The sequence below is a fragment of the Streptomyces sp. CB02366 genome (genome assembly GCF_001905905.1).
In the GTDB taxonomy this organism is placed as follows: Bacteria; Actinomycetota; Actinomycetes; order Streptomycetales; family Streptomycetaceae; genus Streptomyces.
This window is the reverse complement of the sequence record NZ_LIVT01000003.1, coordinates 402,415-516,243: the sequence shown is the minus strand read 5'-3', so window position 1 is coordinate 516,243 and position 113,829 is coordinate 402,415. Positions and strand designations below refer to the sequence as shown.

General features: G+C 72.5%; 95 protein-coding genes, 2 pseudogenes and 1 riboswitch (1 of these 98 only partly in view). Of the genes and pseudogenes, 66 read left to right on the top strand and 31 right to left on the bottom strand.

Going from position 1 to position 113,829, the window contains the following annotated elements; translation table 11 throughout:
• The 5 genes from AMK24_RS10835 to AMK24_RS10815 form a co-directional block, all read left to right on the top strand.
• Positions 1 to 487 carry the 3' portion of a histidine phosphatase family protein gene (locus AMK24_RS10835; protein ID WP_073767487.1) on the top strand. The gene continues 173 nt to the left of window position 1, outside the view, so 487 of the gene's 660 nt are visible here — the last part of the coding sequence; its start codon lies off the left edge, out of view; it ends in the stop codon at positions 485 to 487.
• Between the two features lie 12 nt (positions 488 to 499).
• The gene (locus AMK24_RS10830) at positions 500 to 1,408 is read left to right on the top strand and encodes an ADP-ribosylglycohydrolase family protein (RefSeq protein WP_073767485.1); all 909 of its coding nucleotides are present in this window, start codon (positions 500 to 502) and stop codon (positions 1,406 to 1,408) included.
• 265 nt (positions 1,409 to 1,673) lie between these two features.
• Positions 1,674 to 3,539 (top strand): DUF4153 domain-containing protein, encoded by a 1,866-nt coding sequence (locus AMK24_RS10825; RefSeq protein WP_073767483.1) that lies wholly within the window; start codon positions 1,674 to 1,676, stop codon positions 3,537 to 3,539.
• Positions 3,540 to 3,736: 197 nt separating this feature from the next.
• A complete protein-coding gene (locus tag AMK24_RS10820) occupies positions 3,737 to 4,447 on the top strand; it encodes a ribonuclease HII (RefSeq protein WP_073767481.1) in 711 nt (236 codons plus the stop codon).
• Positions 4,448 to 4,511: 64 nt separating this feature from the next.
• The gene (locus AMK24_RS10815) at positions 4,512 to 5,138 is read left to right on the top strand and encodes a hypothetical protein (protein ID WP_073767479.1); all 627 of its coding nucleotides are present in this window, start codon (positions 4,512 to 4,514) and stop codon (positions 5,136 to 5,138) included.
• A gap of 197 nt (positions 5,139 to 5,335) precedes the next feature.
• Here the strand turns inward: AMK24_RS10815 and AMK24_RS10810 are convergent, their stop codons facing one another.
• Entirely contained in the window at positions 5,336 to 5,977 is a 642-nt protein-coding gene (locus AMK24_RS10810) for a hypothetical protein (RefSeq protein WP_073767477.1), read from the bottom strand.
• A 535-nt stretch (positions 5,978 to 6,512) separates the two neighbouring features.
• Between AMK24_RS10810 and AMK24_RS10800 the strand changes: the two genes are divergently transcribed.
• From AMK24_RS10800 to AMK24_RS10785, 4 genes are all read left to right on the top strand, one after another.
• Positions 6,513 to 8,672, top strand: a complete 2,160-nt coding sequence (locus AMK24_RS10800; RefSeq protein WP_073768763.1) for a RecQ family ATP-dependent DNA helicase — start codon at positions 6,513 to 6,515, stop codon at positions 8,670 to 8,672.
• Between the two features lie 606 nt (positions 8,673 to 9,278).
• Complete coding sequence (locus AMK24_RS10795; RefSeq protein WP_073767473.1) at positions 9,279 to 10,844, top strand: alpha/beta hydrolase; 1,566 nt, start codon at positions 9,279 to 9,281, stop codon at positions 10,842 to 10,844.
• Positions 10,845 to 11,219: 375 nt separating this feature from the next.
• A complete protein-coding gene (locus tag AMK24_RS10790) occupies positions 11,220 to 11,828 on the top strand; it encodes a DsbA family protein (protein ID WP_073767471.1) in 609 nt (202 codons plus the stop codon).
• A gap of 205 nt (positions 11,829 to 12,033) precedes the next feature.
• Complete coding sequence (locus AMK24_RS10785; RefSeq protein ID WP_073767469.1) at positions 12,034 to 12,765, top strand: polysaccharide deacetylase family protein; 732 nt, start codon at positions 12,034 to 12,036, stop codon at positions 12,763 to 12,765.
• 328 nt (positions 12,766 to 13,093) lie between these two features.
• Here the strand turns inward: AMK24_RS10785 and AMK24_RS32615 are convergent.
• Positions 13,094 to 14,004 (bottom strand): annotated as a pseudogene (locus tag AMK24_RS32615) (IS5 family transposase).
• Positions 14,005 to 14,040: 36 nt separating this feature from the next.
• On the opposite strand from AMK24_RS32615, the gene AMK24_RS10770 reads away from it, so the two are divergent.
• Positions 14,041 to 14,670, top strand: a complete 630-nt coding sequence (locus AMK24_RS10770; protein ID WP_073767467.1) for a class I SAM-dependent methyltransferase — start codon at positions 14,041 to 14,043, stop codon at positions 14,668 to 14,670.
• Positions 14,671 to 14,764: 94 nt separating this feature from the next.
• Here the strand turns inward: AMK24_RS10770 and AMK24_RS10765 are convergent, their stop codons facing one another.
• Positions 14,765 to 15,301 (bottom strand): RBBP9/YdeN family alpha/beta hydrolase, encoded by a 537-nt coding sequence (locus AMK24_RS10765; protein WP_242435126.1) that lies wholly within the window; start codon positions 15,299 to 15,301, stop codon positions 14,765 to 14,767.
• Positions 15,302 to 15,410: 109 nt separating this feature from the next.
• Between AMK24_RS10765 and AMK24_RS10760 the strand changes: the two genes are divergently transcribed.
• Both AMK24_RS10760 and AMK24_RS10755 read left to right on the top strand, forming a co-directional pair.
• Positions 15,411 to 15,758, top strand: a complete 348-nt coding sequence (locus tag AMK24_RS10760) for a MerR family transcriptional regulator (protein WP_073767463.1) — start codon at positions 15,411 to 15,413, stop codon at positions 15,756 to 15,758.
• Between the two features lie 112 nt (positions 15,759 to 15,870).
• On the top strand, positions 15,871 to 16,239 hold the full coding sequence (locus tag AMK24_RS10755; RefSeq protein ID WP_073767461.1) for a hypothetical protein: 369 nt from the start codon (positions 15,871 to 15,873) through the stop codon (positions 16,237 to 16,239).
• A 25-nt stretch (positions 16,240 to 16,264) separates the two neighbouring features.
• On the opposite strand, the gene AMK24_RS33910 is transcribed toward AMK24_RS10755, so the two are convergent.
• The gene (locus tag AMK24_RS33910; RefSeq protein WP_158072150.1) at positions 16,265 to 16,423 is read right to left on the bottom strand and encodes a hypothetical protein; all 159 of its coding nucleotides are present in this window, start codon (positions 16,421 to 16,423) and stop codon (positions 16,265 to 16,267) included.
• 111 nt (positions 16,424 to 16,534) lie between these two features.
• Between AMK24_RS33910 and AMK24_RS10750 the strand changes: the two genes are divergently transcribed.
• The 6 genes from AMK24_RS10750 (at position 16,535) to AMK24_RS10725 (ending at position 24,821) form a co-directional block, all read left to right on the top strand.
• On the top strand, positions 16,535 to 17,944 hold the full coding sequence (locus AMK24_RS10750) for a DUF4192 domain-containing protein (RefSeq protein ID WP_073767459.1): 1,410 nt from the start codon (positions 16,535 to 16,537) through the stop codon (positions 17,942 to 17,944).
• A gap of 321 nt (positions 17,945 to 18,265) precedes the next feature.
• A complete protein-coding gene (locus tag AMK24_RS10745) occupies positions 18,266 to 19,024 on the top strand; it encodes an NUDIX hydrolase (RefSeq protein ID WP_073767457.1) in 759 nt (252 codons plus the stop codon).
• Positions 19,025 to 19,168: 144 nt separating this feature from the next.
• Positions 19,169 to 20,905, top strand: coding sequence for an ATP-binding cassette domain-containing protein (locus tag AMK24_RS10740; protein WP_073767455.1), 1,737 nt, complete (start codon positions 19,169 to 19,171; stop codon positions 20,903 to 20,905).
• A gap of 181 nt (positions 20,906 to 21,086) precedes the next feature.
• On the top strand, positions 21,087 to 21,953 hold the full coding sequence (locus AMK24_RS10735; protein WP_079190481.1) for a FadR/GntR family transcriptional regulator: 867 nt from the start codon (positions 21,087 to 21,089) through the stop codon (positions 21,951 to 21,953).
• A 325-nt stretch (positions 21,954 to 22,278) separates the two neighbouring features.
• Positions 22,279 to 23,826: an RNA polymerase sigma factor gene (locus AMK24_RS10730; protein WP_073767453.1), complete on the top strand. Its 1,548-nt coding sequence runs from the start codon at positions 22,279 to 22,281 to the stop codon at positions 23,824 to 23,826.
• Positions 23,827 to 23,990: 164 nt separating this feature from the next.
• Complete coding sequence (locus tag AMK24_RS10725) at positions 23,991 to 24,821, top strand: S1 family peptidase (protein ID WP_073767452.1); 831 nt, start codon at positions 23,991 to 23,993, stop codon at positions 24,819 to 24,821.
• Positions 24,822 to 25,044: 223 nt separating this feature from the next.
• Here AMK24_RS10725 and AMK24_RS10720 read toward each other — a convergent pair whose 3' ends face one another.
• On the bottom strand, positions 25,045 to 25,275 hold the full coding sequence (locus AMK24_RS10720) for a DUF7455 domain-containing protein (protein ID WP_073767451.1): 231 nt from the start codon (positions 25,273 to 25,275) through the stop codon (positions 25,045 to 25,047).
• A gap of 446 nt (positions 25,276 to 25,721) precedes the next feature.
• Between AMK24_RS10720 and AMK24_RS10715 the strand changes: the two genes are divergently transcribed.
• The 3 genes from AMK24_RS10715 to AMK24_RS10705 all read left to right on the top strand — a co-directional run bounded on the left by AMK24_RS10715 (position 25,722) and on the right by AMK24_RS10705 (position 30,175).
• The gene (locus AMK24_RS10715) at positions 25,722 to 27,848 is read left to right on the top strand and encodes a DNA gyrase/topoisomerase IV subunit B (protein ID WP_073767450.1); all 2,127 of its coding nucleotides are present in this window, start codon (positions 25,722 to 25,724) and stop codon (positions 27,846 to 27,848) included.
• Positions 27,849 to 28,115: 267 nt separating this feature from the next.
• Positions 28,116 to 28,586 carry a DUF485 domain-containing protein gene (locus tag AMK24_RS10710; RefSeq protein WP_073767449.1) on the top strand — a complete coding sequence of 157 codons (471 nt, stop codon included), beginning with the start codon at positions 28,116 to 28,118 and terminating at the stop codon, positions 28,584 to 28,586.
• Positions 28,583 to 30,175, top strand: a complete 1,593-nt coding sequence (locus tag AMK24_RS10705) for a solute symporter family protein (protein WP_073767448.1) — start codon at positions 28,583 to 28,585, stop codon at positions 30,173 to 30,175. The genes AMK24_RS10710 and AMK24_RS10705 overlap by 4 nt, the downstream gene beginning before the upstream one ends.
• 77 nt (positions 30,176 to 30,252) lie before the next feature.
• On the opposite strand, the gene AMK24_RS10700 is transcribed toward AMK24_RS10705, so the two are convergent.
• From AMK24_RS10700 to AMK24_RS10690, 3 genes are all read right to left on the bottom strand, one after another.
• Entirely contained in the window at positions 30,253 to 30,927 is a 675-nt protein-coding gene (locus AMK24_RS10700) for a DUF7342 family protein (RefSeq protein WP_073768759.1), read from the bottom strand.
• The gene (locus AMK24_RS10695) at positions 30,924 to 32,645 is read right to left on the bottom strand and encodes an ATP-binding protein (RefSeq protein WP_073767447.1); all 1,722 of its coding nucleotides are present in this window, start codon (positions 32,643 to 32,645) and stop codon (positions 30,924 to 30,926) included. The genes AMK24_RS10700 and AMK24_RS10695 overlap by 4 nt, the downstream gene beginning before the upstream one ends.
• A gap of 165 nt (positions 32,646 to 32,810) precedes the next feature.
• Positions 32,811 to 34,064 (bottom strand): citrate synthase, encoded by a 1,254-nt coding sequence (locus AMK24_RS10690; RefSeq protein WP_073767446.1) that lies wholly within the window; start codon positions 34,062 to 34,064, stop codon positions 32,811 to 32,813.
• 110 nt (positions 34,065 to 34,174) lie between these two features.
• Here AMK24_RS10690 and AMK24_RS10685 point away from each other — a divergent pair, with 110 nt between their 5' ends.
• Together AMK24_RS10685 and AMK24_RS10680 are read left to right on the top strand one after the other, a co-directional pair.
• On the top strand, positions 34,175 to 35,329 hold the full coding sequence (locus tag AMK24_RS10685) for a citrate synthase/methylcitrate synthase (RefSeq protein WP_073767445.1): 1,155 nt from the start codon (positions 34,175 to 34,177) through the stop codon (positions 35,327 to 35,329).
• 23 nt (positions 35,330 to 35,352) lie between these two features.
• Positions 35,353 to 36,516, top strand: coding sequence for a CobW family GTP-binding protein (locus AMK24_RS10680; protein ID WP_073767444.1), 1,164 nt, complete (start codon positions 35,353 to 35,355; stop codon positions 36,514 to 36,516).
• A gap of 79 nt (positions 36,517 to 36,595) precedes the next feature.
• On the opposite strand, the gene AMK24_RS10675 is transcribed toward AMK24_RS10680, so the two are convergent.
• Positions 36,596 to 39,049, bottom strand: coding sequence for a DNA gyrase/topoisomerase IV subunit A (locus AMK24_RS10675; RefSeq protein ID WP_073767443.1), 2,454 nt, complete (start codon positions 39,047 to 39,049; stop codon positions 36,596 to 36,598).
• 277 nt (positions 39,050 to 39,326) lie between these two features.
• On the opposite strand from AMK24_RS10675, the gene AMK24_RS10670 reads away from it, so the two are divergent.
• The 4 genes from AMK24_RS10670 (at position 39,327) to AMK24_RS10655 (ending at position 44,180) form a co-directional block, all read left to right on the top strand.
• Positions 39,327 to 40,700: a M16 family metallopeptidase gene (locus AMK24_RS10670; RefSeq protein WP_073767442.1), complete on the top strand. Its 1,374-nt coding sequence runs from the start codon at positions 39,327 to 39,329 to the stop codon at positions 40,698 to 40,700.
• Positions 40,701 to 40,726: 26 nt separating this feature from the next.
• Complete coding sequence (locus AMK24_RS10665) at positions 40,727 to 42,097, top strand: M16 family metallopeptidase (RefSeq protein ID WP_073767441.1); 1,371 nt, start codon at positions 40,727 to 40,729, stop codon at positions 42,095 to 42,097.
• Positions 42,098 to 42,321: 224 nt separating this feature from the next.
• Positions 42,322 to 42,489, top strand: a riboswitch (cyclic di-AMP (ydaO/yuaA leader).
• Positions 42,490 to 42,502: 13 nt separating this feature from the next.
• The gene (locus AMK24_RS10660) at positions 42,503 to 43,318 is read left to right on the top strand and encodes a M23 family metallopeptidase (protein ID WP_073767440.1); all 816 of its coding nucleotides are present in this window, start codon (positions 42,503 to 42,505) and stop codon (positions 43,316 to 43,318) included.
• Between the two features lie 187 nt (positions 43,319 to 43,505).
• Positions 43,506 to 44,180: a GntR family transcriptional regulator gene (locus AMK24_RS10655; protein ID WP_073767439.1), complete on the top strand. Its 675-nt coding sequence runs from the start codon at positions 43,506 to 43,508 to the stop codon at positions 44,178 to 44,180.
• Positions 44,181 to 44,412: 232 nt separating this feature from the next.
• Here AMK24_RS10655 and AMK24_RS10650 read toward each other — a convergent pair whose 3' ends face one another.
• Complete coding sequence (locus AMK24_RS10650) at positions 44,413 to 44,694, bottom strand: HPr family phosphocarrier protein (RefSeq protein ID WP_073767438.1); 282 nt, start codon at positions 44,692 to 44,694, stop codon at positions 44,413 to 44,415.
• 174 nt (positions 44,695 to 44,868) lie between these two features.
• Between AMK24_RS10650 and AMK24_RS10645 the strand changes: the two genes are divergently transcribed.
• From AMK24_RS10645 to AMK24_RS10625, 5 genes are all read left to right on the top strand, one after another.
• Positions 44,869 to 47,898, top strand: a complete 3,030-nt coding sequence (locus tag AMK24_RS10645; RefSeq protein WP_073767437.1) for a bifunctional acetate--CoA ligase family protein/GNAT family N-acetyltransferase — start codon at positions 44,869 to 44,871, stop codon at positions 47,896 to 47,898.
• Between the two features lie 223 nt (positions 47,899 to 48,121).
• A complete protein-coding gene (locus AMK24_RS10640) occupies positions 48,122 to 48,718 on the top strand; it encodes a DUF5998 family protein (RefSeq protein ID WP_073767436.1) in 597 nt (198 codons plus the stop codon).
• Complete coding sequence (locus tag AMK24_RS10635) at positions 48,718 to 49,905, top strand: alkaline phosphatase family protein (RefSeq protein WP_073767435.1); 1,188 nt, start codon at positions 48,718 to 48,720, stop codon at positions 49,903 to 49,905. Before AMK24_RS10640 ends, AMK24_RS10635 begins: the two co-directional genes overlap by 1 nt.
• Positions 49,906 to 49,948: 43 nt before the next feature.
• Complete coding sequence (locus AMK24_RS10630; RefSeq protein WP_073767434.1) at positions 49,949 to 50,599, top strand: thymidine kinase; 651 nt, start codon at positions 49,949 to 49,951, stop codon at positions 50,597 to 50,599.
• 138 nt (positions 50,600 to 50,737) lie between these two features.
• On the top strand, positions 50,738 to 51,790 hold the full coding sequence (locus AMK24_RS10625) for a DUF4073 domain-containing protein (RefSeq protein WP_073767433.1): 1,053 nt from the start codon (positions 50,738 to 50,740) through the stop codon (positions 51,788 to 51,790).
• Positions 51,791 to 51,934: 144 nt separating this feature from the next.
• Here the strand turns inward: AMK24_RS10625 and AMK24_RS10620 are convergent, their stop codons facing one another.
• Positions 51,935 to 52,726, bottom strand: a complete 792-nt coding sequence (locus tag AMK24_RS10620; RefSeq protein WP_073767432.1) for a VOC family protein — start codon at positions 52,724 to 52,726, stop codon at positions 51,935 to 51,937.
• Between the two features lie 236 nt (positions 52,727 to 52,962).
• Here AMK24_RS10620 and AMK24_RS10615 point away from each other — a divergent pair, with 236 nt between their 5' ends.
• Positions 52,963 to 53,793 (top strand): sulfurtransferase, encoded by an 831-nt coding sequence (locus AMK24_RS10615; RefSeq protein ID WP_073767431.1) that lies wholly within the window; start codon positions 52,963 to 52,965, stop codon positions 53,791 to 53,793.
• Positions 53,794 to 53,877: 84 nt separating this feature from the next.
• Here AMK24_RS10615 and sepH read toward each other — a convergent pair whose 3' ends face one another.
• Positions 53,878 to 54,972 (bottom strand): septation protein SepH, encoded by a 1,095-nt coding sequence (gene sepH / locus AMK24_RS10610; protein WP_073768757.1) that lies wholly within the window; start codon positions 54,970 to 54,972, stop codon positions 53,878 to 53,880.
• 495 nt (positions 54,973 to 55,467) lie between these two features.
• Here sepH and AMK24_RS10605 point away from each other — a divergent pair, with 495 nt between their 5' ends.
• Positions 55,468 to 56,640 carry a hypothetical protein gene (locus tag AMK24_RS10605; RefSeq protein ID WP_079190480.1) on the top strand — a complete coding sequence of 391 codons (1,173 nt, stop codon included), beginning with the start codon at positions 55,468 to 55,470 and terminating at the stop codon, positions 56,638 to 56,640.
• Positions 56,641 to 56,730: 90 nt separating this feature from the next.
• On the opposite strand, the gene AMK24_RS10600 is transcribed toward AMK24_RS10605, so the two are convergent.
• A complete protein-coding gene (locus AMK24_RS10600) occupies positions 56,731 to 58,053 on the bottom strand; it encodes a D-arabinono-1,4-lactone oxidase (protein ID WP_073767429.1) in 1,323 nt (440 codons plus the stop codon).
• Positions 58,010 to 59,257, bottom strand: coding sequence for an MFS transporter (locus tag AMK24_RS10595; protein WP_073767428.1), 1,248 nt, complete (start codon positions 59,255 to 59,257; stop codon positions 58,010 to 58,012). Before AMK24_RS10595 ends, AMK24_RS10600 begins: the two co-directional genes overlap by 44 nt.
• A gap of 182 nt (positions 59,258 to 59,439) precedes the next feature.
• Here AMK24_RS10595 and AMK24_RS10590 point away from each other — a divergent pair, with 182 nt between their 5' ends.
• Positions 59,440 to 60,567 (top strand): ferrochelatase, encoded by a 1,128-nt coding sequence (locus tag AMK24_RS10590; protein WP_073767425.1) that lies wholly within the window; start codon positions 59,440 to 59,442, stop codon positions 60,565 to 60,567.
• Positions 60,568 to 60,649: 82 nt separating this feature from the next.
• On the top strand, positions 60,650 to 61,450 hold the full coding sequence (locus AMK24_RS10585) for an inositol monophosphatase family protein (protein ID WP_073767423.1): 801 nt from the start codon (positions 60,650 to 60,652) through the stop codon (positions 61,448 to 61,450).
• 112 nt (positions 61,451 to 61,562) lie between these two features.
• On the opposite strand, the gene AMK24_RS34195 is transcribed toward AMK24_RS10585, so the two are convergent.
• Positions 61,563 to 61,736, bottom strand: a complete 174-nt coding sequence (locus AMK24_RS34195) for a hypothetical protein (protein ID WP_199876412.1) — start codon at positions 61,734 to 61,736, stop codon at positions 61,563 to 61,565.
• A 394-nt stretch (positions 61,737 to 62,130) separates the two neighbouring features.
• Here AMK24_RS34195 and AMK24_RS10580 point away from each other — a divergent pair, with 394 nt between their 5' ends.
• The 4 genes from AMK24_RS10580 (at position 62,131) to AMK24_RS10565 (ending at position 65,700) form a co-directional block, all read left to right on the top strand.
• A complete protein-coding gene (locus tag AMK24_RS10580; RefSeq protein ID WP_073767421.1) occupies positions 62,131 to 62,784 on the top strand; it encodes a response regulator transcription factor in 654 nt (217 codons plus the stop codon).
• 5 nt (positions 62,785 to 62,789) lie between these two features.
• A complete protein-coding gene (locus AMK24_RS10575; RefSeq protein WP_073767419.1) occupies positions 62,790 to 64,031 on the top strand; it encodes a sensor histidine kinase in 1,242 nt (413 codons plus the stop codon).
• Positions 64,032 to 64,436: 405 nt separating this feature from the next.
• On the top strand, positions 64,437 to 64,733 hold the full coding sequence (locus tag AMK24_RS10570; RefSeq protein WP_003965732.1) for a DUF4193 domain-containing protein: 297 nt from the start codon (positions 64,437 to 64,439) through the stop codon (positions 64,731 to 64,733).
• Between the two features lie 13 nt (positions 64,734 to 64,746).
• Positions 64,747 to 65,700: a hypothetical protein gene (locus AMK24_RS10565; protein ID WP_073767417.1), complete on the top strand. Its 954-nt coding sequence runs from the start codon at positions 64,747 to 64,749 to the stop codon at positions 65,698 to 65,700.
• A 67-nt stretch (positions 65,701 to 65,767) separates the two neighbouring features.
• Here AMK24_RS10565 and AMK24_RS10560 read toward each other — a convergent pair whose 3' ends face one another.
• A complete protein-coding gene (locus tag AMK24_RS10560; protein ID WP_073767415.1) occupies positions 65,768 to 66,226 on the bottom strand; it encodes a DUF3093 domain-containing protein in 459 nt (152 codons plus the stop codon).
• Between the two features lie 58 nt (positions 66,227 to 66,284).
• On the opposite strand from AMK24_RS10560, the gene AMK24_RS10555 reads away from it, so the two are divergent.
• The 8 genes from AMK24_RS10555 to AMK24_RS10520 all read left to right on the top strand — a co-directional run bounded on the left by AMK24_RS10555 (position 66,285) and on the right by AMK24_RS10520 (position 74,267).
• Complete coding sequence (locus AMK24_RS10555) at positions 66,285 to 66,869, top strand: PaaI family thioesterase (protein WP_032793197.1); 585 nt, start codon at positions 66,285 to 66,287, stop codon at positions 66,867 to 66,869.
• A complete protein-coding gene (gene dut, locus AMK24_RS10550) occupies positions 66,866 to 67,396 on the top strand; it encodes a dUTP diphosphatase (RefSeq protein WP_073767413.1) in 531 nt (176 codons plus the stop codon). The genes AMK24_RS10555 and dut overlap by 4 nt, the downstream gene beginning before the upstream one ends.
• 1 nt (position 67,397) lies before the next feature.
• On the top strand, positions 67,398 to 68,171 hold the full coding sequence (locus AMK24_RS10545; RefSeq protein WP_073767411.1) for a DUF3710 domain-containing protein: 774 nt from the start codon (positions 67,398 to 67,400) through the stop codon (positions 68,169 to 68,171).
• A 304-nt stretch (positions 68,172 to 68,475) separates the two neighbouring features.
• Complete coding sequence (locus AMK24_RS10540; RefSeq protein ID WP_073767409.1) at positions 68,476 to 69,210, top strand: ABC transporter ATP-binding protein; 735 nt, start codon at positions 68,476 to 68,478, stop codon at positions 69,208 to 69,210.
• Positions 69,211 to 69,433: 223 nt separating this feature from the next.
• The gene (locus tag AMK24_RS10535) at positions 69,434 to 71,977 is read left to right on the top strand and encodes a sensor histidine kinase (protein WP_073767407.1); all 2,544 of its coding nucleotides are present in this window, start codon (positions 69,434 to 69,436) and stop codon (positions 71,975 to 71,977) included.
• A 254-nt stretch (positions 71,978 to 72,231) separates the two neighbouring features.
• Positions 72,232 to 72,927: a response regulator gene (locus AMK24_RS10530; RefSeq protein WP_073767405.1), complete on the top strand. Its 696-nt coding sequence runs from the start codon at positions 72,232 to 72,234 to the stop codon at positions 72,925 to 72,927.
• 122 nt (positions 72,928 to 73,049) lie between these two features.
• Positions 73,050 to 73,475 (top strand): OB-fold nucleic acid binding domain-containing protein, encoded by a 426-nt coding sequence (locus AMK24_RS10525; protein WP_199876411.1) that lies wholly within the window; start codon positions 73,050 to 73,052, stop codon positions 73,473 to 73,475.
• 3 nt (positions 73,476 to 73,478) lie between these two features.
• Positions 73,479 to 74,267 (top strand): DUF3159 domain-containing protein, encoded by a 789-nt coding sequence (locus AMK24_RS10520; RefSeq protein ID WP_073767401.1) that lies wholly within the window; start codon positions 73,479 to 73,481, stop codon positions 74,265 to 74,267.
• 223 nt (positions 74,268 to 74,490) lie between these two features.
• On the opposite strand, the gene AMK24_RS10515 is transcribed toward AMK24_RS10520, so the two are convergent.
• Both AMK24_RS10515 and AMK24_RS10510 read right to left on the bottom strand, forming a co-directional pair.
• Positions 74,491 to 75,174, bottom strand: a complete 684-nt coding sequence (locus tag AMK24_RS10515) for a potassium channel family protein (protein ID WP_073767399.1) — start codon at positions 75,172 to 75,174, stop codon at positions 74,491 to 74,493.
• Positions 75,174 to 75,842, bottom strand: coding sequence for a potassium channel family protein (locus AMK24_RS10510; RefSeq protein WP_073767397.1), 669 nt, complete (start codon positions 75,840 to 75,842; stop codon positions 75,174 to 75,176). The genes AMK24_RS10515 and AMK24_RS10510 overlap by 1 nt, the downstream gene beginning before the upstream one ends.
• Positions 75,843 to 76,164: 322 nt before the next feature.
• Here AMK24_RS10510 and AMK24_RS10505 point away from each other — a divergent pair, with 322 nt between their 5' ends.
• Together AMK24_RS10505 and AMK24_RS10500 are read left to right on the top strand one after the other, a co-directional pair.
• Positions 76,165 to 78,243 (top strand): APC family permease, encoded by a 2,079-nt coding sequence (locus AMK24_RS10505; protein WP_073767395.1) that lies wholly within the window; start codon positions 76,165 to 76,167, stop codon positions 78,241 to 78,243.
• 215 nt (positions 78,244 to 78,458) lie between these two features.
• Positions 78,459 to 79,787, top strand: a complete 1,329-nt coding sequence (locus tag AMK24_RS10500) for a class I SAM-dependent RNA methyltransferase (protein ID WP_073767393.1) — start codon at positions 78,459 to 78,461, stop codon at positions 79,785 to 79,787.
• A 972-nt stretch (positions 79,788 to 80,759) separates the two neighbouring features.
• On the opposite strand, the gene AMK24_RS10495 is transcribed toward AMK24_RS10500, so the two are convergent.
• The gene (locus AMK24_RS10495) at positions 80,760 to 80,984 is read right to left on the bottom strand and encodes a hypothetical protein (protein ID WP_242435124.1); all 225 of its coding nucleotides are present in this window, start codon (positions 80,982 to 80,984) and stop codon (positions 80,760 to 80,762) included.
• Positions 80,985 to 80,998: 14 nt separating this feature from the next.
• Here AMK24_RS10495 and AMK24_RS33905 point away from each other — a divergent pair, with 14 nt between their 5' ends.
• A complete protein-coding gene (locus tag AMK24_RS33905) occupies positions 80,999 to 81,148 on the top strand; it encodes a hypothetical protein (RefSeq protein WP_158072148.1) in 150 nt (49 codons plus the stop codon).
• Between the two features lie 62 nt (positions 81,149 to 81,210).
• Here AMK24_RS33905 and AMK24_RS10490 read toward each other — a convergent pair whose 3' ends face one another.
• From AMK24_RS10490 to AMK24_RS34190, 5 genes and pseudogenes are all read right to left on the bottom strand, one after another.
• Complete coding sequence (locus tag AMK24_RS10490) at positions 81,211 to 81,630, bottom strand: DUF7919 family protein (RefSeq protein ID WP_073767391.1); 420 nt, start codon at positions 81,628 to 81,630, stop codon at positions 81,211 to 81,213.
• A gap of 9 nt (positions 81,631 to 81,639) precedes the next feature.
• Positions 81,640 to 86,787 (bottom strand): putative adhesin, encoded by a 5,148-nt coding sequence (locus tag AMK24_RS10485; protein WP_242435123.1) that lies wholly within the window; start codon positions 86,785 to 86,787, stop codon positions 81,640 to 81,642.
• A gap of 1,391 nt (positions 86,788 to 88,178) precedes the next feature.
• Positions 88,179 to 88,358 (bottom strand): annotated as a pseudogene (locus AMK24_RS10480) (transposase); the annotation flags it as partial.
• 410 nt (positions 88,359 to 88,768) lie between these two features.
• The gene (locus AMK24_RS10475; protein WP_073767389.1) at positions 88,769 to 89,314 is read right to left on the bottom strand and encodes a DUF1360 domain-containing protein; all 546 of its coding nucleotides are present in this window, start codon (positions 89,312 to 89,314) and stop codon (positions 88,769 to 88,771) included.
• Positions 89,315 to 89,657: 343 nt separating this feature from the next.
• Entirely contained in the window at positions 89,658 to 89,810 is a 153-nt protein-coding gene (locus AMK24_RS34190) for a hypothetical protein (protein WP_199876410.1), read from the bottom strand.
• 312 nt (positions 89,811 to 90,122) lie between these two features.
• Here AMK24_RS34190 and AMK24_RS10470 point away from each other — a divergent pair, with 312 nt between their 5' ends.
• Complete coding sequence (locus tag AMK24_RS10470; RefSeq protein ID WP_199876409.1) at positions 90,123 to 90,575, top strand: VOC family protein; 453 nt, start codon at positions 90,123 to 90,125, stop codon at positions 90,573 to 90,575.
• 201 nt (positions 90,576 to 90,776) lie between these two features.
• On the opposite strand, the gene AMK24_RS10465 is transcribed toward AMK24_RS10470, so the two are convergent.
• Positions 90,777 to 91,223, bottom strand: coding sequence for an SsgA family sporulation/cell division regulator (locus AMK24_RS10465; RefSeq protein ID WP_206780344.1), 447 nt, complete (start codon positions 91,221 to 91,223; stop codon positions 90,777 to 90,779).
• Between the two features lie 628 nt (positions 91,224 to 91,851).
• Here AMK24_RS10465 and AMK24_RS10460 point away from each other — a divergent pair.
• From AMK24_RS10460 to AMK24_RS10445, 4 genes are all read left to right on the top strand, one after another.
• Positions 91,852 to 92,841: an acyl-CoA dehydrogenase family protein gene (locus AMK24_RS10460; RefSeq protein WP_073767387.1), complete on the top strand. Its 990-nt coding sequence runs from the start codon at positions 91,852 to 91,854 to the stop codon at positions 92,839 to 92,841.
• The gene (locus tag AMK24_RS10455) at positions 92,838 to 93,602 is read left to right on the top strand and encodes a PIG-L deacetylase family protein (protein WP_073767385.1); all 765 of its coding nucleotides are present in this window, start codon (positions 92,838 to 92,840) and stop codon (positions 93,600 to 93,602) included. Before AMK24_RS10460 ends, AMK24_RS10455 begins: the two co-directional genes overlap by 4 nt.
• Positions 93,603 to 93,667: 65 nt before the next feature.
• The gene (locus AMK24_RS10450) at positions 93,668 to 94,255 is read left to right on the top strand and encodes an SAM-dependent methyltransferase (RefSeq protein ID WP_073768753.1); all 588 of its coding nucleotides are present in this window, start codon (positions 93,668 to 93,670) and stop codon (positions 94,253 to 94,255) included.
• A complete protein-coding gene (locus AMK24_RS10445) occupies positions 94,252 to 95,010 on the top strand; it encodes a glycosyltransferase (protein WP_073767383.1) in 759 nt (252 codons plus the stop codon). The genes AMK24_RS10450 and AMK24_RS10445 overlap by 4 nt, the downstream gene beginning before the upstream one ends.
• A gap of 55 nt (positions 95,011 to 95,065) precedes the next feature.
• On the opposite strand, the gene AMK24_RS10440 is transcribed toward AMK24_RS10445, so the two are convergent.
• Positions 95,066 to 95,392: a hypothetical protein gene (locus AMK24_RS10440; RefSeq protein WP_073767381.1), complete on the bottom strand. Its 327-nt coding sequence runs from the start codon at positions 95,390 to 95,392 to the stop codon at positions 95,066 to 95,068.
• Between the two features lie 109 nt (positions 95,393 to 95,501).
• Here AMK24_RS10440 and AMK24_RS10435 point away from each other — a divergent pair, with 109 nt between their 5' ends.
• Positions 95,502 to 96,077, top strand: a complete 576-nt coding sequence (locus AMK24_RS10435; RefSeq protein ID WP_073767379.1) for a DoxX family membrane protein — start codon at positions 95,502 to 95,504, stop codon at positions 96,075 to 96,077.
• A 244-nt stretch (positions 96,078 to 96,321) separates the two neighbouring features.
• On the opposite strand, the gene AMK24_RS10430 is transcribed toward AMK24_RS10435, so the two are convergent.
• Positions 96,322 to 96,603, bottom strand: a complete 282-nt coding sequence (locus tag AMK24_RS10430) for a hypothetical protein (protein WP_073767377.1) — start codon at positions 96,601 to 96,603, stop codon at positions 96,322 to 96,324.
• A gap of 292 nt (positions 96,604 to 96,895) precedes the next feature.
• On the bottom strand, positions 96,896 to 97,720 hold the full coding sequence (locus tag AMK24_RS10425) for a hypothetical protein (RefSeq protein WP_073767375.1): 825 nt from the start codon (positions 97,718 to 97,720) through the stop codon (positions 96,896 to 96,898).
• Between the two features lie 288 nt (positions 97,721 to 98,008).
• Between AMK24_RS10425 and AMK24_RS10420 the strand changes: the two genes are divergently transcribed.
• Genes AMK24_RS10420 through AMK24_RS10410 form a run of 3 tightly spaced genes read left to right on the top strand, consistent with a single transcriptional unit; the run spans position 98,009 to position 102,063 of the window.
• Positions 98,009 to 99,487, top strand: coding sequence for a sugar porter family MFS transporter (locus tag AMK24_RS10420; protein WP_073767373.1), 1,479 nt, complete (start codon positions 98,009 to 98,011; stop codon positions 99,485 to 99,487).
• On the top strand, positions 99,487 to 100,953 hold the full coding sequence (zwf, locus tag AMK24_RS10415; protein WP_073767371.1) for a glucose-6-phosphate dehydrogenase: 1,467 nt from the start codon (positions 99,487 to 99,489) through the stop codon (positions 100,951 to 100,953). Before AMK24_RS10420 ends, zwf begins: the two co-directional genes overlap by 1 nt.
• Positions 100,954 to 100,998: 45 nt before the next feature.
• A complete protein-coding gene (locus AMK24_RS10410; RefSeq protein WP_073767369.1) occupies positions 100,999 to 102,063 on the top strand; it encodes an FUSC family protein in 1,065 nt (354 codons plus the stop codon).
• Positions 102,064 to 102,099: 36 nt separating this feature from the next.
• Here the strand turns inward: AMK24_RS10410 and AMK24_RS10405 are convergent, their stop codons facing one another.
• Together AMK24_RS10405 and AMK24_RS10400 are read right to left on the bottom strand one after the other, a co-directional pair.
• Complete coding sequence (locus AMK24_RS10405) at positions 102,100 to 103,041, bottom strand: alpha/beta fold hydrolase (protein WP_242435122.1); 942 nt, start codon at positions 103,039 to 103,041, stop codon at positions 102,100 to 102,102.
• Positions 103,042 to 103,196: 155 nt separating this feature from the next.
• Positions 103,197 to 104,918: an aldehyde dehydrogenase (NADP(+)) gene (locus AMK24_RS10400; RefSeq protein ID WP_079190478.1), complete on the bottom strand. Its 1,722-nt coding sequence runs from the start codon at positions 104,916 to 104,918 to the stop codon at positions 103,197 to 103,199.
• 145 nt (positions 104,919 to 105,063) lie between these two features.
• Between AMK24_RS10400 and AMK24_RS10395 the strand changes: the two genes are divergently transcribed.
• Genes AMK24_RS10395 through AMK24_RS10375 form a run of 5 tightly spaced genes read left to right on the top strand, consistent with a single transcriptional unit; the run spans position 105,064 to position 109,907 of the window.
• Entirely contained in the window at positions 105,064 to 106,224 is a 1,161-nt protein-coding gene (locus tag AMK24_RS10395; RefSeq protein WP_199876408.1) for an NAD(P)/FAD-dependent oxidoreductase, read from the top strand.
• Positions 106,221 to 106,484, top strand: coding sequence for a (2Fe-2S)-binding protein (locus AMK24_RS10390; RefSeq protein ID WP_073767365.1), 264 nt, complete (start codon positions 106,221 to 106,223; stop codon positions 106,482 to 106,484). The genes AMK24_RS10395 and AMK24_RS10390 overlap by 4 nt, the downstream gene beginning before the upstream one ends.
• Positions 106,477 to 107,967, top strand: coding sequence for an FAD/NAD(P)-dependent oxidoreductase (locus tag AMK24_RS10385; protein WP_073767363.1), 1,491 nt, complete (start codon positions 106,477 to 106,479; stop codon positions 107,965 to 107,967). Before AMK24_RS10390 ends, AMK24_RS10385 begins: the two co-directional genes overlap by 8 nt.
• Before the next feature lie 13 nt (positions 107,968 to 107,980).
• Positions 107,981 to 108,904 carry a dihydrodipicolinate synthase family protein gene (locus tag AMK24_RS10380; RefSeq protein WP_073767361.1) on the top strand — a complete coding sequence of 308 codons (924 nt, stop codon included), beginning with the start codon at positions 107,981 to 107,983 and terminating at the stop codon, positions 108,902 to 108,904.
• 1 nt (position 108,905) lies between these two features.
• Positions 108,906 to 109,907 (top strand): proline racemase family protein, encoded by a 1,002-nt coding sequence (locus AMK24_RS10375; protein WP_073767359.1) that lies wholly within the window; start codon positions 108,906 to 108,908, stop codon positions 109,905 to 109,907.
• Between the two features lie 90 nt (positions 109,908 to 109,997).
• Here AMK24_RS10375 and AMK24_RS10370 read toward each other — a convergent pair whose 3' ends face one another.
• Positions 109,998 to 110,708, bottom strand: a complete 711-nt coding sequence (locus AMK24_RS10370; protein ID WP_073767357.1) for a GntR family transcriptional regulator — start codon at positions 110,706 to 110,708, stop codon at positions 109,998 to 110,000.
• Positions 110,709 to 111,479: 771 nt separating this feature from the next.
• Here AMK24_RS10370 and AMK24_RS10365 point away from each other — a divergent pair.
• A complete protein-coding gene (locus AMK24_RS10365; RefSeq protein ID WP_242435157.1) occupies positions 111,480 to 113,735 on the top strand; it encodes a M9 family metallopeptidase in 2,256 nt (751 codons plus the stop codon).
• Positions 113,736 to 113,829: the final 94 nt, after the last annotated feature.

Genomic DNA, 113,829 nt, shown 5'->3' with positions numbered 1-113,829 from the left:
GAGCGTCTACATCTCGCCGTACCGCCGCACCCACGAGACGTTCCGCGCCTTCGACCTCGACCCGGCGCGCGTCCGGGTGCGCGAGGAGCCCCGGCTGCGCGAGCAGGACTGGGGCAACTGGCAGGACCGGGACGACGTACGGCTCCAGAAGGCGTACCGGGACGCCTACGGGCACTTCTTCTACCGCTTCGCCCAGGGGGAGTCCGGCGCCGACGTCTACGACCGGGTCGGGGCGTTCCTGGAGAGCCTGCACCGGAGCTTCGAGGAGCCGGACCACCCGGAGAACGTGCTGCTGGTCACCCACGGGCTGACCATGCGGCTGTTCTGCATGCGCTGGTTCCACTGGTCGGTCGCGGAGTTCGAGTCGCTGTCCAACCCGGGCAACGGCGAGACGCGGACCCTGCTGCTGGGCGAGAACGGCCGCTACACCCTCGACCGGCCCTTCCAGCGCTGGCGGACCCCTGAGCCGTACGGCCGTACCGGATAGAGTGGCTGGTCGATGACCGCTGATTCCGCTTCCGAGCGGCGCTTCGAACGCGCCCTGGCCAGCCTGCGTGGGCTGTCCGTGGGAGACGCCCTGGGCTCCCAGTTCTTCGTACCGGCCAACTACCCCCTGCTGAAACAGCGCGCCCTGCCGCCCGGGCCCTGGCAGTGGACCGACGACACCGAGATGGCCTGCTCGGTCCTCGCCGTGCTCGCCGCGCACGGACGTGTCGACCAGGACGCGCTGGCCCGCTCCTTCGCCGAGCACCACGACTTCGACCGGGGCTACGGCCCCGCCGTCAACCGGCTTCTCAGGCTCGTGCGGGAGGGCGGCGACTGGCGGGAGCTGTCCTCGGCGCTCTTCAACGGCCAGGGCTCCTGGGGCAACGGTTCCGCGATGCGCATCGCTCCGCTCGGCGCCTGGTACGCGGACGATCCGGAGCAGGCCACGCACCAGGCCGAGATCTCCTCGTACCCGACGCACCAGCACCGCGAGGCGGTCGTCGGCGCGATGGCCGTGGCCGCCGCAGCGTCGCTCGCCGCCTCCCCCGACGGGCCGCCGAGCCCCGAGGACCTGCTGGACGGCGTCGTCGCGCTCGTCCCGCGCAGCGCGGTCGGAGCGGGGCTGCGCCGGGCCCGCGACATGCTGGACTACCAGGACGCCGGGACGGTCGCCGCGGTCCTCGGCAACGGCCGCCGCACCAGCGCGCACGACACCGTGCCGTTCGCGCTCTGGTCGGCCGCGCGAAGCCTCGGGGACTACGAGGAGGCGTTCTGGGTCACGGCCCAGGCGGGCGGCGACGTCGACACGACGTGCGCCATCGTCGGCGGTGTCGTCGCGTCGGGCGGGGCCGGAGCTCCGCCCGAGACGTGGCTGGCGCAGACGGAGGAACCGCCCGCGTGGCTGGGCCTCCCGCCCCGCTGAACCCGCCGTTCCCCGCCCGACCGTCCGATCCCCGCCCGACCGTCCGATCCCCCTCCGGCGGCCGTCCGCCCCCCCCGCCGGGGCGGCGGCCCTCTGTCACGGTCCTGCCACAGGATCACTCCGCGTGTCTGCGAACGGGCGTTCGGGATTACTCTTTCGGCCACACCGCCCCCGGTTGATCTTGGGGGCGTGCGCCGAATGAGACACCGGGCCGGGCGTGCGTACCGCTGTGGGTCGCGCGGGGCGCCGGTGGGGGAGGGGCCCCATGTCCGATCAGCCGTCCGAGGAGTCCGCACCGCCGGAGCCGTCGCCGGGAACCGGTGCGCCCCTGCCACCGGAGCCGGCGGAGGCCGGCAGGACCGCCCGCGACGCGGGGGCCGCCGGTACGGGAGGGGGCGCCGCCACCGCCGAGGGCGTGGTGGCGGCCTCCGCGACCGGCGCACCGGCGGACGGCGCCAGGGCCGCCGGGGCCGTGGGCGCCCCCGCCCAGGGCGCCGCGCCCGGCGATGCGGCCAGGGACGCCGGGGCCCGGAGCGTCCCGGCGGGCAGCGTCGGCAACCCCTGGCAGTACGCCGCGGGAGCCCCCCGCGCCCGCGCCGCGAACAGCGTGCAGGACGGCCCGACGGCCCGGCTCCGGCCACCGGCTCCGCCCCTGATACCACCCGCCGTCCTCTGGTCCGTCCTGGCCACGGCCGTCCTGTGCGCGTACTTCCTGGGCGACGGACTCGGGGTGAACCTCCTGATCGTGGCGGCGCCCGCCGCGTCGGCCGCGTTCTTCGCCGCGCGCTCGGCGGGCCGCCGACTGCGTCCCTGGACCGCGACCTGGGCGGCGGGAGGGCTCGCGCTGCTGGCCGTGCCCGCGCTCCGGGACGCGGGCTGGCCCACCTTCCTCGCGGTGGTCTCGGCGTTCGCCCTGGGCTCGCTGACGCTGCACGGCAGCCGCAGCTGGCCGGGCGTCCTCATCGGGTCCGTGGGCCTGTTCGACTCACTCGTCCCCGGCGTCATCTGGGGCGTACAGGGGGTACGCGCGCGGGCCGACGGTTCTCGGGCGCGCTGGGGCACAGCCCTGCGCACCGCGGCCGTGGCCCTGGTGCTGCTGGTGGTGTTCGGCACCCTCTTCGCCAGTGCGGACGCCGCGTTCGCCGATCTGCTGGGCAGCCTCCTGCCCGACGTCCCGGGCGGCGAGGCGCCGTGGCGGGTCTTCCTGTTCGCGCTCGGTCTGGCCGGAGCGCTCGCCGCCGCGTACGCCGCGGCCGCCCCCGTGCGCTGGGACGGGATCACCGTGCGGCCCGGCAAGCCGCGGGGGCGGGTCGAATGGGCGCTTCCGCTCATCGTCCTCGACCTGCTCTTCGCCGCGTTCATCGCGCTCCAGCTCGTCGTCCTCCTCGGGGGGTACGAGAAGGTGCGGGCGGAGACGGGGCTCGACCACGCCGAGTACGCCCGCCAGGGTTTCTGGCAGCTCCTGTGGGCCACCCTGCTCACCCTCCTCGTGATAGCCCTGGCCCTGCGGTGGGCCCCGCGCGGCGGCAGCCGGGACCGGACGCTGGTCCGCGCCGTCCTCGGCGCCCTCTGCGTGCTCACCCTCGTCGTGGTCGCCTCCGCACTGCGCCGCATGGACCTGTACGTCGACGAGTACGGGCTGACCCGGCTGCGGATCTCCGTGGCCGCGATGGAACTCTGGCTCGGCGTGGTGCTGATCCTGATCCTGGCCGCCGGAGTCTTCGGCGCCCGGTTCCTGCCGCGGGCCGTCGCGGTGAGCGCGGCGGCCGGGGTGCTGGCTTTCGGCCTGATCTCGCCGGACGGCCTGGTGGCCGAGCAGAACGTCCAGCGCTTCGAGGCCCGCGAGGGCGCCGGCGTCGACATCGACTACCTGAAGGACCTCTCCGCCGACGCCGTCCCGGCCCTGGACCGGCTGCCCGAACCGCAACGCTCCTGTGCGCTGCGGATCATCCAGCGCGAGGTCCTCCGCGCCGACACCCCCTGGTACGCGACCAGCTGGGGAGAGGCGCGGGCGAAGGAGATCCTGGAGAAGCGCCCGGTGCGGGGGGACGGGCGCGACTGCTACCGCCTGGGCCGGGACGGAACCCGTGAGGGCCGCGAGCCGGAGAGCGACGGCTACGACCCGTACTGACCCGGCCCCCGCCCTGCGGATCGGCGGGCGCTCCGGGCGGCCGGGGTCCTCCCCGTCCAGCACCCCTCGGGGCCCTCCACCTCCACGGGTCCCGAGGGCCCGAAGGGTGCTGCGGCCGCCTTCTGCGACCGATTCGCGGCCCGCACGGCGCCCCGGGGTGTTGCTGTCGTGGCTCTCGGCGTACGCTGGCTGGCGCCATGCCGTACGAACCACCCACGCACACCGTCGAGCGCTCGCTTCGCGCTACCACCGGTGCCAGGACCGTCGCCGGTGTCGACGAGGTCGGACGCGGTGCGTGGGCCGGACCCGTCACCGTGTGCGCGGCGGTCACCGGCCTGCGCCGTCCGCCCGAAGGCCTCACCGATTCCAAGTTGTTGACCCCGCTGCGGCGTGCCCGGCTCGAACCCGTGCTGCGGAGCTGGGTCTCCGCCTACGCGCTGGGTGAGGCGTCTCCGCGGGAGATCGACGACCTCGGTATGACCGCGGCTCTCCGGCTCGCCGCCGTGCGGGCCCTGGAAGGGCTGCCGGTACGGCCCGACGCGGTGATCCTCGACGGCAAGCACGACTACCTGGGCGCTCCCTGGCAGGTCCGCACCGTGATCAAGGGCGATCAGTCCTGCATCGCGGTCGCGGCGGCCTCGGTGATCGCCAAGGTGTACCGGGACCGGATGATGGCCGAGCTGGGCGCCGCGTCCGAGGACTGCGCAGGCTTCGCCTTCGACGCCAACGCGGGCTATCCCTCGCCCGTGCACCGGGCCGCGCTGGAGGAGCGGGGGCCGAGCGCCCATCACCGCCTCTCCTGGGCGTATCTCGATGCCCTGCCCCGGTGGCGACACCTGAAGAAGGTCCGTATTTCCGCCGAGGCGGCCGCACTCGAAAGTGGGGGCCAGCTCGGCTTCGAATTCTGATCGCGCGCACGCGCCCCTTCCACCGGCGCCGGGACGACACCGGCGTCCGCACCAGACCACCGTCATGCCTCTGATCTCCGAGGAGCCTCAGATTCCCGAGAGCGCCCAGGGTCCCCGCGTCACTCCGGCCACCGGCCGCACCACGCCGACCCCCCGTCCCGTACCCGGCCCGCGTTCAGCGGCCACCCCGCGCCCCGGCCGTCCCGGGCCCGCCCCCGCGCGTCCCGCCTCCCCGGCGCAGCGCGCCCCCTCCGCCCCCGCGGCGCCCGCTCGTCCGCAGCCGGCGGAGAATCGTTCCGCACCGCAGGTCCAGCTGATCCCGGCCTCTGCGGCCGGTGCGCTCGACGCGGCCGAGGAAGCCGTCGACCTGCTGCTGGAGTCCGGCCGCACGCCGGGCGACATCCTGGTGCTCACCACCGGCGAGCAGCACCCGTGGGCCGGCCACGAGCTGTCCTTCGGCGAAGCCGCGTACTGGGCCCAGCACGACGCGGGCGACGACGTCTTCTTCGCCGACGTCTCCGCCCTGGACCGGACCCGCCCCCGTCCCGTGGTGGTCGTCGCGGTCAACAGCGACGACGCCGAGCGGACCGTGGCCCGTGCCCTGCCCGTCGCCCGGGACCGTGCCGCCGCGCTGCTGATCGTCTGCGGCGACCCGCAGACGGTCAACTCCGCACTCGGCACCGGGGTCTGAACCCGTCGCACTGGTGTCTCCGGTCGTCCGTGCGGGCGGCCGGAGACGCCCGGGGAGCCTCCGGCCGAGACCGGTGCCGGCAGCGCCCCGGCGGGTGACCTGCGGACCGGGCGGTGGGCGGTCCGCGGCCGATCGGCGCCGTCCGGCCCCGCCGTCCCGCGCCGGCCGGTTCCGCCCCGCAGGCGGCCGTCGACCGGTCAGCGGGCCGCGGTGTGCCGCAGAGCCTCCGCGGCCCCGCCGCCCGACCGGGTCGGCGCGGTCGGACGGTCGGGGACGGTGTCGGCCAGGAGCGTGGGCTCCGACAGCGAACTGGGCTGCCGCCCTCCCCTCCCCTCGCCGAGCACCTGCCAGCCTCCGCCGGTCAGCGTGATGTACGCGCCGCAGCGCAGCCCGTGCAGGGTGCAGGCGTCCCGGAGGCCCCACATCCACGCGCCGTCCTCCTCGGTCCACCGTTCGTCGCCCTCGCGGCAGTACAGAAGTACGGCCGTACGGACCGGAGTACGGCGGCGCAGGTCGTGCGGGATGACGCGCCGCAGCTGTGCCAGCAGGGCGTTGCGGAACTCCCAGCCGTCCGCGGGCATCGACGTCCGGCGGGTGAACGACGCGCTCGCGACGAGCCGTTCCTCATGGTCGAGAACCGCGACCACGGCGGTGGCCGGCGTCGGCCGGTGCCGGGAGTGCAGCCCGCTGACGACCTCACGGGGACTGCGGAGCAGGGGTATGCCCGCCGACGCCCACTCCGCCGGTTCGAGCATCCGGGCGAGGCGGTTGACGGAGTCGACGGAAACCGAGGACGCCGATGTCGACGTGGCTGCGGACGGGGCGAATCCGAAGGTCACGGTCCTCCCTTCGCTACGCGCCCACGGTGCGGGCAGGGTCGAGTGAGGGCACGCCGCGGCACAGCCCTTCCGGGCCCGATGAGGAACTGTGCGGGGGCGACCCCGATTCTCCCCGGCCTACCGGCGGGCGGCAACGAGCAATTGCCGAGGCTGACGGGTATCAGCCGGAATGACACTGATATCCCTGCCCAGACCCGCCCAGGATGACTCCTTCCGCCACCCCTGAACCGCGAGGACCAGCGGAAACACCCCCTGTGCTCCGGCCCGTCGCAGCGGCCGCGCCGCCACGGCCAGGGCCCGGCCGGTGTCCGGCAGATCGTCCACCAGCGGAACGGGCCGCCTCGGAGGCCCGACCGCCCGTCCCCTGTGCCCGGAGTCGGCGAGGAAGCTGCCTGAACGTGCTGTCCGAGGACGGCCGTGGCGGGAGGCCGGTCTCGTCCCTCCTCGATCGGCGTGTGCCTGTGGGCCGCTTGCGACGGGGTGGTGACACACGGTGGAGTCGTCGATTGTCGGTGCCATCGGGTTGCATGGGGGTATGGAGACCCTGGAACTGCGCACAGAAGCCGACACCGTCCTCGCTGAGCTGGTCGGCGCCCCCGCAGGGGCGGCACGGCTGCGGGAGGACCAGTGGCAGGCGGTGGCGGCCCTGGTCGAGGAGCGTCGTCGGGCGCTGGTGGTGCAGCGCACCGGGTGGGGAAAGTCGGCCGTCTATTTCGTGGCCACCGCTCTGCTGCGGCGGCGTGGGGCCGGCCCGACGGTGATCATTTCGCCGTTGTTGGCGTTGATGCGCAACCAGGTCGAGGCGGCGGCGCGTGCGGGAATTCAGGCGCGCACGATCAACTCGGCCAATCCGGAGGAGTGGGAGACGATCTACGGTGAGGTGGAGCGCGGTGAGACCGACGTTCTTCTCGTGAGCCCGGAGCGCCTCAATTCCGTGGACTTCCGTGATCAGGTGCTGCCGAAGCTCGCGGCGACGACCGGGCTTTTGGTGGTCGATGAGGCGCACTGCATCTCCGACTGGGGCCACGACTTCCGGCCTGACTACCGGCGGCTGCGCACCATGCTGGCGGAGCTTCCGGCCGGGGTGCCGGTGCTGGCCACCACCGCCACGGCGAATGCCCGGGTGACCGCGGATGTGGCGGAGCAATTGGGCACCGGCGGCAAGGACGCCTTGGTGTTGCGGGGGCCGCTGGACCGGGAAAGCCTTCGCCTGGGGGTGCTGGAGCTGCCGAACGCGGCACACCGGCTCGCGTGGCTGGGGGAGCGGCTCGGGGATCTGCAGGGTTCGGGGATCATTTACACGCTGACCGTGGCGGCGGCGGAAGAGGTCGCCGCGTTCCTGCGGCAGCGTGGATATCCGGTGGCTTCCTACACGGGAAAGACGGAGAACGCCGAGCGGTTGCAGGCGGAGGAGGACCTGCTGGCGAACCGGGTCAAGGCCCTGGTCGCCACGTCCGCGCTGGGCATGGGTTTCGACAAGCCGGACTTGGGCTTCGTGGTGCACCTGGGCTCGCCCTCGTCCCCGATCGCCTACTACCAGCAGGTCGGGCGTGCCGGGCGCGGTGTGGATCACGCCGATGTCCTGCTGCTGCCGGGGCGCGAGGACGAGGCGATTTGGGCCTACTTCGCTTCGGTGGGATTCCCGCCCGAGGAGCAGGTGCGGCGCACCCTGGACGTCCTGGAGCAAGCGGGTCGCTCGGTGTCGCTGCCCGCGCTGGAGCCGCTGGTGGATCTTCGGCGTTCGCGTCTGGAGACGATGCTCAAGGTCCTGGACGTGGACGGGGCGGTCAAGCGGGTGAAGGGCGGCTGGACTGCCACAGGGCAGCCGTGGAGGTATGACGCGGAGCGGTACGCCTGGGTCGCGAAGCAGCGGGCCGCGGAGCAGCAGGCCATGCGGGACTACGTGGCGACCGCCGGCTGCCGCATGGAGTTCCTGCAACGGCAGCTCGATGACGAGAAGGCGGTTCCGTGCGGTCGCTGCGACAACTGCGCCGGCTCATGGCTCGATCCCGCCGTTTCGTCCTCGGCCCTCACGGCGGCGACGGGCGAGCTGGACCGGCCGGGCGTCGAGGTCGAACCCCGCAAGATGTGGCCGACCGGCCTCACAGCGGTCGGCATGGACCTCAAGGGCCGCATCCCGGCAGGTCAGCAAGCTATGACGGGACGTGCGCTGGGAAGGCTGTCGGACATCGGCTGGGGTAACCGGCTGCGGCCGCTCCTGTCGGCGCAGGCGACAGACGGGCCGGTTCCGGAGGACGTGCTGAACGCTGTGGTGACGGTGCTGGCGGACTGGGCCCGCTCACCGGGTGGCTGGGCCGGCGGAACTCCTGACGCGGTGGCCCGACCCGTCGGCGTCGTCGCCATGCCCTCCCGCACGCGCCCTCAGCTGGTCGGCTCCCTGGCCGAGGGTGTGGCCGGGGTCGGCAGGCTCCCTCTCCTGGGCAGCCTCGCCTACACCCCGCACGCCGACGAACACACCGCACACCGCAGCAACTCGGCCCAGCGGCTACGGGCCCTGGCGGACTCGTTCACCCTGCCCGACCAACTCGCCGCAGCCTTGGCCGCCACTCCAGGCCCGGTCCTGCTCGTCGACGACTACACCGATTCCGGCTGGACCCTCGCGGTGGGCGCACGCCTCCTGCGTCAGGCCGGAGCAGACCAAGTGCTCCCGCTCGTCCTGGCGCTCGCCGGATAGCTTTTGCGGGGGGCAGGAGGGTCCGGTGAAGGGGCAGGGGCGACAGGTCGCGATTGCGGGGAATGGGGCGGCGGAAGGCCCTTCCGTGGAGCACCGTCCTCAGCCGGGTCGACTCCGCCCCAGCTCGAAGCCCGGCTTGGGGCGCCGGAACCAGCGGGGAGTACACGGTTACACGTACCTGTTCTGCGCCCCGGACATTCCGCCTCGACGGGGAGAACGGAAGCGGCGGGGCAGCGTGGGCACGTCGGGGCCGGAGCACCCCCGCGTCGGCGGGGAGGGGGGAGGGCCCCTCGCAGGAACACGCCCTACCGGCGTTCGCGAGGGCTGCGACTCCGACCCCGACCCCGACCGTCGCGAACCGCGAGAGCACCGGTTCCTGCCGGTCAGGGACGACGGCGATCCCGCCAGGAGCACCTGGGCGCCATCGGCGACGCCGGCTTTCCGCACCTCCTCGCCCGGGCGCCGCCGTCCCCGAAGCGGACCTGGAGGCTTCGCGTATCCGAACTCGGCTGTTTTGTAGGCCCGTTAGCCTGTCCGACGGCCCTGTGGTCCGCCCCTTCGGACCGCTGGGCGCCCTTCACCATCCCAGCGAACGAAGGCACTCCCTTGCTCCTGAGACGAAGAGCGACCTCCAAGATCGCCCTGAGCGTCGCCGCGTTACTCGCCCCCACGCTCCTCAGCACCACCACCCCAGCCCTGGCTGCGCCTGCGGTCGGTCCCGGTCGGCCGGTGGCCGCCCCGGCCGCCTCCTCCATGACCTGGCAGGGGTGTGGCGGCGACATTTCCGCCACCGTGGAGTGCGCGACCCTCATGGTGCCTCTCGACCACCGCGAGCCGGGCGGCAGGAAGATCGCTGTGGCGCTGTCGCGGATCAAGGCCGCCGACCCGGCCGAACGCCGCGGGGTCCTGATCTTCAACCCGGGCGGCCCCAGCAATTCCGGGCTCTTCTACCCCCTGGCTCTCAGCGGTCTTCTGCCGCAGTCCGTGAAGGACCGGTACGACCTGATCGGTTTCGATCCGCGCGGAGTCGGCGCCAGCAGCCCGCTCGCCTGTGGCACGACCACCGCCGACGAACGGCTGACGTACCGGCCTTACAAGGACGCGACGTTCGCCAAGGACGTCGCCTGGGCGCGCGACATCGCGGACCGGTGCCGGAACCGCGACGAGGAAACGCTCCGGCACGTCACCACCCGCAACACCGCACGCGACATGGACCTCATCCGCACGGCTCTCGGGGAACGGAGGATCTCCTACTTCGGGCTCTCGTACGGGACCTATCTCGGTTCTGTGTACACCCAGTTGTACCCCCAACGGGTCGACCGGTTCGTCCTGGACAGCGCGGTCGACCCGGAGCGGGTCTGGAGGAGCATGGGGCGGGCCTGGGCGGAACAGGCCGAGACCGCGTTCGACCGGTGGACGGACTGGACCGCTCGTCATGCGGCACGGTACGGACTCGGCGACACGCCCGCCGAGGTCGAGAGGCTGTTCTGGGACATCGTGGCGCGCGCCGACCGCGAGCCGCTCGACCTCGGCGGTACCAGGTTCGACGGGGCCGAGGTCCGCGAGTACATCCGCTGGGAGATCACCCACCCGTCCGTCGCCGCCAGGACCCTGGGGCTGCTTCGGGACGCCGCCGCGGGCAAGCCCGTCCCGACCTTCCCGACCTTCGTACCCACCGACAACGAGCTGGCGAGTTACCTCGCGATCGTGTGCGGTGACACCCGCTGGCCCACCGCCCCGGCCGTCTACCGGGCCGACGCCCGGCGCGACAGCGTCCGCTACCCCCTGTACGGCGACTCCGTCTCGAACATCTTCCCGTGCGCCTACTGGGACCGTCCGATCGAAGCGGCCACCAGGATCGACAACAAGGTGCCCGCACTCATCGTCCAGAACGAATGGGATTCACAGACCCCCCTGGCCACCGCGCTCGGCATGCGACGGGCGTTGAAGGGCTCCCGGCTCGTCACGGTGGACGAGGGGCAGGGCCACGGCGTGTACTCGCTCGGCGTCAGCGCGTGCGCCGACGATGTCGCCACGCACTATCTGACCACCGGCAGGCTTCCGGTCCGGGACGTCACCTGCGCGGCTGACCCGCTTCCTGCGGGAGACTCCCGTTCCGCCTCCCCGGGCCCCGCCGCGGCTCCGGTCCGCCTCCCGTTCTCCGGCCGCTGAACCCCGGCAGACGTATCCCCTGGCAGAAGGCAGCGGAAGACCTTGTCGCGGGGCTGCCCGGCCTCGGGCCGGACAGCCCCGTCCTCGTCAGCGGACCAGCCCGCGTCCCAGGGGCCGGTGTCCCCACCGGGCGGGCGGTCCTCGTTGCTGCCGGGATTTCCGCAGAGGGCCGCACGCTGTCACCCGGGGGAGTGGCTCGCGGGCGTACGGCCTCGTCAGGGCTCCTGTGCCGGGCGCCTTCCTGACACGATCGGTGCCGATTCCCGTCCGGGCGCATCACGCGAACCTGTCGATCGCGGGCAGTTCACCGAAGAGGGGGCCGCACCACCGCCCAGGTCAGGGAAGCACGTCCGCACAGCCATCCGAAAGGCGACCATGACGTCATCGAGCACCTCTGCACCGGCCAATACCACCGGCCCCGACGGCACCACCCTGGTCTACGGAAAGGGCGCCGGGGCACAGCCCGGCCACACGCTGCGGGTCTATGCCGATCTGCGCTGCCCCTTCTGCAAACGCATGGAGCGAGGTCTCGGCCCGGTCATGGAGAAGCTGGCCGAGGAGGGCCGCGTCACCCTCGAGCACCAGTTCGCCACGTTCATCGACGCCGGAGCCGGCGGCACCGGGTCGCTGTGCGCACTGAGCGCCGTGGGCGCGGCGTCCGACGCGGGCGCGGCGACTGCCCTGCGCTATATCCGCTCCCTGTTCGCCTCTCAGCCCGCCGAGGACGACGACGCCTTCGCCGACACCGGCGTCCTGCTGCGCCTGGCCGAGGAGGTCGACGGGCTGCGCGGCCCCGACTTCGACCGCAAGGTGACCGAGGGCTTCTACATCCCCTGGGCCCGTCGTGTCTCGGCAGCCTTCGAGACCAGTGGTGTCACGGGCACGCCCACCGTGCTCTTCGACGGCCGCCCCGTCACCGTCATCAACCCCATGGGCTACGCGGTGACCCCCGAGGCGTTCCTCGCCGAGCTGAACCTGGACTGACGCATCCGCCGGGTTCCGTCGGGATCCTCCGTACTCGGCCTGTCCGCGTTTGCCGAATCCTTCCGTGGGACAGGACTGTCCTGCGCGATGTGCGCGACGTCCGGCTGGCCGCCGCACCCAGGGCGGATATGGGGGAGAGAGCCGCTGTTCCGGGGCGCTCCGGTGCCTTGCCGGCTTACCGGCCCACCCCGGAGAGGATCCCCCTATGAGCAGGCGATACAGAACGCGCATATGGTTCAGCGCGGCTCTGGCGACACTGATGACGTCGTTCACGTCACCATCGGCGGCCGCGCAGGCAGCGGCCTCCGGCAGCCGTTGTTCCGAGGGCTACGTGGCCATGACCTTCGACGACGGTCCGACGGAGCGCACGGCCGGGTATCTGAAGGCGCTGCGGGACGCTGGACGTGTCAGGGCGACGTTCTTCGTGACCGGCACACTGGCCGACGGGCAGCGTGCCGGGACCCGGCGGATCGTCGCCGAGGGCCATCAGGTCGGAAACCACTCCTACACCCACGCCGATCTCGTAGGGCTCGACGCGGCCGACGCGTTCGCCGAGCTGCGCGACACCAGCCGCGTCATCCGAACTCGGACAGGGCGTGCGCCCACGCTGTTCCGACCGCCCTTCGGGAGCACCGACGCACGCACCCGGCGGGACGCGGCCCGATTGGGGATGACCGAGGTGATCTGGACGGCCGACACCGTCGACTGGAGCGGTCTTCCCACCGAGACGATCGTGGCGAACGCGCTCACCGTGAAGCCGGGCGGCATCATCTTGTTGATGCACGACGGCCTGCAGACGACCCTCGCGGCCATCCCGAAGATCGTCCAAGGGCTCGCCGAGCGGAGCCTGTGCCCGGGTCGGATCGCGTACTCACGCACGCCGGTCCAGGCGTGGCCGGGTCTGACCTTCCACGCCAAGGCGGCGCCCTGGCGTTGACGACCCGGCGCCGGCAACGTGCGAGCCGCCCTGGACCCAGGCCTGGGCGGCGTACGCGCGGAAGTGCGTCCAGGTGGCCGGGGCGAGGGCGGGCCGCGGGCTCTCCTCGATCTTGGAGTCGCGGACCTGGATGGCGGAGGGGCGGGGGTGGCCTCGACGCAGTGGTCCCCCGAGCCGCTGTTGTACCTTGACGCGGGTCGTTGGCTGCGTGCCGGTCGGCGGCCCCGGTCATGAGTGCGCAGAGGCAGGATGGGCACGGCCGTCCGGAAACGCATGGAAGCCCTCTCGAAGCCACTGATGAGGAATGCGGGTTGAGTCGCGAAATCCGCTAGGGCCTGTCTGACAAATGATCACCTGGCCGCTTCACGGAGCCAGAGGATCAGGGAGGCCAGGACGACTCCCGCGCGGTACCGGTTCGCGAGCTTGTCGAACCTGGTTGCGATCGCGCGGAACTGTTTGAGGCGAGCGAAGCATCGTTCGACCACGTTGCGGTCGCGATAGCTCTCCGTGTCGAAGACGGGTGGCCGACCACCGCAGCGCCCCCGGCGCCGACGGTTGGCCACCTGGTCGCGGCGCTCGGGGATCGTGGCAGCGATACCCCGACGCCTCAGCAGATGACGGATGGCCCTGCTGGAATACGCCTTATCACCCAGCACACGGTCCGGTGTCGTGCGCGGACGGCCCGTGCCGGCCCGAGGAGTGCATACCCCATTGAGGACATCGGCGAACGCTGTGGCGTCGTTGACGTTTCCGGGTGTGAGCACAATCGACAGCGGCAGCCCCCGGCCGTCGACGGCGAGACGGACCTTGGCGGTCAACCCGCCCCGAGACCGACCGAGTGCCCGGCACGCCTGCGAGCAGCCCGGATCTTCCAGTTCGTCCCCGTCCACGTCCCCCTTTTACGGGCGCCTGCGGCATGCTGATGGGCCCGGTTGACCGTGGAGTCGACGGCGACGGTCCACTCCACCCGGCCCGCCGCATCGTCACGGACCTGGACGTGCTCCAGCAGCTTCGCCCATGTGCCATCGGCCTCCCACCGGGCGAACCGCTCGTAGACGGTCTGCCACGGCCCATACCGCTCGGGTAGGTCGCGCCACGGGGCCCGGCCCGCAGCCGCCACAGCACCCCGTTGACCACCTGCCGGTGATCACGCCACGGACGGCCGCGGCCGTCCACCTGCGGCAACAGGGGCTCTATTCGCCCCCATGCCGCGTCCGTCAGCTCACCTCGACCTGCCACAAGATCAATTATCAGACCGGCTATAGAGTCCTGCCCGTGGTGAATCATCAGGACGAGACCAGGACGGCCTACGACGGTGTCGTCGAGCTGTACGCATCGCTGTTCGCAAACCGGCTGGAGACACAGCCTTTCTCCCGGGCCATGATCGGCACCTTCGCCGAACTGGTGCGCGCGACGGGCAACCCGCGGGCAGCGGACGTCGGGTGCGGGCCCGGACATCTGACAGCCATGCTGCACGAACTGGGCCTGGACGCCTTCGGACTCGACCTTGCCCCCGGCATGGTCGACCACGCCCGGCAGGCCCATCCGGCGCTGTGCTTCCAAGAGGCGCGGATGGAATCCCTGCCGATCGAGGACGGCGCGCTCGGCGGCGTGCTGGCCCACTACTCGATGATCCACACCCCTCCGGGGGAGCTGCCGGAGCTACTCTCCGAACAGGTACGCGTCCTGGCGCCGGATGGCCTGCTCCTGGTCTCCTTCTTCGGGACCGACGGACAAGAACCGGTTCGCTTCAACCACAAAGTGGCGCCCGCCTACAGCTGGCCGGCAGATAGCCTCGCCGAACTGCTGGCCGATGCCGGTCTCGATCCCTTCGCCCGGCTGCTCCACGATCCAGCCTCTGAACGGGGTTTCCTCGACGCGCACCTGCTGGCCCGCCGCTCGTAGGTCCTGCCCGGCAATACCCGCCAGATGTCGGCGCATATCCGGGCTGCCAGCTCGACGGACGCTCGCTGGTCCGACGGGAATTGTCAGACAGGCCCTAGGACGAGATCGCGTCGCGGACGGCAGGCAGTTCCGTGACGCCCTCGTCGGCGAGGAAATGCCCCCCGCTGGGAACAACCTGTGCGGAGATTCCGAACTGTTCGGCGAGGCGGTCGGTGTGGGCGGGCGGAACGATCGAGTCGTTGTCGGAGCGGACGATCACGATCCGGCCGATGTGGTCACGAAGTCCGGTCACGTCGCAGCCCTCACCGATGAAGCCGTCCAACTCGGGTAGGACAGGCAGCCGGTCGATGAAACCCGACACCAGCACCAGAGTTCTCAGCCGCCAAGAGCCCGGGAGGGAGCGCAGGTAGCGCAGTACCGGCAGGCAGCCGAGGCTGTGGGCGATCACGATCGTGTGCTCGTCCGGGTCTCCCAGGGCGGCTCGGACATCGTCCTCCCACTGGCCGGGGTCCGGATCGAGAGGGTGGGGGAGGGCGGGGAGCGTGGTGCTGATGCCGTCTGTTTCGAGTTGCTCGGCGAGCCAGGCGAACCAGTGATCGGCGGGGGTCGCACCGTACCCGTGGAAGATCACGGCACGCGGATGCGTTGTAGGGCGAGTCTGAGTCGCTGTGGCGGTCATACCTCAGGACCGTAAGGGCTCACGCCAGCGTGAAGGTCAAATCGAGCAGGAGGAACGAAGGGTGCGGATCGGCGAACTCGCGAGGCTGACGGGCGTGAGCGCCAGAGCGCTCCGCCACTACGAGGACCGGGGGCTGCTGGTCCCCGAGCGAACCAGTGGCGGCTACCGCGACTATCCCGTGGAAGACGTCATCAGGGTCACGCAGATCAAGACGATGATCGCCGCCGGCCTCAGCACCGCCACCATTCAGCGCTACCTCGACTGCGCTCGTGTCGGCGACCACGGAGTATCGCTGGAGATGTGCCCGAGCCTCCGCGCCGAGCTCGACTCGATCGCCGAGTGCCTCGCCGCGAAGCAGGCCGAGCTCCGTGAGAAACAGCACCGGCTGAACGAACTCGTGCACGGTTAGCGCTGAGACGTCGCAGGGGAGGTGGAGCCGTGGTGTTCACGTCTGCCGAGCCTTGGTCCGGTCTGCGGTCTGTGGCTGGGACAGTGAGTCTTTTCCACCTTCGCGCTGATGCGTGGTGAAGGACAAGGCCGGCCTTGTCCAGGTCGGTGAGGTGGTTGGTGGTGCGACGGGCTTCCGCGGGGGCCGCCAGTCCTTCGGTGTGGCCAGGGCCTGTATCGCCTGGCGGACGGAGCGGTGGGCCGGTGCGATGCCGACGCAGCCACCCGACGGAGAGCTGAGCGCGGGCGTCACCGCGGCGCAGACGAGCAAGGGCCGGCAGGGCCGGACGGCCGGGCCTGACGCGGCGTCACCGAGTGCCGGTCTCGCGACGGTGCATGTCCAGGCGTTGGGCAGGGTGACGCAGGTGCGCGCTGGGCAGATCGATCACCGGTGGGGAGACAAGCACGCGAAGTTCCTGGCAGACGGCGGACCTTGGTCGTGAACCCGTCTGTCCGGACCTTCGTCGTTCACGTCGAACGGGCGCCCCAACCAGCCTGACGCGCCAGGAGGATGGAAAAGGCCCACTGCTCCTCGCGCCGTACGGCCTTGCCGGTGGTGTCGCCCACCGGGCGGGCGAGGACGGAGTCGGCCGAAGCCCTGAGCGCTGCACGGTCTGCGTTGGTCATCCCCCCGTGCAACCCGATGGCTACGACAAACCGCGAATGGCCGCGCGACCCCTGTGGATAACGTTATCCACAGGGGTCGCGGGTTTCGGCGGGCTGCGGGACCGTCGAGCCATGAACAAGCACCACGAATCCACCGGACGGTCCGAGGCGCAGCAGATCACCCTGCGCGGCCCCGCCGACCTCGCCGACGCCCTCCCGTACCTGATGGGCTTCTACCCCAACGACAGCGTGGTGATGGTCGCGCTGCACGGCGGCCGGGGCCGTTTCGGCGGACGGCTGCGTCTCGGCATCCCGCAGGCGCCCGGCGAATGGGGGCCGGCCGCGGACCAGCTCGCGGAGTGCCTGGTGTCGGAGAGCGAGCGCCGTGAGGGCAAGCCCGACGCCATCGTGCTCTTCCTCTGCCAGGACTCCCCGGACGGCTCGGGCGGCCGGTCGGCCATGGAGCGGCTCAGGCCGTTCGCACAGCGCCTGCGGACGGCGTGCGGAGCACTCGACGTGCCCGTCCTCGAAGCGCTCTGCATCTCCGACGGGCGGTACTGGTCCTACTGCTGCCCCGACACCCGGTGCTGCCCCGACGAAGGAAACCCCCTGACCCTGCCGGGCACCACGGTGATGGCCGCCGCGGCCACCTATGCGGGCATCCACGTCCGGGGCACCCTGCGGGACATGGAGGACCGGCTGCGGCCGTGGCAGGTCCCGGCAGCCGTAGCGGCTCAGGAGCAGGCCCTGGACAGGGCGGGGCCGGTGCTGCTGCCACGCCTCCTCGACGGGCAGGCCAGACGGCAGGTCGCGGCGGAGACCCTCGGGCTGGCCCGCACCCTCATGGACCGCATCGGGAAGGCGCGGCCCGCTCCGCCGCCGCTCGCGGATGCCGGGGACGACCAGCTGATCGGGTCCGACGAGGCTGCCGCGGTCATCCTGGGCCTCCAGGACCGCGACACCCGGGACAAGGCCGCCGTCTGGATGGAGGGACCGGAGGCGCAGTCGGCCCTGCGGCTGTGGCGGGCCCTGGCCCGGCGCTGCGTCGGGCCGTACGGTGAGCACGCCGCCGCACCGCTCACCTTGGCGGGCTGGGTCTCCTGGTCCACGGGCGACGAGCCCGGGGCGCGGGTCGCCCTGTCGCTGGCGCTGCGCGCCGACCCCGACTACACCTTCGCCCAACTGCTGCATCGGGCCTGCAACGAAGGGCTCGATCCGGAGGCCCTGCGCCGCTGCCTGCGAGAGGCGGCCGCCGAGGAGCCGGGCTCCGGCGCCGAAGCGGTGGAGGCTTCGGTGGACTCCGCCGACCGGGCCTCCTGCCGAGCCGCCGACCGGGCCGAGGGCCGGACCGGCGTTCCCCTGCATGTGCGCAAGGTCCGCTCCCTGCCCCGGAAGGAGCGGCGGGAAGGACGGACTCCCCGGCACCCGGCCGCCGAGCGGGGCAAGGCGTCGCGCGACCCGGTCCGCCCTCGGACCGCCGGGCCCCGCCGGCCTGGCGAGGCCCGCCGGTACGGCAGCCGCGCCGACCGGACGCGACGGTGACGCGAACGTGAAGAGGGCGGGCCGAGACCGGGGCACGAGGCCGGGCTGCGCCCCGGGCCGGGAGATCGGTGAATCCGCGGCCGGGGCTCGTCGAGCGGACGCGACCGCTCGCCATGACCGGCCGACCCGGCGGAGGCCGGCGGGCAGGCAGGGGCCGGCGGAGGGCGGGAGCCCCTGCCCTCCGACCCGGTCCACCGACCGGCCGCTTCACACCCACCGCGGAGCCCTGAGCGGCAGCGCATCCCCCGTCGCGGGACATGGACTGATCACGAGCATGCCGAAGGGAGTGTTTATCGTCAGGAAGACGACTATGATCGCGGCATGCCGCCCTACGACCCGTCGACCTTCCCGCCCTTCGCTGTCACCGTCGACCTGGTCGTGCTCACGGTGCGCCGTCACGCGCTCTGCGCGCTGGTCGTCCGCCGCGGAGAGGCGCCGTTCCAGGGCCGCTGGGCGCTGCCCGGCGGCTTCGTCAGGATGGACGAGGACCTGGGGTCCGCGGCGGCGCGCGAACTCGTCGAGGAGACCGGTCTGTGCGCGCACGATCCGGCGCGGCCGGCCACCGGCAACGGCGCGCATCTGGAGCAGCTGGCCACCTACGGGGACCCGGCGCGTGATCCCCGGATGCGCGTGGTCAGCGTCGCCCACCTCGCCCTCGCCCCGGACCTGCCCGCACCCCGGGCGGGCGGTGACGCCAACAGCGCTCGCTGGGCGCCGGTCGAGGACCTGCTGCATCCCGGCGCCGGGAGGGAGGGCGAGCAGGCGGCTCCGCTGGCCTTCGACCACGCGCGGATCCTGGCCGACGGAGTGGAGCGGGCCCGCTCCAAGATCGAATACTCCTCGCTGGCCACGGCGTTCTGCCCCCCCGAGTTCACGGTCGGCGAGCTGCGCCGGGTGTACGAGGCGGTGTGGGGCGTGGTCCTCGACCCCCGCAACTTCCACCGCAAGGTCACCGGCACGCCGGGGTTCCTGGTGCCCTCCGGCGGGACGACCACCCGTCAGGGCGGACGGCCCGCGCAGTTGTTCCGCGCCGGGGCGGCGACGGTCCTCAACCCGCCGATGCTGCGACCCGAGGTCTGAATCAGGGGCGTTCCCCCGCCTCGGCCCCGCGGTGCGCCTGTCGTCCCGCCCCTGCACCAAAAGTCTGAAATGTCGCGTTATGTTGCTGCGGTACCCCCATGCCGCCGAGCGGTCTCACCTTCCGCGAGAGACGCGAGAGAAGCGATGCTCCAGGCCATCGGACTCACCAGTTCCCCCCGCCGCGACGCCCCGCCCGCCGTCAACGACCTGACCTTCGAGGCTCCCCCCGGCCGGGTCACGGCCCTGCTCGGGGCCCCGCGCTCGGGCAAGACCACCGCCCTGCGCCTGATGCTCGAACTAGACGCCGGGAGGGGGGTCGCCTACTTCCGGGGGAGGCCGTTGCACCGCATCGCCCACCCGGCGAGGGAGGTGGGCGTCCTGCTCGGCGACGTGCCGGGCCACCCCTCCCGGACCGCCCGGGGGCAGCTGCGGATGCTCTGCGCGGCCGCGGGCGTGCCCGCCTCCCGGGCCGACGAGGTGCTCGAAGTCGTCGGTCTCGCCGGGCTCGGCGACCAGCGCCTGGGAGCCCTCTCGGTGGGGATGGACCGCAGGCTCGGCCTGGCCGCGGCCCTGCTCGGAGACCCGCACACGCTGATCCTGGACCAGCCGGCGGAAGGGCTCTCCCCGCGGGAGAACAGCTGGCTGTACGGACTGTTGCGCGCCCACGCGGCCCAGGGCGGTACGGTCCTCTGCACCACCGACGACCCCAAGGAGGCGGCCCGCACGGCCGACCGGGTCGTCACCATCGGCGCCGGCCGCCTCGTCGCCGACCAGGACGTCACCGACTTCGCCCGCACCCGGCTGCGGGCCCGGGTCGCCGTCCGCACCCCGCACGCGGCCCGGTTGGCGGCCGTGGTCAGCCGGGAGGCCCGAGCCGCGCAGCGCTCCGTCGAGGTGGTCCAGGAGGCGGGCGGCCGGCTGACGGTCTACGGCAGCGACTGCGCGGAGATCGGCGACACCGCCTACCGGCACGGCGTCCCCGTGCACCGGCTCGCCGACGAGATCGGCGACACCGGGCCCGCCGCCCCCGCGGAGACGGTGGGCGCATCGCGGGTGGAATCGGCCGTCGCCCTGTCCGAACTGCCGCCCCCGATCCGGGTGCGCCCCGCTCGCGGGCCCCTGCGGCCCCTTCGGTACGAACTGCGGCGCTCGCTCGGCGTCAGGACGACGACCATGATCATGGCGGCCGTTCTGGTGGTGTCGACCGTGATGTCCGTCCTGCTCGCCCGTACCGACGGCACCGCGCTGCCCCGTGTCCTCGCCGCCTGGCCCGCCCTGCTGCCGCTCCCTCCCGCCGCGCTCGGCGCGGGCCTGCTCGGGGCGCTGTCCTTCGGGGACGAGTTCCGCTATCCCGCGCTCGCCGCGGCGCGCGGCACCGTGCCCCGGCGGCTCGGGCTGCTGCTGGCCAAGCTCACCGTGACCGCGGGCTTCGCGCTCCTGCTCGCGGGCCTCGCCGTGGCGGGCGGAGCGCAGGCCCTACACCTGGTGTACGGGCCGGAGTTGATCGAGATGCCGTCCAACGCCGTTGCCTTGGGTGCGAGTTGGGCCGGGTTGACGGTCGGCTGCGCCTGGGCGGGCCTGTTGGCGGCCGGCGTCTTCCGGGTGGCCGGGGCGGGCATCGCCGCGGTGCTGGCCGTGCCGGTGCTCGTCGTCCCGCTGGTGCGGAAGATCTTCGCGGCGCCCTCCGCGCATTCGGTCGCCGGACTTCCGGAGCGGCTGCGCGAACTGGCCGGCCGGCAGCTGCCGCAGGAGGCGGACCACTGGATCCTGGCCGTCGCGCGGGTGGTGGCGCAGCCCGTCGGCACCGCCCTCGCCCTGTCGTTGTCGGCCTTGATCTGCGCGTATCTGTTCACCGGCCTTCGCGGAAGGGCACGTTGGTGATCACCGCGGTCCTGGTTCGAGGCCAGGAGGCCACAACTCTCTGAGAAATAGCCGATTTGTCTGGATATGGCGTCAATTGCGGAGCGGACGCCGATCACCCTTTCGTGTGCTTTTCACCAAAGACCTCAAGGGGTGAGTGAGCCGCGCCGACAAAGGATGCGTGAGTACCCTTGCGCACACCATGATGAACGCCGCCCGCACCGCCGATTCCGGCCTGGCCGGCTCGGGCGAACTCGACCGCTACCCCTATGCGGAGACGCCGGCCGGCGAGCGTGCCGCGACCCGGACCTGGGGCGGGTCCGACTCCGAACTGGGGCGGGCGAGCCGACGCGGGTCGGCCAGTCGGGGGCGCGGCCTCCACGGCCAACTCGTCCAGCAGCTGGGCCAGATGATCGTCTCCGGCGACCTCGGCGCGGACCGCCCCCTCGTTCCCGAGGAGATCGGCCAGCGGTTCGAGGTCTCCCGCACCGTCGTCCGCGAATCCCTGCGCGTCCTCGAAGCCAAGGGGCTGGTCAGCGCACGCCCCAACGTGGGGACCAGGGTCCGCCCGGTCAGCGACTGGAACCTGCTGGATCCCGACATCATCGAATGGCGGGCTTTCGGTCCACAGCGCGACGACCAGCGCCGCGAGCTGGCCGAGCTCCGCTGGACCATCGAACCGCTCGCCGCCCGCCTCGCGGCCGGGCACAGCCGCGACGACATTCAGCAGCGGCTCGGCGACATGGTGGAGATCATGGGGCACGCGATGGGCCAGGGGGACGCGATCACCTTCTCCCGCGCCGACGCGGAGTTCCACGCCCTGCTCATCCAGGCCGCGGGGAACCGGATGCTGGAGCACCTCTCCGGCATCGTCTCGGCCGCCCTCCATGTCTCCGGCGGTCCCGTCACGGGCTGTGACCGCCCCGGCGAGAGCTCACTGGCCCACCACGCGCGGATCGTCGACGCCGTGGCGTCGGGCGACGCGGGGGCGGCCGAGTCGGCCATGCGCCAGTTGCTCGTCGTCCACCCCGATGTCGAGCGTGTGGTTCCCGCGCCGCGCGAGCACTGACCGAGCGGCGTGGCCGGGCCCGGGGCCCGGTGCCGCCGGACCGGTGCGGTCCGGCGGCATAATTGTGGAGGGATGCCACTCTTGGTCCGCTTCGTCGCGTATGGGGTGTGACTCGGGCCACGCGGATTGGCCGTAACGCTCCTCGAAGCAGCGCGATGACTTAAGAGGTGAGCGTCGCGGAAGGAATACAGCAGCCCTCGGGTCGCGCTGTGCAGTTCTGAGACCAAGCCCGCGTCGTCGGCGACATCCCCAGCCGACGGTCGTCGGTTCCCGCCCTCCCCAGGGCAGGGCCGGAAGCCGTTTCCATCGTTCCGAGAGGTTGTTCGTGTCGGCCAGCACATCCCGTACGCTCCCGCCGGAGATCGCCGAGTCCGCATCTGTGATGGCGCTCATCGAGCGGGGAAAGGCTGATGGGCAGATCGCCGGCGATGACGTGCGTCGGGCCTTCGAGGCTGACCAGATTCCGCCAACCCAGTGGAAGAACGTTCTGCGCAGCCTCAACCAGATCCTCGAGGAAGAGGGTGTGACGCTGATGGTCAGTGCAGCGGAGTCGCCGAAGCGCGCCCGCAAGAGCGTCGCAGCGAAGAGCCCGGTCAAGCGCACCGCCACCAAGAGCGTCACGGCGAAGACCACCGTGACCCGCACCGTCGCCGCCCCCGCCGCCCCGGCGGCCGAGAGCGCGGACGCGGCGGCCGGCGACGCCGTCGCGGCCCCGCCCGCCAAGAAGGCGGCGGCCAAGAAGACCGCCGCCAAGAAGACCGCCGTGAAGAAGACGGCGGCCAAGAAGACCGCCGCCAAGAAGGCCGGCAAGCAGGACGACGAGCTGCTCGACGGCGATGAGCCGGTCGAGGAGGTCAAGGCCGGCAAGGGCGAGGAAGAGGAGGGCGAGGGCGAGAACAAGGGCTTCGTCCTCTCCGACGACGACGAGGACGACGCGCCCGCGCAGCAGGTCGCCGTCGCCGGGGCCACCGCCGACCCGGTCAAGGACTACCTGAAGCAGATCGGCAAGGTCCCCCTCCTCAACGCCGAGCAGGAGGTCGAGCTCGCCAAGCGCATCGAGGCCGGCCTCTTCGCCGAGGACAAGCTGGCCAACGCCGACAAGCTCGCGCCGAAGCTCAAGCGCGAGCTGGAGATCATCGCCGAGGACGGCCGGCGGGCCAAGAACCACCTCCTGGAGGCCAACCTCCGTCTGGTGGTCTCCCTGGCCAAGCGCTACACCGGCCGCGGCATGCTCTTCCTGGACCTGATCCAGGAGGGCAACCTCGGTCTGATCCGCGCGGTCGAGAAGTTCGACTACACCAAGGGCTACAAGTTCTCCACGTACGCCACCTGGTGGATCCGTCAGGCGATCACCCGCGCCATGGCCGACCAGGCCCGCACCATCCGTATCCCGGTGCACATGGTCGAGGTCATCAACAAGCTCGCGCGCGTCCAGCGCCAGATGCTCCAGGACCTGGGCCGCGAGCCCACCCCGGAGGAGCTGGCCAAGGAGCTCGACATGACCCCCGAGAAGGTCATCGAGGTCCAGAAGTACGGCCGTGAGCCGATCTCGCTGCACACCCCGCTCGGCGAGGACGGCGACAGCGAGTTCGGTGACCTGATCGAGGACTCCGAGGCCGTCGTCCCGGCGGACGCGGTCAGCTTCACGCTCCTCCAGGAGCAGCTGCACTCGGTGCTCGACACGCTCTCCGAGCGTGAGGCCGGGGTGGTCTCGATGCGCTTCGGTCTCACCGACGGCCAGCCGAAGACGCTCGACGAGATCGGCAAGGTCTACGGCGTGACGCGTGAGCGCATCCGCCAGATCGAGTCGAAGACCATGTCGAAGCTCCGCCACCCGTCGCGGTCCCAGGTGCTGCGCGACTACCTCGACTAGATCGAGAAGGTCCGGGGCGCCGCCTACCGGATCGCGGAAGAACCACCGGCCGAGGGCCCGGAACCCCCAGGGGATCCGGGCCCTCCGGCGTGTCCTCGGGGGTGGACGCGTACCTGCTGGATCACGCTGGGTGAAACGTTACCGCCTCAGCGTCAGGAGCCTCCATGCCCCGTTCCCTCGTCCGTGCCCTGACCGGGGTGCTCGCCCTGACCGCCGCCGCGTCCGTGCCGCCGTTCGTCCCGCCCTCCGAGGCGGTCGCGGAGAGCATCGTCGTCGGCGGACGGCCTGCCTCCGTGGCGGACAGCCCTTGGGCCGTGGCGCTGTCGAGCCGGGACCGGTTCGGCGGGGCCCGCTCGGGGCAGTTCTGCGGCGGGGTCGCCGTGGCGCCCACGAAGGTCCTGACGGCCGCCCACTGTCTGAGTGACGAAGCCCTCGGCACCCCGGCGAACAGGGTGAAGGACCTGCGCGTCATCGCCGGCCGGGAGCGGCTGGGCGATTCCGACGGCCGGGAGATCCCGGTCCGGGCCATCTGGGTGAACCCGGCGTACGACTCCGTCTCCAACGCCGGCGACCTCGCCGTGCTGACCCTGGCCCGCGCCCTGCCGAAGGGCGGCACCATCCCGATGGCCCGGCGCGGGGACGCCGCCTACCGGGCCGGTACCGCCGCGGACGTGTACGGCTGGGGCGACACGTCGGGAAGCGGTACGTACGCCTCCGGGCTGCGTTCCGCGCGGGTCCGGGTCCTCCCGGACGCCGACTGCGCCCGGGCCTACCCGGGGGGCAGGGAGGGCACGTACAAGGCCTCCGCGATGCTCTGTGCGGGCGATCCGGCGGGCGGCCGGGACGCGTGCCAGGGCGACAGCGGCGGCCCGCTGGTGGCCCGTGGGCGGCTCATCGGCCTGGTGTCCTGGGGCAGCGGCTGCGGGCGTCCGGGCAGCCCCGGGGTGTACACACGGGTCTCCGCGGCCCTGGAATGGGCCGGGGGCCGCATCTGAGACGTGGCGGGCCGGTGCGCGGGGCGGCCCCGCGGGCGGTCCTGGGGCCGGGCGGCCCGCACGCCGGCCGGGCCGCCCCGGCCCCGCCCGGGGCCCCGGGCCCCGTCCCGAACGCGGAACCGCCCGAGCCCGCGCACGAGAACGGGCGGCGCCCCCGGGGTGGGGGAGCCGCCCGTCGGCCGGTCCTGGACCGGCCCTTGGCTCGTCGTGGATGTGCGAGGTGTCAGTGTTCCTCGTCGGCGGCCGCCGTCTGCACGGCGGTGAGCCGGTCCGTCTCATCCTGTATTTCCGCGGCGATCTTCTTGAGTTCCGGCTCGAACTTGCGCCCGTGGTGGGCGCAGAAGAGCAGTTCACCACCGCTGATCAGAACGACGCGCAGATATGCCTGGGCGCCGCAACGGTCGCAGCGGTCAGCCGCGGTCAGCGGGCTCGCGGGGGTCAGAACAGTAGTCACGTCGCCTCTTCTCTAGCTCGACGAGCTGTCGTACCAGGGTCAACATCCAACCAGGCCGAAAACGTTCCCGCTCGTGGCTTTTCTTCGAAACTTCTTCTCGGTGTGGCTGTCTGTTGCCGGTTGGCGGCGAATGTGCCGTATGCGGAAGCGCTACGGTTTCGCATTGCTTGTCAGGGGTGGGTCCGGCCGGCCGGCTTGCCGGTTTGTTCATGAGGACGTGCCCGGAGCCTAAATGGTTCATGCGTCGAAGGGAACGTGATGTGCACGTCACTCCAACGAATGATCGAACATCCATGCGAGCCCGGATGAGGCTCGACTAGCATGAGGATTCCCCGAGGGTGGCGTTACAACCGCTCTACCAGGCCTCTGTAGGCTCTCAGCGGCAACCGAAGCCGAGCCCCGCAGCCACGGGGGCCCCAGATGAAATTCAGCGAGGAGCGAACCGCGTGACCGCCGAAACGTCCGTGCCGTCCACCGCGATGCTGACCGGAGCAGGCGGCGACCGGGACAGCTCCAACTACACCGCGCGGCACCTCCTCGTCCTCGAGGGCCTGGAGGCGGTCCGCAAACGCCCCGGGATGTACATCGGGTCCACCGACAGCCGCGGCCTGATGCACTGCCTCTGGGAGATCATCGACAACTCCGTCGACGAGGCCCTGGGCGGCTACTGCGACCGGATCGAGGTCATCCTCCACGACGACGCCTCCGTCGAGGTCCGGGACAACGGCCGCGGCATCCCCGTCGACGTCGAGCCCAAGACGGGCCTGTCGGGCGTCGAGGTCGTGATGACCAAGCTGCACGCCGGCGGCAAGTTCGGCGGCGGCTCCTACGCGGCCTCGGGCGGCCTCCACGGCGTCGGCGCCTCCGTGGTCAACGCCCTCTCCGCCCGGCTGGACGTCGAGGTCGACCGGAACAGCGCGACCCACTCCATCAGCTTCCGCCGCGGCGTGCCCGGCATGTTCACCGAGCAGGGGCCGGACAGCCCGTTCGATCCGGCCAACGGGCTGCGCAAGGGCAAGCGCGTCCCCAAGACCCGTACCGGTACCCGGGTGCGGTACTGGTCGGACCGGCAGATCTTCCTCAAGGACGCCAAGCTCAACCTGGAGACGCTCCACCAGCGGGCCCGCCAGACCGCCTTCCTCGTCCCCGGCCTCACGATCATCGTCCGCGACGAGCGGGGCATCGACGGCGCGGGCAAGACGGAGGAGACCTTCCGTTTCGACGGCGGCATCAGCGAGTTCTGCGAGTACCTGGCCCAGGACAAGGCCGTCTGCGACGTCCAGCGGCTCAGCGGCACGGGCACCTTCAAGGAGACCGTCCCGGTGCTCGACGACCGCGGCCACATGACCCCCACGGAGGTCACCCGCGAGCTCGGCGTCGACATCGCCCTGCGCTGGGGCACCGGCTACGAGACGACCCTCAGGTCGTTCGTGAACATCATCGCCACCCCCAAGGGCGGCACCCACGTCACCGGGTTCGAGCGCTCCCTGACCAAGACGGTCAACGAGGTGCTGCGCTCCGCCAAGATGCTCCGCGTCGCCGAGGACGACATCGTCAAGGACGACGCCCTGGAAGGGCTCACCGCCGTCGTCACCGTGCGGCTCGCCGAGCCGCAGTTCGAGGGGCAGACCAAGGAGGTGCTCGGCACCTCGGCGGCCAACCGGATCGTCGCTGGCGTGGTCGCCAAGGAGCTCAAGGCGTTCCTGACCTCCACGAAGCGCGACGCCAAGGCCCAGGCCAGGGCGGTGCTGGAGAAGGCCGTCGCCGCCGCCCGCACCCGGATCGCGGCCCGCCAGCACAAGGACGCCCAGCGTCGCAAGACCGCGCTGGAGTCCTCCTCGCTGCCCGCCAAGCTCGCCGACTGCCGCAGCGACGACGTCGACCGCAGCGAGCTGTTCATCGTCGAGGGGGACTCGGCGCTCGGCACCGCCAAGCTGGCCCGGAACAGCGAGTTCCAGGCGCTGCTGCCGATCCGCGGAAAGATCCTCAACGTCCAGAAGTCGTCCGTCTCCGACATGCTGAAGAACGCCGAGTGCGGCGCGATCATCCAGGTCATAGGAGCCGGGTCCGGGCGGACCTTCGACATCGACGCCGCCCGCTACGGCAAGGTGATCATGATGACCGACGCCGACGTCGACGGCTCCCACATCCGCACCCTGCTGCTGACCCTCTTCCAGCGTTACATGCGCCCGATGGTCGAGGCGGGCCGGGTCTTCGCCGCGGTGCCGCCGCTGCACCGGATCGAGCTGGTCCAGCCCAAGAAGGGCCAGGACAAGTACGTCTACACCTACTCCGACCAGGAGCTGCGCCAGACCCTCCTGGAGTTCCAGCGCAAGAACGTGCGGATCAAGGAGTCGATCCAGCGCTACAAGGGCCTCGGCGAGATGGACGCCGACCAGCTGGCCGAGACGACGATGGACCCGCGCCACCGCACGCTGCGGCGCATCAACATCGGGGACCTGGAGTCCTCAGAGCAGGTCTTCGACCTGCTGATGGGCAACGAGGTCGCCCCCCGCAAGGAGTTCATCACCAGCTCCGCGGCCACCCTGGACCGCTCGCGCATCGACGCCTGACGCGCACGCCCGGCCCCGTACGGAACCGGCCCCGCACGCCGGTCCGTACGCCCCGCCCGGCTCCCGCGCCCGCCCGGCCCCCGCTCCCGTCCACCGGACCGGGGGCCCGTGCGCTTCCCGGGGCAGCGCGGAGGAAACGCGCGGCCGTCCGGCACTTCTGTCACCTGAAGGGGTGAAGTCGGGCGTATGCCGCGCCCGGCGGCTTCCCCAACCGCCCATGGTGGGCCGTGCGGCCGAAACAGGTCGGCGGATCAGGGGAGTTGTTCGGTGGAGAAGGAAGCAGGGCCGGTGACCGCCGGAGCGCGGTTCGACGACCCGTGGGACGACGTGCCGGCCCCCGGCCGGGGCGAGCGGGACGGAGCGGGCGGCCTCGTGGCGGCCGGGGAGCCGGGAGGGGAGCGGACCGCGCCCGGCGCGGCCGAGATCTACCGGGAAGTGCACGGCAGCGCCGCCTTCCGCGAAGTGCGCCGCCGCTACCGCCGCTTCGTCTTCCCCGCCGCCCTCGCCTTCCTCCTCTGGTATCTCGCCTATGTCGTCGCCGCGACCACCGCGCCCGAGCTGATGGCCCGCCCGGTCGCCGGGGCGCTCAACGTCGCGATGGCGGCGGGGCTCGGCCAGTTCCTCACCACCTTCCTGCTCACCTGGGCGTACGCACGGCACGCGCGGCTGCGCCGGGACCGGGCCGCGCTCGACCTGCGCTGGGAGACCCAGGAGATGACGCGAGGGGCCGTGCGGTGAGCGGCGACCACCAGACACTGGCCCTCCTGCTGTTCAGCGTGTTCGTCGCGGTGACGCTGTTCATCACGACCCGGGTCGGCCGCGCCCGGCAGGGCTCCGCTGAGGAGTTCTACGCCGGCGGCCGGCTGTTCTCGCCCATGGAGAACGGATTCGCCATCGCCGGCGACTACATGTCCGCGGCCTCCTTCCTCGGGATCTCCGGACTGATCGCCCTCTTCGGCTACGACGGCATGCTCTACTCGGTCGGCTTCCTCGTCGCCTGGCTGGTCGTCCTGCTGTTCGTCGCCGAACTCGTGCGCAACTGCGGCCGGTACACCCTGGCCGACGTGGTCGCCGCACGGATGGCGGAGCGCCCGGTGCGCACCGCGCTCGGCACCTCCTCCGTCACCGTCTCCGTGCTGTACCTGGTCGCCCAGATGGTCGGCGCGGGCAGCCTGGTGGCCCTGCTGCTCGGCGGTACGAGCGACGCCGCCCGGTCCTGGACCGTCGTAGGGGTGGGCGCGCTCATGGTGATCTACGTGTCGTTCGGCGGGATGCGCGCCACCACCTGGATCCAGATCGTCAAGGCCGTCCTGCTGATGGCCGGGGCCGTGGCCCTCACCGTGCTCGTCCTGGTCCATTTCCGCGGGAACGTCGACCAGTTGCTCCACACCGCCGCCGAACGCAGCGGCCACGGCAAGGACTTCCTCGCCCCCGGCCTCCGCTACGGCGGGGACTGGACCTCACGCCTCGACTTCATCAGCCTGGGCGTGGCCCTGGTCCTCGGCACGGCGGGGCTGCCCCACATCCTGTCGCGCTTCTACACCGTGCCCACCGCCCGCGCGGCGCGCCGCTCGGTCGTCTGGTCCATCGGCCTGATCGGCGGTTTCTACCTGATGACGATCGTGCTCGGGTTCGGCGCCGCCGCCCTCGTCGGCCCCGCGGAGGTCCGCGCCTCGAACGCGGCGGGCAACACCGCGATCCCGCTGCTGGCCCTCGATCTCGGCGGCGGCGAGGGCACCACCGGTGGAACGATTCTCTTTGCCGTGGTCGCGGCCATCGCCTTCGCCACCATCCTGGCCGTCGTCGCGGGCATCACGCTCGCCTCGTCCGCGTCCGTCGCCCACGACCTCTACGCCTCGCTCCGCCGCCCCGGCCGCAGGAGGCACGGGGAGGTCGCCGTGGCACGGGTCGCCGCCGCCGGGATCGGCGCGGTCGCGATCGGCCTCGGGCTGCTCGCGCAGGATCTCAACGTCGCGTTCCTGGTGGGCCTCGCCTTCGCCGTCGCCGCCTCGGCCAACCTCCCGGCCCTGCTCTACGCGCTGTTCTGGCGCGGCTTCACCACCCGGGGCGCGGTCTGGGCGGTGTACGGGGGGCTGGTCCCGGCGGTCGTCCTGGTGCTGGTCTCACCCGTCGTCTCGGGCAGCCCGACGTCGCTGTTCCCGGGCGTCGACTTCCAGCTCTTCCCCCTGGAGAACCCGGGCCTGGTCTCCATCCCCCTCGGCTTCCTGGCCGGCTGGATCGGTACGGTGACCTCCTCCGAGCCGCCCGACGAGGCCAAGCACGCCGAGACCGAGGTCCGCGCCCTGACGGGGGCCGGAGCGGCGTAGCGCCCGCCCCCCGGCCCGAGTCCCGGGCGTCCCGCTGCGGCCGGGCCCGGGGCTCGGGCCGGGAAACGCCGTGGGAGTCAGCCCGAGGCCCAGGCGTACCGGTGCTCCGGGCGGCCCGTCTCGCCGTACCGCAGCGTCAGCCGGACCTTGCCCGTGCGTTCCAGCAGCTTCAGATAGCGCTGCGCCGTCTGGCGGCTCATCCCCGCGCTGTCCGCGATCTCCTGCGCGGAGAGCGGGCCCTCCGCGCCGCGCAGCGCCTGGCGGACCAGTTCGGCGGTGGTGGGGGAGTGGCCCTTGGGGAGGACCGGCTCGCTCGCCGCCCACAGCGCGCCGAAGAGCCGGTCCACCTCCGCCTGCTCCGCCTCGCCGCCCCCGTCGAGCGTCCGGCGCAGGGCCGCGTACGCCTCCAGCTTCGAACGCAGACCGGCGTACGTGAACGGCTTGACCAGGTACTGGAGCGCGCCGTGCCGCATCGCGTCCTGCACGGTCGCGACGTCCCGGGCGGCCGTCACCATGATCACGTCGGCCCGGTGGCCGAGGCGGCGCAGCTCCCGGACCACGGCGAGGCCGTTGCGGTCGGGCAGGTAGTGGTCCAGCAGGATCAGGTCCACCGGGACCTCCTCGACCGTCTCCAGCGCGGCGGCCGCCGAGTGGGCCCGGGCGGCCACCCGGAACCCGGGGACCTTGGCGACGTACGCCGCGTTGATCTGCGCCACGCGCACGTCGTCGTCCACGATCAGGACCTGGATCACCACTGTTCTCCCGTCGTGGCCGGATGGGCGGAGGGCTGCCAGCCGCCGAGGGAGCCGTCCGCCCGGCGCCCGGGGGCGGGGGTTACCGTGTCCCGCGGCTCGGCGTCGGCCAGCGCGTCCGGCAGTACCACCGTGAACAGCGCGCCGCCCCCGTCCGCGTCGGAGACCGTGACGCCGCCGCCCTGGCGCTCCGCCAGCCTCCGTACGAGGGCGAGCCCGAGGCCGCGCTTGCCGTGCGCCGGGACGTCCTTGGTGGACCAGCCCTCCGTGAAGATCGACGCGTGCCGCTCCGGGGGCACGCCGGGGCCGCTGTCCCGCACGCCCAGCACCACCGTACGGCCCTCCGTCCGCAGCTCGACCTCGATCCGCGCCCCGTCCGATCCGGCCGCCGCGTCCGTGGCGTTGTCGACGAGGTTGCCGACCACGGTGACCAGGCCCCGGGGGTCGACGACCCGGTCCGGCAGCAGGGTGCCGGGGGTCAGCCGCAGCGCGACGCCCCGCTCGGCGGCGACCGTCGCCTTGCCGACGAGGAGGGCGGCCAGCAGCGGGTCCTGGACCTTCTCCGTGACCTGCTCGGCCGTCGCCCGGTGGACGCCCACCACCTCCGTGACGAACTCCATCGCGTCCTCGTGCATCTCCAGTTCCAGCAGCCCCAGCAGGGTGTGCAGCCGGTTCGCGTGCTCGTGGTCCTGGGCGCGCAGGGCGTCGATCAGCCCCGTGGTGGAGTCGAGTTCGCGGCCCAGGTGCTCCAGTTCGGTCCGGTCGCGCAGGGTCACCACGGCGCCGCCGTCGTCCGTGGGCATCCGGTTGGCCAGCAGCACCCTGCTGCCCCGCACCGCCAGCAGGTCGTCGCCGACCACGCGCCCGGTCAGCACGTCCGTGGTCCGGCCCTCGCCCAGCACCTCCTCCAGCGGCCGGCCCGCCGCCTCCGGGCCCAGCCCCAGCAGCCGCTGTGCCTCGTCGTTCAGCAGACGGACCCGGCCGGCGGCGTCCAGGGCGACGACCCCTTCGCGGATGCCGTGCAGCATGGCCTCGCGTTCGGTCAGCAGCGCGGAGATGTCGGAGAACGCCAGGTCGTGGGTCTGCCGCTGCAAGCGGCGGGAGATCAGGTACGCGGCGAGCGCCCCGACGGCCAGGGCCCCGCCCGCGTACGCCAGCAGCCCCGGGATCGCCCCGAGGAGGCGGGCGCGGACGCTGTCGTACTCGATGCCGACCGAGACCGCGCCGATCACCTCGCCGGAGTCGTCCACCAGCGGCACCTTGCCGCGCGCGGAGCGCCCGAGGGTTCCGCTGTCGATCTCCATGACCTCGCGTCCGCGCAACGCCTCACCGGGGTCGGTGGAGACGACCGCGCCGATCCGGTCCGCGGAGGGGTGCGACCAGCGCACTCCGCGCCCGTCCATGACCACGACGTACTCCGCACCGGTCGCCCGCCTGATCCGCTCGGCGGTCGACTGGACGGGGCCCCGGGCGGACGGGTCCGTGCTGCCCAGGTCCCGTGCGATCTCCGGCTGGGCGGCGGTGGACTGGGCGATGGCGAGGGCGCGGCGCATCGCCTGGTCGTCGAGCTGGTCGCTGAGAGGCGCCAGGAACAGGCCGGTGACCAGGATCGTCACGCCGGTGATGATGGCCAACTGCATCAGCAGGACCTGGGAGAAGACCCGCCGGGGCCAGCCGAACCGGCGGGGCCCCCTGCCGGGGGTCGGTGGGGCGTTCACCGTACGAACGGTAAGGGCCGGGCGGCCGGGGTGGAAATCCGGCCGCCCGGCCCCGGCGCGGGTGGCCCCGGGCGCGACCGCGCGCCCGGGGCCGCGTACGGCTCCCGGCCCCCTCCGCGGGGGCGCCAGGCGTCCGCGGACCCGGTCGAGGTCCGCCGGCCGCCTCTACGCGGTGGGCAGCGGCTGCGGTGGGCGGGGCCCCGTGTACTGCCCGCTCGGCCTGATGCGGAGCGGGCGCTCCCCGTACTCCTCCAGCGCGTGGGCGATCCAACCCGCCGTCCGGGCCACCGCGAACACGGTCTCGCCCGCGTCCGCCGCCATCCCCCGGGAGACCGACAGGACGGCCAGCGCCAGGTCGACGTTGGCGTGCAGCGGGGCGTGCCGCGCCGTCGTGGCCATCACCTCGCGGGCCGCCGCCAGCGCTGCCGCGGCCCGGGGCGTCCGGGCCAGCAGGTCGAACAGGAGCGTCGCCCGCGGGTCCTCGCCCCGGTAGAGCCGGTGGCCCAGCCCCGGCACCCGCCGCCCGGTCCGCAGGTGGTCGGCGACCACGGGAACCGCGCTGCCCCGGTCCACCGCCTCCTGGAGCATCCGGTGCGCCAGCCCGCTCGCCGCGCCGTGCAGCGGCCCCTCCAGCACGCCGAGCCCCGCCGAGACGACGGCGTACGGATGGGCCCGTGCGGAGGCGGCGACCCGGGCGGCCAGCGTGGAGGCCGCCAGGTCGTGGTCGATCAGGAGGGCCAGGGCCGCGTCCAGCACCGCGAGGGAAGGGGTGTCGGCCGGCTCGGCGGTCAGCCGTGACCACAGCTCCCGCGCCAGGGAACTCCCCTCGGGCGCGGGGTCGCCGAGCGTCGGCAGGGCGGCCACCAGGGTCGGGATCAGGCCCCGGGCGCTGTTCAGGACCGCCTCGGGCGACAGGTCGAACCGCAGTGCGTCGGTGGCCGCGGCGGCGGTGACCGCGACCCTCAGCCGGTCCGTGGAGCCGCTGTGCGCGGGCAGTGCGCCGATCGCCCGGCGGGCCGCCGCGAGGGGTCCGGCGGGGGCGGTGAACCGTGCGCCCGGCCGCGGTTCGCCTGTCCACAGCCACTCGGCGACCTCCTCGTAGCCGTACCGCCGGGCCAGTTCCGTCGCGTCGACCCCGCGGAAGTAGCAGCGGTCGCCCTCGATGAGCGTGAGGCCGGTGCGGAAGACGAGATCGCCCCCGGCCGGGGAGGGATCCCGCCGTCCCGATCGCCGGGCCAGCGCCCGTACCTCGTCGGCGTCGAACGTGCTGCCCCGCCCTCCGGCGGCCCGGGCGCTGTTCAACTGACCCCGGCTGACGTAGGCGTACACCGTCTCCGGCTTCACGCCCAGGAGTTCGGCCGCCTCCCGGGTGGTGAGCCGGGGAGCGCCGGGCCGGGCGGACTCTGGTTGATCCGTCATGGGACCACCGTATCCACCGGCCGTATACATTGATTCAATCAACATTGACAGATCTTCCATCAAGCATGGACAGTCGAATCAATGTTGCATGCACGGAAGAGGGAGCAGCCATGACCACCACCCCCGACGCCCCCGCCGTCCCCCGCGGTCTGGCCGGTGTCGTCGTCACCGACACCGAACTCGGCGACGTACGCGGTCGCGAGGGCTTCTACCACTACCGCCGGTACTCGGCGATCGAGCTGGCGGAGACCCGGAGCTTCGAGGACGTCTGGTATCTGATGTTCCACGGCGAACTCCCCGACGGGGCGGCCGCCGCCGACTTCGCCGCCCGCACGGCCGCGCTGCGCACCCTCCCCCCGCAGGTGCGCGAGGCCCTGCCCGCCATCGCCCGCGCGAGCGCCGTCTCCGGTCCGCTCGCCGGACTGCGTACCGCCCTCTCCCTGCTCGGCGCCTCGGCGGGCTTCCGCCCGGTGTACGACATCGACGCCGGACGGCGGCGCGAGGACGCGCTCGCCGCCTGCGCGGCCGTGCCCACGATCCTGACGGCCCTCCACCGCCTCGGCCAGGGGCTGGAGCCGGTCGAACCGCGCGAGGACCTGCCCCACGCCGCGAACTACCTGTACATGCTGACCGGTGTCGAAGCCGGCTGCGACCAGGTCCGGGCGATCGAGCGGTACCTGGTCTCCACCATCGACCACGGCTTCAACGCCTCCACCTTCACCGCCCGGGTCGTCGCCTCCACCGGGGCCGATCTGGCCGCCTGCCTGGTCGCGGCGGTCGGCGCGCTCTCCGGACCGTTGCACGGCGGAGCGCCCAGCCGGGCCCTGGACACCCTGGACGCCATCGGCGCCCCGGACCGCATCGACGGCTGGATCCGCGAACAGGTCCTCTCCGGCCGCCGCATCATGGGCTTCGGCCACCCCGTCTACCGCACCGAGGACCCGCGCTCCCGCATGCTCAAGTCCCTCGCGCAGGGCTTCGGCGGCCCGCTCGTCGACTTCGCCGTCGAGGTGGAGGCCCAGGTCGAGGCCATCCTCGCCGAACTCAAGCCGGGCCGGGAACTGCACACCAACGTGGAGTTCTACGCCGGAGTGGTCATGGAGCTGTGCGGGCTGCCGCGCGCGATGTTCACCCCCACCTTCTGCGCGGCGCGGGTGGTCGGCTGGAGCGCCAATATCCTGGAGCAGGCGGAGGACTCGAAGATCATCCGCCCGGCGGCGCGCTACGTCGGCGCACCCCCGCCGCAGCCGGTACCGGCACCCTGACGACGCCCCCAGGAAGGCCCCCGTTGAACCCGCCCCGCACCCCGCAGATCCCGGTCGTCGTCCTGGCGGGCTTCCTCGGCTCAGGCAAGACCACGCTCCTGAACCACCTGCTCCGCAACCGGGCGGGCACCCGGATCGGCGTGATCGTCAACGACTTCGGGGCCATCGAGATCGACGCCATGACCGTCTCGGGCCAGGTCGGCTCCACGGTGTCGCTCGGCAACGGCTGCCTGTGCTGCGCCGTGGACGCCAGCGAACTCGACTCCTTCCTGGAGACGCTGACCCGGCCCTCCGCCCGGCTGGACGTGATCGTCATCGAGGCGAGCGGCCTCGCCGAGCCGCAGGAACTGGTGCGCATGCTGCTGGCCAGCGACGACCCGCACATCCTGTACGGGGGCCTCATCGAGGTCGTCGACGCGGCGGAGTTCGACGCCACCCGTGAGCGGCATCCCGAACTCGACCGCCATCTCGCCGTCGCCGACCTCGTCGTCCTGAACAAGACCGACCGGGTGGCGGAAGGCGAGGGGGAGCGGCTGCGGGCGACGGTCGAGGCGCTGAGCGGCCCGGCACCCGTGATCTCCGCCGTGCACGGCCGGATCGACCCGGAACTTCTCTTCGACCCCGCACTGCGGCCGGACCACGAGGAGGCGGCCGGACAGCTGAGCTTCGAGGACCTGCTGCGGGAGGAGGGGTGCGGGGCCCACGAGGGGGGTGACGGGCACAGCCACGACGGGCATCTCCACGCGGCGTACGAGAGCGTCGAGTTCACCTCGGACGTGCCGCTCGACCCGCGCCGCTTCATGGCGTTCCTGGACTTCCGGCCCGAGGGGCTGTACCGGATCAAGGGCTTCGTCGACTTCGGTGCGGGAGACCGGGACAACGCCTACGCGCTGCACGCGGTCGGCCGCTTCCTGCGCTTCGTCCCCCGGCCCTGGGCGCGCGGCGAGCAGCGCCTCACCCAGCTCGTCATGATCGGCGCCGGGATCGACGCCGCGGCACTGCGGGCCGGGCTCGCCGCCTGTCGCTCGCAGGAACCCGCCCCCGGGGCGCCGGCCGGGGATCCCGCCGCCGTCGAGCGCGCCATGTGGGGCGTACTGCGGTACGTACCCCGGGACGGCGCCGAGGAGGACGCCGAGGACGTACCGGAAGAACGCGGCGAGGAGCGGGAAGCGGACGCGGAGGCGTGACGCCCCGGCCCGCCCCCGCCGCACCTGCCGCGCGCCCGCCCCGTACGGACGGCGGCGAGGGCGCCGAACGCGGCGGGGCCTACAGCGGCGGGCCCGCGATCACGGCCACCTTCTCCAGCAGCGGCGTGCCCGAACCGTCCCGCCTCGGGTCCGGCTCCGGCAGCTTCGCCGGGGCGCCGTTCTTCTGCGCGGCCCGTGCCGGGGCCGCGCCCGCCCAGGCGAAGACCAGGACGTCCTCGCCCTTCAGGAACCGCTGGCAGCGCACCCCGCCGGTGGCCCGGCCCTTGCGCGGATACTGGTCGAACGGGGTGAGCTTGGACGTCATTACCGAGTCGTCCAGCGTGCCGTGCGAACCGGCCACCGTGAACACGATCGCCTCGGACGCCGGGTCCACCGCCGTGAAGGACAGCACCTCGGCCCCCGCCGTCAGCTTGACGCCCGCCATGCCTCCGGCGGGGCGGCCCTGCGGGCGCACCGAAGCCGCCGGATAGCGGAGCAACTGGGCGTCGGAGGTGATGAACACCAGGTCCTCCTCGCCCGTGCGCAGTTCGGTCGCCCCGACGATCCGGTCACCGTCCTTCAGGGTGATGACCTCCAACTCGTCCTTGTTGGCCGGGTAGTCCGGCACCACGCGCTTCACCACGCCCTGCAGGGTGCCGATCGCCAGACCCGGCGAGGACTCGTCCAGGGTGGTGAGGCAGATCAGCTCCTCGTCCGCCTCCAGCGTGAGGAACTCGGAGATCTGGGCCCCGCCCGAGAGGTTCGGCTCGGCGTGGGTGTCCGGGAGCTGCGGCAGGTCGATCACCGAGAGCCGCAGCAGCCGGCCCTTGGACGTCACCGCTCCGACGTCGCCGCGGGCCGTCGCCGCCACCGCCGACACGATCACGTCGTGCTTGGTCCGCCGGGCGTCCTCGGAGACCTCGACCGGCTCCGCGTTGGCCGTACGGGCCAGCAGCCCGGTGGAGGAGAGCAGCACCCGGCAGGGGTCGTCCGCCACCTCCAGCGGAACGGACGCGATCTGCGAACCCGCCGACTCCAGCAGCACCGTGCGCCGGTCCGTGCCGAACTTCTTCGCCACGGCGGCCAGCTCGGTGGAGACCAGCTTGCGCAGCTCCGTGTCCGACTCCAGGATCGCGGTCAGCGCCTCGATCTCGGAGGTGAGCTTGTCCCGCTCGGCCTCCAACTCGATCCGGTCGAACCGGGTGAGCCGGCGCAGCGGCGTGTCCAGGATGTACTGGGTCTGGATCTCGCTCAGCGAGAAGTGCGCCATCAGGCGCTCCTTCGCCTGCGCGGAGTTGTCGCTGTCCCGGATGATCCGGATGACCTCGTCGATGTCGAGGAGCGCGACGAGCAGGCCCTCGACCAGGTGCAGCCGGTCGCGCCGCTTGGTGCGGCGGAACTCGCTGCGCCGCCGCACGACCTCGAAGCGGTGGTCGAGGTAAACCTGCAGCAGCTCCTTGAGGCCCAGGGTGAGGGGCTGGCCGTCGACCAGCGCCACGTTGTTGATGCCGAAGGACTCCTCCATCGGCGTCAGCTTGTAGAGCTGTTCCAGCACCGCTTCCGGCACGAAGCCGTTCTTCACCTCGATGACCAGCCGCAGGCCGTGCGCCCGGTCGGTGAGGTCCTTGACGTCGGCGATGCCCTGGAGCTTCTTCGCCGAGACCAGGTCCTTGATCTTGGAGATCACCTTCTCCGGGCCGACGGCGAAGGGGAGTTCGGTGACGACGAGGCCCTTGCGGCGGGCCGTCACATTCTCCACGGCGACGGTGGCGCGGATCTTGAACGTGCCGCGGCCCGCCGTGTACGCGTCCTTGATGCCGGAGAGGCCGACGATACGGCCGCCGGTGGGCAGGTCGGGGCCGGGAACGAAGCGCATCAGCGTCTCGACGTCGGCGCCCGGGTGCTTGATCAGGTGCCGGGCGGCGGCGATGACCTCGCCCAGATTGTGCGGGGGCATGTTGGTGGCCATGCCCACGGCGATCCCGGACACGCCGTTGACCAGGAGGTTGGGGTAGGCGGCCGGGAGGACGACCGGCTCCCGCTCCTGGCCGTCGTAGTTCGACTGGAAATCGACGGTGTCCTCGTCGATCGCCTCGGTCATCAGCGAGGTGGCGTCGGCCATCCGGCACTCGGTGTACCGCATGGCGGCCGGCGGGTCGTCGTTGCCGAGCGAACCGAAGTTGCCGTGGCCGTCGACCAGGGGCAGCCGCATCGAGAAGGGCTGTGCCATCCGCACGAGCGCGTCGTAGATCGAGGCGTCGCCGTGGGGGTGCAGCTTGCCCATCACCTCGCCGACGACGCGGGCGCACTTCACGTAGCCGCGGTCGGGGCGCAGTCCCATCTCGTTCATCTGGGACACGATGCGGCGGTGCACCGGCTTCATGCCGTCGCGGGCGTCGGGCAGGGCCCTGGAGTAGATCACCGAGTACGCGTACTCGAGGAAGGAGCCCTGCATTTCGTCGACGACGTCGATGTCGAGGATCTTCTCCTCGAAGTCGTCCGGCGGCGGGGTCTTCGTGCTACGGCGGGCCATCGCGGCTGCGACTCCTTCACGGATTCTGTTCGGGCGACCTGAGCTTGTTCGGTGCGACACGAGCTGCTGACGCGCTCCATTGTGGACCTCCGGACTGACAACGCCGACCTCGACCCGTCCGAAGCGGTCGGGGCGGTCGGGGCGGGCCGCCCGCGGGGGCGTCCGCGACACCATCGACGGAAACATCCGCGGAACGGGAACTTCGCCAGGCACCGGTGCGCTTGCTTAGAGTGGCAGGTCTGGCAGGAAGACCAGCATCGCGATCGAAGGGACGTACATGCCCATGGGTCACACGGCCACCGCACAGGCCGGCTCCGGCGGCTTGACAGCGACCGAGCACCGCCTGGCCAACGGCCTGCGTGTGGTGCTCTCCGAGGACCATCTGACCCCGGTCGCCGCGGTCTGCCTCTGGTACGACGTCGGCTCGCGCCACGAGGTCGAGGGCCGCACCGGTCTGGCCCACCTCTTCGAGCACCTGATGTTCCAGGGCTCGGGCCAGGTCAAGGGGAACGGCCACTTCGAGCTGGTCCAGGGGGCCGGCGGCTCGCTCAACGGGACCACCAGCTTCGAGCGGACCAACTACTTCGAGACCATGCCCACCCACCAGCTGGAGCTGGCGCTCTGGCTGGAGGCCGACCGCATGGGCTCCCTCCTCGACGCCCTCGACGAGGAGTCCATGGAGAACCAGCGCGACGTCGTCAAGAACGAGCGGCGCCAGCGTTACGACAACGTGCCCTACGGCACCGCGTTCGAGCGGCTGACCGCCCTCTCCTACCCCGAGGGCCACCCCTACCACCACACCCCGATCGGCTCCATGGCCGACCTGGACGCGGCCACGCTGGAGGACGCCCGCGCGTTCTTCCGTACGTACTACGCGCCGAACAACGCGGTGCTCTCGGTGGTCGGCGACATCGACCCCGAGCAGACCCTCGCCTGGATCGAGAAGTACTTCGGCTCCATCCCCTCCCACGACGGCAAGCAGCCGCCGCGCGACGGGACGCTGCCCGAGATCATCGGCGAGGAGCGGCGCGAGGTGGTCACCGCCGAGGTCCCCGCACGCGCCCTGATGGCGGCCTACCGTCTGCCCCACGACGGCACCCGCGCCTGCGACGCCGCCGATCTGGCGCTCACCGTGCTGGGCAGCGGCGAGTCCTCCCGGCTGCACAACCGGCTGGTCCGCCGCGACCGCACGGCGGTGGCGGCGGGCTTCGGACTGCTGCGGCTCGCCGGCGCCCCCTCGCTCGGCTGGCTGGACGTGAAGACGTCCGGCGGCGCGGAGGTGGCGCAGATCGAGGCCGCCGTGGACGAGGAGCTGGCCCGGTTCGCCGCCGAGGGGCCGACCCCGGAGGAGATGGAGCGGGCCCAGGCGCAGTTGGAGCGCGAGTGGCTGGACCGGCTCGGCACGGTCGCCGGCCGCGCCGACGAACTCTGCCGTTACGCCGTCCTGTTCGGCGACCCGCAGCTCGCCCTGACCGCCGTCGGCCGGGTCCTGGACGTCACCGCCGAGGAGGTGCGCGCGGCGGCCGAGGCGGCCCTGCGCCCCGACAACCGGGCCGTGCTGGTCTACGAGCCCATCGAGCCGGCCGAGGACGCCGACGGCGAGCAGGCCGACGAGGGCACCGACGACGCCCACGAGGGGGCGGCCAAGTGAGCGACGCCGCCGTGACTGGAGTAACCATGGAGTTCCACCCGCAGCCCACCCCCGGCACGGCCCGCCCCTGGGCCTTCCCGGCCCCCGAGCGCGGCGCGCTCCCCAACGGGCTGACCGTGCTGCGCTGCCACCGCCCCGGCCAGCAGGTCGTCGCGGTGGAGATCTTCCTGGACGCGCCGCTGGAGGCCGAGCCCGAGGGCCTGGACGGCGTGGCCACGATCATGTCGCGGGCGCTCTCGGAGGGCACCGACAAGCACAGCGCCGAGGAGTTCGCCGCCGAGCTGGAGCGCTGCGGCGCCACGCTCGACGCGCACGCGGACCACCCCGGCGTCCGGGTCTCCCTGGAGGTCCCGGCCTCCCGGCTGGCCAAGGCCCTCGGGCTGGTCGCCGAGGCGCTGCGGGCCCCGGCCTTCGCCGAGAGCGAGATCGAGCGCCTCGTCGGCAACCGGCTCGACGAGATCCCGCACGAGCGGGCCAACCCGTCCCGGCGCGCCGCCAAGCAGCTCTCCAAGGAGCTGTTCCCGGCCGCCTCCCGGATGTCCCGGCCGCGCCTGGGCACCGAGGAGACGGTCCGGCGGATCGACGCGGCCGCCGTGCGCGCCTTCTTCGACGCGCACGTCCGCCCGTCCACCGCCACGGCCGTCATCGTCGGCGACCTCACCGGCATCGACCTGGACGCTCTGCTCGCGGAGACCCTCGGAGACTGGTCGGGCAACGCCGGACAGACCCGTCCGGTGCCGCCGATCACCGCGGACGACACCGCCCGCGTGGTCATCGTGGACCGCCCCGGCGCGGTCCAGACCCAGCTGCTCATCGGCCGGATCGGCGCCGACCGGCACGAGCGCGTCTGGCCCGCCCAGGTGCTCGGCACCTACTGCCTGGGCGGCACCCTCACCTCCCGGCTGGACCGGGTGCTGCGCGAGGAGAAGGGCTACACCTACGGGGTGCGCGCCTTCGCCCAGGTGCTGCGCTCCTCCGGCCCCGACTCGGGCGGCGCCGCCATGCTCGCGATCAGCGGCTCGGTGGACACGGAGTCCACCGGACCGGCGCTGGAGGACCTCTGGAAGGTCCTGCGGACGCTGGCCGCCGAGGGGCTGACCGACGCCGAGCGCGAGACGGCCGTGCAGAACCTGGTGGGCGTCGCCCCGCTGAAGTTCGAGACCGCCGCCTCCGTCGCGAGCACGCTGGCCGACCAGGTCGAGCAGCACCTCCCCGACGACTACCAGGCCCACCTCTACGCCCGGCTCGCGGAGACCGGCACCGTGGAGGCGACCGCCGCCGTGGTCAACGCGTTCCCGGTCGATCGGCTCGTCACCGTCCTCGTGGGGGACGCGGCGCAGATCGAGGAGCCCGTGAAGGCGCTCGGCATCGGCGAGGTGTCGGTCGTCACCGGCTGACGCCTCCTGCGGCGCACCGCCGTGAACGGGACCCCGACGGAAGCGGTTTCGTCGGGGTCCAGGCTTTTTGTCCCTTTGTTTATCTTCATACCCTTTCGGGGTGGTAGGTGGATGTTTGTCCTGTGGGATGCGTGACACATCCGCTGCTCCGTTTGGCGAGGGGAAGCCTGCCCGCCTAGCGTCGGCTCGGCTGTCCGTCACCCTTGTGCCGCGTCCGTGGCGCCGGGCAGCCATCGCCGAGTCCCCGTCAGGCGCGAGCCTGGGGAGCCGGGGACCCATCGCAGTCCCTGGGGTGAATCGGAGGCCCGAGCCGTGAACCGGCGCGGGGATCCGTAGGAGACCTTCCTGCTCCGAACCCGTCAGCTAACCCGGTAGGCGAGAAGGAAGGAAAGGAACAGCCCCTCCATGGCGTTCACCCGTGCCACCGGGAAGCACCGTGCCCCGAGCCGTCTCACGCGCCGGAGCGTCCGGGCCGCCGGCATCGCGACCCTGGCCACCACCGGAGTCATCGGCTCGCTGTCCACCCCGGCGCTCGCCGCGGACACCGAGGCCGCCAAGGTCACCGAGACCCGCCTCTCCCAGGCCATCGAGCTCAACGCCACGCTCGCCGACCGGATCGACGCCCAGGCGGACGCCCAGAAGAGGCAGGCCGACGAGATCGCCCGGGCGAAGGCCCGGGCCGCCGCCGAGGCCCGCGCCAAGGCGGCCAAGGCCAAGGCGAAGGCGGAGGCCGAGCGCAAGGCCGAGGCCCGCGCCGAGGAGGTCCGCGAGGAGAAGGCCAGGGCCGCCCGTGCCGCCGAGCGCGCTCGCCTCAACGCCTTCCACCTCCCCGTCGCCGGCTCCCACGTCACCACCGGTTACCGGAGCGGCGGTTCGCTCTGGTCGTCCGGCAGCCACTCCGGCGTGGACTTCATGGCCGCCTCCGGCAGCTCGGTCGTCGCGGTCGGCGCCGGTACGGTCGTCGAGGCCGGCTGGGGCGGGGCGTACGGCAACAACATCGTGCTCCGGATGGCGGACGGCACGTACACCCAGTACGGCCACCTCTCCTCGATCGGCGTCTCCGTCGGCCAGAGCGTCTCCTCCGGCCAGCAGATCGGCCTCTCCGGCTCCACCGGCAACTCCACCGGCCCGCACCTGCACTTCGAGGCCCGCACCACCCCCGACTACGGCTCCGACATGGACCCCGTCGGCTACCTGCGTTCCCACGGTCTGAACGTCTGACGCCTTTCCGTGCGATCCCTTCCGAAGGCCCCGGCGCCCGCCGGGGCCTTCGGTCGTTCCGCTCCGAATTCCTCAAAGAAATCTCTGTGTTCCGGATCGCCATCGGAAATTCCGGTGGATTGCCCTAGAGTCGCGGAACAGACGTCGGACGGCCGCGTTCGGTGGGGATCGGGACGGAGGTTCGGGTATGCGCGTTCCCGCGCGTTCGGTGGGCACGGCCCTGCGTGACGACATCGTCTCCGGTGTGCACCCGCCCGGCAGCCGCCTCACCGAGGAACTGCTGGCCCGCCGCTACGGCGTCTCCCGCGTCCCGGTCCGCGAGGCCCTGCGCACGCTGGAGTCCGAGGGCTTCGTGGTCATCCGCCGGCATGCCGGCGCCTGGGTCGCCGAGCTCGGCGTGCAGGAGGCGGCCGATCTCCTGGAGATGCGGACGCTCCTGGAGCCGCTGAGCGCGGCACGCGCCGCCCGGCGCCGTACGGAGGCCCACCTCAAGGTGTTGCGGGGTCTGGTGCGACTGGGTCAGGAGCGGGCCCGCCGCGGCGAGGGCGAGGACCTGCGCGCCCTGGGCGGCTGGTTCCACGAGACCCTCGCCCAGGCGTCCGGCAGCCCCGGCCTCATCGCCCTGCTCACCCAGCTCCGCTACAAGATCGCCTGGATGTACACGGTCGACCGGCCGGACCGACCGGTCGATTCCTGGGCCGAACACGGGGCGATCGTGGACGCCGTGGCGCGGGGCGACGCGGAGCGGGCGAGGGCCCTCGGCGCCCGGCACGCCGAACGCGTCGCCGGGGCCCACCGACTGCGCCGCCCGGTCCTCCCGGGACGCCGCACTCCGCCCGCCGCCCGCGTGAGCGCTCCGTAACACGGCGAGAACATCGTGGAAAGCCGCCGTTGACAGAGAATGCGTACAAAGGAAGAAGAGAAAGGGGGGACGGGCTCCGCGCTGCCCGCCCTTCCGGATTTTTCGGCTCGCTGCCTTTTCCCCGGCATACGAAAGAGCCGTGACCCCCGGAGGGTCACGGCTCTCGCGCATCCGCGTCCGCCCGAAAGGCGCGGCCGGGAAAGCCGACCGAAAAGTGCGGCCGGGAAAAGGTTCAGACGGTCTCGGGAAGCTCTTCCAGGCCCTCGGCGACCAGCTTCGCCAGCCGGTCCAGCGCGGCCTCGGAGCCGTCCGCGTCGGACGCGAGCACGATCTCCTCGCCGCCCTGCGCGCCCAGGCCGAGCACGGCGAGCATGGAGGCGGCGTTCACCGGGTCGCCGTCGGCCTTGGCGATCGTCACGGGGACGCCGGAGGCCGTGGCGGCCCGGACGAAGATGGAAGCGGGGCGGGCGTGCAGGCCCTCGGCCCAACCGACGTTTACGCGGCGCTCAGCCATGGTTCTGCCCTTCACATATCAACGGTTGTCTAGACCAGTCTCTCATGCAGTGCGTGGTGCTGTGCCCGGCCGCCTCCTGTCCGGCCGGGGCTCCGGACGCCCCGGTCGGGGGCTCCTCAGACTGCCCCGGCGCCGGGCCCTCCGCGACCGGGGCCCCCGCCGTAGGCTTTGCGCATGGAGCCCATGCCGGAGCAGAGTCCGCCTCACGCGTACCCCGACCACTGGGAAGCGGACGTGGTGCTCCGCGACGGCGGCACCGCCCGCATCAGGCCGATCACCACGGACGACGCCGAGAGACTGGTCAGCTTCTACGAGCAGGTGTCCGACGAGTCGAAGTACTACCGCTTCTTCGCCCCGTACCCCCGGCTATCCGACCGGGACGTGCACCGCTTCACCCATCACGACTACGTCGACCGGGTGGGACTGGCGGTCACGATCGGCGGCGAGTTCATCGGAACGGTCCGCTACGACCGCATCGACGACCGGGGCCGCCCCGCCTCCGCCCCCGCCGACGAGGCCGAGGTCGCCTTCCTCGTCCAGGACGCCCATCAGGGCCGGGGGGTCGCCTCGGCGTTGCTCGAACACATCGCCGCGGTCGCCCGTGAGCGCGGCATCCGGCGGTTCGCCGCCGAGGTGCTCCCCGCCAACAACAAAATGATCAAGGTGTTCCGGGACGCCGGCTACACCCAGCGCCGCAGTTTCGAGGACGGCTCCGTCCACCTCACCCTCGACCTCGAACCCACCGAGAAGTCCCTCGCCGTCCAGCGCGGCCGTGAACAGCGCGCCGAGGCCCGATCGGTGCAGCGCCTCCTCGCCCCCGGCTCCGTCGCCGTCATCGGCGCCGGCCGCGCCCCCGGCGGGGTGGGGCGCACGATCCTGCGCAACCTCCTCGCCGCCGGGTACACCGGCCGCGCCTACGCGGTGAACCACGCCTTCGACGAGGGCCCGGCCACGCTCGACGGCGTCCCCGCCCACCGCTCGCTCGGCGAGATCGGGGAGCAGGTCGACCTCGCGGTCATCGCCGTCCCCGCCCACCGGGTTCCCGAGGCCGTCGCCGACTGCGGTGAGCACGGCGTCCAGGGGCTGGTCGTCGTCTCCGCCGGATACGCCGAGCGGGGCGCCGAGGGCCGCGAGCTCCAGCGGGAACTGGTCCGCCAGGCACGCTCGTACGGCATGCGGATCATCGGCCCCAACGCGTTCGGCATCATCAATACCGCCGAGGCCGTCCGGCTGAACGCCTCGCTCGCCCCCGAGTCGCCCGCCCCCGGCCGGATCGGCCTCTTCACCCAGTCCGGCGCGATCGGCATCGCCCTGCTCTCCGGCCTGCACCGGCGTGGCGCGGGTCTGTCCTCGTTCATCTCGGCGGGCAACCGGGCCGACGTCTCCGGCAACGACTTCCTCCAGTACTCCTTCGAGGACCCGGACACCGACGTCGCCCTGCTCTACCTCGAATCCCTCGGCAACCCCCGCAAGTTCACCCGTCTCGCCCGCCGGACCGCCGCCGTGAAGCCCGTCGTCGTGGTGAAGGGCGCCCGGCACAGCGGCACCAACCCGCCCGGCCACGCCGTCCCGGTCAGCCGCATCCCCGACGCGACGGTCTCCGCGCTGATGCGCCAGGCCGGCGTCATCCGGGTCGACACCGTGACGGAGATGGTCGACGCCGGGATCCTGCTGGCCGGACAGCCCCTCCCGTCCGGCCCCCGGGTCGCCATCCTCGGCAACTCCGAGTCCCTCGGCCTCCTGACGTACGACGCCTGCCTGGCCGAGGGGCTGCGTCCGCGCCCGCCGATCGACCTCACCACCGCCGCCTCCCCGCAGGACTTCCGGGACGCGCTGGCCGAGGCGCTCGCGGACGCCACCTGCGACGCCGTGATCGTCACCGCCATTCCGCGGGTGGGGGAGGACGGGGAGGCGGAGACCGGCGACGGGCAGGTGCTGGCCGCCGCCCTGCACACGGCCGCGGCCGGGGGCTCGGCCAAGCCGGTGGCCGTCGTCCACGTCGAGCTGGGCGGTCTCGCCGAGGCGCTGGCCGCCGCCAGCAGCACGGCCGCCCCGCACCCCCGGACCGCCGCCGCGCCCCGGACCGCGTCCCCGGAAGAGGCCGCCGACCGGGCGGGGGCCCACGCACCCCCGGCGACGGGCGGCCCCCACGCGGCGGCCGCCGACCGCACGGCGACCGCCGACCGCACGGCGGCCGCCGACCGCACGGCGACCGCCGACCGCACGGCGACCGCGGACCGCACGGCGACGGGCGCCCCGGCCACGCCGCCGGCCCCGGCGTCCTCCGCCGCCCCGGGAGCAGCGGCCCCCGACCCCCTGCCCCGCCCCGGCCGCATCCCCGCCTACCCCGCCGCCGAACGCGCCGTACGGGCCCTGGCGGAGGCCGTGAAGTACGCCCAGTGGCGACGGCAGGCGGCCGTGCCCGGCAAGGTCCCCGAACTCCTCGACGACACCATCGACGAGGCGGGGGCCGCAGCCCTGATCGAGGCCCACTTGGCCGCCGCCCCCGACCCGCGGGGCCACCGGCTCGGCCCTGACGAGGCCCGCGAACTCCTCGGCCGCTACGGCATCGGCGTACGCCCCACGCTGCCCGCCCCCGACCCCGACGCGGCCGTCGCCGCCGCCGCCCGGCTCGGCTACCCCGTCGCCCTCAAGACCACCGCGCCCCACCTGCGCCACCGCGCCGACCTCGGCGGGGTCCGCCTCGACGTCGCGGACGAGGACGCGCTGCGCCGGGCGTACGGAGACCTCACCGACCTCCTCGGCAAGCCCGCCGAACTGCTCCCCGTCGTCCAGGCGATGGCCCCGCGCGGCGTGGACACCGTGGTCCGCGCCTCCATCGACGCGGCCGCCGGGGCCGTCCTCTCCTTCGGCCTCGCGGGCGCCCCCTCCGAACTGCTCGGCGACACCGCGCACCGGCTGGTACCCGTCACCGACCGCGACGCCGCCGAGCTGATCCGGTCCATCAGGGCGGCCCCGGTGCTGTTCGGCTGGCGCGGTGCGGCCCCGGTCGACACGGCCGCGCTGGAAGAGCTGCTGCTGCGGCTCTCCCGGCTGGTCGACGACCATCCGGAAGTGGTCTCCGTCGCTCTCGAACCGGTCGTCGTCGCCCCGCACGGGCTGACCGTGCTCGGCGCGTCCGTCCGGCTCGCCCCGCCCCCCGCCCGCGGCGACCTGGGCCCCCGGCGCCTCCCGAACTACTGAGCCCGCCCGCGATCGGGGGCGGGGCCGAGGGGCCGGCCACGCGCACCTGCGGCGTTGCCGTCCATCACCATGGCCCGCCCCGCTCCGCCCCGCCTCGGTCCTCCGCCCCGTAGCCGCAGGCGCCCCGCCCCGCCCCTCCTCCAGCCCCCGCCGCCGGCGGGCTGACCGCCGGTGGCCGCCGGGGCGTCCCCGGCAGCCACCGGCCCGCCGTAGGATGGTGCACATGGCGAAGACCGGTACGACGACCCAGGGGCTGCGCGCGGCGATCGAGCGCAGCGGCTACTACCCGGCCCTCGTGGCCGAGGCGGTGGAGGCCGCCGTCGGCGGGGAGCCGGTCGCCTCGTACCTGGTGCACCAGGAGACCACGTTCGACTCCAACGAGGTCCGCCGCCACGTCACGGTCCTCGTCCTGACCGAGCACCGGTTCATCGTCAGCCACACCGACGAGCAGGCCGCCGACACCAGCTCCCCGACGCCGTACGCCACCACCTCCACCGAATCGGTCAAGCTGGAGCGGATCTCCTCCGTCGTGGTCAGCCGCGTGGTCGCCGACCCGGAGAAGTACGTCCCGGGCACCCTGCCCCGCGAGGTCGTGCTCACCATCGGCTGGGGCGCGGTCTCCCGCATCGACCTGGAGCCCGCCGCCTGCGGCGACTCCAACTGCGACGCCGACCACGGCTACACCGGCAGCTCCACCGCCGACGACCTGAGCCTGCGGGTCAGCGAGGCCGGCGACGGCCCCGACACCGTGCGCCAGACCCTCGCCTTCGCCCAGTCGCTCTCCGAGGCCACGGCCGCCATCGCGGCGGCCGGCCGCTGATGGCGCAGCCCGCCTGGCAGGACCCCGTTCCGCTGGCCCTCGACACCGCGCCCGTGCCCGAGTACGGCAGCGGCTCGCTCGCGGACCTGCTGCCCACGCTCGCCGCCGGGCAGGAGGTGCCGGGCTTCACCGCCGCGATCCCCGAGCTGACCCCGGCCGACCGGAACTGCGTCTTCCTGATCGACGGCCTCGGCTGGGAGCAGATCAAGGCCCACCCGGACGAGGCGCCCTTCCTGCACTCCCTGCTCCCCACCTCGCGCGGCGGCACCGGCCGTCCGCTCACCGCGGGCTTCCCCTCCACTACCGCGACCTCGCTCGCCTCGGTGGGCACGGGACTGCCCCCCGGCGAGCACGGGCTGCCCGGCTACACCGTGCGCGACCCGGGGACCGGCGCGCTGATGAACCAGCTCCGGTGGAAGCCGTGGACCGAGCCGAAGGTCTGGCAGCCCCACCCCACGGTCTTCCAGCTCGCGGACGCCGCCGGGGTGCGCACCGCGCAGGTCTCCGCGCCGATGTTCGAGCAGACCCCGCTGACCAAGGTCGCGCTCAGCGGCGGCTCCTTCCTCGGCCGGCTCTCCGGCGAGGAGCGCATGGACGTCGCCGCCCAGCGGCTGGCCGCCGGGGACCGCTCACTCGTCTACACGTACTACAGCGAGGTCGACGGCAAGGGCCACCGCTTCGGCACCGACTCCGACGCCTGGCGCGGCCAGCTGATGTACGTCGACGGACTCGCCCGACGCCTCGCGGAGCAGCTCCCACCGCGCTCGGCGCTCTACATCACCGCCGACCACGGCATGATCGACATCCCGTTCGACGAGCGGTCCCGGATCGACTTCGACGAGGACTGGGAGCTGAGCGCGGGCGTCGCCCTGCTCGGCGGCGAGGGCCGTGCCCGCCACGTCTACGCGGTGCCGGGCGCGCAGGACGACGTGCTGGCCGTCTGGCGCGAGGTGCTCGGCGAGCAGTTCTGGGTGGCGAGCCGGGACGAGGCGGTCGCCGCGGGCTGGTTCGGGCCGGTGATCGACGAACGGGTCCACGGCCGGATCGGCGACGTGGTCGCCGCCGCCCACGACGACGTGATCATCACGGCTTCCGTCAACGAACCCCACGAGTCCGCGATGGCCGGTGTGCACGGCTCCCTGACCCCCGTGGAACAGCTCGTCCCCCTCCTCGAAGTACGCTCCTGACCCCTCCCCCCGACCGACCCCTCCGAAAGGTGTTCGACCTCTCATGCCCGAGCTGGTGTTCTTCTCCGGAACCATGGACTGCGGAAAGAGCACGCTGGCCCTGCAGATCGGTCACAACCGCTCGGCGCGCGGGCTCCAGGGCGTGATCTTCACCCGGGACGACCGCGCGGGGGAGGGCAAGCTCTCCTCCCGGCTCGGGCTGGTGACGGACGCCGTCGAGGCCGAGGAGGGCATGGACCTCTACGCGCACATCGTGGACCGGGTCAGCCGGGGCGGCCGGGTCGACTACGTGATCGTGGACGAGGCGCAGTTTCTCGCCCCGGCACAGATCGACCAACTGGCCCGCGTCGTGGACGATCTGGGGCTCGACGTCTTCGCCTTCGGCATCACCACCGACTTCCGCACCAAGCTGTTCCCCGGCTCCCAGCGGCTGATGGAGCTGGCCGACCGGATAGAGGCCCTCCAGGTGGAGGCGCTCTGCTGGTGCGGGGCGCGCGCCACGCACAACGCCCGTACGGTGGACGGCGCCATGGTCGTCGAGGGCGCGCAGGTCGTCGTCGGCGACGTCAACCGGCAGGCGGGCGAGGTCGGTTACGAGGTGCTGTGCCGGCGCCACCACTGGCGCCGCATGACGAGCGGTTCCGCCCGCGCTGGCGCGCTCTCGCCGGACGTCCTGCCGGTGTCCTCGGACTGAGCCGTACGGACCGCCGGCCCGCGGCTCCCAGCGTTCAGCCCGGCGCCACCTCGCCCACGCCGAGGAGTCACCGCGGTGGATCAGGCTTCCCTCGTCCGACCCCCGCCCGGGGGCGCACCACGAAGGAAGTAACCACCGATGGATCGCAGATCGTTCATGGCCACGACGGGCCGCGCCTCTCTCCTGACGGGCGGGGCGCTCGCCGCCGGCACGGCCCTGACGGCCCCGCAGGCCGCGGCCGCCCCGGAGCACGACAGGCGCGACCACCACGGCGGTGGCCGGACGGTGCGGTTCAACATCATCAGCGACATCCAGGGCGACCTGGCCGACTTCGGCAGGGCGCTCGACGATCTGCACCGGATCAACCCCGACAGCGCCGGGCTGGGCGTCGCGGGTGACATCACCCCCCGGGGCTACGACTTCGAGTACGCCGAGGTCCGCCGCACCCTCCAGCGGCACCGGCACCCCCGGAACGTCGCGTGGGCCATCGGCAACCACGAGTTCTACGTCCCCAAGTACAGCGACCCGAACACGCTCGCCCAGGACACCTGGCCCAACGGCACCACGGAGGACTCGCTCTTCCGCAGCTTCTACAACTTCGCGGGGCGGAACAAGGTCTACACGGAGGCGTCGTTCGGCGGGGTCCCCGTCCTGACCCTCGGGACCGAACGCTACGCGCACTACCACGACGCGAAGTTGTGGGACGAGGTGTGGATCAGCGACGCGCAGTTCGCCTGGCTGGAGGACCGGCTCGCCCACTGGGCGCGGCGGCGCAAGCCCGTCATGGTACTGACCCACCACCCCCTGCCCAACACGGTGTCGGGCACCCGCAACAAGCTCTACCTGGGGGACTACCTCCAGCCCGACCGGCTCCTGTCGATCCTCGGCCGCCACAAGGACGTGTTCCTCTTCTCCGGCCACACCCACTGGGACCTCAACCTGTCGGACTGGGCGGTCCGCAGGGTCGTTCCCGGCACGGCGAACCTCGACGGCTTCACCGTCGTGAACACCTCCGCGGTCCAGACGGGGTGGACGGACGACGGCAAGGGCGGCGAGGTCGCGGTGGGCGGCACGTTCAACCAGGGCCTCCAGGTCGAGGTGGGCCCGCGCACGGTCGTCATCAAGGCCCGTGACTTCTCCACCGGCACCTGGCTCAAGCAGCTCACGGTCCCGCTGCACACGACGGCCTGAGACGGAAGGCGGAAGGCGGGGGCGGGGCAGCTCGGCGCGCCCCCGCCCCCCCGGCCGCCGGGAACGGCCCCCGGCCCCGTCCACGCGGATGCAGGACCCGGGACGCCCGGCCCTACACGGCGGGCGGCCCGGCACGTCCGGCCCTCACCGCCCGAACGCGTCGCTCCCGTTCGACCTGACGATGGTGAACACGGCGCCCTCCGGATCCGCGACCGTCGCCAGCCGGCCGCTCGACGCCTCGCGCGGCGGCTGCAGGACGCGACCGCCCAGCTCCACCACCCGAACGGCCGCCAGATCGGTGTCGGCGACCTCGAAGTACGTCATCCAGTGCGGTCCCCGGTCGCGCGGCAGTGCGTGGCCGACCCCGTGCAGCGCCGCCACCGGGACGCCGTCCAGGTGCAGGGTCTGGTAGTCGAAGTCGGCCGAGAGGACCGCCTCCGTCTCGTAGCCGAAGACCGTCTGGTAGAACTTCGCGACCGTCGACGTCTCCCGCGTCACCAGCTCGTTCCAGACAGGGGTGCCGGGCACGCCCGCCGTCATCGTGCCGATGTGCTCCGACCCCTGCCAGATGCCGAAGACCGCCCCGCTCGGGTCCGAGGCGATGGCGAGCCGCCCCGCCTCGCCCGCGTCCAACGGACCGACCGCGACCGTCCCGCCGCAGGAGCGGACGGCCTCCGCGGTGGCGTCGGCGTCGTCCGTGGCGAGGTAGGTGGTCCAGGCGATCGGGAGATGCCGGTCGGGCGGCAGCTGGCCGACGCCCGCGACCTCCTCGCCGTGCAGCAGTCCGCGGACATAGGGGCCCAGCTGATCGGGGCCCGGCAGGAACTCCCAGTCGAACAGGGCTCCGTAGAACTCCTGGGTCGCGGTCAGGCCGTGCACGATCAGACTCACCCAGCAAGGTGTTCCGGGCGTACGCCGGGCGGGGGCCTCGGTCATCGTTCTTTCTCTCCTCGGACCGTTGTGGTGGCCGTACGGGGGAAGGGGGCGGGCGTGCCGCCCCGGGTCGGGGCGGGGCCCGCGTGCCCCGTGCAGATGCTCGCACCCCCCGGCGCGGGGAGCGCACCGGCCGCGCCGCGTCGTCCGGGTTCTCGGCGAAGGACGGCCGGGTTCCCGCCGGCCGTCCTGTCCTCGGTGGTCATGGGCGCCCGGTGCGCTGCGCGAGGATGGCACCCATGAAGCCCATCATCACCGCATCCGCATGTGCGAGCGAGTCGGCCGGGCCGCGCCCGCCCGTACTCCTGGACGTCCGCTGGCAGCTCGGCGGACCGCACGGCCGCGCCGACTACGAGGCCGGGCACCTGCCCGGAGCCGTCTTCGTGGACCTCGACGAGGACCTCGCCGCCCCGGCGGGCGACGGCGGCCGCCACCCCCTTCCGGACCCGGAGGTCTTCGGGGCCGCGATGCGCCGGGCCGGAGTCGGTCAGGACACCCCCGTCGTGGTGTACGACGGCGGCCAGGGCTGGGCCGCGGCGCGGGCCTGGTGGCTGCTGCGCTGGGCCGGGCACCGGAACGTACGCGTGCTGGACGGCGGGCTCGCCGCCTGGACGGGCGACCTCTCCACCGAGGTCCCGCACCCCGTCGAGGGCGATTTCCGGCCGGAACCCGGGGCCCTGCCCACCCTGGACGCGGAAGGCGCGGCGGCCTTCGCCCGGTCGGGTCTGCTGCTCGACGCGCGGGCGGCGGAGCGCTACCGCGGCGACGTGGAGCCGATCGACCGGGTCGGCGGCCACATCCCGGGCGCCGTCTCCGCGCCGACCACCGAGAACGTCGACGCGGACGGGCGCTATCTCCCGGCCGAGCGACTCGCCGCCCGGTTCGCCCGACTGGGCGCGCAGGGCAGCCCCGACGGCGTGGGCGTCTACTGCGGCTCGGGGGTCTCCGGCGCGCACCAGGTGCTGGCCCTGGAGATCGCGGGCTTCACGGGCATCCTGTACCCCGGCTCCTGGTCCGAGTGGTCCTCGGACCCCTCCCGGCCGGTCGCCACGGGGCCCGACCCCCGGTAACGCCGCGGCCCCCGGAGACGACGAGAGGGCGGGACCGGTGCGCATCCGCGTTCCGTTCCCGCCCCCGCCGGTCGTCATTCCCGGTCAGTCCTGCTTCTTGCGCCGGGTGCCGAAGACGATCTCGTCCCAGCTCGGCACCGCGGCCCGGCGGCCCGGCCGCACCCCGTCCGCCTCGGCCTGACGGTCCGTCGTCCCGGTCAGCCGGTCCCGGTGACCGGCCACCGCCCGGGGCATCAGCACATCCGCGTACGCGGAGCCGGCCCCGGCCGAAGCGGCCGCGGCCGGCGGCTCGTCCGCCTCCGCCTCCTCCGCCGGTTCCAGCGCGGGGGGCTCGGGCTGCGCGGGCCGCTCGGGCACCACCATGTCGCCGCGGAAGCTCGGTACCGCCTCCAGCAGACTGGTCAGCGAGTCGCGCTCACCGGCCGAGGCGCTGCTCACGTACTCCTCGGGTTCGGAGGCCGGGGCGGGCCGCTCGATCTGCCGGTCCAGGGCCCGGTCCATCGGGCGGTCGCGATCGATCTGCCGGTCGAGGCTGCGGTCCAGCGGCCGGTCGCGCGGCAGGCGGGCGATCCGGGGCACGAACGGGAAGCTGGGCTCGGGTGCGGCGTCGTCGGTCTCGCCGATCAGCGAGCGCGCCTCGTCGTCCACGGCCTGGACCAGCCGCCGGGGCGGGTCGTACGTCCAGCTCGCCGAGTGCGGTTCGCCCGCGACCCGGTAGACGAGCAGGACCTCCCAGGTGCCGTCGTCGCGGCGCCAGGAATCCCACTGGACGGTCTCCTTGTCGGCGCCGCGCAGCAGGAGACGCTCCTGCACCGCCTCGCCGAGCTGGGGGCCGGTGTTCTCGCCGGGACGGCGCACAGGAGTCTTCCGGGCCCGCTCGGCCATGAAGGCGCGCTCCGCGAGCACGGGGCCCTCGAAGCGGCGTACACGGTCGACGGGGATGCCCGCGAACTGGGCGACCTCCTCCGCGGAGGCGCCGGCTCGTATGCGGGCCTGGATGTCGCGCGGCCGGAGGTGGCTCTCCACCTCGATCTCGATCTGGCCGAGCCGGGCGCGGTCGTTGCGCACGGCGGCGCGCAGCCGCTCATCGATCGGAAGCGTGTACTCCGTGCTGTCCGCAGCCTTGAGCACCAGTCGTGTGCCGTCGTTGGAGACGGCCACGACACGCAGTTCGGGCATGGGGACCTCCCGGGTGGTGCCTGCCGACGTCACGTGCGTCGCTGCTTCCGCTAGTCGAGTGTGACCTGCCCGGGTGCAGCCTGCCACAACCTTGCCAAGTTGCCCGGCGTGTCGGGCGCTCGTCCTGGTGTGCCGCCATGGCACGGTTGCCCATTGCGACCCAAAGTGACCGATTTGGCCGCCTTGTGCAGCGAGCATCCGTGCGATGCCTTGAAACCACCGGCTCGGGCGCCGCCGTCGGCCCCCTCCGGTGGCTGCGGAATCCCACGTCGGAGTCCGCCCCAGGGCTCGTCACAGTACTCCATTCGGGCCACCGGGGTGGACCGGCGCGCCGCCGAAGTTCTCGGGCGGTGCGGGAGTTGACGTACCCGGTCCGCCGCGAAATGCCCCTGATGCGTGTTGTGCTTCACACAATCCCCGGAAACGGAACTATCCGCTTCGCTCATTTGTCCCTTCCTGGTGCATGGTGGGAGAGATGTCAAGCAGGGGCTGGTAATGGTTCAGAAGCCGGAAAGCGACGCAGAACAGAAGGAAAAGCGCATAGATCTGAGTCTCCCGCAGGTCGCCGGGAGCGCTGTGGCCGCCGTCGCGGCGGCGGTGGCCGCCTCACAACTGGGGGTGTACGGCACGATCGCCGGGGCGGGCGTGATGAGCGTCGTCGCCACCTGTGGCGGCTCGGTCTTCCAGCACTTCTTCCGCCGCACGGGCGAGCAGATCCGCGAGGTGACGGTCCAGGTGGTCCACCCGGAGGGCCGCCAGGTGACGGTGCACACCAAGGAGACGACGCCCGCCGGGCGCCGATCCGCCGCCGCACGGCGCTCCGGTCCGGATCCGGATCCGGATCCGGCCGAGGACGCCACCACCGTGCTGCCGACGGTGGACCCCGGGGCGGTACCGGAGGTGGTCCCGGACGCGGAGAGCACGCACCTGCTCGCCCCCGTCGCGGACTCCGACCGCACCCAGCTGCTCGACCTCGGTGACGCGCGGACCCGGATGCTCCGCGTCCCCCCGCCGGGCGGAGGCCCGGCCCGCGGTGCTGGAGCCGAGGACGACCGTACGCGGATGCTGCGGCGGAACGACGTCCGCACGCGGCCGGCGCCGCAGGGCGGAACGGCCCCGGCCGGCCCCGACGAGGAGTTCGGCGAGGGCGTGACGCACGGCACCCGGCTGCGCGGCTGGAAACGGCCCGCGCTCGCCGCCGCCGCGGTCTTCGCCGTCTCCATGGCCGGGATCACCGTGTTCGAGGTCGTCTCGGGCAACGACCTCAGCGGCGGCCAGGGCACCACCCTCAGCTCAGTGGTGCGCGGCGGCGGCGACCGGGACTCCGGCCCCGCCGACCCCGCGCCCTCCGAGGACGCCGACCGGGACGGCGGAGCGGACGACCGCCGCCCGTCCCCCGGCGCCTCCACCGGTTCGGCCCCCGCCACGGACGGCGGCGACGGCAGCGGCACGAGCCCGGACCCCGGCACGGGAACCGGGAGCGAGAGGCCCACCACCGGGCCCACCCCCACCCCGACGCCCTCCGGGACCGGCGGCGGGACCGCCCCCGGCCCGACGCAGCCCACCCCCTCGGCCCCCGGCGACGCGGGCACCGGCGAGCCCCCGGCCGACCCCGGCGCCGGCGCCGGGCAGGGCGAGCAGGGTCCGCCCGCCGACGCCACCGAGTGACCGGAGCGCCGGCCGTACGACGCGCCTCGGCCCCGGCCCCCTCCCGACGGAGGGGGCCGGGGCCGAGCGCGTACCGAAAGCCGGGAGGGCTCAGTCGCCGAGCACGCGCCGCAGGTAGTCGTTGCCGAACATGCGGTCCGGGTCCAGCCGGTCGCGCAGCGCGGTGAACTCGCCGAAGCGCGGGTAGACCTCGGAGAAGTAGGCCGCGTCCCGGGTGTGGATCTTGCCCCAGTGCGGCCGGCCCCCGTGCGCGGTCATGATCCGCTCGACCGCGGTGAAGTACGAGCGGTGGGGCGTGCCCCGGTACAGGTGGACGGCGATGTACGCGCTGTCCCGGCCCGACGCGGTGGACAGGGTCATGTCGTCGGCCGGAGCGGTGCGTACCTCGACCGGAAAGCTGATCTTCAGCGGAGAGCGTTCGACCATGGCCTTCAGCTCCCGCAGCGCCGCCACGGCCTGCTCGCGCGGCACGGCGTACTCCATCTCCACGAACCGCACCCGGCGCGGGCTGGTGAAGACCTTGTAGGGGATGTCGGTGTACGTACGCGAGGACAGCGCCCGGCTGGAGAGCCTGGCGATCGAGGGGATCGTCGCCGGGACCGCGCGCCCCAGCGAACAGGCGACCTGGAAGACCCCGTTGGACAGCAGCTCGTCGTCGACCCAGCTGCGCACCTTCCCGGGAGGGGCGGCCGGCCCGGCGCTGCGGTTGTTGCGCTTGGTGGTGCAGTTCCCGGTGTGCGGGAACCAGTAGAACTCGAAGTGCTCGTTCTCGGCCACGAGCTCGTCGAAGTCCGAGGTGACCCGGTCGAAGCCCATCGGCTCCTCACGGGCCGTCAGCAGGAAGATCGGCTCCACGGCGAGGGTCACGGCGGTGATCACCCCGAGGGCGCCGAGGCCGATCCGGGCCGCGGCGAAGATCTCCGGGTTCTGCTCGGCCGAGCAGACCAGCACGGTGCCGTCCGCGGTCACCAGCTCCAGCGCCCGGATCTGCGCGGATATCGACGCCGAGTCCCGGCCCGTGCCGTGGGTGCCGGTGGAGGTGGCCCCGGCGATGGTCTGCTCCATGATGTCGCCCATGTTGGTGAGCGACAGCCCCTCGCGGGCGAGTGCGGTGTTGAGCCGCTTGAGCGGGGTTCCGGCCTCCACCGTCACGGTCATCGCCTCACGGTCGACGTCCCGGATTCCGGTGAGCAGGTCGGGGCGTATCAGCACCCCGTCGGTGGCGGCCGTCGCCGTGAAGGAGTGGCCCGAACCCACCGGCTTCACCTTCAGGCCGTCCGCGCCCGCTCTGCGCACCACGTCCGCGAGCTCGTCCACGGACGCGGGGGACTCGGTGCGGGCGGGCCGGGCGGTGACGGTACCCGCCCAGTTATGCCACGTGCTCGTCTTCGTCCGTGCGTAGGTGTCGGTCATCTTCCCCGCGCCCTCCCGTCGTAGCCGGCCCGGCCAGCCGGCGGTATCCCAGGAACGCCACCACCGCCGCGAGCGCTCCCGCCGCGACGGGCACCGCGTACCCCGCCTCCGCCCCGGCGGCGTCGACCACCCAGCCGGCGGCCGAGGAGCCCAGCGCCACTCCGACCGCGAGCCCGGTACTGGTCCAGGTCATGCCCTCGGTCAGCTTGGTGCGCGGTACGTGCGCTTCGACGAGGGCCATGGTGGTGACCATCGTGGGTGCGACGGCGAGGCCCGCGACAAAGAGCGCCACGGCCAGCAACGGAAGGTTCCCGGCCAGTTGGAGGGGGATCATACTCACGGCCATCGCGAGGACACCCACCAGCCACCTGATCGCGGGCCTCCCCTTCAGGTGCAGCAGCCCGAACACCGCGCCGGCGAGACACGAACCGAGCGCGTAGACGGCCAGCACCAGGGACGCCGCGGACTTGTGCCCGCGCTCCTCGGCGAAGGCCACGGTCACCACGTCCACGGCCCCGAAGATCGCTCCCGTCGCCACGAAGGTGGCCACCAGGACCTGGAGCCCCCGCGAGCGCAGCGCCGAGCCCCCGGTGTGCTGCGACTTCGGGTGCGGTACCGGTTCGGTGGCGCGCTGCGCCGTCAGCCAGAAGACGCCGACCAGCAGGAAACCGGCGGCGATCAGCGGCCCCGCCTCCGGGAACCAGGCGGTGGACAGCCCGATGGAGATGATCGGACCGAAGATGAAGCACACCTCGTCGACGATCGACTCCCACGCGTACGCGGTGTGCAGGTCCCGTCCGGAGCCCCGGTAGATCTCCGCCCAGCGGGACCGGACCATCGACCCCACGCTCGGCACGCAGCCCGCGCCCGCCGAGAAGACGAACAGCGTCCACTCCGGCATCCCCTGCTGGGCACAGATCAGCAGGCCCCCGACCGCCGCCACCGCCACCAGCGTGACCGGGCGCAGCACCCGGCGCTGACCGTGGCGGTCGACCAGCCGGGAGACCTGGGGGCCGCAGACCGCGGCCGACATCGCCAGGGTCGCCGACAGCGCCCCGGCCAGCCCGTAGCGACCGGTGAGCTGGGAGATCATCGTCACGACGCCGATGCCCATCATGGACAGCGGCATCCGGCCGAAGAACCCCGCGGCGGAGAAACCCTTGGTGCCGGGGGCGGAGAAGATGGCGCGGTAGGGGCTGGGCAAGGGGTACTCCGGTCGTGCCTGTCATGCGTGTAGTCGACCGACACAGCTTACGGGCCGGGCGGCCGGACCGGACACCGCTTTCCGGGCGCCGCGGGGGCTCCCCGCCGCGCCCCCGCGCTTTCCCGACAGGGCGTCGGATGTCGGTGGGCGCCCTGTCCGAGGGGGGTGGCAGGATCGATGCCATGTCCGATCTGCGCGATCCCGCTCCCTACGACGCCCTGTTGCTGCTCTCCTTCGGCGGCCCCGAAGGCCCGGACGACGTGGTCCCGTTCCTGGCGAACGTGACCCGCGGCCGGGGCATCCCCGAGGAACGCCTGAAGGAGGTCGGCAAGCACTACTTCCTCTTCGGCGGAGTCAGCCCGATCAACGCGCAGAACCGCGCCCTGCTCGACGCGCTGCGCAAGGACTTCGCCGACCACGCCCTGGACCTGCCGGTCTACTGGGGCAACCGCAACTGGGCGCCGTACCTGACCGACGTCCTGCGCGAGATGACCGAGGACGGCCACCGCCGGATCGCCGTCCTCGCCACCAGCGCCTACGCCTCGTACTCCGGCTGCCGCCAGTACCGCGAGAACCTCGCCGAGTCGCTGGCCGCCCTGGAGGACGAAGGGCTGGAGCCCCCCCGGGTGGACAAGCTGCGGCACTACTTCAACCACCCGGGCTTCGTGGAGCCCATGGTGGACGGCGTCCTCGCCTCGCTCGCCGACCTCCCCGAGGACGTCCGCGCCGACGCGCACATCGCGTTCACCACCCACTCCATCCCGACCTCCGCCGCCGACGCCTCGGGCCCCGCGGAGGCGCACGGCGAAGGCGGCGCGTACGTCGCCGAGCACCTCGACGTGGCCCGGCTGATCGTCGAGGCGGTGCGCGCCGAGACCGGCGTCGAGCATCCCTGGCAGCTCGTCTACCAGTCCCGCAGCGGCGCCCCGCACATCCCGTGGCTGGAGCCCGACATCTGCGACCACCTGGAGACCCTGCACGGCGAGGGCGTCCCCGCGGTCGTGATGGCGCCCATCGGCTTCGTCTCCGACCACATGGAGGTCCTGTACGACCTCGACACCGAGGCGAAGGCCAAGGCCGCCGAGCTCGGACTGCCGGTCCGCCGCTCCGCCACCGTCGGCGACGACCCCCGTTTCGCCGCCGCCGTGCGGGACCTGCTCCTGGAGCGCGCCGCGAGCGAGCGCGGCCGGGCGGTGGAGCGCTGCGCGCTGGGGGCCCTGGGGCCCTCCCACGACCTCTGCCCGGTCGGCTGCTGCCCCGCCAGGACTCCGAAGCCGGCCGCGGCGGGTGCGGACAGCCCGTACGCCTAGTCCGTACGCCTAGTCCGTATGCCTGGTCCGTACGACCACGCGTCGCCCGCCCGCCCGTGCGCACCGATCACCTGGGAGCACCGTGACCGACCCCGACCTCTCCGAACTGCTCGACCTCGCCCTGGAGGCGGCCCGCCGCGCCGGAGCCCTGCTGCGCGACGGCCGTCCGGCCGACCTGGGGGTGGCGGCGACCAAGTCCAGCCCCATCGACGTGGTCACCGAGATGGACATCGCCGCCGAGAAGCTGATCACCGGCTACCTCTCCGACTTCCGCCCCGACGACGGCTTCTTGGGGGAGGAGGGCGCCGGCTCCCCGGGCACCACCGGCATCCGCTGGGTCATCGACCCGCTCGACGGCACGGTGAACTACCTCTACGGGCTGCCGACCTGGGCCGTCTCCATCGCCGCCGAACGCGACGGCGAGCGGGTGGTGGGCGTCGTCGAGGCCCCGATGCGCCGGGAGACCTTCCAGGCGGTCCTGGGCGGCGGCGCGTTCGCGAACGGCGAGGCACTGCGCTGCCGGCCCGCCCCGCCGCTGGACCAGGCCCTCGTCTCGACCGGCTTCAACTACGTCACCCGCGTCCGCACCCACCAGGCGGACGTGGCCCGGCGGCTGATCCCCAGGCTCCGGGACATCCGGCGCGGCGGCTCGGCCGCCATCGACCTCTGCGATGTGGCGGCGGGCCGTCTCGACGGCTACTACGAGCGCGGGCTGCACCCCTGGGACCTGGCCGCGGGCGACCTCATCGCCCGGGAGGCGGGCGCGCTGACCGGCGGGCGTCCCGGGCTGCCCGCCGACGGCGACCTCACGGTGGCCGCCGTCCCGGGCGTCTTCGAGCCGCTCCAGGCCGCCCTGGAGGAACTGGGCGCCTGGCACGACTGACGCGGCGCACGGCAGGCGCGCCGGAAAGGCCCCGGCGAGGGGTCTGCGGGCGCCGCACACGCCAGGGGGCCCCGGACACCATGACGGTGTCCGGGGCCCCCTGGCGTGCGGCTCAGACGGTGGTGGCGCCGATGTTCACGCCGTGCTCGGCGGCGAGACGGTGAAGATCGTCCAGCTCGCCCTGCTCGACGTCCGCGAGGAAGTCGTCGCCGTCCTCGCGCGCCCGCGTGAGGTCGGACTCGGTCGTCTTGATGCGGTGCAGCAGACCTGCGGTGAAAGCGTCCATGATGCGCCCCCTCATCGTGGGTCGGTGGCACGGGGGTGTGCCCGGGATCCCCCCGGCCGGAGAGCCGGAGGAGCGGGTGATCGCGCCGCTGCTCGGGGGAAAGAAGAGCGGGCCGTGGGATGCCACGTGGCAGGCGTGATCGCGGGTGTGAACCCCTCATCCCCATGCCCAGCCTCAGAGAAACCTCAACTGCTCCGTAAATCCGGCGCTTTCCCGGGGGACGGTGCGCGGGAGGCCCGGCGGGCGGCCGGGCCTCCCGCCGCCTTACCGCCGGTTTATGCGCGTTGCGGGCAGGATGGGATCACACAGTGGGCGTCGCTGCCCGCGTCCGGGCGGCCCCCGCGGGGCCGCTCGCTCCGTGAACCCATCGAAGGACCGAAGGAAGGACTGCGCCGTGCGCGTACTCGTCGTCGAGGACGAGCAGCTGCTCGCCGATGCGGTGGCCACCGGACTGCGCCGGGAGGCCATGGCCGTCGACGTCGTCTACGACGGAGCCGCGGCCCTGGAGCGCATCGGGGTCAACGACTACGACGTCGTCGTGCTGGACCGGGACCTCCCGGTGGTGCACGGGGACGACGTCTGCCGCCGGGTCGTCGAGCTGGGGATGCCCACCCGGGTGCTCATGCTCACCGCGTCCGGCGACGTCAGCGACCGGGTGGAGGGCCTGGAGCTGGGCGCGGACGACTACCTGCCCAAGCCTTTCGCCTTCAGCGAGCTGACCGCCCGGGTGCGCGCGCTGGGCCGCCGTACGACGGTGGCGCTGCCGCCCGTCCTGGAGCGCGCCGGCATCAAGCTCGATCCGAACCGCCGCGAGGTCTTCCGCGACGACGTGGAGATCCAGCTCGCCCCGAAGGAGTTCGCGGTGCTGGAGGTCCTGATGCGCAGCGAGGGGGCGGTCGTCTCGGCGGAACAGCTGCTGGAGAAGGCCTGGGACGAGAACACCGATCCCTTCACCAACGTGGTGCGGGTCACGGTGATGACGCTCCGCCGCAAGCTCGGCGAACCGCCCGTCATCGTCACCGTGCCGGGCTCCGGATACCGGATCTGAGGACCATGGTCACCACCCCGGAGCCCCCCGCGGCGCCTCCGAAGCCCACCTGGGAGCCCAAACAGCACGAGCCCCCGTACCCCTGGCTGCGCCCCACCATCCGGATACGGCTCACGCTGCTGTACGGCGGGATGTTCCTGATCGCCGGCATCGTGCTCCTGTCGATCATCTACATGCTGGCCGCGCAGGCTCTGCACGACGCGGGAAGCCTGGAGCTCAAGGTCGGCGGGACCAATGTGCTGATCGCCAGCGACGCCTGCCCGCAGCTCGCTTCCGCCACCAACATCGACCAGGTGAACGAGACGATCAAGGCGTGCACGGCCACCCAGCGCCGGCACGCCCTGGACACGCTGCTCAACCGTTCGCTCCTCGCCCTGGTCGGCCTCAGCGTGATCGCCTTCGCCTTCGGCTACGCCATGGCCGGACGCGTCCTGTCCCCGCTCGGGCGGATCACCCGGACCGCGCGCCGGGTGGCCGGGACGGACCTCACCCGTCGGATCGAGCTGGACGGCCCGGACGACGAGCTGAAGGAGCTGGCGGACACCTTCGACGACATGCTGGACCGGCTGGAGCGGGCGTTCACCGCCCAGCAGCGGTTCGTCGGCAACGCCTCGCACGAGCTGCGCACCCCGCTGGCGATCAACCGCACCCTGCTGGAGGTCCACCTCTCCGACCCGGAGGCCCCGCCGGAGCTCCATCAGCTCGGCAAGACCCTCCTGGCCACCAACGAGCGCAGCGAGCAGCTGGTCGAGGGCCTGCTGCTGCTGGCCCGCAGCGACAACCAGATCGTCGAGCGCAAACCGGTGGACCTGGCGGAGGTCGCCGAGCGCGCCATCGACCAGACCCGGGCGGAGGCCTCGGGGAGGAAGGTGGAGATCCGCGGTGAGCGGGGCTCGGCCGTGGTCCAGGGCAACGGGGTCCTGCTGGAGCGGATCGCGCTGAACCTCGTGCAGAACGCCGTACGCTACAACGTGCCCGAGGACGGGTGGGTGGAGGTCGCCACGGAGGTCCGGCACGGGCAGGCCCTGCTGACCGTCTCCAACAGCGGCCCGGTGGTCCCGGCGTACGAGATCGACAATCTTTTCGAGCCCTTCCGGCGGTTGCGTACGGAGCGCACGGGCAGCGACAAGGGCGTCGGGCTCGGCCTGTCGATCGCGCGTTCCGTCGCACGGGCCCACGGAGGCCGTATCATCGCGGAGCCCCGCGAGGGCGGGGGGCTCGTGATGCGCGTCACTCTGCCGGTCTGAGAAGCCGCGCGCGGTGTTACCGCACCGCATCTCCCTGTTCGCTTTGGGCGGAATTTTCGTGACCCGTCCCCGGTCGAACCGTGTGTGATCGATCACACGGCCGATTTTTCTTCTCTCTACGCACCGTGACGGTGACTCTGCCGGAAAGCCGGTAAACGCCCGGGTTTTCGAGGATCATTATCACGGGAAGTACACGGGGTGGCTCCCGTGAACCGCACCGACGGGACCGTGTACGGTCCCCATCGCCACCCAAGCCGAGCCTCGCCGAGGCGGCCGGTCGGGTGTCGATTGAGTAACAGACCTTGATGTGAGGCAAAATCTCCGCCTCAGGTCGGGCACAAGTCCGGCCTCTCACGCGTTACGTGCGCTGAGACACCCGTATGAACCCAAGAGGGGGAGAGCGACATGGCAACGGACTACGACACCCCACGCAAGACCGACGACGACGTCGACCAGGACAGTCTCGAGGAGCTCAAGGCGCGCCGGAGCGACAAGACGGCCTCCGCCGTCGACGTCGACGAGTTCGACGCGGCCGAGGGCCTGGAACTGCCCGGCGCGGACCTCTCCAACGAGGAGCTGGCCGTCCGGGTGCTGCCCAAGCAGGCCGACGAGTTCACCTGCATGAGCTGCTTCCTGGTGCACCACCGCAGCCAGCTGGCCCGCGAGAAGAACGGTCAGCCCATCTGCCGCGACTGCGACTGAGGTCGAGTCGGCCGTGGCAGGCGAGACACCGTTCCGGAAGCGGCGCCCCTGGCGTCGGCACGGCCAGCAGGCACAGCAGGACGGTACGGGCGGTACAGGCCCGGCAGAAGGCGCTCACGCGCCTGCCGAGCGGTCCGCCACCCCGCCGGACCCTTCCGGCGGTTCCGACGACGAGCGGGGCCGTTCGGCCTCGCTCGAGGTGGCCGGGGCGGCCCCGCTGCCGGACCGGCCCGCAGAGCAGGACCGGGCTGACCCCGCGGCCGGGGGCCGTCTGCACGCGGTGAAACGGGGTGTGCGCAAGAGCGGGGAGGGCGCGAAGGCGCTGGCCGCCCAGCTGGCCGACCGCATCATCGACACGGCGCCCCGGGTGCCCGTGCGCGACCTCGCCACGCTGCGGAGGCAGTTCCCCGGGCTGGGGCCCGAGGAACTGGCCGACAAGCTGGTCACGGGAGCCTGCCGGGGCACCGCGACCGTCGGCGCAGGCATCGGGGCCGCCGCCATGATGCCCGTACCGCCGGCCATGCTCGCCGAGCTGGCGGCGGAGGTGACCGGCGTGGCCGCCATAGAGATGAAGCTCGTCGCCGAGCTCCACGAGGTCTACGGCCGCCGCCCGCCCGGCAACCTCGGCCAGCGCAGCGGCGCGTACCTGACGTCGTGGACGGAGGAGCGCGGCATCGACGTCACCCGGCCCACCACGCTCAACGCCGCTCTCGGCGGCCAGATGAAGCGCGAGCTGCGCCAGCAGATCATGAAGCGCATGGCGCGCAATCTGCCCAACCTGCTCCCGTTCATGATCGGCGCCGCCGTGGGCGCCACGATGAACCGCCGCGACACCCGCAAGCTCGCCGACCGGATCCGGGAGGACCTGCGCAAGCACCAGGTCCCGTGGGACCGGCTGCCCGCACTGCCCCCGCTGGAGCAGCCCGCCGACCCGGCCGTGCTGCCCGAGGCGGTCGAGGACCCCTGAACGGTAGCGGGGCCTCGCGCGGAGGCCCCGCACCGAGCCGGACCCGGGCGGGGCCGGGGGCGTCCGCTCAGGCGGCCGGGACCGCGCTCAACGCCGCCGCCAGACCCCGGGGATCCCGCGTGGAGAGGAAGATGTACGGCGTCGGGTCCTGCGGGTCGATGACCTCCACCCGCACCGCCGTCTCCACATAGCCGCGCAGCAGCATGAACGCCCTCGCGTCCGCCTTGTGCGTGCGCCAGGCCAGCGCTTCCTGCGCGTTCAGCACCTCGGCCTCGCCGAGCGCCGACAACGGGATCCGGGCGTCCCCGGCGACGAGCGCCCCCGCCACCACCCGGATCCGGGCGGAGCCGTAGCTGCTCACCACGACCGCCGCCGCGGCGGCGCCGCCCACCAGTCCGGCGAGCATCGGCAGGGTGCCCAGCGGCAGAAGCATCAGCGCGCAGGCGATGCCGACCCCGAAGGCGATGAACCACCAGGAACGGGGCGCGGTGAGACGTTCGTCGAAGGGCGGTGCGGAAGGCTGCATGGCACCAAGCTTGGCACGGCGGGACCGGCGGATCGCCGCGCGGGTAAGGTCTGCGCCTGTGAGTGGAACATCAGCAGCTCTGACACCGCCGGCCGACGCCGTCGCCCCGGTCCGGCACCCCGACGCGCCCGCCCCCGGCGAGCTTCTCGGAGCGCACTACGAACACTGTTTCGGCTGCGGCGGAGGGCAGCCGCACGGTCTGCACCTGATGGCGCGGGCCGGCGAAGGCGTGAGCGTGACCGCCGAGTTCACCGTGCAGCCCGCCCACCAGGGCGCCCCCGGCCTCGCCCACGGCGGCGTGCTCGCCACGGCGCTGGACGAGACCCTCGGCTCGCTGAACTGGCTGCTGCGCACGATCGCGGTGACCGGACGGCTGGAGACCGACTTCGTGCGCCCCGTCCCCGTGGACACCGTGCTGCACCTCGACGCCCGGATCACCGCCGTGCACGGCCGGAAGATCTACTCCACCGCCACCGGCCGGATCGGCGGCCCCGACGGGCCCGTCGCGGTCCGCGCCGACGCCCTCTTCATCGAGGTCAAGGTCGACCACTTCATCGACAACGGCCGGCCCGCCGAGATCCGGGCGGCCATGTCCGACCCGGACCAGGTCCGCCGGGCCCGCGCGTTCGAGGTGAACCCGTGACCCGCGCCCCCGTCGACGTACTGATCCGCCTCCTCGACCCGGAAGCGCCGATTCCGGCGTACGGGCACCCGGGCGACGCCGGGGCCGACCTGGTCACCACCGAGGCCGCCGAACTCGCTCCCGGCGAGCGCGCGGTGCTCCCCACCGGGGTCGCGATCGCCCTGCCCGACGGGTACGCCGCGTTCGTGCACCCCCGCTCCGGCCTCGCGGCCCGCTGCGGAGTGGCCCTCGTGAATGCCCCGGGGACGGTTGACGCCGGGTACCGTGGGGAGATCAAGGTGATCGTGGTCAACCTCGATCCACGCGAGAGCGTGCGATTCGAACGGTTCGACCGGATTGCCCAACTGGTTGTCCAGCAGGTCGAGAAGGTGCGCTTCCACGAGGTGGCGGAGCTTCCCGGCTCGGCGCGGGCCGAAGGGGGCTTCGGGTCCACCGGCGGCCATGCGTCGGTGGACGGCGCCGAGGGCGGGATCACCCACGGTGGGAACAGCTACGCTTCGGTCGTATCCGACCGGGAAGGACAGTGACGTGTTCGGACGTCGCAAGAAGAGTGGTTCCGCCGAGGACGCGGCGGACGAGGTGCGCGAGGCCGAGCAGGTCGCCGACGAGCCGGGCGCATCCGACGGGGCCGGCACCGGCGCCCGCCGGATGAACCTCCCGCCGGCCCCCCGGCCGGACGGGCCCTGGGACAGCTCCGAGGTCACCCAGCCCGGCGAGGGCCGGGTGGACCTGGGCGGCATCTTCGTCCCCGGCGTCGAAGGCATGGAGCTGCGCGTCGAGGTAGCCGGGGACGCGATCGTCGCCGCCACCGTCGTGCTGCGCGACAGCGCGATCCAGCTGCAGGCGTTCGCCGCCCCCAAGAAGGAGGGCATCTGGGGCGAGGTCCGCGACGAGATCGCCGCGGGCATCACCCAGCAGGGCGGGATGATCGACGAGGTCGAGGGCCCGCTGGGCTGGGAGCTGCGGGCGCAGGTCCCCGTACAGCTTCCCGACGGCACGGGCGGGGTGCAGCTCGTGCGCTTCGTCGGCGTCGACGGGCCCCGCTGGTTCCTGCGCGGAGTGATCTCCGGCCAGGGCGCCGTTCAGCCGCAGACCGCCGGACTGCTGGAGACGATCTTCCGGGACACCGTGGTCGTCCGCGGCGAGGGCCCGATGGCCCCCCGCGACCCGATCGTCCTCAAGCTCCCCGACGACGCCCAGATGGTGCCCGAGGGCGTGCAGCAGGAGGACCAGGAGGGCTCGAAGTTCTCCGGGGGCATGGGCCAGCTCCAGCGCGGCCCCGAGATCACCGAGGTCCGCTAGGGCGTGTTTCGAAAGCCCCGCCTGCTCGGCGGCGTCCGGCGCTCCTTTCGCAACAGGCCCTAGGGCCTGTCGTCGGACTGACGCCTGCCGGGTGACACCACTCCCAGGTGGGTTGTCGCGACACCCGGCCGCCCCGCGCGGCCACGGCCGGTGGGCCGCACCCTCGACCCGGTGCGGCCCACCGGCCTTCGCACGCCCACCGGCCCCCTGCGCCCGGCGGCTCGCGTACCCCATTGCCCGGCCGTGTGCCGCGCGCCCATACTTGGCGGGCGACGACGCAGGCCACGTACGACGGGGGAGCAGCATGACCGAGAACACCGGCGGCCGGTCCGGCACGGCCCTGGCCGAGGAGCCGGCCCGCACGGTCATGGTCCAGGTGGAGGACCTGCACCGCTCGTACGGGAGCGGGGCGGCCGCCGTGCACGCGCTGAGGGGCGTCTCGTTCGAGATCCCGCGCGGTGAGCTGGTCGCGCTCAAGGGCCGCTCCGGCTCCGGCAAGACCACCCTGCTCAACCTGGTCGGCGGCCTCGACACCCCGGACGGCGGCCGGATCACCGTCGACGGCACCGAGCTGTCCGGCCTCGGTGAGAAGGGCCTGCTGGAGCTGCGCCGCGACCGGGTCGGCTTCATCTTCCAGTCCTTCGGCCTCATCCCGATCCTGACCGCCGCCGAGAACGTCGGCGTACCCCTGCGGCTGCGCAAGGCCGACCCGGCCGAGCGCGAGGAGCGGGTCGCCCTGCTGCTCTCCCTCGTCGGCCTCGCCGACCACGCCGAGCAGCGCCCCGGCGAGCTCTCCGGCGGCCAGCAGCAGCGCGTCGCCATCGCCCGCGCCCTCGCCAACCGGCCCGCTCTCCTGATCGCCGACGAGCCCACCGGACAGCTCGACGCCGAGACCGGGCTCGCCGTGATGGAGCTGCTCCGCGCGGTCGTCCGCAGCGAGAACGTCACCGCCCTCGTCGCCACCCACGACCCCCAGCTGCTGGGCCTGGCCGACCGGGTCCTGGAGCTGAGCGACGGCCACATCGTCGAACAGGGCTGAGCCGGGCTCGGCCCCCCACCCACGGCCGCCCCGTTCCGTCCCACCCCCGGTGACCTGCCCCTTCCCGGCCCGGCGTGCATCAGAGTTCCGTCAATTCGCGCCCCAGCGGCACTCCCGGCACCGAACGGCCGGCTCCGGCGGAGTAGCGTCGAGGCGGCGGCCGCATCCGGCGGGCCACCGGCCACCGGGACGACGGGGCCGGACGGAAGAAGACAATGGGGCCATGGGACGCGGCACACTCCGGATCTACCTGGGCGCGGCACCGGGCGTCGGCAAGACGTACGCGATGCTGTCCGAGGCGCACCGCCGGGTCGAGCGCGGCACCGACTGTGTAGTGGCCTTCGTGGAGCACCACGACCGGCCGCGCACCGAGGTGCTGCTGCACGGCCTGGAGCAGGTCCGGCGCAGCGAGATCAGCTACCGCTCGGCCGTCTTCACCGAGATGGACGTCGACGCCGTCCTGGAGCGCGCCCCCGCCGTGGCCCTGGTGGACGAGCTGGCCCACACCAACGTCCCCGGCTCCCGCAACGCCAAGCGCTGGCAGGACGTCGAGGAACTCCTGAGGGCCGGGATCGACGTCATATCCACGGTCAACATCCAGCACCTGGAGTCGCTCGGCGACGTCGTCGAGTCGATCACCGGCGTCCGGCAGCGCGAGACCGTCCCCGACGAGGTGGTCCGCCGGGCCGACCAGATCGAGCTCGTCGACATGTCACCCCAGGCGCTGCGCCGCCGGATGGCGCACGGCAACATCTACCAGCCCGACAAGATGGACGCCGCCCTCTCGAACTACTTCCGCCCCGGCAACCTCACCGCCCTGCGCGAGCTGGCCCTGCTCTGGGTCGCGGACCGGGTCGACGAGTACCTCCAGCAGTACCGGGGCGAGCACAACATCCGCACCACCTGGCAGGCCCGCGAACGCATCGTCGTCGGACTGACCGGCGGGCCCGAGGGCCGCACCCTCATCCGCCGCGCCGCCCGGATGGCGGCCAAGGGCTCCGGCAGCGAGATCCTCGCCGTCTACATCGCCCGAAGCGACGGCCTGACCTCCGCGTCCCCGAAGGAGCTGACGGTCCAGCGCACCCTGGTCGAGGACCTGGGCGGCAGCTTCCACCACGTCATCGGCGACGACATACCCGCGGCCCTGCTGGAGTTCGCCCGGGGCGTCAACGCCACCCAGATCGTGCTGGGCTCCAGCCGCCGCAAGGCATGGCAGTACATGTACGGGCCCGGGGTGGGCGCGACCGTCGCCCGCGAGTCGGGCCCCGACCTCGACGTCCACATCGTCACCCACGAGGAGGTCGCCAAGGGCCGCGGGCTGCCCATCGCCCGGGGCGCCCGGCTAGGCCGGGCCCGGATCATCTGGGGCTGGCTCGTCGGCGCCGTCGGCCCCGTCCTGCTCGCGGTGGTGCTGCGCTCCATGGAGGACGCCCCCGGCCTGGCCAACGACGTCCTCCTCTTCCTCTTCCTGACGGTCGCCGCCGCCCTGCTCGGCGGACTGAGACCCGCGCTGGCCTCGGCCGCCGTGGGGTGCATGCTCCTGAACTACTGGTTCACCCCGCCCACCCACACCTGGACCGTGCAGGATCCGGAGAACCTGGTCGCCATCGGGATCTTCTTCGCGGTGGCGGTCGCGGTCTCCTCCGTGGTGGACCTCGCGGCCCGGCGCACCCACCAGGCCGCCCGGCTGCGCGCCGAGTCGGAGATCCTCTCCTTCCTCGCCGGCAGCGTGCTGCGCGGCGAGACCGCCCTGGACGCCCTGCTGGAGCGGGTCCGGGAGACCTTCGCCATGGAGTCCGTGGCGCTGCTGGAGCGCAGGAGCGACGTGGAGCCGTGGACCTGCGCCGGTTCCGTCGGGCCGGCCCCGGTCGCCCGCCCCGACGACGCCGACGTGGACATGCCGGTCGGCGACAACCTGGCCCTCGCGCTCTCCGGCCGGGTGCTGCCCGCCGAGGACCGCCGGGTGCTCGGCGCGTTCGCCGCCCAGGCCGCCGTCGTCCTGGACCGCCGGCGCCTGGTCGGGGAGGCCGAGCAGGCCCGCAGGATGGCCGAGGGCAACCGGATCAGGACCGCCCTGCTCGCCGCCGTCAGCCACGACCTGCGTACCCCGCTGGCCGCCATCAAGGCCGCCGTCAGCTCGCTGCGCTCCGACGACGTCGCCTGGTCCGAGGAGGACGAGGCGGAGCTGCTGGAGGGCATCGAGGACGGGGCCGACCGGCTGGACCACCTCGTCGGCAACCTGCTCGACATGTCCCGCCTCCAGACCGGCACCGTGCAGCCCCTGATCCGCGAGATCGACCTCGACGAGGTGGTCCCGATGGCGCTCGGCGGCGTCCCCGAGGGCAGCGTCGAACTCGACATCCCCGAGACGCTGCCGATGGTGGCCGTCGATCCCGGGCTCCTGGAGCGCGTCGTCGCCAACCTCGTGGAGAACGCCGTCAAGTACCACCCGGGCCGGGAGCCCGTGGCGGTGGCCGCCAGCGCCCTGGGCAGCCGGGTCGAGCTGCGGGTGGTGGACCGGGGCCGGGGCGTCCCCGACGAGGCCAAGGACCGGATCTTCGAACCCTTCCAGCGGTACGGGGACGCGCCGCGCGGCTCCGGAGTGGGCCTCGGCCTCGCCGTCTCCCGGGGCTTCGCCGAGGCCATGGGCGGCACGCTGGACGCCGAGGACACCCCCGGCGGCGGCCTGACCATGGTCCTCACCCTCGCCGCGGCGGCGGGCGGCGGACGGCCCGACGCCGAACCGCCGGCCCGGGTGACCTCGTGACGCGCCCCGGCGGGCGGCGTGCGCAGGGGCGTACGCAGGGCGGCCTCGCGGTCCGGGGTGCGCCGGGGCGTACGTGGCCCTGCCGCGTGGACCGGGGCTTCCCGGCGGGTACGCCGCCCGGCCCCGCGCCCTTCCCGGCCCGCCCGGGCGCGACCCCTCCCCGGGCGTCCCCCCGTACACCGAACTCCCTCCCCCCCCTCCCCGCGCAGCAGAGTTCTTGTTTCCTCCCCGTGCAGCAGAAAGGCAGGTCCGCGATGACCCGGGTGCTTGTGGTCGACGACGAGCCGCAGATCGTCCGCGCCCTCGTGATCAACCTGAAGGCCCGGCGGTACGAGGTCGACGCCGCGCCCGACGGGGCGACCGCCCTCCAGCTCGCCGCCGCCCGCCACCCCGACGTCGTCCTCCTCGACCTCGGGCTGCCCGACATGGACGGGGTCGAGGTGATCAAGGGGCTGCGCGGCTGGACCCGGGTTCCGATCCTGGTCCTCTCCGCGCGCCACACCTCCGACGAGAAGGTGGAGGCACTGGACGCCGGGGCGGACGACTACGTCACCAAGCCGTTCGGGATGGACGAGCTGCTGGCCCGGCTGCGCGCCTCGGTGCGCCGGGCGGAACCGGTCGGCCAGGAGGGCGGCGCCGAGGACGTCGCCGTGATCGAGACGCCCGGCTTCACCGTCGACCTGGCGGCGAAGAAGGTGCACCGGGACGGCCGCGACGTACGCCTCACCCCCACCGAATGGCACCTGCTGGAGGTCCTCGTCCGCAACGGCGGCCGCCTGGTCAGCCAGAAGCAGCTCCTCCAGGAGGTCTGGGGCCCGTCCTACGGCACCGAGACCAACTACCTGCGGGTCTACATGGCCCAGCTGCGCCGCAAGCTGGAGGCGGACCCCTCGCACCCCCGCCACTTCGTCACCGAGCCGGGCATGGGCTATCGGTTCGAACGCGGCTGACGTACCCCGGACCCCGCGCCGAACGGGCCCGCGGCCACCTCGCCCGGACGCCCCGGCGTCACTCTTTCGTGCGGTCGCCCCGGCCCTCCGTGCGCCGGGCTCAGGACCGGTACCCTTCGGGTATGAGTGCTGTTCCCCGATCCGAGAAAGCCGGGAAGGCCGGGAAGGCGGCGAGACCTTCCGGCCGCTTCCGCCGTATGCTCGACCGGCTCTCCAGCTCCCAGGAGGACCTGGAGTCCGAGGAACTGCGGGAGGACGCGCAGGCCACCGGATGCACCCGGATCTCCGAGTGCTCCGACCGCCAGATCGTGAAGGTGGCCGGTACGCTGCGGACGGTCACCCTCCGCCCCCGGGCCGGAGTGCCCGCCCTGGAGGCGGAGCTCTTCGACGGCACCGAACCGCTGGACGTGGTCTGGCTCGGCCGCCGTGCCATCGTCGGGATAGAACCCGGCCGCCGGATCATCGCCTCGGGGCGGGTCGCCATGAGCCACGGCCGCCGGGTGCTGTTCAACCCCACATACGAACTCCGACCGCTCGGCAAGGAGTAGCCGGTGACGTCTCTCGACAAGCCGACGTCCGACACGGACCAGCCCCACCGCACCGACCCGCGGCCCACCGGCGGGAGGCACGCCGCCCAGCAGGACGCGGAGACGCGGACCGTCACCGAGGCCGCCCTCTTCGAGGCGTTCGGCGGGGTGCGCGGAATGGTGGAGACAGTCCTCCCCGGGCTGCTCTTCGTCACGATCTTCACGGTCAACAAGGACCTGCACATCTCGGCCATCGCGGCCCTCGCCGTGTCCCTGGCCCTGGTCGCCGTCCGGCTGATCCGCCGGGACACCGTGAAGCACGCCTTCAGCGGTGTCTTCGGGGTGGCCTTCGGCGTCGTCTTCGCGATGATGACGGGCAACGCCAAGGACTTCTACCTCCCGGGCATGCTCTACACCCTGGGCCTCGCGGTCGCCTACATCGCCACCGCCGCCGCCGGGGTGCCGCTGATCGGTCTGATCCTCGGCCCGGTCTTCAAGGAGAACCTCTCCTGGCGGACCCGCAACCCGGGCCGGAAGAAGGCGTACACCAAGGCCAGTTACGCGTGGGGCTTCATCCTGCTGGCCAAGTGCGCGATCCTCTTCCCGCTCTACTGGTGGGCCGACACCACCCAGTTCGGCTGGGTGCTCATCGCCCTCAAGATCCCGCCGTTCCTGCTCGCCGTCTACCTGACCTGGGTCTTCCTCGCCAAGGCGCCGGCGCCCATCGACGTCTTCGCCGAGATGGAGGCCGAGGAGCAGGCCGAGAAGAAGGAGCGCAAGGCCGCCGCCGCGGCCCGCGACCCGGAAGCCTGACCGGTAGAACATCCGGACATCCGCCGTCCCCGGCGGTCCGGAAGCCCGACCGGTACAGCCGGACATCCGCCTCCGCACGTCCGACCCGTACGCCCACGGCCGCCGCGGCCCCCCGGCGTACGGGGCGTTCGGCGGCAACACGGGGAAGGGGCCCGGGACCGCTCAGCGGTCCCGGGCCCCTTGCGCACGACGCGGGCGGTTCGGCCCTCCGGCTTCCGGTGGGTCAGCCTTCCGACGACTCCGGGCCGTTCCGGACCGACAGCAGGTCCTCCAGCTGTTCCTCGCGCGCCTGGGCGGCCACGAACAGCAGCTCGTCCCCGGCCTCCAGGGTCTCCTCGGAGTTCGGCGTCAACACCCGCGTGCCCCGGATGATCGTCACCAGCGAGGTGTCCTCGGGCCAGGCGACGTCGCCGACCCGGGTACCGGCCAGCGCCGACTCCGGCGGCAGCGTCAACTCCACCAGGTTGGCGTCGCCGTGGCTGAAGCGCAGCAGCCGGACCAGATCGCCGACGCTCACCGCCTCCTCCACCAGGGCCGACATCAGCCGCGGCGTCGAGACGGCGACGTCCACGCCCCACGACTCGTTGAACAGCCACTCGTTCTTCGGATTGTTCACCCGGGCCACCACGCGCGGCACGCCGTACTCGGTCTTGGCGAGCAGCGAGACGACCAGGTTCACCTTGTCGTCCCCGGTCGCGGCGATCACCACGTTGCAGCGCTGCAGCGCCGCCTCGTCCAGCGACGTGATCTCACAGGCGTCCGCGAGCAGCCACTCGGCCATCGGGACACGCTCCACCGAGATGGCGGTCGGCGCCTTGTCGATCAGCAGCACCTCGTGCCCGTTCTCCAGCAGCTCGGCGGCGATGGAACGGCCCACCGCCCCCGCCCCGGCAATCGACACACGCATCAGTGACCGTCCTCCTCAGGACCCTGGGCGAACGCCGCCTCGACCTTGGCGATCTCGTCCGTACGCATCATCACGTGGACGAGGTCGCCCTCCTGCAGGACGGTCTGCGAGGTCGGCAGTATGGCCTCGCCCAACCGGGTCAGGAAGGCCACCCGGACCCCCGTCTCCTCCTGGAGCGTGCTGATCCGGTGGCCGATCCAGGACGGCGTCGTGTGCACCTCGGCGAGCTGCACCCCTCCGCTCGGATCACGCCACAGGGGCTCCGCGCCCGAGGGCAGCAGCCGTCGCAGCATCTGGTCCGCCGTCCAGCGCACCGTCGCCACGGTGGGGATGCCGAGACGCTGGTAGACCTCGGCACGCCGGGGATCGTAGATCCGCGCCGCGACGTTCTCGATGGAGAACATCTCGCGGGCCACCCGGGCCGCGATGATGTTGGAGTTGTCGCCACTGCTGACGGCGGCGAACGCGCCGGCGTCCTCGATGCCCGCCTCGCGGAGCGTGTCCTGGTCGAAGCCGACGCCGGTGACCCGGCGGCCTCCGAATCCGGACCCGAGACGACGGAACGACGTGGGGTCCTGGTCGATCACCGCGACGGTGTGCCCCTGCTGTTCCAGGGTCTGTGCGAGAGCGGCTCCGACGCGCCCGCAGCCCATGATGACGATGTGCACTGTGCGCCTACCCCGCCGTCCGGTTCATCCGGCTGACCTGCGAAAACACGCTGCTCACACTTCTCTCTCGGCTTGCTGGGCAAACAACGGGGCACACACCCGCGGTGCGGCCCGGAGTCGAGCTTAAGCGCCGGGGGAGTCCACGCCTCATCCGCGTCTCCCCGCAGTCGCCCGTGCCGGTAAAGGAAAAGCAAAAAAGGACGCGTGAACGCAAGGATCGCGTTAAAGAATGGAGGAGCGTTCTCGGCCGACCGCAGGAGATTGCGGGGGCGCGTCGAAAGGGCGTGCGTTTCGGCCGTCGGCTCCGTTTACGATCCTCAGCGTGTCCAAACTGACCGACGTGCCCAAACGGATCCTGATCGGCCGGGCGCTGCGCAGCGACAAGCTCGGGGAGACCCTTCTCCCCAAGCGCATCGCCCTGCCCGTCTTCGCTTCCGACCCGTTGTCCTCGGTGGCGTACGCACCGGGAGAAGTCCTCCTCGTGCTGTCCATCGCGGGGGTGTCGGCCTACCACTTCAGCCCCTGGATCGCGGTGGCGGTCGTCGTCCTGATGTTCACGGTCGTCGCCTCCTACCGGCAGAACGTCCGGGCCTACCCCAGCGGGGGCGGGGACTACGAGGTCGCGACCACCAACCTCGGCCCGAAGGCCGGGCTGACCGTCGCCAGCGCCCTGCTCGTGGACTACGTCCTCACCGTCGCCGTGTCGATCTCCTCCGGCGTCGAGAACCTGGGCTCCGCGGTCCCGTTCGTCATCGAGAACAAGACGGCCTGCGCCGTCGCCGCCATCGTCCTGCTCACCCTGATGAACCTGCGGGGAGTGAAGGAGTCGGGAAAACTCTTCGCCATCCCCACCTATCTCTTCGTGGCCGGCGTCTTTCTCATGATCCTGTGGGGCAGTTTCCGAGGACTGGTCCTCGGTGAGGCGATGCACGCCCCCACCTCCGACCTGGAGATCAAGCCCGAACACCAGGGAATGGCCGGCTTCGCGCTTCTCTTCCTCCTGCTGCGGGCCTTCTCCTCCGGTTGCGCCGCCCTCACCGGGGTCGAGGCGATCAGCAACGGGGTGCCGGCCTTCCGCAAGCCGAAGAGCAAGAACGCCGCGACCACGCTGGCGCTGATGGGCCTGCTCGCCGTCACCATGTTCTGCGGCATCATCGGCCTCGCCCTGGCCACCGACGTCAAGATGGCCGAGCACCCGGCGGTCGACCTGATCCGCGACGGCGTCCCGGTCGGCGCGGGCTTCACCCAGGACCCGGTCATCGCCCAGGTCGCCGAGGCGGTGTTCGGCCACGGATCGTTCCTCTTCATGGTCCTCGCCGCCGCCACCGCCCTGGTCCTCTTCCTCGCCGCGAACACCGCCTACAACGGCTTCCCGCTGCTCGGCTCGATCCTCGCGCAGGACCGCTACCTGCCGCGCCAGCTGCACACGCGCGGCGACCGCCTCGCCTTCTCCAACGGCATCGTGCTGCTGGCCGGCGCGGCGATCCTGCTCGTCGGGATCTACGGAGCCGACTCCACGAAGCTGATCCAGCTGTACATCGTCGGGGTGTTCGTCTCCTTCACGCTCAGCCAGACCGGCATGGTGCGGCACTGGAACCGCCTCCTGGCCGACGAACGGGACCAGGCCAAGCGCCGCCACATGGTCCGCTCCCGCGCCATCAACGCCTTCGGAGCCTTCTTCTGCGGCGTGGTCCTGGTGATCGTGCTCGCCACCAAGTTCACCCACGGCGCGTGGGTGGCGCTGCTCGGGATGGTCATCTTCTACGGCACGATGACCGCGATCCGGAAGCACTACGACCGGGTCGCCGCCGAGATCGCCGCCGACGAGACCCCCGCGGAGGAGAGCGCGCGCCCCTCCCGCGTCCACGCCATCGTCCTCGTCTCCAAGCTCCACCGCCCCACCCTGCGCGCCCTCGCCTACGCCCAACTGGTCCGCGCCGACCACCTGGAGGCGCTCTCCATCAGCGTGGACCCGGATGAGACCAGGGTGCTGCGCGAGGACTGGGAACGCCGCGGCATCAACGTCCCCCTCAAGATCCTCGACTCGCCCTACCGCGAGGTGACCCGCCCGGTCATCGAGTACGTCAAGGGGCTGCGCCGCCAGAGCCCGCGCGACGTGATCAGCGTCTACATCCCCGAGTACGTGGTCGGCCACTGGTACGAGCACCTGCTGCACAACCAGAGCGCCCTGCGCCTCAAGGGCCGTCTGCTCTTCACCCCGGGCGTCATGGTGACCTCCGTCCCGTACCAGCTCCAGTCCTCCGAGGCCGCGAAGAAGCGGGCCCGCAGGCGCGCCGACTGGAACGCCCCGGGCTCGGTCCGCCGGGGCCCGGTGGAACGCCGCCACAAGGATCCGCATCGCAAGGAGCAGCACGGCAAGGGGCGGGGCGGCAAAGGGTGAGCGGGCCGGCGCCGGACCCGGGCCCGGGGGCTGAGCGCTGTCGCGACGGGAGACGGGCGTCGGTCCGGGCCGTCACGAACGACGGCCCGGGCGGGGGAGGGGCGGAGGCCGCGGCCGCCGTGGTCGGCGGCCCGACCGCGTCCGCGTAGACTGGTGGGCTGTCGTCCGGCCCGCGGGCCGGACCGTTCACCCCCTTCCCCCAGGAGCCTCCCCTCATGCAGAACGAACCCACGTCGTCGCTGGTCGGGGAGGAGTACGAGGTCGAGGTCGGTCCCGTGGCGCACGGAGGCCACTGCATCGCCCGCACCGCGGAGAACCAGGTCCTCTTCGTACGCCACACGCTCCCCGGCGAGAAGATCATCGCCAAGGTCACCGAGGGCGACGCGGACTCCCGCTTCCTGCGGGCCGACGCGGTACGGATCCTCGAACCGTCCAAGGACCGGGTCGAGGCGCCCTGCCCGTACGCCGGCCCCGGCAAGTGCGGCGGCTGCGACTGGCAGCACGCCAAGCCCGGCGCGCAGCGCCGCCTCAAGGGCGAGGTGATCGCCGAGCAGTTGCAGCGCCTGGCGGGCCTGACCCCCGAGGAGGCCGGCTGGGACGGCACGGTCATGCCGGCCGAGGGCGACAAGCTGCCTGCGGGGGAGGTCCCGGCCTGGCGCACCCGTGTCCAGTACGCCGTCGACGCGGACGGCCGCGTGGGCCTGCGCAAGCACCGCTCGCACGACGTCGAGCCGATCGACCGCTGCCTGATCGCCGCGCCGGGCGTCTCGGAGCTCGGCGTCGAGAAGCGCGAGTGGCCGCAGATCGCCGCGGTGGAGGCCGTCACCGCCACCGGCTCGAACGACCGCCAGGTCATCCTCACCCCGAAGCCCGGCGGCCGGCTCCCCCTGGTGGAGCTGGACAAGCCGGTCTCCGTGCTCCGCGTCGACGAGAAGGACGGCGGCGTCCACCGCGTCCACGGCCGCGCCTTCGTCCGCGAGCGCGCCGACGACCGCACCTACCGCGTCGGTTCCGGAGGCTTCTGGCAGGTCCACCCGCAGGCCGCCGACACCCTGGTCCGCGCGGTCATGCAGGGGCTGCTGCCCCGCAAGAGCGACACGGCGCTCGACCTCTACTGCGGCGTCGGCCTGTTCGCCGGAGCCATCGGCCAGCGCATCGGCGAGAAGGGCGCGGTCCTCGGCATCGAGTCCGGCAAGCGCGCGGTGGAGGACGCCCGCCACAACCTGAAGGACCTCGACCGCGTCCGCATCGAACACGGCAAGGTCGACCAGGTCCTGCCCCGCACGGGCATCACCGAGTGCGACCTGATCGTCCTGGACCCGCCCCGCGCGGGCGCGGGCAAGCAGGTGGTCAAGCACCTGTCCACCCTGGGCGCCCGTCGCATCGCCTACGTCGCGTGCGACCCGGCGGCCCTGGCCCGCGACCTGGCGTACTTCGCGGAGGGCGGGTACAAGGTGCGGACGCTGCGGGCGTTCGACTTGTTCCCGATGACGTCGCATGTTGAGTGCGTGGCTATTCTGGAGCCTGCGGGCAAGGGGGCCTGACCTGCGGCTTTATGGTCTGGATGGGTTGCTCGACCCGTTTCCCTTCGTGCGGCGGGTCGAGGGGACGGATCCCCCCTCGTGCATTCCTGACGTGCGAATTCATCAGGGAGGCGCTTACATCGGCGACGCCTTCAGGGTCTCGATCGGAGAGTCCTGACGCTCGCATGGGACGTCTTGACCGCCCGGAACTCTCTCTGGCTGGGGTTCTGCGGACCGGACCATCGACAGGGGCAATATCTTCCGATGTGAGCGCCTCGCTGCGCCGATAGCGTGCTGTGGAGAGGTGCGGCAGATCTTGGCGGAGGTGTCCGCCCTCTTCTGAGTCGTCGTGTGCATCGGCTGTCTGCAGGGTACGTGGTCAGCCGCGGTGCGACTGTTTGCGGAACCGGCAGTCGAACCCGAGGGGATCCACGGAGGTCTCCGTCCCGATGTGGCCCGCTTCGCCTGCGTGAGTCAGTACATCCGGCGGACGGTCTCGAACTTCTCAGGGGGGCGCCGAGCGGCTGTTGCTGTCAGCGGTCAAGGCCACCGTGCAGATCGCTACGTCGTGGAAAGATCGCACTTCCACTCGGGCCGATGACCGCCAAGGGCTTGTGCCTGCAACGTCGGCCGCTTGGTCGGGGTGCTGGGCTCGGACACCGGCAAATCGAAGAGCGAAGTCTTCCGGACCTGAGGCGATCCCGAGGAACGGCTCGAGATGAAGGCCGTGCCCTGGAGGCCGGGGCAAGCGAGCGTAGCTTCTGGACTGGGGCCCCTGTCGGCTGTGCTGGCGCGCGGACCCGGGATCACCTTGGGAGCTGGGTCAAAGGCCACTGATCCGTTGCCTGCGGCACATGATTGCCGCAGGCAACGGGCTTGTCGCCTGACGACGCTCCGCGGGTGTTTTGACCGGTCAGTTCAGAAGGGGTCGAGCCCTGCGGACTCTACTGCACCCAGTAGTCGGCATTCTCCGGTATGTCCGTCCATGCGCAGCTAGTCCGTACCTACAGCTATGTCCCGGAGGTCTCCGTCACGGAGATAGGCAGCTGACTGGCAGTCGAAAGAGAAGTCGCCTCTCACTTGGGCGCGTTTCCCTTCGACGAGCGCGAAGCCCGTGCCTTCGTGGCTGGCCTGCTGCTCCAGGAAGTTCTGGGTCAGCCCGGCAGCGTCTTTGCCGCTCAGCATCAGTCTGTCCTCAGGGGAGAGAAGTTCCGCCATGGCGAGAGGCCGGCATGTCCCGTCTGACCGTCCACGAACACGACGTCCGCACGTTCGAGCCGATGCTGGTCGAGAACAGCAGTGACGTCTGGGCGGCATTGGGGAGATTGTCGCTGTCGGTGAAGGGCTCGGCTCATGAGGCCAGCGTCCGGCCAGCTGATTGAGGTGGCCGGACGCTGCGTCTCCCGCCTGGATCTCGCGACCTGCGGATTGTCTTCCCCTGGAGCTAGTCAGCCAAGACCAGCTCGTCAGGGCCATCCATCCCAGCCGTCCTGACTACCGCCCGGCAGAACTCCGCGGGAGGGCAGTAGCGGTGCTCCGTGATGTAGTGGATGACGAGGTTGGGGGCCGAGTAGACAGTGCCGTCGGTATCCTGAGCGCGGATCTCGGCAGAGCCGAGCCATACCTGGGTGTCGAAGGCCGGACCGCCAAGGATGACGGGCCGCTCGGTGGAGCAGAACTCGCAGTCGTGAACACCGCGCGTCTGGTTGTCGTAGGCACTGCTGAGGGCCTTCATCGCATCGATCACACGGTCGTCCACGATCCCGGTGCGGTAAGCGCAATCGGGTCCCAACCAGCCGATGTTGAGCATCTCCTGGTCCGATGTGTCGTACACGTAGGCGGTCATGTCGGGGTAGTAGGGCATAACCACTCCTCAGCGTGGGTTGCAGTGTTCTCGGCAGAAGGCCATGTGCACAGGTCCCATGTTGGGTTTGAGGATATCGCTGAGCAGCGTGGGCTTGCTCACCGTGATCGACCCCGACATCATCCTCAGGTCGGTCCCCGGGAACACGGTGTAGTTCGGAATGTCCTTGCCGGGTCCAAAGATCTCCGTGGGCTTCACTTTCTTGCCTTGCTCGACGGCAAGTCCGACGGGCTGTCCGAGCATTTTCCCGTCCTCGACATAGAGGTAGCCCCAGGTGCCGCTAGGCATCTGAGTGTCCCCGGTGCCTCGGATGTACGCCCCGTGGCCCGCGATGACGGCTTGGCCGTCCGGCCGCCCGCCAGGGATTCGAACGCGGGCCGGGCCGACGCCCTTACCGTGAGAGGGAATGCTGTGTCCGCGCAACTCGGGTGCCACGGCCGTCTTGCGCCACCCGGTCAGTCCTCCGAGTCCGGTGACGGCGATCTGTTGGGTGAGTTCGTCGGCTGCTTCGGCGTAGAGGTCGGCGAGTGCGTCGCAGCCTTGTTGGCGGAGCATGTATTCGGCGCGGTAGAGGCGGTAGGCGGGTCGGACGGGGAGGTACTTGTCGAGGAAGGCGCCGGCGCCGCCGTTCTCGCCGGTGAAGGCGTCCTGTGCGTCCCCGAGGAACACGAACGGTGACTTGACGACGTCGACGAAGGCGTTCCCGAAGATGCCCAGCACGTCGCCGATGCCGTCAACGCTGTCGTTCGGGTCTTCGGGGGTCCGGCCGCTGGGATCGGTGAGCAGGGTGGGCTTGTTGTCGGCGTAGGCGTACGGGGATACATAGGGAGTCGAGGCACCGCGCGCAGCCGGGTCGGTGCTGGTGAAGCGGCCGGTGGCCGGGGTGTACTGGCGGGCGTGGAGGTCGATGTTGCCGGTGGTGCTCTCGTAGCGGGCGCCGGTGTAGGTGGGGGTGCTTGCGGGTGCGCCTGCGGTGACGGTGCCCAGGACGCGGGTGCCGTAGGGGTCGTAGGCCCAGCGCTGGTGGAGGGTGCCGGTGCTGCTGGTGACGGCGAGCGGGGAGCCCTGGGTGTCGTGGTGGTAGTAGAAGACCGCGCCCGTGCCGGTTTTGGTGGCGGCGGGCTGGCCGAGGGGGTCGTAGCGGTAGGACTGCTTGACGGTCCAGGCGCTGTCGTACTCGGTGGTGAGGATCGGCAGGGGTGCGTTGGGGTCCCACTGGGTGCGGCTGGTGACCGCGCCGTCCTTGAGCGTGGCGACCTGGTTGCCGCTGGAGTCGTGGTCGTAGGTGTAGTTGGTGCCTGCGACGGTGGCGGCGGAGATCTGTCCGGCCAGGTCGTAGGTGAAGGTGTCGGCGCCGGCCTTGGTCTGGTTGCCTTCCGCGTCGTACTCGTATGCGGTGGTGGTGGTCCCGGTGGTGGTGGAGGTGAGCTGGTCGGCGTCGTCGTAGGCGTAGCTGGTGGACGCGGTGCCGAGGGTGGAGGTCAGGCGGTTGCCGACCTTGTCGTAGGTGTAGGACGTGGCGCGTGTCGCGGCGCAGCCGGTTACCCAGGGCTGGGGGTAGCAGCCGGAGGTGAGGCGGCCCGCGGTGTCGTAGGTCTGGTCGTAGCCGCCGGTGCCGACTCCGGCCCGGGTGACGTCGACGCGGGTGGGCAGGCCGGCCGCCGACAGGGCCAGGGCGGTCTTGGTGACCGTCGTGCCTGCCTTGGTGGAGGTGACGGCGGTGACGCGGCCCGCCCGGTCGTAGGTGCGCTCCTCGGTCTCCGTGTTGGGCAGTGCCGTCTTCGTGAGGTTGCCCGCCGGGTCCGAGGTGTAGGTGGTGGTGGTGCCGTCGGCCGTCATCGTGGCGGTGCGGCCGTCGTTGTCGTAGGTGTAGCCGATGGTGTTGCCGTCGGCGTACTTACGGGTGAGTATCTGCCCGGCGGCGTCGTAGGTGTACGCGAAGCCGCGGGTCTTGGTGAGGTCGCCGACCGAGTTGTAGACGAAGTCCTCGGAGATCCTCGCGTTGGCACGGGCCGTCATCTGCCCGGCGTCGTCGTAGTCGAAGGTGACGTCCGGCGTGGAGTCCGAGTAGTCGATCTTGGTGACCAGGCCGCGGACGTCGTACGTCCGGGTGGTGGTGCCGCGGGGCGTCGTCACCTTGACCGGATTGCTGTCCGCGTCGTACGCGTACGACGTCACCCGGTCCAGCGGGTCGGTGACCGATGTCAGGCGGTGCGCGGCGTCGTAAGCGTAGGTGGTGACGTGGTTGTTGGCGTCGGTGCGACCCGTCATGTTGCCGACCGCGTCGTAGCCGTAGGTGGTGGCCGCCCCGCCGGGGGCGGTGACGGTGGTCAGCTGGTCGAGCTTGTTGTAGCTGTAGGTGGTGGCGCGTTGGTCGGCGTCCGTGCTCCGGGTGACGTTCCCGACCGCGTCGTACTCGGTTCTGGTCACGTTGCCGAGCGGGTCGGTGACGGCGGTCGCGTTGCCGGCCGTGTCGTAGCGGTAGGTGGTGGTGTACTGCGCGGGGGAGGCTCCGGTGACGTTGCCTCGCGGGTCGACGGCCGTGGCCTGGCGGCCGTCGTCGTCGTAGGTCCAGCTCTCCTTGTTGCCCAGGGGGGAGGTGCTGCTGAGCAGGTTCCCGTCGGCGTCGTAGGTGTAGGTGGTGGTCTTGCTCAGCTGGTTGGTGCTGCTGGTGAGCCGGTTGTTCTTGTCGTAGACCGAAAGGGTCGTCTTGCCTGCGGCGTCGGTGACCTTGGTGACGTTGTCATTGGCGTCGTACGTGTAGCCGGTGGTGTGGCCCAGCTGGTCGGTGTTCACCAGCGGCCGGTTGATCGCGTCGTAGGTCGTGGTGCTGAACGCACCGGTGGGTCCGGTGACCTTGGTGCTGTTGCCTGCGGCGTCGTAGGCGTAGCTCGTGGTGTGGGCGGCCGGGTCGGCGCCCGTGACGTTGCCGCGCGGGGAGACGCTGGTGAGCAGGCGACCCACCTTGTCGTAGGTGTAGGTGGTCTTGTTGCCGGCTGCGTCCGTCTCGGAGGCGAGGTGTCCGGCGGCGCTGTAGGTGCGGGTGACGAACTTGCCTACCGGGTCCGTCGTTCGGGTCAGGTGCCCGGCGTCGTCGTAGGCGAACGCCGTGGTCTCGCCCTCGGGGTTCTTCGCGGTGAGGAGCTGTTCCGCGCCGTTGTAGGTGTAGGACGTGGTGCGGCCCAGCGGGTCGGTGGCCGAGCTGAGCAGACCTCGCCCGTCGTAGGCGTATGTCGTTGTGTAGGCGGCGGGGTCGGCGCCGGTGACATTGCCACGCGGGTCCGTCCTGGTCAGGATCCGCCCGGCCGCGTCGTAGGTGAACGTCGCCTTCTCACCCAGCGGTGTGGTCACCGACGTGCGGTTCCCGGCTGTGTCGTAGCCGTAGGTGGTGACCTTGCCGCGTGGTGTCTTTACCGTCTGGATGGCGCCGAGTGCCGTGTATGTGTAGGCGGTGGTGCCGACGAGCGGGTCGGTGGTCGTCGTCAGCTGGTTGGACGTGTTGTACGCGTACGTGGTCTTGTTGCCGCGGCCGTCGGTGTGGCTGGTGATGTTGCCCGACGTGTCGTAGGTCCAGATTTCCTTGTAGCCGAGGCTCGCCGGTGAACTGCGCGTGAGCATGCGGCCGGCGCTGTCGTACGTCATCGACGTGGTGTTGCCGCGCTGGTCGGTGATGGACACGGGCCGCAGATTGCGGTCGTAGTCGTAGGTGATGCTCTTGCCGTACGGGTCGATGGTCGACATGAGGACGTTGCCGGAGTACACGTCGGTCCACACGCCGCCGTCGGGCGCCGTGGTGTGTGACTCGCGGCTGCCGTCCCAGGCGAACGTGGTCGTCTTGGTGTTCTGGTCGGTCTGGGAAGTGATCCGGCCTGCGGTGTCGTAGGTGTTGCTGACCTTGCCGCCCGCGGGGTCGGTGTAGGACGACAGCCGCTTGTTCGCGTCGTACGCGTAGGAAGAGGTTTTCCCCGCCGGGTCGGTCACCGAGGTCAGCAGACCACCGGTGTAGCCGTAGGTCACCGACGTCGTGTCCGGCAGGTCCACCTTGGTCAACAGCCCGTCGGCACCGACCGTGAACGTCGTTGTGCGCCCGGCGGCGTCCTTGACGGAGGCGAGCTTGCCGGACACGTACGTCAGGTTCAGCCCCTTCCCTGCCTTGTCCACGACGGAGGTGAGCTGACCACCGCCGGTGAAGGTCCGCTTGGTGTGGTCGGGCGTGGTCAGGATGTAGTCACTGGTGCCCTTGACCAGCTTGGCCGCCGACCCGGCCGGGGCCTTGTACGTCCCGTCGCTGTTCTGCGTGAACACGAACGACGCCCCGTCGTCCGCCCGGTAAGTAACCTTCACCGTCGCGACCGTGAGCTTCGAGTCGAACGGTGATGCCCACCCTCGGCCCAGCAGACCCGCTGCGGTCGAGTCGGAACGGTACGTGCGTTCCAGGGCCAGTGGCACACCGGGGCCGACCAGCGACGCGTCGGTGAGCTGCTCGAAGAACATGCCGGTCGCCGTATTGACCGGATCCGCACGGTGAGCCTGCGCGTAGCAGGTGCAGATGCCCGCCTGCGCCCCAGGGATGTCAGGCGTGTAGAAGGCTTCCACCAGGGGCGAGGTGGTTCCGCCCGGACTCGAAGACCCGTCGGTGCCGGTGAGGAAGATCCAGGCGTAGTACTTCTTTCCGTCCTCGAGATGCCCCCCGAGCGTGCTGCCGCTCCACCAGAAGCACTGATTGGCGGGGTATGCGTTGCTTGGCCACCATCCGTAGCACCAGGCGCCGTTGTCGAGGTAGCGGCCCGAAGGGTCACCGGTGGTGCGCTTGATCTCCTGCTGGTGGACGTAGTTCCCCGCCTCGTCGCGGACGTAGAGCCACATCCCGGACACCTGGGATGCCGCCGTGCCCGTCGGCAGCTGCAGTTGCCCGCCGATCGACAACATCGCCGGGTAAGCAGTGGCGTACGCGCTGACCCAAGTCGGATTCCCTGTGGCCTGCGCGCCGAAGGGCGATGCCAACTTGCCGGCGGCCGGGCCCCGGTCGGCGGGCTCGGTGGGACGGGGGTGCGGTGTGCCGGCCGGCTTTACTGCGCGCGGAGCGATGTAGTTGTGCATGGGCGACAGCTCGCCCCGGTCGCGCCTCATCTGCTGGCGTCTCTCGGCCAGCGTCATGGCCTTGGGCGGCTTCGGAAGGTCCGACGCTGTTCTCGCGACGGCCGTCTCCATGGCAGCCGATGGCGGTATGGAGGTCTGTCGGTCTCCGGGGGAGGCCCAGGAGGGGATGGCCCCTGGGACGGCCAGGAGCGCCACGGCCAGGAGTGTGGTGAGGAGTCTTCGCGCTTGTGTGCGCACTGTGCATCACCCGTGAGTAGATCGTGAACAGAGTCGGGGTGATGCTTGATCCGAAAGTGGATCGATCTAACGCACGGCGCCGAATGGGGCTGGATCCCGACGTGTCGCACTGAACGGCACCCAGAGGGCCCCCTGGTCGGATGGTCGACCGGCCGTCCCTTGGTGAGCGATTGGCGTGAACACGCCTTCCCGCCCGGGAAGCGGCAGTTGAACACTCGGAGGGCAGTCGGCCAAGCCTGGGCTTCTGTTCGGAGACCGGCGTGGTTGTAGCGACTGGTGGGGGAAAACAAGGTGCGCCTCGTGCGCGGGACCTCACTTGCCATCGACGTGCGGGAGCGGAGCTTCCGGTGGCGCTGCGGCTTCGTGGACCATGATCGGCCGAGTGCCGGCAACTGTCGTCGGTGCCGCCCTCCGACCGGGCGGTCGGCGCCTACCTCGCGAGCCGACGCGAGGCCGTCGGCGCAGGGCCGGGCGCGCCGAGCTGCCGACGTCGACGGCAAGGTGCTGGGTCGGCCCACCTGGCCGCTAACCACAGGCGCCCGCACTCCGCGGTCATCCGCCATCGCCCCGTAACTCTCGCCCCGTGGGGAGGCCGGGTCGGTTATGGAGCTCCCGGTGCAGTGCGGAGCTGTGGGGGTCCATGCCCGAGGAGTTCCTTGGCGCGGGTGCCGAATGTTGTCGGTTGGCGGTCATGGCCCACGATGTCGGTCGGACGGATGGTGCGGGGCATAGCGGGTGAGTCGGCGTCCGCAGCTGGCGGCCGTGGACCCGATGGGTGACGTTGCTCTGGCGGCCTGTGCACCGGCTGCCAGCAGTGACGCTCGTTTGACGATCCAGGCGGCCCCACGCAGGCCGTCGAGCCGAGAAAGGTTATCTGGCCTGGGCTTTTCCGTCACATGCTCAGGCCGACATCTTTTCTATGACGCACCATGTGGAGTGCGTCGCGATCCTTGAGCCTGCTGGGAAAGGCGCCTGACCTGTGGTTTCGCTGCGAATGCGACCACTTGAACGACGGTTTCAGGACCTTGGTTCAGCATTCTGGACGCTCGAATCACGCTTGCCCTGGAAGATCAGCCTGGTCGTACGGTTCTGGCCGCAGGTGGCGAACACCGTGGCTGCACGGGATGAACGGGCTCGTGGCCTGCGGCACATGATTGCCGCAGGCCACAGGTCTGTCGCTTCGCGATGTTTCGCGAGAGCTGCGACCGGCCGCCTTTGAGCCCGTCGCAGACGCGCATGAGAACGTCGTCCACACCGCGGTTCTTGAGCTCGGTGAGGATGTGCATCCAGTGCTCGGCACCCTCGCCGCCGTCGCCGGCCCACATCCCGAGGGTGCCCCGCCGGCCCTCGACCGTGACGGCCAGGGCCGTGTAGATGGGCCGGTTCGCCACGGTCGCCGCTGCGGACCATGATCGGCCGGGTGCTGGCAACTGGCGTGGGTGACGCCCTTGACCGAGTGGCCGGCGCCCACTCCGCAGGCCGGCGCGAGACCGCCGGGGGCAGGGCCGGACGCGCCGCGCGGTCACCGTCCACGGCAAGGTGCTGAAGGGTTCGGCCCATTCGGCTGCTACCCATAAGCCCTGCTCTCCGCGGTCACCCGCTCCGCCGTGAAGGCAGAGCGGTAAACCCTCCAGAACCCCGCGGGCAAGCTGCCGGGACCGCCTCGGGTTCGCCACGGCTGGTGCTGGCGAAGGGCGTGTTCACCGAGTCTGGGTGGGCAACTTTTGGCGCCTCAGGAGCTCCGACCTGTCTGCCCCGTCCACTCTGGTGAGGCTGCTGTACGAGGGCGACGCCGTAAGGATCACTCAGTGTTCTTCTGGAGGAGGCAGTCGTAGCCCAGTTGCAGGGTGTCGGCCACCGCGAGGGCGGACAGGCCCCCCGTGACCGTGCGTGTGGCGCGCGGCCACAGCAGATGGGCGCCGGTGAAGGTGGTCGTCAGCCAGACGCTCAGGCAGAACGGGCAGGTCACCAGCTCTCCCACGGTCGACCTGACACCGCCCCCGCGAGGACTTTCCTTGACTTCGGCGGGGCCCGACGCCTCCTCGTACCGAGTGAACGGTGCTCGGAGCGGGCTCGTAACCGAACCCTTGGTGAGCAGACGACCGAGTCGGAAGACGGCGGCTGCGGTCAACAGCAGATCCAGCGGTTGGTGGCGGTCCGGAAGCCGTTTCCTTCCCATGGCCACCGCGGCGCCCCAGGCACCGGTGTAGGCGGTGAAAGCGGCCAGGGAACCGAGGTGCCCGGCGAGTTGGTGCTCCTTCGGTGGCGCGTAGGCCCTGTTCACGCGATGGAAGGCATCCTCGGCCCTCCGCAGGAAGGCGCCTTTTCCGCGCACGGTCTTCTTCATGACGGGTACCTCCGGGAAGTGGGGGTCGGGGCTCGCCCCCGGGAGGGGGCCTGTCACACGGTGCGAGTGCCTCTCCATCACTCCGGTATGCCTGGATGCCGTCCCGTAGCAGCCGTCACAGCCGTTCCGGGCGGGGAAGCGGGGAAGCGGGGAAGCGGGGCAGAGGGTGAGCAGGGTCGTGGAGGTCGGGCCGTCGGCGGGCCGCGCCCCCCTTCACCACCGCGGACGCTCACGCGGTGACGCCGGAGGACTCCCTGCCGGATCAGCGGGCCGCTCACCTGTCCGGCTGCGCGCAGGGGCCGGATCCGGCGGAACGTCACGACGGACCCGGAGGCGCTGACCTCTACGCATCGTCGTGGTCATCTTCGGGCTCCCTGTCCCCTTCGGCCTGCGAGGGCGTCGTGCGGCCGGGGTCCGCGGGCCGGTGTTCGGCGGCCTGGGCGGTTTCGTCGTCCGGGCGCTCGCCCTCGGCCTGTGACGGTGTCTTCTCCTGCATGAGTCCGCTCTCTTCCTCGTTCTGGGGGGCCTCGCCCCGCGTGTAGGTGAGGAGTGCCCGTTTTGGTCTGCGATAGGCGTTTCTTCGGCGATCGCCCTCCCTCTGCGTCTCAGGGGGGGGCGGGGTGCGTGCCCGGCGGCGGGCAGCGCTCGCCTGCCCGGCCGTCCGGGCCCCGGCCCTCTCAGGACGGTGGACACCGCGGTCGCCCCCCTCACGACGCGGTGGGGAAGACCGGGTGGGCGTGCCGAGGGAGCCGGCGGCTTCGCCCCGTTTGCCCTCCGGCTGGCGGGGCAGGCCGCCCCAGGGGAGGCGATGGCGTTGTCGGCTGATGAGAACTCGTTGAAGCTGTGCCAAGTAGTGCTCGACAGCACCGAGCCCAGGGAACTCGCGGAGTTCTACCGCGTGTTGCTCGGTCTGGTCTACCGCCCCGGGGACGAGCCGCCCGAGGGCGGGGAGGGCGGGGAGGGCGGGGAGGGCGATGAGGCGGGACGGGACTGGCTGGTGCTGCGCACCGCGGAGGGTGCGCCCTGCATGGCGTTCCAACACGTCGACCGGCTGGCGGCGCCGACCTGGCCCGAAGGGGCCGTGCCCCAGCAGATGCACCTGGATCTGAGCGTCTCATCGGTCGAGGACCTCCAGGCGCAGCACGAACGCGTTCTCGCCTTCCATGGCCGCCTGCTCTCCGACCACGCGGAAGGGCCCGGCGAGCCCTTCCGGGTCTACGCCGATCCTTCGGGCCACCCCTTCTGCATCTTCGTCTCCTGACCGGATCACCGCGACGGCAGCGGGGACGAGAGCGGGGGCGGGCGTGTCCCGTGCCTGTGCCGGAAGACCTCGTGTCCCGACTGCCCCGGCCCCGTTGCCGACCGCCGTACGTACCGAAGGCGCGTACGTACCGGAGGCGGGGGCGGGTGAGGTGCGGTCTTCCCGGCCGTGCGCCCGAAGGGCGTGTGCGGTGACCGCCGTTCACACGGTGCGGAGCAGCCGGCGCTGTTCTTCGTCCCAGTCCATCCCCGCCATCTCCTGACCGACCGGAACGACGGCGAGGGTGCGGGTGAGCCAGTGGTGGACGGGGGCGCGGCGTACCGCGAGGATGGCGTGGCGTTCCTGGAGCCCCAGACGCAGGAACAAGGTGCTGTCGGCCGGGTCCTCCTCGGAGGGCCAGATCATCACCTCGCCCTGGCCCGTGATCTCGCACATGCCCGCGAGCAGGAGGTCGCGGGAGAAGCTCCACCGGGCCAGGGTTCCGGTCGGTCCGTGGAACGTGAACTCCACCGCCAGAGGGTCGTCGCGTTCGTAGCGGAGTTCCACGAGCACGGGCACCCGGTTCTCGTCGCTCACGTGGAGGAGGGCGGGAACCCACGACGGAGGGGCGTCCGGCTTAGCGGCGCCGTCGACTGCTGCTGTCCTCAAGGAGTTTCCCGACCGGTTCCGGAGGGAGGGGCCGGATCCGGCCCGCAGGATCCGGTCCGCAGGCGCGGGGCGGCTGAGCAGCGTGCCGAGGCGGTCCAGCCGCCGGCGGAGTACGTGGAGGGAGAGCATCGAGTTCCCGGATGAGAGTGGGTGGATTCCCGGACGGGTCGGAGAGGACAGCCGCTTCCTGACCGCTGAGCATCCACCCGGTACCCGTCTTCGGACGCCCTACTCACCCGGACGGCCCTCCTCGTCCCGGACGCTCGGGACGTCGCGCGAACGGGCCCGGGGGCTTGCGGGCGTCCGGAGCCGTGTGCCGTGTGCCGGGTCCGGCCCCGCCCGCCCGGGGCCCGTGGAGCCCGATGTGGACCAGGACGCGGACGGCGCCGACCACCGCGGTCCGGTTCCCCCCCGGCCTCATCGCCCTCCGCCGGGACGACGTCCCTTCCGGCGGCTCCGCCGGGGCGGCCGAGGCGTTTCGTTCCTGGTGAGCGGGGCACTGAGTGAGGCCCTCACTCGGGCGCGCCCCCTCATGCGCGCCGGGTCGTGCGGGCCTGGGAACCGAGCCATCGTGGAGGCGTGACCACCTGTGTCAGAGCTGCTCATCAGTCCTGAAGGGATCCGAACCATGCCGGCAGATCCGGTGACGTCCGACGCGGTGACGGCGGCCGCGAAAGGGTTCGCCGACACGGTCGCGCGTATCGGGAACGGGGAGCTGAGCTTCCCGCTGCCGGGCTCCGGACGTACCGCCGAGCGGTTCGCGGCTCTGCGTTCCGTCGCCGAGACCGGTCTGAGCACGGCCCGCCTGGTCGAGGGGCATGTGGACGCCACGGCCGTCCTCGCCGAGCTGGGAGCGCCCCCGCCGGGCCCGGGAGAGCGGTGGGGGGTGTGGGCCGCCGAGCCTCCGGGCGAGGGGCTCACCGCCGTCCGGCAGGGCGCGGGCTGGGTGGTGAGCGGACTGAAGCAGTACTGCTCGGGGGCGCACAGCTGCACCCACGCCCTGGTCACCGCCCGGGCGGGGGAGGCGCGGCGGCTCTTCGCCGTGGAGGTGGCGGCAGAGGGGTGCCGGCCGGTCGAGGGCACCTGGAGCGCCGTGGGCATGGCGGGCAGCGACACCCCGGACGTGCGGTTCACGGACGTACCGGCGACCGCGGTCGGCGAACCGGAGGCGTACGTGAACAGGCCCGGGTTCTGGCACGGCGGTATCGGCGTCGCCGCGTGCTGGTACGGCGGCGCGGTGGCGGTGTCCCGGGTCCTGCGGGAGGCGGCCGCGCGCCGCGCGGATCCGCACACGGACGCCCACCTGGGGGCGGCGGACGTACAGCTGTACACGGCCGCGACGGTCCTGGACCGGGCGGCCGGGGAGATCGACGCGGATCCCGGCGACGAGCGGGGCGGGGCCCGGCTGCGGGCGATGCGGGTGCGCGCGGCGGTGGAGTCGGTCTGCCGGCAGGTGCTGGACCACGTGGGCCGGGCGACCGGGGCGGGGCCGCTGTGCCATGACGCCGGGCACGCCCGCACGGTGGCCGACCTGGGCGTGTACATCCGCCAGCACCACGCCGAACGCGACCTCGCCGGGCTCGGCGCGTTCCTGGCCAGGCCGGAGGCGCGGCGATGACGGACACCCTCGACGGAGGCTACGCCGACCCCATCCAGGCTCCCGGCACCCCCGAAGCGGACTGGCAGGCATGGCAGGGCTGGGCCGGTCTTCCCGAAGCCGCCCTGGACGCCGTCACCCGCGTGGTGGTGGTCGCGGCCCACCCCGACGACGAGGTGCTCGGTTTCGGCGGCGCGCTGGCGATGCTCGCGGCGTCGGGCACGGAGGTGACCGTCGTCGCGGTCACCGACGGAGAGGGATCCCACCCCGACAGCGACCTCGTCACCGCCTCCGAGCTGGTACGGCTGCGTACGGCCGAGACGCGGGCCGCCCTGGCCGAGCTGGGGGCGGCGGACTCCACCGTCGTACGGCTGCGGATCCCCGACACGCGGGTGGACCGGTTCGAGGACGAGGTGGCAGCCCGGATCGCCCCCCTTCTCGACGGGGCGGACCTGCTGGTCGCGCCCTGGACCGGGGACGTGCACGGCGACCACGAAGCCGCCGGCCGGGCCGCTGTGCGGGCGGCGGCCTCCACCCGCACCCCCTGCTGGCTCTATCCGGTGTGGATGTGGCACTGGGCGGCGCCGGGCGACCCCCGGGTGCCGTGGCGGCGCGCGGCCCTCATCCCGCTGTCCTCGACGGCGCTGGAGCGGAAGAGGGCGGCGGTCGGGCGGTTCGTCAGCCAGATCGCCCCTCTGGGGCCGGGGCCGGGCGACGCGGCGATCCTGCCTCCGCACGAACTGGCGCACCACCTGCGCGACCGGGAGGTGGTCTTCCGGTGAGCGCCGACCGCCCCACCACGGACGCCCCCGGCTCGGGAGCCACCCCCGCCGCGTACTTCGAGGACATGTACCGCGGCGCCCCGGACCCCTGGCATCTCGCCGACCGGTGGTACGAGCGCCGCAAATACGACCTCACGATGGCGAGCCTGCCGTTGCCGCGCTATCGCCGCGCCTTCGAACCGGCTTGTTCGGTAGGTGAGTTGACGGTGCGCCTGGCCGAGCGGTGCGACCGGGTCGTGGCCTGCGACCGGGTGGGGGCCGCGGTCGCGACCGCGGGCGAGCGCACTTCCGCGTTCCCCCACGTGGACGTGTGCCGCATGGCGGTCCCCGACGAGTGGCCTTCCGGCCGCTTCGACCTCGTCGTCCTGTCCGAACTGCTCTACTACTTCGACGCGTCCGCCCTCCGCCGGGTACTGGACCTCGCGCTCGGCGCCCTGGAGCCCGGCGGCACCCTGGTGACGGCGCACTGGAACCACCCCGTGCCCGAACACCGGGGGACCGGCGCCACTCTGGCCCCGACGGTCGCCTCCCTCCCCGGGCTGACCCTGACGGCCGACCACCGCGAGGCCGACTTCGTACTCCAGGTGTACGAGCGCACAGGCCCCGACGGCGCGGCCGCCCCCTCTCCCGCGGCCCGCGAAGGACTCGTGTGAGCGCCCCGGGCGGCGTCGCGGCCGTCGCCGTCGTCATCCCGGCCCGTGACGAGGAGGACCTGCTGCCCGCCGCGCTGGCCTCGGTGCGCGCGGCGGCGGAGCACCCCGGCGTCGGCTCGGCGCCCGTGCTCACCGTGGTCGTGGCCGACACCTGTACGGACGCCACCGCCGCGGTCGCCCGCGCGACGGGCGCTCTCGTGGTACCGGTCGGCTTCCGCAACGTGGGCCGGGCCCGGGCCGCAGGCGTACGAGCCGCACTCGGGGTCCTCGGCGACGTGCCGGCCCCCGTGTGGATCGCCTCCACCGACGCCGACGGCACCGTGCGGCCCGACTGGCTCGCGCACCAGCTGGGCCGGGCCGCCGAGGGCTGGGACGCGGTCGTCGGCACGGTGGCCGCCGACCGCTGGTCGCCGGACAAACCCCACCTGGCCGCCCGCTACCACCATCTCTACGAGATGACCCGCCCACCGGCCGGCCACCCCTGGCGCCACCCCCATGTCCACGGCGCGAACCTCGGCGTCAGCAGCCGGGCCTACGCCCTGGCGGGCGGCTTCCCGCCCGAACCGCTGGACGAGGACCGGGGCCTGGTCGACGCGCTGGAACGCACCGGCGCGCGCATCCTGCGCACCGCGGACTGCCCCGTGACCACGTCGACCCGCACCGCCCCCCGCGCGCGCGGAGGCTTCGGCGACCACCTGGCGGACCTCGAACGGCGGGCTCCGCTCGCCGCGTCGAACGGAGAAGCCCCGAACTGAGCCCCCGCGTCCGGCCCCGGCGCTCCGGAGGCCGCGCCGCGCCCGGAACGGCGGCTCAGCTCCCGTTGGGGCGGTCGAACCACGCGAGCCCGTCGCGCCACCGCCGTGCGCGGGCGGGGGCGGGCTGCTCCCACCACGGCTCCCCCCGCTCCCCGAGCGCGACCTTGGCCCGGTGCACCTCTTCACGCGCCCGTCGCAACGCGACCGCGTCCTCGGTGCGCTTGGCCTCCCGTACCGCCCTGCGCGCCGCCATCAGGTGCGAGCGCAGAGCGGCGGCCGCGTCCTCGGGGATGTCCGGATCGGTCGCGCGCCAGCGGCGGCCGTGGACGATCACGTACCGCCCGTCGTCCGTCCGGTCCGGACCGCCGCGCTCCGATGGCATGCCCCCATGATGCGCCGCGCCGCCGCCTCGGGCCTGCCGCGGAGGTGCTCCCGGCGGATACCGGAGTGCGGCCACGTGTGCTCCGTCCCTGACGGGGCAGCCGACGGGCATGGCTGTTCTCCGCAGGTTCGCCCGGCCTCTTCTGGCCTCGAAGTTCATCCGTGACGGGTACGCGGCGGTACGCAACCCGGTCGTCCCGGCCGCCCGGGGGGACGGCTCCGGCGAAGGCCCCTCCGGGGCCCTCGCCCGGCTGCCGCTGCCGCAGGACCCCGAGCAGTTCGTACGCGTCCAGGGGGCGGTCCAGCTCGGCGCCGGCCTCCTGCTCGCGCTGGGCCGGGCGCCGCGGTCGGCGTCCGCGGCGCTCGCGTTGACGCTGGTGGCGTCGGCCCTGACGCCGTACGCCTACCGGACGGACGGGGACGCGGACCCCGACCCGGAGACGAGCGCGGCCGAGCGGGCGGACCTGCTCGCGAACGTGTCCCTGCTCGGCGGCCTGCTCATCGCCGCCGCCGACACGCACGGCAAGCCGTCGCTCGCCCACCGGACCCACCGCGCGGCGGGCCAGGCCTCCGACACGGTCATCCACCGCGTCGGCGCCGTCTCCGACCGGGTGGGCGACGTGGCGGACGCGGCGGTCAAGGGCGTCTCCGACTCGGTGGGGGCGGCCCGCAAGCGCCTTCCCTGAGACCGGCGTTCAGGTGGGGGCCGGCCGGCCCCCACCACCGGCCCGGCAGGGTGACCGGCGGGCGGGCTGTTCGGAGCACCGGCTCAGCGGCAGACCGGCCGGGCGCCCGAGGGGGAGCCCGGCGGCGGGGCGAGGGAAACGCAGGCACGCTCCGGGCGGGGCCGCGCCGCACCCGAGTCGTCACCCCGGCCTACGGCCCACCGGTCCCGGCCCCCACAGCGGAACGTTTTTCCCCGGATCGGCCTCAGTCGAGGAACGGCTCTCCGCGGCGGGAAGGGGCCGAGCTCCGCCGGGGGCCCGGGCGGCCGTCCCGAGGAGTGGCCGGAGAGGTCCAGATGGCTGCCAATCCGAGCGGCCGGTAACCGTCCTCCTGGGTCCAGGCCGAGGGGCCGGAACGGTCCTGCACCGGGGGGTGCGACAGGGGGGCCGGTTGGTGTTCGATGCCGCCCAGGCGCCGCTCGAAGTCGGCCTGCAGCCGGTTCAAGGTGTCGAGGAAGTCCTCGAGCGGAATGCTTCCTTCGTGCATCTGCTCCTCGTTTCCTGCATTGTTCCCATCACCCTGTACCGGAGTCGGAACGCACGGATGTTCACCGAAACGCGTCGGCTGTGGCCCACGCCGCTCCGGAAGCCGTCAAGGTTTGAAACGAAACATGTTTTCTACTACCGCACCCCGCACAACGATCCCTTTCGCCGGAAGAAGTGCGGCATTCGGGTGACCCGGGAGGAACGTGCCGTGTTCGCCCCGGAGTGTCCGGTAAACGGCTCGGTGCCGGTGCCGGCGCCGGATCCTCCGGGGTCTCTCCCGTACGGGCCGCCGCTCAGCGATCGCGCCACCACGGTTCACGTACGTACAGGCTCTCCTCGCCCGTGCAGCCCGCGCCGTTGGAGATCTCCTCCGTGTCCAGGTTCCAGCCCACGACCCCGTTGCCCTTGCGGCCCAGCTCGATCAGGCGGTCGCTCTCGGTCCGGGCGCCCTCGGTGACCTCGCAGCGGACGATCGAGGTCCACACCTGCCCGTCCAGCGCGGCGACGAAGGCGAGCGCCGGGAGGACGAGGACCGTCAGGACCAGGGCCGCCCACTGCTCCAGGGCCGCCGCCCGGCGCAGCCCCCGGGACGGGCGGTAGCCCCCGGCGCGGGGAGACCCGTCCGCCGCCCCTTGGCCGCCGCGGCGTCCGTGCGGGCGCCGTCTGCCGGTGCGGTACTCCACCACGACGCCCTTGCGCAGCGCGTACGCCGCGAGTCCCGTGCCCAGGCCCCACCAGGGGCCGAAGAAGCACGTGACCAGCACCCCCATCGCGACCGGGTTGACGATGGTCAGCGCCAGCCGTTGGAGCGCGCCGACGACGCCTCCGCCCACCGGGACCGCGCCGCGCGCCGCGAACAGGGCGAACACGACGCGGGAGACGACCACGGCCAGTACGGAGGCGAGGAGAGGGTCGGTGAGCACCATGCCGATCAGCACGTCGGGCCAGTTCGCCGGCTCCATCCCGACGAACACGTCCCGGGCCGCCGCGCCGCCCCCGACCGTGTACGCCACCTTCGTCACCGGCACCGCGAAGGCCACCGCCATCAGCACCGTGTGTCCGGGGCCGCCCTTGCTGTCCGCCGAGCGGGCCTCCGCCTCCTCGTCCGGGTGAGCCATGAGCGTTCCCGCCTCCCGGACGGCTGACAGCCGGCGCGCGGCGCGAAATCGCCGTGCCTGCTCGGCAGCCTGCACCCGGCGCCCCGGCCGGACCACCGGCGTTACGCCGACCGGGGCAGCGCGTGCGCGGACCGCCCGCCGGGGCCGAGGAGGCGTGCCGCGATCGGGCGTGGCCGAGGGGGCGTGCCGGATGCCCCGCACCACTCGATTGCTTCGTATCGATGTCAGTTCATCCAGAAAGATGGTGATGTGGCCAGGACGGGCCCGTTCACGACATGAGGTGGCGAAATGGTTCAGGGCTTTTCCAAGGAACCGGGCACCCACGGGCCGCTCGCCGAGGTTCCGCCGGAGGGGCAGCGGAAGATCACCCGCTGGGCGGTCGCGATCGCTCTGGGCGGCTTCCTGTTCGGTTTCGACACGGGGGTCGTGTCCGGAGCCCTGCTCTACATCAAGCAGGACTTCGACCTGAACTCCTTCGAACAGGGCAGTGTGGTCAGCGTCCTGCTCATCGGCGCGGTGATCGGCGCCACCTCGGCGGGGCGGCTCTCCGACGGGCTCGGCCGGAGGAAAGCGCTCGGCGTGATCGGCGCGGTGTTCATCATCGGTACGGCGATCGCGAGCATGGCGAACGGGTACGCCGTGCTCATGGTGGGGCGCATCATCCTCGGCCTCGCGGTCGGAGCGGCGTCGGCGACGGTGCCGGTCTACCTCTCCGAGATCTCCCCGACGCAGATCCGGGGCCGGCTGCTCACCCTGAACCAGCTGATGATCACCCTCGGCATTCTGATCGCCTACCTGGTCAACCTCGCCTTCTCGAGCAGTGAGATGTGGCGGGCCATGTTCGCCGTCGGGGCGGTGCCGGCCGCCCTCATGGTGGCGGCGGCCTTGTGGTTCCTGCCCGAGTCGCCGCAGTGGCTCATCGCCCACGGGCGGGCGGAGCAAGCGCGCAAGGGGATCGCCTCGGTCGCCGACGAGGCCACGGCGGACGCGCTGGTCGCCCGGGCCCAGCACCGGATCGCCGAGGAGCGCGAGCAGCAGAAGCAGAAGGCCGGCTCGTCCGGCCAGGGGACCAGGCGGCTGCTCGCCCCCGACCTGCGCCCGGCCCTCGTCGTCGGGCTCACCCTCGCCGCCGTCCAGCAGTTCGGCGGGATCAACACGATCATCTACTACGCGCCCACCATCATTCAGCAGACCGGTCTGAACGCGTCGAACTCCATCTTCTACTCCGTGTTCATCGGCTTGATCAACCTGGTCATGACGCTCGTCGCGATCCGCCTGGTCGACCGGGCCGGCCGCCGCGTCATGGTGCTCGTCTCCCTCGCTCTCATGGCGGTCTCGATCTTCATGCTGGGGCTGGCGTTCGTGGTCGGCATGAACTCGGTGCTGACGCTGCTGTTCATGGTCATCTACATCGCCGCCTACGCGGGCGGCCTCGGCCCGGTGTTCTGGACGCTGCTGGGCGAGATCTTCCCGCCGTCCGTGCGGGCGGAAGGGTCGAGTGTGGCCACGGCGGTCAACTGGATCTCCAACTTCCTCGTCAGCCTCGCCTTCCTGCCCGTGGCCTCCGCCCTCGGCCAGGGCGAGACCTTCTGGATCTTCGCCGCGATCTGCGTGCTCGCCTTCTTCTTCGTCGGCCGCTACCTGCCCGAGACCAAGGGCCGTGACCCCGAGCAGATCGAAGCGGCGCTCAACGCCCGCTTCGGGCGCGGCGAGGGCCCGCCGGACGGTCCCTCGAAGGCGGCAACGTCCCAGAAAGGACGGTCGTGATGACCGAAGACCTGCTCAGCCCTCCCGAGATGGAACGATCCGACGTCCTGGTGCTCTTCGGCATCTCCGGCGACCTCGCCAAGAAGATGCTGCTGCCCGCGCTGTACCGGCTCACCGAATCCGGCAAGCTCACCGTGCCCGTCGTCGGGGTGGCGGCCACCGACTGGGACGACGACGCCCTGCGCCGGCACGCCCGGGAGGCGCTCGTCGCCCAGGGTACGGAGATCGACGAGGAGGTCTTCGCCCGGTTCGCGGCCGAACTGTCCATCGTCACCGGAGACTTCGCGGACGCCGCCACCTTCACCCGGCTGCGCGAGGCCGTGGCCGGGCGCGGCTTCGTGACGCACTACCTCGCCATCCCCCCGTCGCTGTTCACCGGGGTCGCAGCCTCGCTGGCGGCCGAGGGCCTCAACCGCGACGCCCGGCTGGTGGTGGAGAAGCCGTTCGGGCACGACCTCGCCTCCGCGCGGAAGCTCCAGGACGAACTCTCCGCCCACTTCGACGAGGCCCACCTGCTGCGCGTCGACCACTTCCTCGGCAACCGCGCGGTGGAGAGCCTGATGGTCTCCCGGTTCGCCAACACGCTGCTCGCACCGATCTGGCACCGCGCGTACGTGGACAACGTGCAGATCACCCTCGCCGAGGACTTCGACGTCGCCGACCGCGGCTCCTTCTACGACGCGGTGGGGTGCCTGCGCGACGTGGTCCAGAACCACATGCTCCAGGTCCTCGCCCTCCTCGTGATGGAACCGCCGAGCGCCACCAACGCCCAGGCGCAGGGGCTGGAGAAATGGCGGGCCCTGCACGCGACCCGCACCATGGACCCCGCCGACACCGTGCGCGGCCAGTACGACGGCTACCGGGACGTCGAGGGCGTCGCGTCGGACTCCGTGACGGAGACGTACTTCGCGACCCGCATGTTCGTGGACAACTGGCGCTGGGCGGACGTCCCCTTCTACCTCCGCAGCGGCAAGGCGCTGGCCGTCTCCGCCACCGAGGTCGTGGTCGAACTGCGCAAGCCCCCGCTGGAACTCTTCGGCGGCGACGGCGTCCGGACGCCGCCGAACACCATCCGCTTCCGCATCGACGGCGACACCGGCATCAGGGCGGACCTGATGCTGAACAAGCCCGGGAGCACCGACGGGCCGCTGACCGTGCCCATCGGCGTCGACTTCGCACGGGTACTGGGACGGCAGGAACTGCCGTACGAGAACATCCTGTACGGAGCCGTCATCGGCGACCCCGAGTGCTTCGCCTTCTTCCCCACCGTCCTGGAGTGCTGGCGCATCGTGGGCCCCGTCCTCGATCCGGCCGAGCCTCCCCTGCCGTACGCACCGGGGAGCTGGGGCCCGGAGGCGGGGAACCGCCTTCCCGGGCTGCGGAAATGGCACGAGCTGGGCCCCCGCCTGTTCGGCGGCGGGCACCCGGCCGGGGAGCCCCGGCCCGGGGCCGACCCGACCGGGTGAGGCCTCCTGGGGAGGCGTCGTGAGGAGGGGCGAGGAGGGAGGACGATGCACGAGGCGTGGCTGCGCGTCAGGGACAACCTGTGGCCGTTGCTCCAGCAGTCCGCGGCGGCCGCGCTCTCCTGGTGGATCGCCGGCAACGTCTTCGACCACCACGTTCCGCTCTTCGCCCCGATCGCGACCCTCGTCGCCCTCAACACCCCGGTGGGCGGGCGCGGCACCAACGCGGTACGCGTCATGTCCGGGGTCATCGCGGGTGTGATCGTGGGGCAGTTGGCCTTCCGTTTCCTCGGCCACGGTGACGCGGCGGTCGGTTCCGCCGTGCTGTGCGCGCTTCTCGTCGCGCTCCTCCTCGACGGCGAGCGCATCACGATGGCGCAGGCGGCCGTGGGCGCGGTGATCTCCGTCGCGGCCGGACAGCAGGCCGGCATCGACCGCGTACAGGACGCCCTGCTGGGGGCGGGTGTCGCGCTCGTGTTCAGCCAAGTCCTCTTTCCTCCGCACCCGTTCAGCCTGCTGAGACGGGCCGAGGCCGCCACGTTGAAGGGGCTGGGCCGCTCACTGGAGCTGACGGCCCGCACACTGGACGCGTCGGCGGACGGCCGGGAGGACCAGCCGTGGGAGGAACTGCGCCCGGTCTACACCCTGTTGAACGACCTCGGCCGCACCCGGGACGACGCCATCGCCGTCGCCCGCCGGACCCCCCGCTGGCGGGGGCGCCGGGGCCCCCTCCAGCAGGAGATCGCCGCCACGCGCTACCTGGACCTGCTCGGCAACAGCTGTCTCACCCTCATCCGCGGCGCCACGATCCTCACCCCGGCGCACAGGAAGACGTTCGCGGCCACGGTGCGGGGGCTGTCCGGGGTCCTGGACGCGCTGGCGGCGGCACGGGGAAGCCATGCCGTCTTCCAGCACGCCGCCCGGCGCACCCTCGCCGTCGTCCGGGACGCCCCGGCCGGCGGCCAGGCCGTCCCGGTCGCGGTGGGGGAGAGCGTACGGCTGGTCGCCGCGGACATCCTGGTCTTCGCGGGGGCCGACGCGGACGAGGCCGGGCGGGCGGTGCGCGACGGTTCCACGGACATCACCGTCGAACGCCGGTCGCGCGCCGGGTAGGAGGGCCCGGCGCCGCCCCGGGCGCCCGGGGCGGCCCTACCGGCCCCGCTCCGGTCCCCGGGCCGTGCCCGCGAGGTGCGCGCGCAGGAGTTCCGCCAGCTCGGGGGCCGCCTGCTCCGGAATCCAGTGGCCGATTCCGGTCAGGGTGCGGAAGGTGTACGGGCCCGTCACGAGCCGGCGGGTGTGTGCGACGCCCGCCTGGCCCAGGACCGGGTCGCTGTCGCTGTTCACGAAGAGGGTCGGGACGGTGATCTTGCCCAGTCCGCTCGGGGTGGCGAAGGGCATCGCCCGGTACCAGTTGACGGCGGGGGTGAGCGCGCCCGAGGCCACCAGGTTCTCCATGTCCCGGGCCAGACGCTCCGGGGCCTGCCCCGCCGCCAGGTGTTCGGTGACGCGCGGAGCCGCGGCCGGGTCGATGCGGCGGATCAACAGCTCGGGGAGCCACGGTATCTGGAAGGCGAACATGTACCAGGACATCAGGAACTGGCGGCTGGTGACCAGGGACCGTATGAAGGCGGCGGGGTGCGGGACCGAGAGCGCGGTCAGCGTGGCCACCGCCTCCGGCCGGGAGGCGGCCAGCGTCCAGGCGACCGCGGCGCCCCAGTCGTGTCCGACGACGTGCGCCCTGCCGCCGCGGGGGCCGGCCGCCTCGATGAGGGCGGCGACGTCCTCGGCCAGTTGGGACATGCGGTAGGCGAACCTGCCGCGCGGCCGGGCACGGGGCGAGTACCCCCGCTGGTCGGGGGCGAGGGTGCGATACCCCTGGGCGTGCAGCAGCGGAGCGAGCAGGTCCCAGGAACTCGACGTCTGCGGGAAGCCGTGCAGGAGCACGACGGTCTCCCCGCCGAGCGGCCCCCGGTCCACGACGTCGAAGACCAGGCCGTCGCGTTCGAACGACGTGAGCCGCCGCCCGTCCTCGTGGTCCGGGGACGGCCCCCCGGCGCCCTCGGGGGCGTGGCCGCCGTGGTCCATGTCCATGAACGCTCCTATGCCGTAAGCGAGTTCAGACGTGAAGCCGCTGATTACATGCGCCTGCCGGGTGGGGTGTCAAGGGCGCCGACCGGCCCCTCCCGGCGGCGCGGTGCCGCGAGACGGTCCCTCCGGAGCCCGACGGTCCCGTGAGCCGCCGGAGTTCAGACCCCCGGCGTGAATCCCGGGCCGGTGGGGCGGGGGGCCGGGAACGGGTCGTCGGCGCGGAGTTCGGGGGGCAGGAGGGCGTCGGGGAAGGACTGGTAGCAGACCGGGCGCAGCCAGCGTTCGATCGCGAGTGCGCCGACGCTCGTCGTGCCGGGAGAACTCGTCGCGGGCCACGGGCCTCCGTGCACCATCGCGTGGCAGACCTCCACGCCGGTGGGCCAGCCGCCCCACAGGACGCGGCCCGCCCGGTCCTCCAGGACCGGCAGCAGTTCCAGCGCGGTCGAGCGGTCGGTGTCCGCCGCGTGCAGGGTGGCCGTGAGCTGTCCTTCCAACCCCTCCAGGAGCGCGGTGAGTTCCGGCGTGCCGGACCAGCGCACGACGAGTCCCGCCGGGCCGAAGACCTCGCCGCCGAGCGCCCCGTGCGCGGTGTACGTCTCCGCGTCGCATTCCAGGAGCACGGGGGCCGGTGCGTTGGGCCCGGGGCCCGCCGTGCCCCGGGCCGCCTCGCGTACGCCGGGCACGGCCCCCCAGCGGCGTACCCCCTCCGTGTACGCCCGGGCGGTCGTCGGAGTGAGCATGACCTGGCCCTCCGTGGCGCCGAGCGACCGGGCCGCCTCCGCGAGGAAGCCGTCGCCCGCCGTTCCCGCCGGCACCAGCAGGAGGCCGGGGTTGGTGCAGAACTGGCCCGCCCCGCCGGTCAGCGACGCCACGTACGCCGCGGCCGTCTCCTCCGGTGCGGCGAGGGCGCCGGCGAGCATGATCACCGGGTTGACCGCGGACATCTCCGCGTGGACCGGGACGGGTACGGGCCGGGCCTGCGCGGCGGCGACCAGGGCCAGCCCGCCCGCCCGGGAGCCGGTGAAGCCCACCGCCGCGATCCGCGGGTCGCGGACCAGGGCGAGGCCGACATCATGGCCCCGGCCCACCAGCAGGGAGAACACGCCGGCCGGCATGCCGGTGCGCGCGGCGGCTGCCGTGACCGCGCGGGCCACCGCCTCGCAGGTGCCCGGGTGCGCGGGGTGCGCCTTGGCCACCACGGGGCAGCCGGCGGCCAGTGCGGACGCGGTGTCGCCGCCCGCGACCGAGAACGCCAGCGGGAAGTTGGACGCCCCGAACACGGCCACCGGGCCGAGGGCGACGCGCCGGAGTCGTACGTCCGTGCCCGAGGGCCCGGTCGCGATGCGGGCGCCGAGCGCCGCCCCGCTCCTGACGAGGTCGGCGAAGAGTCGCAACTGCCCGCAGGTGCGCGCTCGTTCGCCGGTCAACCGGGCCGGGGGCAGGCCGGTCTCCCGGGCCGCCAGCTCCACCAGGGGGTCGCCCAGCGCCTCGATCTCCTCCGCGCAGGCGTCGAGGAAGGCCGCCCGGCGCGCCGCCGGCAGGGTGCGGTAGGCGCGGGCGTCGGCCGCGGCCAGCCGCGCAGCCTCGGCCACCTGGGCCGCCGAGGCGTCGCGGTGCGGTGGGCCGAAGGGCTCGCCGGAGGCGGCGGCGACCGCGTGCCAGGCGTCCCCGGCGCCGGGGGCCTCGCGGCCGGCCAGCAGTGAATGCCCGCTGAGAGGCGCGGGGGCGGGCCGGGGGTCGCCGCCGGTCAGGGGCGGGCCGAGGGGCGGTCCATCGACGGCCGGCGGTGGGCCGCCGAGGGGTGAAGCGGTCCCGGGCCGCGGGGAGTCGCCGGTCGGGGGCCGGTCGTCGGGTCGGGGCGATTCTTCGGTCGGGTGCACGGTTCTGCGTCTCCCTGTGCCCGCCGGTGAGCGGCGCGCGGTCGTCGGATGCCCGGTGAAAGTCGTCCGGGCGGCGGCGTTGTCCTCGGGTCGTCCGGATGTATAGCCTAAGCAATGGCATGTGACATTGCACTAGGGGGTGGGCGTGAAAGTCATCGTCGTCGGCGCGGGCATCGTGGGCGCCGCCTGCGCATTCCACGCCGCTGCCGCTGGCCTCGACGTCACGGTCCTCGACCGGGGGCCCGTCGGCGCGGGGACCACGAGCCGGGGGGAGGGCAACATCCTCCTCTCCGACAAGGAACCCGGACCCGAGCTGGAGCTGGCCCGGCTCAGCCGCAGGCTGTGGGACGAGGCGGGCGAAGAGGTCGGCGCGTCCGCGATCGAGTGGGAGGCCAAGGGCGGACTGGTCGTCGCCGGTACGCCCGCCTCCCTCACGGCCCTGCACGCGTTCGCGGAGCGCCAGGCGGCGGCAGGCGTCCGCACCGTACGCGTCGACCGTCCCGCCGATCTCGAACCGCACAGCGCACCCGGCCTCCCCGGCGGCGTCCACTACCCGCAGGACGCCCAGGTCCAGCCCGTCCTCGCGGCGGCCGCCCTGCTGCGGGCCGCCGTCCGGCACGGCGCCCGGACACACACCGGCGAGGCCGCCGCCGCCGTCACCGGAGCCGGAGGACGGATCACCGGAGTGCGCACCGCGGACGGCGCCGTGCTGACCGCCGACGCGGTGGTCAACGCCGCCGGCACCTGGGGCGGCGAGGTCGGCCGCCGGCTCGGCGCCCCCGTCGAGATCCTGCCGCGCCGGGGCTTCGTCCTCGTCACCGAACCCCTGCCGCCGATGATCCGGCACAAGGTCTACTCCGCCGACTACGTCGCCAACGTCGCCTCCGACGAGGCGGGCCTGGAGACCTCCTGCGTCGTCGAGGGAACCCGCGCGGGCACCATCCTGATCGGGGCCAGCCGCGAACGCGTCGGCTTCGACACCACGATGAACCCGGCCGTGGTGGCCGTGCTCGCCGCCCGGGCCTGCCGCCTCTTCCCGTTCCTGCGCGACGTCCACCTGATCCGCGCCTACCGGGGCTTCCGGCCGTACTGCCCGGACCATCTGCCGGTCGTCGGCCCCGACCCCCGCGTCCCCGGCGTCCTCCACGCATGCGGCCACGAGGGCGCCGGCATCGGCCTCGCCCCCGGAACCGGCGCTCTCATCACCGCCCATCTGCTCGGCCACCCGTGGCGCGGCGCCGACCCGGCCGCCCACCGCGGCCTGCTGCCCGACCGATTCCTCACCACCGGAGGTGTGCCGACGTGACCGCAGTGACCGTGTTCACCGTGGACGGCGAGCCGTTGCCGTTCGTCCCGGGACAGACCCTGGCCGCCGCACTCGTCGCCTCGGGCCGGATCGCCTGGCGCACCACGAGGGGCGGACGGCGGCCGCGCGGGGTCTTCTGCGGGATCGGCGTCTGTCACGACTGCCTCGTGACCGTCGACGGCACGGGCGGGCAGCGCGCCTGCCTGGTGCAGGCCCGCGCCGGGATGGCCGTCACGACGGGGGAGGACGACGATGCGTGAGCCTTCGGAGCGCGCGGCGGGCGAGCGGCCCGGCCCCCCTGACCTCGTGGTCGTCGGCGCCGGGCCCGCAGGGATGGCCGCCGCCGTCACCGCCCTGGACGGCGGCCTGCGGGTCGCCCTCGTCGACTCCGGCGCCGCCCCCGGCGGCCAGTTCTGGCGCCACCCGCCGGACCACGCCCGCCGGGCGATCCCCACCGCCGACCTGCACCACGATCTGCCCGCCTACCGTGCTTTCCGCGCCACCCTGACCGCCCACCGGCACACCGGGCGGCTCGCCCTGCTGCTGAACCATCACGTGTGGACCGCCGTCCGCGAGGAGCACGGCTTCGCCGTCCACGCCGTGGACCGCTCCCGCCCGCCCGAGGAGCACGCCGTCCTCCTGCGCGCCCCGGCGCTGCTGGTCGCGACCGGCGCGTACGACCGCCAACTCCCCTTCCCCGGCTGGGACCTGCCAGGCGTCCTCACCGTCGGCGGGCTCCAGTCGCTGCTCAAGGGCGGGGGAGTCACCGCCGGAAGCCGGGTGGTCCTCGGCGGCACCGGCCCCTTCCTGCTGCCCGTCGCCGCCGCCCTCGCCGCACGAGGGGCCGAGGTCGCCGCCGTCTGCGAGGCGAGCGCGCCCACGGCCTGGCTGCGCCGCCCCGGACCGTTGCTGCGCAACCCCGCCAAGTGGGCCGAAGCCGCGCGGTACGCGGCCGTACTCGCCCGCCACCGGGTTCCGGTCCGTACCCGCACCGCCGTCGTCGCCGCCGAGGGGGAGGGCCGGGTCGCCGTCGTGCGCACCGCGTCCCTGGACGCCGACGGGCGGCCGGTCCCCGGCACGGAGCGCCGGATCGAGGCCGACACCGTGGGGGTCGGCTGGGGCTTCGTCCCCCAGCTCGACCTGCTGCTCCCACTCGGCTGCGACCTCGTCGACGCGGGTGACGGCACCATGGCCGCCGCCGTCGACGACGGGCAGCGCACCACGGCTCCCGGCGTGTACACGGCGGGCGAGACCTGCGGAGTGGGCGGGGCCGCGCTCGCCGTGGACGAGGGCCGCCTCGCCGCCGTGTCGGTACTCGCCGACCTCGCCGCGCCGGGGCGGCCGGACCACCGGCGCCCGGCCGCCGCGCGCCGGACGGTGGCCCGGCGCCGCGCCTTCGCCCGTGCCATGGCGCAGGCCCACCCCCTGCCCCCGGCCTGGCCCGCCTGGCTGACCGACGACACCACGGTCTGCCGGTGCGAGGAGGTCACCGCCGAAGCCGTCCGCACCGCCCGCGCCGAGGGCCCGGCAGCCGATCACCGCCAGGTCAAACAGCTCACCCGGGCCGGCATGGGCTGGTGCCAGGGCCGGATGTGCGGTCCCGCCGTGCACGGCCTCGTCGCCCCCCGCGGCCGGCCGTACGTCCCGGCGGAACGGCTGATCGCCACCCCCCTCACCCTCGGCGCGCTCGCCGACGCCGCCGAGCCGCCTTCCGACCGCATCCGCCCGATCACATCCGACTGAGGAGACCGATCCCATGGAGAGCACGAACCGCACGGATGCCACCGACCGCGCCCGCCTGCCCTGGCACGGCGTCATCGTCGCGACCGGCCTTCCGTTCGACCGGAACCTCGCCGTCGACTTCGGGGCCTACGGGGACAACGTCGCCTGGCTCGCCGGACAGGGCCTGCACGGGGTCGCCCCCAACGGCTCGCTGGGCGAGTACCAGACCCTGACGTACGAGGAGCGCGACCGCGTCGTGGAGACCGCCGTCGCGCACGCGCCCGAGGGCTTCACCGTCATGCCGGGCGTCGGGGCGTACGGCGCGATCGAGGCGAGAAGGCACGCGCAGTTCGCCAAGGACGCCGGGTGCCAGGCCGTCATGTGCCTGCCGCCCAACGCCTACCGGGCCGACGACCGCGCCGTCCTGGAGCACTACGAGGCGGTCGCCTCCGCCGGTCTCCCCGTCACCGCCTACAACAACCCCATCGACACCAAGGTCGACCTGCGCCCGGAGCTACTGGCCAAGCTGCACGCCGAAGGGTTCATCGTGGGGGTGAAGGAGTTCTCCGGCGACGTACGCCGCTGCTACGCCATCAACGAACTCGCTCCCGGCCTCGACCTCGTCGTCGGCACCGACGACACCCTCCTGGAGGTCGCCGTCGCCGGCGCCAAGGGCTGGGTCGCCGGCTACCCCCAGGTCTTCCCGCGCGCCTGCCTCGACCTCTACCACGCCTCGCTGGCCGGCGATCTCGACACGGCGCTGCCGCTCTACCGCAAGCTCCACCCCGTACTGCGCTGGGACAGCAGGACCGAGTTCGTCCAGGCCATCAAGCTCGGCCAGGACATGATCGGCAGGACCGGCGGCGTCTGCCGTCCGCCCCGCCGGCCCCTGAGCCCGGAGAACGAGGCCGTCGTACGGTCCGCCACCCGGTCCCTCATCGACGCGGGGGTCAACTGACGTGCGCTCGCAGGTCTGTTACCACGCGGTCGACTCGCACACCGAGGGGATGCCGACGCGGGTGGTCACCGGCGGGGTGGGCGTCCTGCCGGGCGCGACCATGGCCGAGCGGCGGGAGCGGTTCATGGCGGATCGCGACGGACTGCGCACCCTGCTGATGTGCGAACCGCGCGGGCACGCGTCCATGTCCGGCGCCATCCTCCAGCCCCCGACCCGGCCGGACGCCGACTTCGGCGTGCTGTTCATCGAGGTCTCCGGCTGTCTGCCCATGTGCGGCCACGGCACCATCGGGGTGGCGACGGTCCTCGTGGAGACGGGCATGGTCGAGGCGGTCGAACCGGAGACCCTCATCCGCCTCGACACCCCCGCCGGTCTCGTCACCGCACGGGTCGCCGTGCGCGACGGGCGCGCCGAGTCCGTCACCCTGGAGAACGTCGCCTCCTACAGCCACGCGCTGGACCAGGTCGTGGAGGTGGCGGGGTTCGGCCCGGTCCGCTACGACATCGCGTACGGCGGCAACTTCTACGCCATCGTCCGCACCGACGACCTCGGCATCCCCTTCGACCGGTCCCAGAAGGGACGGCTGCTCGACGCCGGCCTGGGCATCATGGGCGCGATCAACGAGCAGAACCCGGTGGCGCATCCGGAGGACCCCGCCATCGACGTCTGCCACCACGTCTACCTGGAGGCGCCCGGCTCCACCGCCGAGCGCTCGCGGCACGCCATGGCGATCCACCCCGGATGGTTCGACCGCTCGCCCTGCGGGACGGGAACCAGCGCCCGGATGGCCCAACTGCACGCGCGGAGACTGCTGAAGACCGGGCAGGACTTCGTCAACGAGTCCTTCATCGGCTCCCGCTTCACCGGCCGTCTCCTGGCGGAGACCACGGTCGGCGGACGCCCCGCCGTGCTGCCCTCCGTCACCGGCCGCGCCTGGATCACCGGGACCGCGCAGTACCTGCTCGACCCTACGGACCCCTATCCGAGGGGGTTCACCGTGTGACCGCTGCCCCTGGGCGGGACGGCCGCTGCGCGCGGGCCCGAGCCGTCCGGACGCCGCGCCGCCACCTGCGCCGCTCAGCCGGCTTCCGCCTCAGCGCGCGCCGAGCCTGCGGGACGGGGCCGCGCGGTCGGCCTGCTCCTTCCGGGCCGCCCACAGGGTCCTGACGTGCGCGAGGTGGCGGCGCATGTGCTCCTCGGCCGCCTCCGCGTCGCCCGCGATCATGATGTCCAGCAGGACGGTGTGCTCCCGTGCCGAACCCTCCAGCGACCCTTCCTGGGACAGGTCGGTGAGCCCGTACAGCCGGGAGCGCTTGCGCAGGTCGGCCACCGTCTCGACGAGGCGCGCGTTCCCCGCGAGGGCGAGCAGGTCGAGGTGGAAGCGCCGGTCCGACTCCAGGTAGCCGATCAGGTCGCCCCGCTGCGCGGCGGCCACGATCTCCTCGGCCACCGGGCGCAGGGCCTCCAGTTGCTCGCGGGAGGCCGTGCGGGTCACGCGGCCGATGGTGGGGATCTCCACGAGGGCGCGGATCTCCGTGTACTCGTCCAGGTCGCGCTCGGACAACTCGGTGACGCGGAACCCCTTGTTGCGCACCGCCTCGACGAGACCCTCGCGGGCCAGGTCGAGCATGGCCTCGCGCACGGGGGTGGCGGAGACGCCGTACTCGGCGGCGAGGGCGGGAGCGGAGTAGATCACGCCGGGCTGGAGCTCTCCCGCTATCAGCGCGGCACGCAGCGCGTTGGCCACCTGGTCGCGCAGGTGCTCCTGTACCGAGATGAGTTTGCGGGACTTCAGCTCACTCATGCGTTCCGTTCCCCTTCGGTGATTTGTCACCGCACTATACAATGTCACGTTGCGCAGCGCGTCGTCCTCGTGGCCCACGGTTCCTCCGCCGTGCGGCGGGTCGGCGGGCGGGTGGCGGTGAGGCGGCCGGGCCGCATGGTCGAGACCGGCGGCAGGCGCGAGAGGTACGGCCGACCGGCCCGCCCCTGCGTCCGGGCGCCGCTCTCGGCGGCCCCCGGCCGGCCCGGCGGCCTGGCCTCGGCCGGAAGCGGGTCGATCCGGTGGGCGGCCCGCCGAGTCCGGCCGGGCCGCGCGCCGGCTGACGCTTCCCCGGTGCAGCGTCGGGGTGCAGGCCGTCTGTCGCCCCGGGCGGCCGTCGCCCCGTGCCGTGGGCCCCGGCGCACATACGGCGCGGCCTGCCGCTTCCCCGAAGGGGGCCGAGGGCTTCCCGGTGGCCCTGGACATGCTTCGGGTTACCGGAGGGGGGCGTCAACAGGCCGTTGTTCGCGCGGTGTTCACCAAGAGGCCGTAGCGGATTCCGCCCAGGGCCTTCCCTGTGATGTGTGACCTGTGCCATTGTACATGGCACAGGGCGTGAGCATGTCAAATCTGGGCGGCACCCCTTCCGTCCGGTGACACCACGGCTGTGAGGACACCCCCCGGCCCGCGCCCTCCATCCCATCGGTCGCGCATCTGCGCGCCTCCGATCCCCTCATGGGAGGAAACAACGTGAGAACCACACTCGTCCGCCGAGGTGTGGGCGCCGTTCTGCCCCTGGCTCTGGCCGGCGCGATGGGCCTCGGGCTGCTCACGCAGCCGGCCCAGGCGCAGCCGAGCTCCCCCTCGGCAGCCACGGCATCCACCGCGTCGCAGCAGTCCCGGCCCGCCGTGTCCGACGAACTCGCTCCGCAGGCGCAGCAGTTCGCGGACAAGGATGCCGAGCACCAGCTCAAGGACCGGCTGGAGGCGTCCCGGATACCCCCGGTGAGCGCCGACAAGTCGCCCCTGAAGGAGGCGTACGGCGAACACGACGCCCCCGAGCGGCGCGAGGCGGGCGAGAAGCCCTCGGCGAAGGCGGCCGCCGCGTGCGACCCGGCCGACTTCACCGGCCGCACCGGGGCCGACCTCGTACGGCAAATCAAGGCGTCCACCGTCGACTGCGTGAACACCCTGTTCAGCCTGACCGGCGAGAACGCCCGACTGGCCTTCCGCGAGGCCCAGATGACCACCGTGGCCTACGCGCTGCGCGACAACGCCGCCTATTATCCGGGCGACGGCAGCACCGGTACCCCGCAGCTCGTGCTCTACCTCCGGGCCGGGTACTACGTCCAGTGGTACAACCCGGACGTCGTCGGACCGTACGGGAGCACCCTGCGGACCGCCGTCCGCTCGGGCCTCGACGGCTTCTTCGCCTCCCCCCGGTCGCGCGACGTCACCAACGAGAACGGCGAGACCCTCTCCGAGGCGGTCATCCTCATCGACAGCGCCCAGGAGAACGCCCGCTACCTGTCCGTCGTCAAGCGGCTGCTGGCGGACTACACGTCCTCCTGGAACGCCTTCTCCCGGATGCTCGCCGCCGTCAACAACGTGTACACGGTGACCTTCCGCGGTCACCAGGTGCCCGCTTTCGTCAGCGCCGTCGAGGCGGACCCGAGCGTCATCGACTCCCTGCACCGCTTCGCCGCCGCCCACCTCTCCCTGCTCGACGGCGACCACGCGTACCTGACCTCCAACGCCGGACGGGAGCTGGGCCGCTTCCTCCAGCACGAGAGCCTGCGGGCCAAGGCGCGCCCGCTCGCCGCCGACCTCCTGCGCAAGACCTCCCTCACCGGCCCGACCGCCCCGCTCTGGGTGGGCGTGGCGGAGATGGCCGACTACTACGACAAGGCGAACTGCGCCGCCTACGGGGTCTGCGACCTCCAGGAGCGCCTCAAGCGCGAGGTGCTGCCGGTCCGCCACACCTGCAGCCCCAGCATCCGCATCCTCGCCCAGCAGATGACCTCCGCCGAGCTGAACGCGAGCTGCACCAGCCTCATCCAGCAGGACGCGTACTTCCATCGGATCGCCAAGGACGACGGCCCGGTCGCCGGTGACAACAACGCCTCCATCGAGGTCATCGCCTACGACTCCAGCGCCGACTACCAGACGTACGCCGGGGCGATGTACGGGATCGACACCAACAACGGAGGCATGTACCTGGAGGGCGACCCCTCCGCGGTGGGCAACCAGCCCCGCTTCATCGCCTACGAGGCGGAGTGGCTGCGCCCGGACTTCCACATCTGGAACCTCAACCACGAGTACACGCACTACCTCGACGGCCGCTTCACCATGCACGGCGACTTCACCGAGAACATGTCCACCCCCACCGTCTGGTGGGTCGAGGGCTTCGCGGAGTACATCTCCTACCACTACCGGGGCGAGCCCTACACCGCGGCGATGACCGAGGCCGGCAAGGGCACGTACGCCCTCAGCACGCTGTTCGGCACCGACTACAGCCACGACACCACGCGGGTGTACCGCTGGGGCTACCTCGCCGTGAGGTACATGCTGGAGAAGCGCCCCGCCGACATGGACAAGGTGCTCGGCCACTACCGCGCCGGGCAGTGGGCCGCCGCGCGGACCTACCTCACCGGCACCGTCGGCACCCGCTACGACGGCGACTTCCGGACCTGGCTGGCCGGGTGCGCCGCCGGTGACTGCGGGAGCGGAGGCGGCGCCGTCGCCGAGTGCACCGACCCCGACGTCCGGGTGCTGGGCGAGAACTGCCGCCGCAGCGGCCTCTCCGCCGCCAAGGGCGACTACTCCTACCACTACCTGTACGTCCCCGCCGGCACCCGGCAGTTGAAGATCACCGTCAGCGGCGGCACCGGTGACGCCGACCTCTACTACAGCGACGCGGGGTGGGCCACCACCTCCTCCGCCCAGCGCGCCACCGGCTCCGGCAACTCCCACACGCTGACGATCAGCAACCCGCGCGCCGGCGCGAACTACATCAGCCTGTACGCCGCCGCCGCGTTCGGCGGAGCGACCCTCACCACCGCCTACTGACCGGGGGTTCCGCCCCCTCCTGCCGGGGTCCGCGCCATCGGCGTGGGCCCCGGTCCGGCCGTGCGCCGGGCCGGCGGGAAGCGGCCGGGCTCCG

Excerpts from the sequence above, each read along its gene's own strand:
- AMK24_RS10525 (WP_199876411.1), top strand. The coding sequence starts at position 73,050 with ATGAGTGCTGTTCCCCGATCCGAGAAAGCCGGGAAGGCCGGGAAGGCG.
- AMK24_RS10535 (WP_073767407.1), top strand. The coding sequence starts at position 69,434 with ATGGGACGCGGCACACTCCGGATCTACCTGGGCGCGGCACCGGGCGTC.
- AMK24_RS10380 (WP_073767361.1), top strand. The coding sequence starts at position 107,981 with ATGGAGAGCACGAACCGCACGGATGCCACCGACCGCGCCCGCCTGCCC.
- AMK24_RS10650 (WP_073767438.1), bottom strand. The coding sequence starts at position 44,694 with ATGGCTGAGCGCCGCGTAAACGTCGGTTGGGCCGAGGGCCTGCACGCC.
- AMK24_RS10485 (WP_242435123.1), bottom strand. The coding sequence starts at position 86,787 with ATGACGCTGGCCGAGAGACGCCAGCAGATGAGGCGCGACCGGGGCGAG.
- AMK24_RS10635 (WP_073767435.1), top strand. The coding sequence starts at position 48,718 with ATGGCGCAGCCCGCCTGGCAGGACCCCGTTCCGCTGGCCCTCGACACC.
- AMK24_RS10490 (WP_073767391.1), bottom strand. The coding sequence starts at position 81,630 with ATGCCCTACTACCCCGACATGACCGCCTACGTGTACGACACATCGGAC.
- AMK24_RS10725 (WP_073767452.1), top strand. The coding sequence starts at position 23,991 with ATGCCCCGTTCCCTCGTCCGTGCCCTGACCGGGGTGCTCGCCCTGACC.
- sepH (WP_073768757.1), bottom strand. The coding sequence starts at position 54,972 with ATGCCCGAACTGCGTGTCGTGGCCGTCTCCAACGACGGCACACGACTG.
- AMK24_RS10685 (WP_073767445.1), top strand. The coding sequence starts at position 34,175 with ATGACCACCACCCCCGACGCCCCCGCCGTCCCCCGCGGTCTGGCCGGT.
- AMK24_RS10740 (WP_073767455.1), top strand. The coding sequence starts at position 19,169 with ATGCTCCAGGCCATCGGACTCACCAGTTCCCCCCGCCGCGACGCCCCG.
- AMK24_RS10655 (WP_073767439.1), top strand. The coding sequence starts at position 43,506 with ATGCGCGTTCCCGCGCGTTCGGTGGGCACGGCCCTGCGTGACGACATC.
- AMK24_RS10570 (WP_003965732.1), top strand. The coding sequence starts at position 64,437 with ATGGCAACGGACTACGACACCCCACGCAAGACCGACGACGACGTCGAC.
- AMK24_RS10470 (WP_199876409.1), top strand. The coding sequence starts at position 90,123 with ATGGCGTTGTCGGCTGATGAGAACTCGTTGAAGCTGTGCCAAGTAGTG.
- AMK24_RS10690 (WP_073767446.1), bottom strand. The coding sequence starts at position 34,064 with ATGACGGATCAACCAGAGTCCGCCCGGCCCGGCGCTCCCCGGCTCACC.
- AMK24_RS33905 (WP_158072148.1), top strand. The coding sequence starts at position 80,999 with ATGTCCCGTCTGACCGTCCACGAACACGACGTCCGCACGTTCGAGCCG.
- AMK24_RS10670 (WP_073767442.1), top strand. The coding sequence starts at position 39,327 with ATGCCCATGGGTCACACGGCCACCGCACAGGCCGGCTCCGGCGGCTTG.
- AMK24_RS10455 (WP_073767385.1), top strand. The coding sequence starts at position 92,838 with ATGACGGACACCCTCGACGGAGGCTACGCCGACCCCATCCAGGCTCCC.
- AMK24_RS10660 (WP_073767440.1), top strand. The coding sequence starts at position 42,503 with ATGGCGTTCACCCGTGCCACCGGGAAGCACCGTGCCCCGAGCCGTCTC.
- AMK24_RS10745 (WP_073767457.1), top strand. The coding sequence starts at position 18,266 with ATGCCGCCCTACGACCCGTCGACCTTCCCGCCCTTCGCTGTCACCGTC.
- AMK24_RS10385 (WP_073767363.1), top strand. The coding sequence starts at position 106,477 with ATGCGTGAGCCTTCGGAGCGCGCGGCGGGCGAGCGGCCCGGCCCCCCT.
- AMK24_RS10825 (WP_073767483.1), top strand. The coding sequence starts at position 1,674 with ATGTCCGATCAGCCGTCCGAGGAGTCCGCACCGCCGGAGCCGTCGCCG.
- AMK24_RS34190 (WP_199876410.1), bottom strand. The coding sequence starts at position 89,810 with ATGCAGGAGAAGACACCGTCACAGGCCGAGGGCGAGCGCCCGGACGAC.
- AMK24_RS10625 (WP_073767433.1), top strand. The coding sequence starts at position 50,738 with ATGGATCGCAGATCGTTCATGGCCACGACGGGCCGCGCCTCTCTCCTG.
- AMK24_RS10500 (WP_073767393.1), top strand. The coding sequence starts at position 78,459 with ATGCAGAACGAACCCACGTCGTCGCTGGTCGGGGAGGAGTACGAGGTC.
- AMK24_RS10605 (WP_079190480.1), top strand. The coding sequence starts at position 55,468 with ATGGTTCAGAAGCCGGAAAGCGACGCAGAACAGAAGGAAAAGCGCATA.
- AMK24_RS10750 (WP_073767459.1), top strand. The coding sequence starts at position 16,535 with ATGAACAAGCACCACGAATCCACCGGACGGTCCGAGGCGCAGCAGATC.
- AMK24_RS10370 (WP_073767357.1), bottom strand. The coding sequence starts at position 110,708 with ATGAGTGAGCTGAAGTCCCGCAAACTCATCTCGGTACAGGAGCACCTG.
- AMK24_RS10515 (WP_073767399.1), bottom strand. The coding sequence starts at position 75,174 with ATGCGTGTGTCGATTGCCGGGGCGGGGGCGGTGGGCCGTTCCATCGCC.
- AMK24_RS10440 (WP_073767381.1), bottom strand. The coding sequence starts at position 95,392 with ATGCCATCGGAGCGCGGCGGTCCGGACCGGACGGACGACGGGCGGTAC.
- AMK24_RS10575 (WP_073767419.1), top strand. The coding sequence starts at position 62,790 with ATGGTCACCACCCCGGAGCCCCCCGCGGCGCCTCCGAAGCCCACCTGG.
- AMK24_RS34195 (WP_199876412.1), bottom strand. The coding sequence starts at position 61,736 with ATGGACGCTTTCACCGCAGGTCTGCTGCACCGCATCAAGACGACCGAG.
- AMK24_RS10365 (WP_242435157.1), top strand. The coding sequence starts at position 111,480 with ATGGGCCTCGGGCTGCTCACGCAGCCGGCCCAGGCGCAGCCGAGCTCC.
- AMK24_RS10475 (WP_073767389.1), bottom strand. The coding sequence starts at position 89,314 with ATGAAGAAGACCGTGCGCGGAAAAGGCGCCTTCCTGCGGAGGGCCGAG.
- zwf (WP_073767371.1), top strand. The coding sequence starts at position 99,487 with ATGACCGAAGACCTGCTCAGCCCTCCCGAGATGGAACGATCCGACGTC.
- AMK24_RS10640 (WP_073767436.1), top strand. The coding sequence starts at position 48,122 with ATGGCGAAGACCGGTACGACGACCCAGGGGCTGCGCGCGGCGATCGAG.
- AMK24_RS10785 (WP_073767469.1), top strand. The coding sequence starts at position 12,034 with ATGAGCAGGCGATACAGAACGCGCATATGGTTCAGCGCGGCTCTGGCG.
- AMK24_RS10435 (WP_073767379.1), top strand. The coding sequence starts at position 95,502 with ATGGCTGTTCTCCGCAGGTTCGCCCGGCCTCTTCTGGCCTCGAAGTTC.
- AMK24_RS10615 (WP_073767431.1), top strand. The coding sequence starts at position 52,963 with ATGAAGCCCATCATCACCGCATCCGCATGTGCGAGCGAGTCGGCCGGG.
- AMK24_RS10600 (WP_073767429.1), bottom strand. The coding sequence starts at position 58,053 with ATGACCGACACCTACGCACGGACGAAGACGAGCACGTGGCATAACTGG.
- AMK24_RS10815 (WP_073767479.1), top strand. The coding sequence starts at position 4,512 with ATGCCTCTGATCTCCGAGGAGCCTCAGATTCCCGAGAGCGCCCAGGGT.
- AMK24_RS10645 (WP_073767437.1), top strand. The coding sequence starts at position 44,869 with ATGGAGCCCATGCCGGAGCAGAGTCCGCCTCACGCGTACCCCGACCAC.
- AMK24_RS10620 (WP_073767432.1), bottom strand. The coding sequence starts at position 52,726 with ATGACCGAGGCCCCCGCCCGGCGTACGCCCGGAACACCTTGCTGGGTG.
- AMK24_RS10560 (WP_073767415.1), bottom strand. The coding sequence starts at position 66,226 with ATGCAGCCTTCCGCACCGCCCTTCGACGAACGTCTCACCGCGCCCCGT.
- AMK24_RS10495 (WP_242435124.1), bottom strand. The coding sequence starts at position 80,984 with ATGGCGGAACTTCTCTCCCCTGAGGACAGACTGATGCTGAGCGGCAAA.
- AMK24_RS10450 (WP_073768753.1), top strand. The coding sequence starts at position 93,668 with ATGTACCGCGGCGCCCCGGACCCCTGGCATCTCGCCGACCGGTGGTAC.
- AMK24_RS10790 (WP_073767471.1), top strand. The coding sequence starts at position 11,220 with ATGACGTCATCGAGCACCTCTGCACCGGCCAATACCACCGGCCCCGAC.
- AMK24_RS10405 (WP_242435122.1), bottom strand. The coding sequence starts at position 103,041 with ATGGACATGGACCACGGCGGCCACGCCCCCGAGGGCGCCGGGGGGCCG.
- AMK24_RS10800 (WP_073768763.1), top strand. The coding sequence starts at position 6,513 with ATGGAGACCCTGGAACTGCGCACAGAAGCCGACACCGTCCTCGCTGAG.
- AMK24_RS10530 (WP_073767405.1), top strand. The coding sequence starts at position 72,232 with ATGACCCGGGTGCTTGTGGTCGACGACGAGCCGCAGATCGTCCGCGCC.
- AMK24_RS10820 (WP_073767481.1), top strand. The coding sequence starts at position 3,737 with ATGCCGTACGAACCACCCACGCACACCGTCGAGCGCTCGCTTCGCGCT.
- AMK24_RS10430 (WP_073767377.1), bottom strand. The coding sequence starts at position 96,603 with ATGCACGAAGGAAGCATTCCGCTCGAGGACTTCCTCGACACCTTGAAC.
- AMK24_RS33910 (WP_158072150.1), bottom strand. The coding sequence starts at position 16,423 with ATGACCAACGCAGACCGTGCAGCGCTCAGGGCTTCGGCCGACTCCGTC.
- AMK24_RS10830 (WP_073767485.1), top strand. The coding sequence starts at position 500 with ATGACCGCTGATTCCGCTTCCGAGCGGCGCTTCGAACGCGCCCTGGCC.
- AMK24_RS10665 (WP_073767441.1), top strand. The coding sequence starts at position 40,727 with ATGGAGTTCCACCCGCAGCCCACCCCCGGCACGGCCCGCCCCTGGGCC.
- AMK24_RS10425 (WP_073767375.1), bottom strand. The coding sequence starts at position 97,720 with ATGGCTCACCCGGACGAGGAGGCGGAGGCCCGCTCGGCGGACAGCAAG.
- AMK24_RS10675 (WP_073767443.1), bottom strand. The coding sequence starts at position 39,049 with ATGGCCCGCCGTAGCACGAAGACCCCGCCGCCGGACGACTTCGAGGAG.
- AMK24_RS10735 (WP_079190481.1), top strand. The coding sequence starts at position 21,087 with ATGATGAACGCCGCCCGCACCGCCGATTCCGGCCTGGCCGGCTCGGGC.
- AMK24_RS10590 (WP_073767425.1), top strand. The coding sequence starts at position 59,440 with ATGTCCGATCTGCGCGATCCCGCTCCCTACGACGCCCTGTTGCTGCTC.
- AMK24_RS10460 (WP_073767387.1), top strand. The coding sequence starts at position 91,852 with ATGCCGGCAGATCCGGTGACGTCCGACGCGGTGACGGCGGCCGCGAAA.
- AMK24_RS10410 (WP_073767369.1), top strand. The coding sequence starts at position 100,999 with ATGCACGAGGCGTGGCTGCGCGTCAGGGACAACCTGTGGCCGTTGCTC.
- AMK24_RS10540 (WP_073767409.1), top strand. The coding sequence starts at position 68,476 with ATGACCGAGAACACCGGCGGCCGGTCCGGCACGGCCCTGGCCGAGGAG.
- AMK24_RS10630 (WP_073767434.1), top strand. The coding sequence starts at position 49,949 with ATGCCCGAGCTGGTGTTCTTCTCCGGAACCATGGACTGCGGAAAGAGC.
- AMK24_RS10420 (WP_073767373.1), top strand. The coding sequence starts at position 98,009 with ATGGTTCAGGGCTTTTCCAAGGAACCGGGCACCCACGGGCCGCTCGCC.